This is a genomic window from Corynebacterium nasicanis (genome assembly GCF_042658165.1).
In the GTDB taxonomy this organism is placed as follows: Bacteria; Actinomycetota; Actinomycetes; order Mycobacteriales; family Mycobacteriaceae; genus Corynebacterium; species Corynebacterium nasicanis.
On the sequence record NZ_JBHSQE010000009.1, the window covers coordinates 1 to 112,090 of the forward strand.

110 protein-coding genes, 2 tRNA genes and 3 pseudogenes are annotated in these 112,090 nt (G+C 67.6%); 64 read left to right on the top strand and 51 right to left on the bottom strand.

All coding sequences use genetic code 11. The features are described 5' to 3' along the window. Positions 1-613 precede the first annotated feature (613 nt). Entirely contained in the window at positions 614-985 is a 372-nt protein-coding gene (locus ACFPUZ_RS08580; protein ID WP_377001511.1) for a GntR family transcriptional regulator, read from the bottom strand. A 194-nt stretch (positions 986-1,179) separates the two neighbouring features. Between ACFPUZ_RS08580 and ACFPUZ_RS08585 the strand changes: the two genes are divergently transcribed. Further along, positions 1,180-2,337: an NYN domain-containing protein gene (locus tag ACFPUZ_RS08585; RefSeq protein WP_377001512.1), complete on the top strand. Its 1,158-nt coding sequence runs from the start codon at positions 1,180-1,182 to the stop codon at positions 2,335-2,337. A 7-nt stretch (positions 2,338-2,344) separates the two neighbouring features. Here the strand turns inward: ACFPUZ_RS08585 and ACFPUZ_RS08590 are convergent, their stop codons facing one another. Both ACFPUZ_RS08590 and trxA (ACFPUZ_RS08595) read right to left on the bottom strand, forming a co-directional pair. Continuing rightward, positions 2,345-3,196 (bottom strand): PspA/IM30 family protein, encoded by an 852-nt coding sequence (locus ACFPUZ_RS08590; protein ID WP_377001513.1) that lies wholly within the window; start codon positions 3,194-3,196, stop codon positions 2,345-2,347. Positions 3,197-3,319: 123 nt separating this feature from the next. Then, positions 3,320-3,703 (bottom strand): thioredoxin, encoded by a 384-nt coding sequence (gene trxA / locus ACFPUZ_RS08595; protein WP_377001514.1) that lies wholly within the window; start codon positions 3,701-3,703, stop codon positions 3,320-3,322. Positions 3,704-3,859: 156 nt separating this feature from the next. Between trxA (ACFPUZ_RS08595) and ACFPUZ_RS08600 the strand changes: the two are divergent. The 4 genes and pseudogenes from ACFPUZ_RS08600 to ACFPUZ_RS08615 form a co-directional block, all read left to right on the top strand. After that, a pseudogene (locus ACFPUZ_RS08600) lies at positions 3,860-4,006 on the top strand (cation transporter); the annotation flags it as partial. Between the two features lie 48 nt (positions 4,007-4,054). Then, on the top strand, positions 4,055-4,255 hold the full coding sequence (locus tag ACFPUZ_RS08605) for a heavy-metal-associated domain-containing protein (RefSeq protein WP_377002243.1): 201 nt from the start codon (positions 4,055-4,057) through the stop codon (positions 4,253-4,255). A 39-nt stretch (positions 4,256-4,294) separates the two neighbouring features. Further along, entirely contained in the window at positions 4,295-6,490 is a 2,196-nt protein-coding gene (locus ACFPUZ_RS08610; RefSeq protein WP_377001515.1) for a heavy metal translocating P-type ATPase, read from the top strand. 38 nt (positions 6,491-6,528) lie between these two features. Then, a complete protein-coding gene (locus ACFPUZ_RS08615; RefSeq protein ID WP_377001516.1) occupies positions 6,529-7,869 on the top strand; it encodes an MFS transporter in 1,341 nt (446 codons plus the stop codon). On the opposite strand, the gene ACFPUZ_RS08620 is transcribed toward ACFPUZ_RS08615, so the two are convergent. Continuing rightward, on the bottom strand, positions 7,829-8,017 hold the full coding sequence (locus tag ACFPUZ_RS08620; RefSeq protein WP_377001517.1) for a hypothetical protein: 189 nt from the start codon (positions 8,015-8,017) through the stop codon (positions 7,829-7,831). The two genes, ACFPUZ_RS08615 and ACFPUZ_RS08620, sit on opposite strands and share 41 nt — an antisense overlap. Before the next feature lie 170 nt (positions 8,018-8,187). On the opposite strand from ACFPUZ_RS08620, the gene ACFPUZ_RS08625 reads away from it, so the two are divergent. Further along, positions 8,188-9,348 (top strand): MFS transporter, encoded by a 1,161-nt coding sequence (locus ACFPUZ_RS08625; protein WP_377001518.1) that lies wholly within the window; start codon positions 8,188-8,190, stop codon positions 9,346-9,348. 6 nt (positions 9,349-9,354) lie between these two features. On the opposite strand, the gene dnaB is transcribed toward ACFPUZ_RS08625, so the two are convergent. The 8 genes from dnaB to ACFPUZ_RS08665 form a co-directional block, all read right to left on the bottom strand. Continuing rightward, entirely contained in the window at positions 9,355-10,812 is a 1,458-nt protein-coding gene (gene dnaB, locus ACFPUZ_RS08630; protein ID WP_377001519.1) for a replicative DNA helicase, read from the bottom strand. A gap of 524 nt (positions 10,813-11,336) precedes the next feature. After that, positions 11,337-11,789, bottom strand: a complete 453-nt coding sequence (gene rplI, locus ACFPUZ_RS08635; RefSeq protein WP_377001520.1) for a 50S ribosomal protein L9 — start codon at positions 11,787-11,789, stop codon at positions 11,337-11,339. Positions 11,790-11,853: 64 nt separating this feature from the next. Next, positions 11,854-12,441: a single-stranded DNA-binding protein gene (locus ACFPUZ_RS08640; protein WP_377001521.1), complete on the bottom strand. Its 588-nt coding sequence runs from the start codon at positions 12,439-12,441 to the stop codon at positions 11,854-11,856. A gap of 65 nt (positions 12,442-12,506) precedes the next feature. Beyond that, the gene (rpsF, locus tag ACFPUZ_RS08645) at positions 12,507-12,794 is read right to left on the bottom strand and encodes a 30S ribosomal protein S6 (RefSeq protein ID WP_377001522.1); all 288 of its coding nucleotides are present in this window, start codon (positions 12,792-12,794) and stop codon (positions 12,507-12,509) included. A 125-nt stretch (positions 12,795-12,919) separates the two neighbouring features. Next, a complete protein-coding gene (locus tag ACFPUZ_RS08650; protein WP_377001523.1) occupies positions 12,920-13,120 on the bottom strand; it encodes a hypothetical protein in 201 nt (66 codons plus the stop codon). Further along, a complete protein-coding gene (locus tag ACFPUZ_RS08655) occupies positions 13,117-14,484 on the bottom strand; it encodes a glycosyltransferase family 87 protein (RefSeq protein WP_377001524.1) in 1,368 nt (455 codons plus the stop codon). The genes ACFPUZ_RS08650 and ACFPUZ_RS08655 overlap by 4 nt, the downstream gene beginning before the upstream one ends. After that, entirely contained in the window at positions 14,485-16,662 is a 2,178-nt protein-coding gene (locus tag ACFPUZ_RS08660; RefSeq protein WP_377001525.1) for a transglycosylase domain-containing protein, read from the bottom strand. A gap of 105 nt (positions 16,663-16,767) precedes the next feature. Continuing rightward, positions 16,768-17,139, bottom strand: coding sequence for a DUF5318 family protein (locus ACFPUZ_RS08665; protein ID WP_377001526.1), 372 nt, complete (start codon positions 17,137-17,139; stop codon positions 16,768-16,770). A gap of 128 nt (positions 17,140-17,267) precedes the next feature. On the opposite strand from ACFPUZ_RS08665, the gene ACFPUZ_RS08670 reads away from it, so the two are divergent. The 4 genes from ACFPUZ_RS08670 to ACFPUZ_RS08685 are packed head-to-tail and all read left to right on the top strand — an operon-like array spanning position 17,268 to position 20,398. Then, entirely contained in the window at positions 17,268-18,359 is a 1,092-nt protein-coding gene (locus ACFPUZ_RS08670) for an inositol-3-phosphate synthase (RefSeq protein ID WP_377001527.1), read from the top strand. 40 nt (positions 18,360-18,399) lie between these two features. After that, a complete protein-coding gene (locus tag ACFPUZ_RS08675; RefSeq protein ID WP_377001528.1) occupies positions 18,400-18,861 on the top strand; it encodes a MarR family winged helix-turn-helix transcriptional regulator in 462 nt (153 codons plus the stop codon). Between the two features lie 51 nt (positions 18,862-18,912). After that, positions 18,913-19,863, top strand: coding sequence for a universal stress protein (locus ACFPUZ_RS08680; RefSeq protein ID WP_377001529.1), 951 nt, complete (start codon positions 18,913-18,915; stop codon positions 19,861-19,863). A gap of 22 nt (positions 19,864-19,885) precedes the next feature. Further along, positions 19,886-20,398: a hypothetical protein gene (locus ACFPUZ_RS08685; RefSeq protein WP_377001530.1), complete on the top strand. Its 513-nt coding sequence runs from the start codon at positions 19,886-19,888 to the stop codon at positions 20,396-20,398. Here the strand turns inward: ACFPUZ_RS08685 and trhO are convergent. The 3 genes from trhO to ACFPUZ_RS08700 all read right to left on the bottom strand — a co-directional run bounded on the left by trhO (position 20,395) and on the right by ACFPUZ_RS08700 (position 24,386). Next, positions 20,395-21,300 (bottom strand): oxygen-dependent tRNA uridine(34) hydroxylase TrhO, encoded by a 906-nt coding sequence (gene trhO, locus ACFPUZ_RS08690; protein ID WP_377001531.1) that lies wholly within the window; start codon positions 21,298-21,300, stop codon positions 20,395-20,397. The two genes, ACFPUZ_RS08685 and trhO, sit on opposite strands and share 4 nt — an antisense overlap. A gap of 25 nt (positions 21,301-21,325) precedes the next feature. Next, complete coding sequence (locus ACFPUZ_RS08695) at positions 21,326-22,819, bottom strand: DUF1846 domain-containing protein (protein WP_377001532.1); 1,494 nt, start codon at positions 22,817-22,819, stop codon at positions 21,326-21,328. Positions 22,820-22,946: 127 nt separating this feature from the next. Beyond that, positions 22,947-24,386 (bottom strand): ATP-binding protein, encoded by a 1,440-nt coding sequence (locus ACFPUZ_RS08700; protein WP_377002244.1) that lies wholly within the window; start codon positions 24,384-24,386, stop codon positions 22,947-22,949. Positions 24,387-24,494: 108 nt separating this feature from the next. On the opposite strand from ACFPUZ_RS08700, the gene ACFPUZ_RS08705 reads away from it, so the two are divergent. Next, on the top strand, positions 24,495-25,304 hold the full coding sequence (locus ACFPUZ_RS08705; protein ID WP_377001533.1) for an Fpg/Nei family DNA glycosylase: 810 nt from the start codon (positions 24,495-24,497) through the stop codon (positions 25,302-25,304). A 14-nt stretch (positions 25,305-25,318) separates the two neighbouring features. Beyond that, the gene (locus ACFPUZ_RS08710; protein ID WP_377001534.1) at positions 25,319-26,848 is read left to right on the top strand and encodes a bifunctional ADP-dependent NAD(P)H-hydrate dehydratase/NAD(P)H-hydrate epimerase; all 1,530 of its coding nucleotides are present in this window, start codon (positions 25,319-25,321) and stop codon (positions 26,846-26,848) included. 30 nt (positions 26,849-26,878) lie between these two features. Here ACFPUZ_RS08710 and ACFPUZ_RS08715 read toward each other — a convergent pair whose 3' ends face one another. From ACFPUZ_RS08715 to ACFPUZ_RS08725, 3 genes are all read right to left on the bottom strand, one after another. Then, positions 26,879-28,216 carry an MFS transporter gene (locus tag ACFPUZ_RS08715; protein ID WP_377001535.1) on the bottom strand — a complete coding sequence of 446 codons (1,338 nt, stop codon included), beginning with the start codon at positions 28,214-28,216 and terminating at the stop codon, positions 26,879-26,881. Between the two features lie 43 nt (positions 28,217-28,259). Then, entirely contained in the window at positions 28,260-29,564 is a 1,305-nt protein-coding gene (locus ACFPUZ_RS08720) for an AMP-binding protein (RefSeq protein ID WP_377001536.1), read from the bottom strand. Between the two features lie 262 nt (positions 29,565-29,826). Beyond that, positions 29,827-30,432, bottom strand: coding sequence for a TetR/AcrR family transcriptional regulator (locus ACFPUZ_RS08725; protein WP_377001537.1), 606 nt, complete (start codon positions 30,430-30,432; stop codon positions 29,827-29,829). A gap of 210 nt (positions 30,433-30,642) precedes the next feature. Between ACFPUZ_RS08725 and paaI the strand changes: the two genes are divergently transcribed. The 10 genes from paaI (at position 30,643) to ACFPUZ_RS08775 (ending at position 38,679) form a co-directional block, all read left to right on the top strand. Beyond that, entirely contained in the window at positions 30,643-31,074 is a 432-nt protein-coding gene (gene paaI / locus ACFPUZ_RS08730; RefSeq protein ID WP_377001538.1) for a hydroxyphenylacetyl-CoA thioesterase PaaI, read from the top strand. Positions 31,075-31,234: 160 nt separating this feature from the next. Continuing rightward, positions 31,235-32,209, top strand: a complete 975-nt coding sequence (paaA, locus tag ACFPUZ_RS08735) for a 1,2-phenylacetyl-CoA epoxidase subunit PaaA (RefSeq protein WP_377001539.1) — start codon at positions 31,235-31,237, stop codon at positions 32,207-32,209. Between the two features lie 32 nt (positions 32,210-32,241). Next, positions 32,242-32,532: a 1,2-phenylacetyl-CoA epoxidase subunit PaaB gene (gene paaB, locus ACFPUZ_RS08740; RefSeq protein ID WP_377001540.1), complete on the top strand. Its 291-nt coding sequence runs from the start codon at positions 32,242-32,244 to the stop codon at positions 32,530-32,532. Beyond that, positions 32,529-33,365, top strand: a complete 837-nt coding sequence (gene paaC / locus ACFPUZ_RS08745) for a 1,2-phenylacetyl-CoA epoxidase subunit PaaC (RefSeq protein ID WP_377001541.1) — start codon at positions 32,529-32,531, stop codon at positions 33,363-33,365. Before paaB ends, paaC begins: the two co-directional genes overlap by 4 nt. Positions 33,366-33,396: 31 nt before the next feature. Continuing rightward, entirely contained in the window at positions 33,397-33,924 is a 528-nt protein-coding gene (gene paaD, locus ACFPUZ_RS08750; protein WP_377001542.1) for a 1,2-phenylacetyl-CoA epoxidase subunit PaaD, read from the top strand. Further along, a complete protein-coding gene (gene paaE / locus ACFPUZ_RS08755) occupies positions 33,924-35,084 on the top strand; it encodes a 1,2-phenylacetyl-CoA epoxidase subunit PaaE (RefSeq protein WP_377001543.1) in 1,161 nt (386 codons plus the stop codon). The genes paaD and paaE overlap by 1 nt, the downstream gene beginning before the upstream one ends. Positions 35,085-35,097: 13 nt before the next feature. Continuing rightward, on the top strand, positions 35,098-35,868 hold the full coding sequence (locus ACFPUZ_RS08760; RefSeq protein WP_377001544.1) for an enoyl-CoA hydratase/isomerase family protein: 771 nt from the start codon (positions 35,098-35,100) through the stop codon (positions 35,866-35,868). 25 nt (positions 35,869-35,893) lie between these two features. After that, positions 35,894-37,093, top strand: a complete 1,200-nt coding sequence (locus ACFPUZ_RS08765; protein WP_377001545.1) for a thiolase family protein — start codon at positions 35,894-35,896, stop codon at positions 37,091-37,093. Between the two features lie 2 nt (positions 37,094-37,095). Continuing rightward, positions 37,096-37,842, top strand: a complete 747-nt coding sequence (locus ACFPUZ_RS08770; protein WP_377001546.1) for an enoyl-CoA hydratase/isomerase family protein — start codon at positions 37,096-37,098, stop codon at positions 37,840-37,842. Beyond that, complete coding sequence (locus ACFPUZ_RS08775) at positions 37,843-38,679, top strand: 3-hydroxyacyl-CoA dehydrogenase family protein (RefSeq protein WP_377001547.1); 837 nt, start codon at positions 37,843-37,845, stop codon at positions 38,677-38,679. Here ACFPUZ_RS08775 and ACFPUZ_RS08780 read toward each other — a convergent pair. Next, positions 38,676-39,026 (bottom strand): PaaI family thioesterase, encoded by a 351-nt coding sequence (locus ACFPUZ_RS08780; RefSeq protein WP_377002245.1) that lies wholly within the window; start codon positions 39,024-39,026, stop codon positions 38,676-38,678. The genes ACFPUZ_RS08775 and ACFPUZ_RS08780 overlap by 4 nt on opposite strands. Positions 39,027-39,176: 150 nt before the next feature. Between ACFPUZ_RS08780 and paaZ the strand changes: the two genes are divergently transcribed. Beyond that, on the top strand, positions 39,177-41,261 hold the full coding sequence (gene paaZ / locus ACFPUZ_RS08785; RefSeq protein ID WP_377001548.1) for a phenylacetic acid degradation bifunctional protein PaaZ: 2,085 nt from the start codon (positions 39,177-39,179) through the stop codon (positions 41,259-41,261). A gap of 219 nt (positions 41,262-41,480) precedes the next feature. On the opposite strand, the gene ACFPUZ_RS08790 is transcribed toward paaZ, so the two are convergent. The 5 genes from ACFPUZ_RS08790 to ACFPUZ_RS08810 are packed head-to-tail and all read right to left on the bottom strand — an operon-like array spanning position 41,481 to position 45,421. After that, positions 41,481-42,182 (bottom strand): YwaF family protein, encoded by a 702-nt coding sequence (locus ACFPUZ_RS08790; RefSeq protein ID WP_377001549.1) that lies wholly within the window; start codon positions 42,180-42,182, stop codon positions 41,481-41,483. Further along, positions 42,155-42,859, bottom strand: coding sequence for a YwaF family protein (locus tag ACFPUZ_RS08795; RefSeq protein ID WP_377001550.1), 705 nt, complete (start codon positions 42,857-42,859; stop codon positions 42,155-42,157). Before ACFPUZ_RS08795 ends, ACFPUZ_RS08790 begins: the two co-directional genes overlap by 28 nt. Further along, positions 42,856-43,794, bottom strand: a complete 939-nt coding sequence (locus ACFPUZ_RS08800) for a winged helix DNA-binding domain-containing protein (protein WP_377001551.1) — start codon at positions 43,792-43,794, stop codon at positions 42,856-42,858. The genes ACFPUZ_RS08795 and ACFPUZ_RS08800 overlap by 4 nt, the downstream gene beginning before the upstream one ends. Before the next feature lie 8 nt (positions 43,795-43,802). After that, positions 43,803-44,429 carry an ABC transporter ATP-binding protein gene (locus ACFPUZ_RS08805; RefSeq protein WP_377001552.1) on the bottom strand — a complete coding sequence of 209 codons (627 nt, stop codon included), beginning with the start codon at positions 44,427-44,429 and terminating at the stop codon, positions 43,803-43,805. Beyond that, a complete protein-coding gene (locus ACFPUZ_RS08810; RefSeq protein WP_377001553.1) occupies positions 44,426-45,421 on the bottom strand; it encodes an ABC transporter permease in 996 nt (331 codons plus the stop codon). Before ACFPUZ_RS08810 ends, ACFPUZ_RS08805 begins: the two co-directional genes overlap by 4 nt. 110 nt (positions 45,422-45,531) lie before the next feature. On the opposite strand from ACFPUZ_RS08810, the gene ACFPUZ_RS08815 reads away from it, so the two are divergent. After that, the gene (locus ACFPUZ_RS08815; protein WP_377001554.1) at positions 45,532-46,710 is read left to right on the top strand and encodes a sensor histidine kinase; all 1,179 of its coding nucleotides are present in this window, start codon (positions 45,532-45,534) and stop codon (positions 46,708-46,710) included. After that, complete coding sequence (locus ACFPUZ_RS08820) at positions 46,707-47,315, top strand: response regulator (protein ID WP_377001555.1); 609 nt, start codon at positions 46,707-46,709, stop codon at positions 47,313-47,315. Before ACFPUZ_RS08815 ends, ACFPUZ_RS08820 begins: the two co-directional genes overlap by 4 nt. Here ACFPUZ_RS08820 and ACFPUZ_RS08825 read toward each other — a convergent pair. Both ACFPUZ_RS08825 and ACFPUZ_RS08830 read right to left on the bottom strand, forming a co-directional pair. After that, positions 47,312-47,653, bottom strand: a complete 342-nt coding sequence (locus ACFPUZ_RS08825; protein ID WP_377001556.1) for a cupin domain-containing protein — start codon at positions 47,651-47,653, stop codon at positions 47,312-47,314. The two genes, ACFPUZ_RS08820 and ACFPUZ_RS08825, sit on opposite strands and share 4 nt — an antisense overlap. Positions 47,654-47,691: 38 nt before the next feature. After that, positions 47,692-48,207 (bottom strand): VanZ family protein, encoded by a 516-nt coding sequence (locus tag ACFPUZ_RS08830; RefSeq protein WP_377001557.1) that lies wholly within the window; start codon positions 48,205-48,207, stop codon positions 47,692-47,694. Between the two features lie 27 nt (positions 48,208-48,234). Here ACFPUZ_RS08830 and ACFPUZ_RS08835 point away from each other — a divergent pair, with 27 nt between their 5' ends. After that, complete coding sequence (locus ACFPUZ_RS08835) at positions 48,235-49,170, top strand: MDR family oxidoreductase (RefSeq protein WP_377001558.1); 936 nt, start codon at positions 48,235-48,237, stop codon at positions 49,168-49,170. On the opposite strand, the gene ACFPUZ_RS08840 is transcribed toward ACFPUZ_RS08835, so the two are convergent. After that, positions 49,167-50,390, bottom strand: a complete 1,224-nt coding sequence (locus tag ACFPUZ_RS08840; protein ID WP_377001559.1) for a TsoY family (seleno)protein — start codon at positions 50,388-50,390, stop codon at positions 49,167-49,169. The genes ACFPUZ_RS08835 and ACFPUZ_RS08840 overlap by 4 nt on opposite strands. A 103-nt stretch (positions 50,391-50,493) precedes the next feature. On the opposite strand from ACFPUZ_RS08840, the gene ACFPUZ_RS08845 reads away from it, so the two are divergent. After that, positions 50,494-51,858, top strand: a complete 1,365-nt coding sequence (locus ACFPUZ_RS08845; protein ID WP_377001560.1) for a dihydrolipoyl dehydrogenase family protein — start codon at positions 50,494-50,496, stop codon at positions 51,856-51,858. A 125-nt stretch (positions 51,859-51,983) separates the two neighbouring features. Further along, on the top strand, positions 51,984-53,222 hold the full coding sequence (locus tag ACFPUZ_RS08850) for an HNH endonuclease (RefSeq protein WP_377001561.1): 1,239 nt from the start codon (positions 51,984-51,986) through the stop codon (positions 53,220-53,222). A gap of 5 nt (positions 53,223-53,227) precedes the next feature. Here the strand turns inward: ACFPUZ_RS08850 and ACFPUZ_RS08855 are convergent, their stop codons facing one another. From ACFPUZ_RS08855 to ACFPUZ_RS08865, 3 genes are read right to left on the bottom strand one after another with little or no spacing between them, the layout of a single operon-like run. Next, positions 53,228-54,679, bottom strand: a complete 1,452-nt coding sequence (locus tag ACFPUZ_RS08855) for a thiamine pyrophosphate-binding protein (RefSeq protein ID WP_377001562.1) — start codon at positions 54,677-54,679, stop codon at positions 53,228-53,230. A gap of 4 nt (positions 54,680-54,683) precedes the next feature. Beyond that, positions 54,684-57,515: a leucine--tRNA ligase gene (leuS, locus tag ACFPUZ_RS08860; protein WP_377001563.1), complete on the bottom strand. Its 2,832-nt coding sequence runs from the start codon at positions 57,513-57,515 to the stop codon at positions 54,684-54,686. Positions 57,516-57,554: 39 nt separating this feature from the next. Beyond that, positions 57,555-57,749 (bottom strand): DUF4177 domain-containing protein, encoded by a 195-nt coding sequence (locus tag ACFPUZ_RS08865; RefSeq protein WP_085549097.1) that lies wholly within the window; start codon positions 57,747-57,749, stop codon positions 57,555-57,557. A gap of 23 nt (positions 57,750-57,772) precedes the next feature. On the opposite strand from ACFPUZ_RS08865, the gene ACFPUZ_RS08870 reads away from it, so the two are divergent. Further along, on the top strand, positions 57,773-58,420 hold the full coding sequence (locus ACFPUZ_RS08870) for an MOSC domain-containing protein (protein ID WP_377001564.1): 648 nt from the start codon (positions 57,773-57,775) through the stop codon (positions 58,418-58,420). Further along, the gene (locus ACFPUZ_RS08875; RefSeq protein WP_377001565.1) at positions 58,420-58,902 is read left to right on the top strand and encodes a YbaN family protein; all 483 of its coding nucleotides are present in this window, start codon (positions 58,420-58,422) and stop codon (positions 58,900-58,902) included. Before ACFPUZ_RS08870 ends, ACFPUZ_RS08875 begins: the two co-directional genes overlap by 1 nt. On the opposite strand, the pseudogene ACFPUZ_RS08880 reads toward ACFPUZ_RS08875, so the two are convergent. Then, positions 58,871-59,119 (bottom strand): annotated as a pseudogene (locus ACFPUZ_RS08880) (Rieske (2Fe-2S) protein); the annotation flags it as partial. The gene ACFPUZ_RS08875 and the pseudogene ACFPUZ_RS08880 sit on opposite strands and share 32 nt — an antisense overlap. On the opposite strand from ACFPUZ_RS08880, the gene ACFPUZ_RS08885 reads away from it, so the two are divergent. Beyond that, the gene (locus ACFPUZ_RS08885; protein WP_377001566.1) at positions 59,037-60,374 is read left to right on the top strand and encodes an MFS transporter; all 1,338 of its coding nucleotides are present in this window, start codon (positions 59,037-59,039) and stop codon (positions 60,372-60,374) included. The pseudogene ACFPUZ_RS08880 and the gene ACFPUZ_RS08885 sit on opposite strands and share 83 nt — an antisense overlap. A 12-nt stretch (positions 60,375-60,386) precedes the next feature. Here the strand turns inward: ACFPUZ_RS08885 and ACFPUZ_RS08890 are convergent, their stop codons facing one another. Continuing rightward, positions 60,387-61,619 carry a dicarboxylate/amino acid:cation symporter gene (locus ACFPUZ_RS08890; RefSeq protein WP_377001567.1) on the bottom strand — a complete coding sequence of 411 codons (1,233 nt, stop codon included), beginning with the start codon at positions 61,617-61,619 and terminating at the stop codon, positions 60,387-60,389. A gap of 68 nt (positions 61,620-61,687) precedes the next feature. Here ACFPUZ_RS08890 and ACFPUZ_RS08895 point away from each other — a divergent pair, with 68 nt between their 5' ends. The 15 genes from ACFPUZ_RS08895 (at position 61,688) to ACFPUZ_RS08965 (ending at position 75,949) form a co-directional block, all read left to right on the top strand. Beyond that, positions 61,688-62,125 carry an SdpI family protein gene (locus ACFPUZ_RS08895; protein ID WP_377001568.1) on the top strand — a complete coding sequence of 146 codons (438 nt, stop codon included), beginning with the start codon at positions 61,688-61,690 and terminating at the stop codon, positions 62,123-62,125. A gap of 177 nt (positions 62,126-62,302) precedes the next feature. Next, the gene (locus ACFPUZ_RS08900; RefSeq protein ID WP_377001569.1) at positions 62,303-63,823 is read left to right on the top strand and encodes an anthranilate synthase component 1; all 1,521 of its coding nucleotides are present in this window, start codon (positions 62,303-62,305) and stop codon (positions 63,821-63,823) included. Next, a complete protein-coding gene (locus ACFPUZ_RS08905) occupies positions 63,820-64,431 on the top strand; it encodes an anthranilate synthase component II (RefSeq protein WP_377001570.1) in 612 nt (203 codons plus the stop codon). Before ACFPUZ_RS08900 ends, ACFPUZ_RS08905 begins: the two co-directional genes overlap by 4 nt. After that, complete coding sequence (gene trpD, locus ACFPUZ_RS08910; RefSeq protein ID WP_377001571.1) at positions 64,428-65,456, top strand: anthranilate phosphoribosyltransferase; 1,029 nt, start codon at positions 64,428-64,430, stop codon at positions 65,454-65,456. The genes ACFPUZ_RS08905 and trpD overlap by 4 nt, the downstream gene beginning before the upstream one ends. Beyond that, complete coding sequence (gene trpCF, locus ACFPUZ_RS08915) at positions 65,443-66,855, top strand: bifunctional indole-3-glycerol-phosphate synthase TrpC/phosphoribosylanthranilate isomerase TrpF (RefSeq protein WP_377002246.1); 1,413 nt, start codon at positions 65,443-65,445, stop codon at positions 66,853-66,855. Before trpD ends, trpCF begins: the two co-directional genes overlap by 14 nt. Then, complete coding sequence (gene trpB / locus ACFPUZ_RS08920) at positions 66,852-68,069, top strand: tryptophan synthase subunit beta (protein ID WP_377001572.1); 1,218 nt, start codon at positions 66,852-66,854, stop codon at positions 68,067-68,069. The genes trpCF and trpB overlap by 4 nt, the downstream gene beginning before the upstream one ends. After that, positions 68,066-68,887: a tryptophan synthase subunit alpha gene (gene trpA / locus ACFPUZ_RS08925; RefSeq protein ID WP_377001573.1), complete on the top strand. Its 822-nt coding sequence runs from the start codon at positions 68,066-68,068 to the stop codon at positions 68,885-68,887. Before trpB ends, trpA begins: the two co-directional genes overlap by 4 nt. A gap of 112 nt (positions 68,888-68,999) precedes the next feature. Then, complete coding sequence (locus ACFPUZ_RS08930) at positions 69,000-70,295, top strand: HNH endonuclease signature motif containing protein (RefSeq protein WP_377001574.1); 1,296 nt, start codon at positions 69,000-69,002, stop codon at positions 70,293-70,295. Between the two features lie 40 nt (positions 70,296-70,335). Beyond that, positions 70,336-71,151, top strand: a complete 816-nt coding sequence (locus ACFPUZ_RS08935) for a MerR family transcriptional regulator (RefSeq protein ID WP_377001575.1) — start codon at positions 70,336-70,338, stop codon at positions 71,149-71,151. Then, on the top strand, positions 71,148-72,026 hold the full coding sequence (locus ACFPUZ_RS08940; protein ID WP_377001576.1) for an ABC transporter ATP-binding protein: 879 nt from the start codon (positions 71,148-71,150) through the stop codon (positions 72,024-72,026). Before ACFPUZ_RS08935 ends, ACFPUZ_RS08940 begins: the two co-directional genes overlap by 4 nt. Before the next feature lie 47 nt (positions 72,027-72,073). Continuing rightward, on the top strand, positions 72,074-73,585 hold the full coding sequence (locus ACFPUZ_RS08945; RefSeq protein ID WP_377001577.1) for a hypothetical protein: 1,512 nt from the start codon (positions 72,074-72,076) through the stop codon (positions 73,583-73,585). Between the two features lie 9 nt (positions 73,586-73,594). Beyond that, positions 73,595-74,104, top strand: a complete 510-nt coding sequence (locus ACFPUZ_RS08950) for a hypothetical protein (protein WP_377001578.1) — start codon at positions 73,595-73,597, stop codon at positions 74,102-74,104. Between the two features lie 139 nt (positions 74,105-74,243). Beyond that, the gene (locus ACFPUZ_RS08955) at positions 74,244-74,591 is read left to right on the top strand and encodes a Rieske (2Fe-2S) protein (protein ID WP_377002247.1); all 348 of its coding nucleotides are present in this window, start codon (positions 74,244-74,246) and stop codon (positions 74,589-74,591) included. A gap of 27 nt (positions 74,592-74,618) precedes the next feature. Continuing rightward, positions 74,619-75,602: a bile acid:sodium symporter family protein gene (locus ACFPUZ_RS08960; protein WP_377001579.1), complete on the top strand. Its 984-nt coding sequence runs from the start codon at positions 74,619-74,621 to the stop codon at positions 75,600-75,602. Positions 75,603-75,628: 26 nt separating this feature from the next. Further along, positions 75,629-75,949 carry a hypothetical protein gene (locus ACFPUZ_RS08965; protein WP_377001580.1) on the top strand — a complete coding sequence of 107 codons (321 nt, stop codon included), beginning with the start codon at positions 75,629-75,631 and terminating at the stop codon, positions 75,947-75,949. Here ACFPUZ_RS08965 and ACFPUZ_RS08970 read toward each other — a convergent pair. The 4 genes from ACFPUZ_RS08970 to ACFPUZ_RS08985 are packed head-to-tail and all read right to left on the bottom strand — an operon-like array spanning position 75,946 to position 79,039. Then, a complete protein-coding gene (locus ACFPUZ_RS08970) occupies positions 75,946-76,287 on the bottom strand; it encodes a branched-chain amino acid transporter permease (protein WP_377001581.1) in 342 nt (113 codons plus the stop codon). The two genes, ACFPUZ_RS08965 and ACFPUZ_RS08970, sit on opposite strands and share 4 nt — an antisense overlap. Continuing rightward, entirely contained in the window at positions 76,287-76,958 is a 672-nt protein-coding gene (locus ACFPUZ_RS08975; protein WP_377001582.1) for an AzlC family ABC transporter permease, read from the bottom strand. Before ACFPUZ_RS08975 ends, ACFPUZ_RS08970 begins: the two co-directional genes overlap by 1 nt. Next, entirely contained in the window at positions 76,955-77,560 is a 606-nt protein-coding gene (locus ACFPUZ_RS08980) for a YqgE/AlgH family protein (RefSeq protein ID WP_377001583.1), read from the bottom strand. Before ACFPUZ_RS08980 ends, ACFPUZ_RS08975 begins: the two co-directional genes overlap by 4 nt. A 15-nt stretch (positions 77,561-77,575) precedes the next feature. Then, on the bottom strand, positions 77,576-79,039 hold the full coding sequence (locus tag ACFPUZ_RS08985; RefSeq protein WP_377001584.1) for a CCA tRNA nucleotidyltransferase: 1,464 nt from the start codon (positions 79,037-79,039) through the stop codon (positions 77,576-77,578). Here ACFPUZ_RS08985 and ACFPUZ_RS08990 point away from each other — a divergent pair. The 7 genes from ACFPUZ_RS08990 to ACFPUZ_RS09020 all read left to right on the top strand — a co-directional run bounded on the left by ACFPUZ_RS08990 (position 78,946) and on the right by ACFPUZ_RS09020 (position 88,377). Then, positions 78,946-79,785 carry an NUDIX hydrolase gene (locus ACFPUZ_RS08990; RefSeq protein ID WP_377002248.1) on the top strand — a complete coding sequence of 280 codons (840 nt, stop codon included), beginning with the start codon at positions 78,946-78,948 and terminating at the stop codon, positions 79,783-79,785. The two genes, ACFPUZ_RS08985 and ACFPUZ_RS08990, sit on opposite strands and share 94 nt — an antisense overlap. Continuing rightward, positions 79,782-82,121: a hypothetical protein gene (locus ACFPUZ_RS08995; protein WP_377001585.1), complete on the top strand. Its 2,340-nt coding sequence runs from the start codon at positions 79,782-79,784 to the stop codon at positions 82,119-82,121. Before ACFPUZ_RS08990 ends, ACFPUZ_RS08995 begins: the two co-directional genes overlap by 4 nt. A 13-nt stretch (positions 82,122-82,134) precedes the next feature. Next, positions 82,135-85,149 (top strand): murein biosynthesis integral membrane protein MurJ, encoded by a 3,015-nt coding sequence (locus tag ACFPUZ_RS09000; protein WP_377001586.1) that lies wholly within the window; start codon positions 82,135-82,137, stop codon positions 85,147-85,149. Between the two features lie 87 nt (positions 85,150-85,236). Then, positions 85,237-85,797 (top strand): RNA polymerase sigma factor, encoded by a 561-nt coding sequence (locus ACFPUZ_RS09005; RefSeq protein WP_377001587.1) that lies wholly within the window; start codon positions 85,237-85,239, stop codon positions 85,795-85,797. A gap of 56 nt (positions 85,798-85,853) precedes the next feature. Further along, on the top strand, positions 85,854-86,774 hold the full coding sequence (trxB, locus tag ACFPUZ_RS09010; protein WP_377001588.1) for a thioredoxin-disulfide reductase: 921 nt from the start codon (positions 85,854-85,856) through the stop codon (positions 86,772-86,774). Between the two features lie 21 nt (positions 86,775-86,795). Then, positions 86,796-87,119: a thioredoxin gene (trxA, locus tag ACFPUZ_RS09015; protein WP_377001589.1), complete on the top strand. Its 324-nt coding sequence runs from the start codon at positions 86,796-86,798 to the stop codon at positions 87,117-87,119. Positions 87,120-87,207: 88 nt separating this feature from the next. Continuing rightward, positions 87,208-88,377, top strand: a complete 1,170-nt coding sequence (locus ACFPUZ_RS09020) for an N-acetylmuramoyl-L-alanine amidase (protein WP_377001590.1) — start codon at positions 87,208-87,210, stop codon at positions 88,375-88,377. A gap of 5 nt (positions 88,378-88,382) precedes the next feature. Here ACFPUZ_RS09020 and ACFPUZ_RS09025 read toward each other — a convergent pair whose 3' ends face one another. The 8 genes from ACFPUZ_RS09025 to rpmH all read right to left on the bottom strand — a co-directional run bounded on the left by ACFPUZ_RS09025 (position 88,383) and on the right by rpmH (position 93,351). Beyond that, a complete protein-coding gene (locus ACFPUZ_RS09025; protein WP_377001591.1) occupies positions 88,383-89,042 on the bottom strand; it encodes a hypothetical protein in 660 nt (219 codons plus the stop codon). A gap of 3 nt (positions 89,043-89,045) precedes the next feature. After that, positions 89,046-90,005 carry a ParB/RepB/Spo0J family partition protein gene (locus tag ACFPUZ_RS09030; protein ID WP_377001592.1) on the bottom strand — a complete coding sequence of 320 codons (960 nt, stop codon included), beginning with the start codon at positions 90,003-90,005 and terminating at the stop codon, positions 89,046-89,048. 5 nt (positions 90,006-90,010) lie between these two features. Continuing rightward, positions 90,011-90,889 (bottom strand): ParA family protein, encoded by an 879-nt coding sequence (locus ACFPUZ_RS09035; RefSeq protein WP_377001593.1) that lies wholly within the window; start codon positions 90,887-90,889, stop codon positions 90,011-90,013. A 45-nt stretch (positions 90,890-90,934) separates the two neighbouring features. Further along, positions 90,935-91,549: a 16S rRNA (guanine(527)-N(7))-methyltransferase RsmG gene (gene rsmG / locus ACFPUZ_RS09040; RefSeq protein ID WP_377001594.1), complete on the bottom strand. Its 615-nt coding sequence runs from the start codon at positions 91,547-91,549 to the stop codon at positions 90,935-90,937. Positions 91,550-91,615: 66 nt separating this feature from the next. Then, the gene (gene yidC / locus ACFPUZ_RS09045) at positions 91,616-92,581 is read right to left on the bottom strand and encodes a membrane protein insertase YidC (RefSeq protein ID WP_377001595.1); all 966 of its coding nucleotides are present in this window, start codon (positions 92,579-92,581) and stop codon (positions 91,616-91,618) included. Between the two features lie 6 nt (positions 92,582-92,587). After that, the gene (gene yidD, locus ACFPUZ_RS09050; RefSeq protein ID WP_377001596.1) at positions 92,588-92,842 is read right to left on the bottom strand and encodes a membrane protein insertion efficiency factor YidD; all 255 of its coding nucleotides are present in this window, start codon (positions 92,840-92,842) and stop codon (positions 92,588-92,590) included. Further along, positions 92,835-93,191, bottom strand: coding sequence for a ribonuclease P protein component (gene rnpA / locus ACFPUZ_RS09055; RefSeq protein ID WP_377001597.1), 357 nt, complete (start codon positions 93,189-93,191; stop codon positions 92,835-92,837). The genes yidD and rnpA overlap by 8 nt, the downstream gene beginning before the upstream one ends. Before the next feature lie 16 nt (positions 93,192-93,207). Next, on the bottom strand, positions 93,208-93,351 hold the full coding sequence (rpmH, locus tag ACFPUZ_RS09060) for a 50S ribosomal protein L34 (protein ID WP_015402223.1): 144 nt from the start codon (positions 93,349-93,351) through the stop codon (positions 93,208-93,210). A gap of 735 nt (positions 93,352-94,086) precedes the next feature. On the opposite strand from rpmH, the gene dnaA reads away from it, so the two are divergent. From dnaA to gyrB, 5 genes are all read left to right on the top strand, one after another. Continuing rightward, on the top strand, positions 94,087-95,586 hold the full coding sequence (gene dnaA / locus ACFPUZ_RS09065; protein WP_377001598.1) for a chromosomal replication initiator protein DnaA: 1,500 nt from the start codon (positions 94,087-94,089) through the stop codon (positions 95,584-95,586). Positions 95,587-96,156: 570 nt separating this feature from the next. Further along, entirely contained in the window at positions 96,157-97,338 is a 1,182-nt protein-coding gene (gene dnaN / locus ACFPUZ_RS09070; RefSeq protein WP_377001599.1) for a DNA polymerase III subunit beta, read from the top strand. An 11-nt stretch (positions 97,339-97,349) separates the two neighbouring features. Beyond that, a complete protein-coding gene (gene recF / locus ACFPUZ_RS09075; protein WP_377002249.1) occupies positions 97,350-98,507 on the top strand; it encodes a DNA replication/repair protein RecF in 1,158 nt (385 codons plus the stop codon). Then, positions 98,504-99,019, top strand: a complete 516-nt coding sequence (locus ACFPUZ_RS09080) for a DciA family protein (protein WP_377001600.1) — start codon at positions 98,504-98,506, stop codon at positions 99,017-99,019. Before recF ends, ACFPUZ_RS09080 begins: the two co-directional genes overlap by 4 nt. A gap of 125 nt (positions 99,020-99,144) precedes the next feature. Beyond that, entirely contained in the window at positions 99,145-101,202 is a 2,058-nt protein-coding gene (gene gyrB, locus ACFPUZ_RS09085; protein WP_377001601.1) for a DNA topoisomerase (ATP-hydrolyzing) subunit B, read from the top strand. Here the strand turns inward: gyrB and ACFPUZ_RS09090 are convergent. The 5 genes from ACFPUZ_RS09090 to ACFPUZ_RS09110 form a co-directional block, all read right to left on the bottom strand. Next, complete coding sequence (locus ACFPUZ_RS09090; RefSeq protein WP_377001602.1) at positions 101,199-101,831, bottom strand: metallophosphoesterase family protein; 633 nt, start codon at positions 101,829-101,831, stop codon at positions 101,199-101,201. The genes gyrB and ACFPUZ_RS09090 overlap by 4 nt on opposite strands. Before the next feature lie 2 nt (positions 101,832-101,833). Then, positions 101,834-102,277 (bottom strand): DUF6918 family protein, encoded by a 444-nt coding sequence (locus tag ACFPUZ_RS09095; RefSeq protein WP_377001603.1) that lies wholly within the window; start codon positions 102,275-102,277, stop codon positions 101,834-101,836. A 228-nt stretch (positions 102,278-102,505) separates the two neighbouring features. Further along, positions 102,506-102,772, bottom strand: a complete 267-nt coding sequence (locus ACFPUZ_RS09100) for a TetR family transcriptional regulator (protein ID WP_377001604.1) — start codon at positions 102,770-102,772, stop codon at positions 102,506-102,508. Beyond that, positions 102,769-102,981, bottom strand: coding sequence for a CopG family transcriptional regulator (locus ACFPUZ_RS09105; protein WP_377001605.1), 213 nt, complete (start codon positions 102,979-102,981; stop codon positions 102,769-102,771). The genes ACFPUZ_RS09100 and ACFPUZ_RS09105 overlap by 4 nt, the downstream gene beginning before the upstream one ends. 70 nt (positions 102,982-103,051) lie before the next feature. Then, positions 103,052-104,578, bottom strand: a complete 1,527-nt coding sequence (locus tag ACFPUZ_RS09110; RefSeq protein ID WP_377001606.1) for a Rib/alpha-like domain-containing protein — start codon at positions 104,576-104,578, stop codon at positions 103,052-103,054. Positions 104,579-105,037: 459 nt separating this feature from the next. Here ACFPUZ_RS09110 and gyrA point away from each other — a divergent pair, with 459 nt between their 5' ends. The 6 genes and pseudogenes from gyrA (at position 105,038) to ACFPUZ_RS09135 (ending at position 109,511) form a co-directional block, all read left to right on the top strand. Next, positions 105,038-107,662, top strand: a complete 2,625-nt coding sequence (gene gyrA, locus ACFPUZ_RS09115; RefSeq protein ID WP_377001607.1) for a DNA gyrase subunit A — start codon at positions 105,038-105,040, stop codon at positions 107,660-107,662. A 3-nt stretch (positions 107,663-107,665) separates the two neighbouring features. Further along, the gene (locus tag ACFPUZ_RS09120; protein WP_377001608.1) at positions 107,666-108,010 is read left to right on the top strand and encodes a DUF3566 domain-containing protein; all 345 of its coding nucleotides are present in this window, start codon (positions 107,666-107,668) and stop codon (positions 108,008-108,010) included. A 72-nt stretch (positions 108,011-108,082) separates the two neighbouring features. Further along, positions 108,083-108,159 (top strand) — tRNA-Ile (locus tag ACFPUZ_RS09125). An 8-nt stretch (positions 108,160-108,167) separates the two neighbouring features. After that, positions 108,168-108,240: transfer RNA gene (locus ACFPUZ_RS09130), tRNA-Ala, on the top strand. 146 nt (positions 108,241-108,386) lie between these two features. After that, positions 108,387-108,533: pseudogene (locus ACFPUZ_RS13235) on the top strand (tyrosine-type recombinase/integrase); the annotation flags it as partial. A 96-nt stretch (positions 108,534-108,629) separates the two neighbouring features. Then, entirely contained in the window at positions 108,630-109,511 is an 882-nt protein-coding gene (locus ACFPUZ_RS09135; protein WP_377001609.1) for a tyrosine-type recombinase/integrase, read from the top strand. A gap of 608 nt (positions 109,512-110,119) precedes the next feature. Here ACFPUZ_RS09135 and ACFPUZ_RS09140 read toward each other — a convergent pair. Together ACFPUZ_RS09140 and ACFPUZ_RS09145 are read right to left on the bottom strand one after the other, a co-directional pair. Next, a complete protein-coding gene (locus ACFPUZ_RS09140) occupies positions 110,120-111,157 on the bottom strand; it encodes an AAA family ATPase (protein WP_377001610.1) in 1,038 nt (345 codons plus the stop codon). Beyond that, positions 111,154-111,828 (bottom strand): HNH endonuclease domain-containing protein, encoded by a 675-nt coding sequence (locus ACFPUZ_RS09145; protein ID WP_377001611.1) that lies wholly within the window; start codon positions 111,826-111,828, stop codon positions 111,154-111,156. Before ACFPUZ_RS09145 ends, ACFPUZ_RS09140 begins: the two co-directional genes overlap by 4 nt. Positions 111,829-112,090: the final 262 nt, after the last annotated feature.

Sequence of the window (112,090 nt, forward strand, 5' to 3'; positions counted from 1 at the left end):
CAGCACACCACCACCCCACAAGGGCAATGATGAAAATGATTGTCCAAAAAAAATACAAACACCCCAACCAACCAACAGGCCAGTCAAGACATGTTCGCGTCTATCACATGTGACCCCCACCTCGACGAGGAGAGAAGAAGCCACACAAATATACTCATGCGATCATTAAGATCATGCTTGCACCACAACAACTCACACCAAGAACAAGCCTCAGTGCGCATTATTTACAGTGACACCCTGTTGACAAGGTACCACCCGGCACACACCCACCAACCCGAAAACACATCCAGGCCAGCCGGCACACACAACCAACAACCACAAACAAAAGTACATTGGCACACTATTGAGTTCTCACACAACAACCGCACACCCGATTCACACCACTTGTCGTGGCGCTGCTCTGAGCGACGAGTTAGAAACTTAATCAACCGGACCGACTGAAGTCAAATCCCTGCAGATCTTGTTCTGTCAGGGCCTGTTTTCCTACCGCCTGCTCACATTCAGCCTCTCTCTCGGAGTTGCTGTCTGCGGGGCGTTGTCGGTCGCGCTGACTCACATAAAGTTACACACTGCGCTGTACCAACACAAATCCCCAGGTCAGTACCCATATCGATCACCGATAAAGCCCCCTGCTTTCCGCTACAGCGTCGATGAGGTGGCGAATGTCGGCGCGGGTGAAGTCGAGCTTCACGGCTTCGTCGATAAGCGGGACGAGATAGTCGCCGGCGAACTCTTCGCGGCGGCGCGCGAGGATGAGGTCGCGGGCGCCGGCGGTGACGAACATGCCGATGCCGCGTCGCTTCTCCAGGACCCGGGAGTCGACGAGGAGCGTCATCCCCCGGCGGGCGGTGGCGGGGTTGATGTCGTGGAAGTCCGCCAGTTCGTTGGTGGAGGGTGCGCGGGAGCCGGCGGCGAGGCTGCCGTCGACGATGGCGTCCTCGATGAGTTCGGCGATCTGCCGGAACAGGGGCGCGGTGGCATCCATCGCGAACCTCCTTGGTTGGTTAGTTAGCCTACTGACGAACCTATCCCAGAGATAACAAGTTGGCTACCGCGCACCCCTCGACCTGCGGGTTCACCCTGAAACCCCTGCCCGGCATCGACGTGTCGCACTGCTTTGAGGCATGCTGGTAGGGAAGAAAAGCAACTTAGGATACGAACAAACAGAAATTAGGAGCCATGCTTGAGCGCACACTTGTCTTCGTCGACACCTCTTACCTCCTGGCGAGTTTCTACAACTCCTGGGAAACAGGTGCCCGTGCACAATTAGAAATCGATCTGCCCGAGGTGGTCAACGTCCTCGGCGGCATGATCCAGAACCAGCTGCAGCAGGCGATTCACCGTCAGCTCTGGTACGACGGCATCCCCGACACCGGTCCGCACCGTTATCAGCGGGCCTTGCGTACCTGCGACGGTGTGCAGCTGCGCGCCGGCCAGCTCATTGAGTGGGGTGAGCGTCGCACGCAGAAGGCGGTGGACACCCGCCTCGTCGCCGACATGGTCGTCGCGGCCTGCCGCCAGCAGGTCTCCGACATTGTCCTGGTCTCCGGCGACGCCGACATGATTCCCGGCGTCCACGAGGCCACCAACCACGGCGTGCGCGTGCACCTCTACGGCTTCGGCTGGGACTCCATGTCCTCCGCTCTGCGCCACGCCTGTGATTCCACGACGATCCTCGACCCGCGGGAGGACTTCGCGGAGGCCATGCAGCTGCAGGTCCTCGAGGGCCCGCTGCCGCCGGTCGTCCGCGAACGTCCGCTCGCGGACGCCGAGCCCATCGAGGAGCTCGGCATGACGGAGGTCCCCAGCCCGGGTGACCTCGCTCCCGCGGAGGCGGCCGACGCCCCCCTCGCGCCCTGTTCCGAGAAGGAGACCCCGGAACGCACTTTCGCCCCGGCCAATCCGGTCTCGCAGGCGCCTTCCCCCGTGGAGGCTGCCGTCCGGGAGGCCAGTGAGGAGGACCAGGAGCCAGCTTCTCCGAAGCCGAGCGCCCCGAAGCCGTCCATGATGGCGCCGCGGCGCAAGCTGCGTTCCCGCTACGTGCCGCTGCCGGAGGAGGTCTGGTCCTCCGCCGGTTTCCAGACTCCTTTCGACGTCGGGCAGCAGTACGCGACCTGGTGGTACGAGAATGCCGCCACCACGGAGCAGCGCGATTCCGCGCATCTGCTCTCGGGTGGCGGCCTGCCCCCGGAGATCGACCGTCCGCTGCTGCAGTTCGCCTGCGAGACTCTCCACGAGTACACGCTGAGCGAATCGCAGCGCGTCAACCTCCGGGACGGGTTCCACTCGGGGATCCGCGGCGTGCTCATCAACTTCCGCCGCGAGGTCCGCGAGTAGTTACGCCCTACTTATCGACGTCGCCGGGCTCCTCGGGGATCATCCCCTCCCCGGCGGCGTCGGCTTTTGCCTGCTCGTCGGATTCCTCGACCGGCTCGGCGTCGACAAGCTCCGGCTGCCCCGGCTCCTTGTCGCCCTGGGTGAGTTCACCGGCGAGGGAGGCGCGGATTTCCGCGAGACGCGCGGCTGCCTTCATGTCCGTACCGGCGCTGGTGATCTCCGCCATGCGGTCACCGACGGAGTGCTGGGTGAGTTCCTGCGCGCCGAGGGCATCGGCGTAGCGCTTCTCGATCTTGTCGCGCACCGCGTCCAGGGTGGGCACGTTGCCGTCGGGACGCAGCTCCTGCATGGAGTCCATGGCCCGGGTCGCGGTCTCCTGCATGGCGGCCTGGTCGGCCTGGGCACGGAGCTGGTCGATCTGCGAGAGCTGCTCGCGAAGGCGGGCCTCCGACTCCAGCTGCTGCCGGGTGGCCTGCTCGGCGTTCTGGCTGGCCTGGGCGTGCAGCTGCTTGGTCTCCTCGAGCTGCTGCTCCACGGCGACCAGCTGGGAGGCGAAGATCTCGGCGGTGTTGTTGTACTCCTGCGCCTTCGCGGCGTCTCCCGCCTGCGCCGCCGCCTGCAGGGCCGTGCGTGCCTGGTCCTGGAGCTGCTGCTGGGAGGTGAGCAGCCGGTCGAGCTTCATCTCGAGCTGCTTCTGGTTGCCGATGACGGCGGCCGCCTGCTCGGTGATCTGCTGGTGCTGGCGCTTCGCGGCGTCGGTGGCCTGCTGGATCTGCACCTTGGGATCGGCGTTCTCGTCGATCTTGGAGTCGAAGGAGGCCATGAGGTACTTCCAGCCCTTGGACAGGGGATTCGGCATGCGGGGGTCTCTCTTTCTTAGATCGGTTCCTTAAGACTGGAGTTTAGAGAGAAATCCCCGCTGACGTCGGCACGCACAAGGCCCGGCCCCCGCGTGGGGAGCCGGGCCTGGAAAGCGCGGAGGCTACTGGCCTTCAGCGTCGCGGGCGGAGTTCGCCTCGGCGACCTGGCGCCGGACGTCATTCATGTCGAGGCCCTTGACCTGCTCGATGAGGTCCTCCAGGGCGGCCGGGGGCAGGGCGCCGGCATCCCGGTAGACCATGATGCCGTCGCGGAAGATCATGAGGGTGGGGATGGACTGGATCTGCAGAGCGGCGGCGAGACCCTGGTGGGCCTCCGTGTCCAGCTTTGCGAAGGTCGCGTCCGGGTGACCCTCGGAGGCGGCCTCGAAGGTGGGGGCGAAGGCGCGGCAGGGGCCGCACCAGGATGCCCATGCGTCGACGAGCACGATACCCTCGCCGGTCACGGTTTCTTCGAAGGTGGCTTCGGTGACATCAATGGTTGCCAAGGGATACTCCTGAGAAGTCGTTTTGTATGGTCTTACGTATGGCCGCAGCGATGCGGCGACGTTCTACTCAACCCTACCTGGCCGTCCCTTTATTCCCGCGGGATGTTTCGGCCGGAAAGAAGGATTTCCATGATCAAGAACTACGTTGTCGAGGGCATGCGCGACGATGCCTCCCGCGCCGCAGTGGAGGAGGAGATCAATGCGATCCCGGGCACCCAGGGCGTCGATGTCGATCTCGCCTCCGGCCGGGTGGCGGTGACCGGCGAGGAGATTTCCGACGGACTGGTCGCCCGCGCCGTCGAGAATGCGGGGTACCGTCTGAAGGACACCGAGATTGAGGAGAGGATTCCCATGGCAGTCAAGAACTACCAGGTCGAGGGTATGACCTGCGGCCACTGCGAAATGTCCGTCCGCGAGGAGGTCGGCGAGGTCGCCGGTGTCTCGCAGGTCGAGGCCTCGCACGAGACCGGCACGGTCACCGTCACCGGCGAGGGCTTCACCGACGCCGACATCACCGCCGCCGTCGAGGAAGCGGGCTACCGGCTGGCATAAGCCCTTGCCAGATACCCCATAGGGGTATATTCTCGGGGTATGGACACCCTGGAACTCGGCGTCACCGGCATGACCTGCACGTCCTGCTCCGGACGCGTCGAACGCAAGCTCAACAAGGTCGACGGGGTGGAGGCGACCGTCAACTTCGCCACCGAGACGGCCTCCATCTCCTACGACCCCGCCAAGACCGACCCGGCCGCCCTCATCGACGTGGTGCGCGGCGCCGGGTACGACGCCGTCGCGCTCACGCCGGATGAGCCGGCCGAGGAGCCGGCGGAGGGGGCGTCGGCAAGCACGGACCTGCAGCGCCGCCTCCTCATGTCCGCGCTGCTCACCGTCCCCATCGTCGCGCTGAGCATGATCCCCGCGCTGCAGTTCACCCACTGGCAGTGGGCGGTGCTGACGATGACCACCCCGGTGTTCTTCACCGGCGGTGCCCCCTTCCACCGGGCGACGTGGATCAACCTGCGGCACGGCTCCTTCACCATGGACACCCTCATCACGCTGGGCACCTCCGCCGCGTACCTGTGGAGTCTGTGGGCGCTCTTCCTCGGCAACGCCGGCCACGCCGGGATGACGATGGAGATGCACCTGTTCCCCGCGGACACGACGATGGACGAGATCTACCTGGAGACCGCCGCCGTCGTCATCACCTTCCTGCTGCTCGGGCGCTGGTTCGAGACCCGCGCGAAGGGACGCTCCTCCGCGGCGCTACGCGCCCTGCTCGACATGGGCGCGAAGGATGCCGCAGTCCTCCGCGACGGATCCGAGGTCCGCGTGCCGGTCCGTGACCTGGCCGTCGGCGATATCATCGTCGTGCGCCCGGGAGAGAAGATCGCCGCGGACGGCGTCGTCGTCGAGGGCGCCTCCGCCGTCGACGAATCGATGCTCACCGGCGAATCCGTCCCCGTCGAGGTGGCCCCGGACTCCCGGGTCACCGGCGCGACGATCAATGCCTCCGGCCGCCTGCTCGTCGAGGTCACCCGGATCGGCGAGGACTCCACCCTCGCCCAGATGGCCCGCCTCGTCTCCGACGCGCAGTCCCGCAAGGCGCCGGTCCAGCGCCTCGTCGACCGCATCTCGCAGGTCTTCGTGCCGGTGGTCATCGTGGTGGCGCTGCTCACCCTGGGCACCCACCTGCTGCTGGGCCACGGCCTCGCCCCGGCGTTCACCGCCGCCGTGGCCGTGCTCATCATCGCCTGCCCCTGCGCCCTCGGTCTGGCAACCCCCACCGCCCTGCTCGTGGGCACAGGCCGTGGTGCCCAGCTCGGGCTGCTCATCAAGGGGCCGGAAGTTCTGGAATCCACCCGGCGCGTGGACACCATCGTCATGGACAAGACCGGCACCGTCACCGAGGGGGCGATGTCCGTCACCGACGTGACCGCCGCCCCCGGTGTCGACGCCGCGGAGGTCCTGCGCCTCGGCGCGGCCGTCGAGGCCGGATCCGAGCACCCCATCGCCCGGGCCATCGTGCGCCGGGCCGGGGACCAGCTGCCCGTGGTCAGTGACTTCGCGAACGAGGCCGGCCAGGGGGTGCGCGGCGTGGTGGAGGGCCGGGCCGTGAGCGTCGGGCGGCCCGCGGGCACCCTCGAGGATTCCCTGCACTCCGCCTTCACGCAGGCCCAGGAGCAGGGCGGCACCCCGGTGGTGATCAGCCTCGACGGGCGGCCGGCGGGCGTGGTCACCGTCCGTGACACCGTCAAGGCCACCTCCGCGGACGCCGTCGCGGCCCTGCGCGAGCTCGGCATGACCCCCATGCTGCTCACCGGTGACAACGCCGGGGCCGCCCGCGCCGTCGCCGCCGAGGTGGGCGTGGATCCGGCGGACGTCATCGCCGAGGTCATGCCCGACGACAAGGTGGCGGTGATCGCCCGCCTGCAGGAGGAGGGCCGCACCGTCGCCATGGTCGGCGACGGCGTCAACGATGCCGCGGCCCTGGCGCAGGCCGACCTCGGTCTGGCGATGGGGGCCGGCACCGACGTGGCCATCGAAGCCTCCGACATCACCCTGATGAACAACGATCTCCGCTCCGCCGTCGACGCCATCCGCCTCTCGCGACGCACCCTCGGCACCATCAAGGGCAACCTGTTCTGGGCCTTCGCCTACAACGTGGTGCTCATCCCGGTGGCGGCCCTCGGTTTCCTCAACCCGATGCTGGCCGGCGTGGCCATGGCGTTCTCCTCCGTGTTCGTGGTGACGAACTCGCTGCGCCTGCGCGGGTTCCGGGCCTCCTGAGCAGTGAAGTCGAGGGCGTGCGGGTTTAAGATCAACGCATGAACCACTCACTGACCCGGAACCAGCGGCTCGACCGGCTGCCGGTCACCGCCAAACACCGGAAGCTGCTGCTCGGTTCCGGCATCGGCTGGGCGCTCGACGCGATGGATGTGGGCCTCATCTCCTTCATCATGGCCGCCCTCGCCGTCCACTGGGGCCTGTCCCCCACCCAGACCTCCTGGCTGGGGTCCGTCGGCTTCGTCGGCATGGCCCTCGGCGCCACCTTCGGCGGTCTGCTGGCCGACCGCATCGGGCGGCGCCAGGTCTTCGCCCTCACGCTGCTCGTCTACGGACTGGCCACCGGCGCCTCCGCCCTGGCGGGCAGCCTCGCGGTGCTCATCGCCCTGCGTTTCGTCGTCGGCCTCGGCCTCGGCGCGGAGCTCCCCGTCGCCTCCACCCTCGTCTCCGAGTTCTCGCCGCGCCGCTTCCGCGGCCGCATGGTGGTCATCCTCGAGGCGTTCTGGGCCGTCGGCTGGATCACCGCGGCCCTCATCGGCTATTTCGTGGTCACGTCGTCCGACTCCGGCTGGCGCTGGGCGCTGGCCCTGGGCATGATCCCCACCTTCTACGCCCTCTACGTCCGCCACGGACTGCCGGAATCCGTCCGCTTCCTCGAGGACAAGGGCCGGCACGAGCAGGCCGAGGAGGTCGTCGCCTCCTTCGAGGCCGAAGTCGACGACCGCGAACTGCAGCGTATCGACGCCGCCGAGACCCGCCGCCTCCGCGATCTGCCCCGCGAGGACTTCGCGGACGCCACCTCACTGTGGGCGCGCGGCCTGCGGGGACGCACCGGCGCGCTGTGGATCGTCTGGTTCTGTGTCAACCTCTCCTACTACGGCGCCTTCATCTGGATCCCCTCGCTGCTCGTGGCGGACGGCTTCACGCTGGTGAAGTCCTTCCAGTTCACGCTCATCATCACCCTCGCCCAGCTGCCGGGGTACGCGGTGGCGGCGTGGCTCATCGAGAGCTGGGGGCGGCGCCCCACCCTGGCGACCTTCCTGGTCGGCTCGGCGGCGTCGGCACTGTTTTTCGGCACGGCCTCCACGGAGACGACGATCATCGCCGCCGGCTGCCTGCTGTCCTTCTTCAACCTCGGCGCCTGGGGCGCGCTCTACGCCATCGGCCCGGAGCTCTACCCCTCCCACATCCGGGGTGCGGGCACGGGCGCGGCCGCCGGTTTCGGGCGCATCGCCTCCATCATCGCCCCCCTCATCGTGCCGCCGATCCTGTTGTGGGGAGATTCCATCGCCCTGTTCGGCCTCTTCTCGGCGGCCTTCGCGGTGGCCGCCGTGGCCACCCTCACCCTGCCTGAGCAGCGCGGTAAGGTCCTCGACGACTGAACAAGCGCTCCCTGAGGCTGGGACGGCGCGCATGTGCGAAGTCCTCCAGGTAGCGGGGCACCGCCAGGATGGTGGCCTGCTCGGTGCGCTCGACGCGGATGGCGGCGTTCAACGTGACGGTGCGGGGGTTGAATGCGCGGGTAGTCATGATGTGCCTTCCTGGTGCTCGGTTTCTGCTGACGAGACTAGTGAATATCCGCAGCTCAGACCACATTGTTAAGCCAAACCTAAGTTATGGCAGCCTTATATAGGCACCCCTGGAGGGCCCCACGTCGCCTACACTGTGCAGACAATCACAGATAACACCTAGGAGGTCGAGTGGCGGCAGCAGAGCAGCGTACCTGGCTCCGGGTCGGCCTCGGCCTGTTCGTGGTGGCCTTCGGCGCGAACATCTTCGCCCCGCTCCTGCCCTCCTACCGGGACGCCGCCGGCCTCAGCCAGTCGCAGGTGACCTTCCTGCTGGCGATCTACGTCGTGGGACTCGTCCCCTCGCTGCTCATCGGCGGCCCCCTCTCCGACATCAAGGGACGACGCGCCCTCATCCGCCCGGCGCTGCTCGTCGGCGGTGTCGGATCGATCGTCCTCGCCTGCGGCGCGGCGGGATCCTTCCTCGCCCTCAGCGTCGGGCGCTTCATCGCGGGCGCCGCCATCGGCCTCATCATGGCGGCGGGCGCGGCCTGGCTGCAGGAGCTCTCCGCCGGTCCGGCGCATATCGGGGCCCGTCGCGCCACCATCGCGCTGTCGCTCGGCTTCGGCGGCGGTCCCCTCGTCGCCGGGCTCATCGCGCAGTTCCTGCCCCATCCCAACGTCCTGCCCTACCTGGTGCACCTCGTGGTGCTGGCGATCATCGCCCCGCTCGTGTGGCGGACCCCGGGGGGAGCCGCGCAACCCGACGCCGAGCGCCGCCCGATGTTCTCCCGGAGTGTGCTGTCCCGCGACTTCACCTGGTCGGTCGCTGCGTGGGCGCCCTGGGGATTCGGAGCGGTGTCGACGTCCTTCGCCATCCTCCCCGCGCTGGTGCACGCCCACCTCACGTGGCCGGTGGCGTTCACCGGCATCATCGTGGCCGTGACGATGGGCACCGGGGTCGCCATCCAACCCCTGGCCACCCGCTTCGGCTCCGACCTGGTGCCGCCCGCCATTCTCGGCCTCGGCTTCGTCATCGCCGGCATGCTCCTGTCGGTCGCCGTCGCGTGGACGGAGTCACCGTGGCTGGTGTTCCCGGCGGCGGTACTGCTCGGCGCGGCCTACGGCATCATGATGGTCTCCGGGCTCCGCGAGGTGCGGCGGATCGCCCCGCCCCGGGAGCTCGGCGCAGCGACGGCGGTGTTCTACTCACTCACCTACATCGGCTTCTTCGCCCCGCTGACGCTGTCCTACCTCGGACCGGCCGTGGGCTACCCGACGGTGTTCGTCGTCGGCGCGCTCATCGCCGCGGCGTCGATAGTTCCGGTCCTCCGCATCGTCCGCGAACCCTGAGCCCGCTCAGCCGCGGGCCATGTCCACGAAGCGGGAGTAATGAAGCTGGTGCGCCACTGTCACGGTGTCAATCGGCCCGCCACGGTGCTTGGCCAGGATGACGTCCGCCTCACCCGACCGGGGATCCTCGCGGTCCTGGGAATCCGGGCGATAGAGCAGCATCACCATGTCGGCGTCCTGCTCCAGCGAGCCGGACTCACGGAGGTCGGCGAGCTGGGGGCGCTTGTCCGTGCGGGACTCCGGACCACGGTTGAGCTGGGAGATGGCCACCAGCGGCACGTCGAGCTCCTTCGCCAGCAGCTTGAGCTGACGGGAGAACTCCGAGACCTCCTGCTGGCGAGACTCCACCTTCTTGCCGGAGCTCATGAGCTGCAGGTAGTCGATGACGATGAGCTGCAGGTCATGCTTCTGCTTGAGGCGCCGCGCCTTGGAGCGGATCTCCATCATGGTGAGGTTCGGGGAGTCGTCGATGAACAGCGGCGCCTCGGAGATCTGGCCGACGCGGTTCGCCAACGTCGTCCAGGCCTCGTCGGTCATGCGGCCGGCGCGCATGTCGGAGAGCTTGATCGACGTCTCGGCGGACATGAGGCGCATGACGATCTCCGACTTGCTCATCTCCAGGGAGAAGATGGCGGAGGCCTTGCCGTGCTTGATCGAGCAGGAACGCATGAAGTCCAGCGCGATCGTGGACTTACCGACGCCCGGTCGCGCCGCCACGATGATCATCTGCCCGCCGTGGAGGCCGTTGGTGAGGTTGTCCAGATCCACGAAGCCCGTGGGCACGCCCTGGGCGAGACCGCCGAGGTTGGCGATGTTGTCGAGCTCCTCCATCGTCGGTTCGATGATGTCGGCCAGGACGGCGTAGTCCTCGGTGTCCGACTTCTGCGCGATGGAGAAGACCGCCTGCTGGGCCATGTCGAGCACGGTGTCGACTTCCGCACCTTCGTTGCCCTCGTAGCCGAGCTGGACGACCCGCGTGCCGGCGTCGACCAGCCGCCGCAGAATCGCCTTCTCGGCCACGATCTCGGCATAGTAGCGGGCATTGGCGGCCGTCGGCACCGAGGAGATGAGGGTGTGCAGATAGGGCGCGCCACCCACGCGCTCGAGATCGTTGTGCCGGTCGAGGCGGCCTGCGACGATGACGGGGTCGATGTCCTTGCTCTCCCCGAAGAGGTCGATCATCGCGGTGTAGATCAGCTGGTGGGCCGGGTGGTAGAAGTCCTCGGGCGAGAGGTCACCGATGATCTCCACGACCGTGTTGGGGCTGAGCAGCATGGCGCCCAGCACACCCTGCTCCGCCTCGCGGTCGTGGGGCGGCTGGCGGTACTCGCTGAACGCCGCCTTCCGCCGCGGGGCGGAATCCTGGAACGCCGGGACCAGGTCCCCGCCGCCGTCCGGGTGATCCGGCTCGGACGGCGGCACGTAGTCGTCGTCGAAGCTGGCGCCACCGAATCCTGAAGTCATGAATGGCAGTCTAGTCGTGGGCGCGGCGGGTAGAAATCGGCGGCGGGAGCCCTGTGGACAACCCTTCCTGAGGCATGCTTTCCGCGGGCTATTCCACAACGATTCCGGGCTCCGAACACCTGGTTATCCACACGTCCTGTGGATAACTTCAGGTTAAGGGACGTCATCGCCCTCCCGCCGCCCCGCAGGGCTGTGGACAACGTGTGGACAAACTCACCCCACCGCCCGCACAAGAACCACATCGACCCAGGTCAACGCACGAAAGGCCCCCTGTGGACAACCCCGGGGATAACGTGCATAACCCCTCCCGCCAGCACTTTTCCCGCCCCCGCCGGAGCCCGTTCCACGCAACGCGGCGGCAACCCCCGGGCAACCACAGCGTGGCCACCAGGTGAATCATCCCCAGTTCTCCACAGTTGTCCACAGCAACAAAAAGGTCGACGCCCCGCGGTTCACGTTCCGCGGGGCGTCGACAAGCTGTTGTCGTTGGGCCGGGTCAACCCCGACCGTCGTCAGGCGTAAAATTACGCGGCGACGACCTCGAAGTTGATCTTGCCGGTCACGTCGTCGTGGAGCTTGACGATGACCTGGTAGTTACCGGTCTTCTTCACGAGACCCTTGGGCAGCTCAATGGTGCGCTTGTCCAGGGTCGGGCCGCCGGCCTTCTTCACTGCGTCGGCGATGTCATCGGCCTTCACGGAGCCGAAGAGCTTGCCGGAGTCGGAGGAACGGACCTGCACGGTCACGCCGGACAGCTGCTCGAGCTGCTCACGGACCTCGCGGGCGTGGTCGAGGTCGCGGATGGCGCGAGCCTCCTGGGCACGCTGAATGCCCTCGATCTGCTTCTCAGCACCACGGGTGGCCACAATGGCCAGGCCGCGGGGAAGCAGGTAGTTGCGTCCGTAACCGTTCTTGACCTCGACGACGTCTCCTGCGTCACCGAGGTTCTCAACGGCAGCGGTGAGGATCAGCTTCATGATCCCTGCCTTTCGTTGTTCATCCCTGTCGGGAAAGTTCTGTTGAGTGGGAGATTCTGCTCGCTCAGAACGGAGGCTCGTCATCGGCTGCGCCGCCGAAACCACCGGCCGGCGGGGCGGAGCCCCACGGGTCGTTGGCCGGCTGCTGGGACTGCTGGGGCTGGCTGAAACCGCCCTGGTACTGAGACTGCTGGGGCGCCTGCTGCGGCGGGGCCTGCTGGCCACGCTGCTGCTGCTGTCCTCCGAAGTTGCCGCCACCGCCACCGAAATTGCCGCCACCTTCACGGGGGTTGCGGTTGATCTGGGCGGAGGCGAACTTCAGGGAGGGGCCGACCTCGTCGACCTCAATCTCCATGACCGTGCGGTTTTCGCCTTCCTTCGTCTGGTAACTGCGCTGCTTGAGGCGGCCGCTGACGATGACGCGCATCCCCTTGGAGAGGGATTCGGCCACGTTCTCGGCTGCCTGGCGCCAGACGTTGCAGGTGAGGAACAGGGCCTCGCCGTCCTCGTACTGCCCGGTGTCTCGGTTGTAGACGCGGGGAGTGGAGGCGACGCGGAAATTGGCCACCGCCGCACCCGAGGGGGTGAAGCGGAGTTCAGGGTCGGCGACGACATTGCCGACGACGGTGATGGGGGTATCTCCAATAGCCATGTTCTTCTTACCTTCCGTTGACGGGCCCGGGTGACAGGAGTGTTCCTGGCACCCAGTATCCGTTCTTAAGCGTCGGTGCGCAGAACCTTGGTGCGCAGGATGGAGTCGTTCAGGTTGAGAACGCGGTCCAGCTCGAGGACGGTCGCAGACTCGCACTCGAGGTTGACGACGGCGTAGATGCCCTCATCCTTCTTGTTGATCGGGTACGCAAGACGGCGCTTGCCCCACACATCAACCTTCTCGACCTTGCCGTTGTCCTTGCGGACATTCTCAAGGTACTTATCCAGGGACGGGGCGACGGTGCGCTCATCCTGAGACGGATCCAGAATGATCATGATTTCGTAGTGACGCATCGACCTCATCACCTCCTATGGTCTAGTTTTGTGGTTCGGCCACGCCCCTTTGGGCGTGACAGGAGGGTCTGTTGCGTCAAGCAACCCCAGCAGCGTACCGCAGCCGGGGTGGAAAGAGTTAATCGTCAGCGGGTGACGTCGCCCGGCATCGTCGCGAAGAAGACGGCGAGGATGACCGGGATGACGGTGACGAAGAAGAACGCGGCGATGCCGAAACCGACGGACCAGCCCACCGGCTTCTTGTTCATGAAGGTGTGGAACGCTGCGGCGATGCACAGGAAGCCGATGACGATGGACACGATACCGACGATGGTGACGGAGTTCATGACTCCACCATAGAGCCCCGCCGGGCCCGGATCTGCCGCACCACCAGCGCCGTCATGACGCCGAGGAGGATGAGGCGGGTGAGGAGCGCGGCGTCGAGAAGCCCGGAGGGGATGCCCATCTCATTGCTGCCGAGCATGTGCCACATGAGCAGCGGCCACACGAGCGCGTCCACCACCATCCAGGACAGCAGCAGGCGCCAGCGCGGCAGGGCCAGCACCGCCGGGATGAGCAGCCACAGCGAGTACTGCGGCGACCACACCTTGTTGAACACCAGGAACGCCACCACGATGAGGAAGATGAGCTCCACCGCCCGGGGGCGCGCCTGCGCCCGCAGGCCGAGGACGAGGATGCCCAGGCAGGCGGCCGCGAAGAGCCCGAAGGAGACGACGTTGAGGGCGGGCACCGGGAGTGCGGGCAGGAAGGTGTTGCGGTCGATGATCGCGTAGATGGTGGTCCACTCGTAGCCGCGCTCGCTGTTGAGGCGGAGGAACTCGCGCCAGCCCGCGGGGTAGGCCAGCATCACCGGCACGTTGAGCGCCAGCCAGGACACGGCGGCCACCCCGAGCATGCGCAGGAAGGGCCCCAGGCGCCGGTCCCGCAGCGCGAGCACCAGGTAGGCGCCCAGCAGGTACAGCGGCCACAGCTTGAAGGCCGTGCCCAGCCCGATGAACAGGCCGGCCAGGCCGAACCTGCTTCTCGACGCCGCGTGCATCGCCGCCACCGCCAGCGTGATCGAGGGGATGTCCCAGTTGGTGAAGGCGTGGACGATGACCAGCGGGGAGGCGGCCACGAGCACGACATCCCAGATGCGGTGGCCCGCCAGGTCCGCGACGAGGCGGATCGCCAGCACCCACAACGCCGACATGGCCAGCGCCGTCAGCGCGAAGTACCAGGCGGCCTCCGGGATGGCCCAGCCGGTGGCGTCGAGAAGCGGATAGGTCACCCGCGTGACGGTGGCCACCAGCCACTGGAACAGGCCCGCCAGCACGGGATACTCCAGGTAGCGGGTGACATCGCCCTCCACCCAGGAGAAGGCGTAGGGGAAGCCGCCCGCGTCCAGACCGCGACCCCCGTAGAGCGGGGTGATGTCGTTGTAGCAGGCGGCCAGGTACTGCCGGTTGCCGGACCAGTCGAGGAAGACGGATCCGTCCTCGGCGCGGGCGCCGCCCAGGCAGGGGGCCTTCGCCAGGAACCCGAAGGAGAGGAACACCAGGGAGACGAGGACGAGCACCCGCAGTGGGGTCCACCAGCGTTGGCGGCCCACCGCCGCGAACCGGCCCACGGGCCCGCCGAGAAAACCGACGAATCCCCGGGCGACCGATTCGGTCAGCGCCGGGGAACGACGTGTGCGGAGGGAGTCCACCTAGGGGAGGTTGATGGTCACGCCGGGCAGGATCTCCATGGTGTCCGGCAGATCCGGCACCGGGATCGGGGCGGGGGCCGGCTCCGGGGCGGGTGCGGGCTCCTCCTCCGTGGGCTCCGGCTCCTCCTCCGGCGCAGGGGCGTAGGTGGTGGCGGGCGCCGGCGGGGCGGGCATGTAGCTCAGGCCGTTGCCGCCGGCCGGGATGCCGGTGCCGAAGTTGATGGGGCCCGGGGTGGCGAAGTACTCGATCTCCTTGCCCTCGAGGGCGCCGTCCATGGAGGCCTTCCAGATGGAGGCCGGGGAGCCGGAGCCGAACATGTTGCCGCCCCAGGCGTTGTAGATCGCGGAGGTGTTGTCGGCGGTGCCCACCCACACGGCGGTGGCCAGCTGCGGGGTCGCGCCGATCATCCAGGCGTCCTTGTTGCGGCCGGTGTCGCCCAGCTGGGCGGTACCGGTCTTGGAGGCCGAGGGGCGGCCCCCGGCCAGCGCGTTGCCGTTGGAGTACGCGGCGATCGGCTGCATCGCGCTGAGGAGATTGTCGGCCACGACCTCGGAGACGCGGCGCTCGCCCGCGCCGGCCTCGTGCTGGAAGAGCACCTCGCCGGTGGAGGTCTCGACCCGCTCGACGAAGTAGGTTTCGTGCCACACGCCCCGGTTGGCCAGGGTGGCCAGTGCGGTCGCCATGTCGAGCGGGCGGGACTGGTACTGCCCGAGGATGATGCCGTCGTAGGGCTGGGCGCCGTTCTCGGTGAGCGTGGCGGGCACGCCCGGCAGCGACTTCGCCATGCCCAGCGCGTGGGCCATGTCGGCGGTGTCCTGGGTGGTGTTGTTCAGGTCCTCCTGCAGGCGGATGAAGCTGGTGTTGAAGGACTGCTTGAGGGCCTCGGCCAGGGTGGAGTAGCCCGCCCCGCCGCCGTCCCAGTTGGTCACGACGATGTTGCCGGGCAGCGCCACCGGGGAGGAGTCGTACACGGCGGACAGCGGGATGCCCTGCTGGAGGGCGGCGGCGAGGCCGAAGATCTTGAAGGTGGATCCGGTCTGCAGGGCGGCGTTGCCGTAGTCCCAGCCGGCGGCGTCCTCGCCGCCGTAGTAGGCGCGGACCGCGCCGGTGCCCGGCTCCACGGAGACGACGCCGGCGCGGGCATCCTCCTGCAGGGAGGACAGGTTGTTGCGGACGGAATCGACCGTGGCGTTCTGCGCCTGCATGTCGATGGTGGTGGTGACGCGCAGACCGCGGGTGGTCACGTCGGTCTCGGTGATGCCGATCTTCTCCAGCTCCGCCATGACGTGGTTCTTGATCATGCCGTTGGTGCCGGTGGCCTCGGTGTAGGCGGAGTAGGCGGCCGGGTCGCGGGTCTCCGGGTACTGCATCCCGGCGCGCTCCGCGGCGGGCAGGACACCCATCTCGACCATGCCGTCGAGGACGTAGTTCCAGCGGGACTGCGAGCCCTCCGGGTTGGTCCACGGCTCGAGCTGGCTCGGCAGCTGGATGGTGGCGGCCAGCACGGCGCCCTCCTCGGGGGAGAGCTGGGAGACCGGCTTGTCGAAGTAGGCGTGGGAGGCCGCCTCGACGCCGTAGGCGTTACGGCCCAGGTAGACGGTGTTGAGGTAGGCGGCGAGGATCTCCTCCTTGCTCCACTCGTTGGTCATCTTCACCGAGTACACCAGCTCGCGGGCCTTGCGGACGTAGGAGTGCTCGTCGCCGACCAGCGCGTTCTTCACGTACTGCTGGGTGATCGTGGAACCACCACCGGCCGAGGGGTTGCCGGTGAGCTGGCCGATGACGGCGCGGCCGAAACCGGTGAAGGAGAAGCCCTGGTTGGTCCAGAACTCCCGGTCCTCGGCTGCCAGCACCGCGTTCTGCAGCTGCTCCGGCACCTCCTCGAGCGGCACCTGGCGGCGGTTGCCCTCCGGCGGGACCACCCGCGCCAGCTCCGTGGAGGAGTCCGAGGCGTAGATGGAGGAGACCTGCGCGGAGGTCAGCTCCTCCGGCTCGGGCACGTCGAAGGTGACGTAGGCCACGAGGAACACGCCCAGGGGGAGGAGGATGAGGGCGGCGAGAGCGCCCAGCACGGCCAGCAACCAGGGCCGGCGACGCTGCCCCTTCGCGGAGCGCGCTCCCTTGGCCTGCGAGCTGCCCGACGTCGAGCTGGAGCTGGAGTTCTGCTTGTCTGACACGTGTTGTCCCCGCTGTGATCACTGATGACGGTTGTTACACCCGTGAACACTACTGTCCCGACGCCCGGTTGGGGAATCTTTCCGCAGGTTCGGGGCGTGGTTTCGCTATGTTGTGGCCGTCACAGCGGTGAGGAGGTGGTTCCAGTGGCAGCGCGGGCAGACCTCCACGGTGTGCACGGTCGCCTCCTTCCCGGTGGCGACGATCCGCGCGATCTCCTCCTCGCTGCGGGCCGTCCCCGCCATCCGCCCCAGCTGTTCCCCGTGGATCCAGCGGACGATGCGCAGATCCTCCGCGCCGCACACGGGGCAGGGATAGCCCGCCGGGACGCCGTGATATTCGGCGGCGGTGCGCAGCAGGAAGTCGGCGTCGCACACCTCCTCGCGGCTCGCCTCCCCCGCCCGCCAGCGGCGCAGGAGCTCGGCCCGGGCGAAGCGGTGGGAGACCTCATTGCGGTAGACAACTCTTCTGCCGGTCACGGTGTCAGTGTACGGACCGGAGGGCGGCGGGCTTCTGGATCGATACCGGGAGGACCCGATCCCTGGTTTGCACACGCGACAACATACGATGGACCGTTGAATCACCTGACACAAGGAGTGAACGGAATATGAGCAAGGTTCGCGTGGCAATCGTCGGTGTGGGCAACTGCGCCGCATCGCTGGTCCAGGGCGTGGAGTTCTACCGGGACACCCCCGCCGACGGCAAGGTGCCGGGCCTCATGCACGTGCAGTTCGGTGACTACCACGTCGCGGACGTCGAGTTCGTCGCCGCCTTCGACGTCGATGCCGCCAAGGTGGGCACCGACCTCGCCGACGCCATCGAGGCGTCCCAGAACTGCACCATCAAGATCGCCGACGTCCCCGCCACCGGCGTCACCGTCCAGCGCGGCCCGACCCTCGACGGTCTGGGCAAGCACTACATGGAGACCGTCGAGGAGTCCTCCGAGACTCCGGTCGACGTGGCGCAGGCGCTGCGCGACGCCGAGGTCGACGTCGTCGTCTCCTACCTGCCGGTCGGTTCCGAGCAGGCCGACAAGTTCTACGCCCAGGCCGCCATCGACGCGGGCTGCGGCTTCGTCAACGCCCTGCCGGTGTTCATCGCCTCCGACCCGGAGTGGGCCCAGAAGTTCGTCGACGCGGGCCTGCCCATCGTCGGCGACGACATCAAGTCCCAGGTCGGTGCCACCATCACCCACCGCGTCATGGCGAAGCTCTTCGAGGACCGCGGCGTCCGCCTCGAGCGCACCATGCAGCTCAACGTGGGTGGCAACATGGACTTCAAGAACATGCTCGACCGCGACCGCCTCGAGTCGAAGAAGATCTCCAAGACGCAGGCCGTCACCTCCAACCTGGTGGAGTCCCCGCTGGCCGGCAAGGTCAACGACCGCAACGTCCACATCGGCCCCTCCGACTACGTCGAGTGGCTCGACGACCGCAAGTGGGCCTACGTCCGCCTGGAGGGCACCGCCTTCGGCGAGGTCCCCCTCAACCTGGAGTACAAGCTCGAGGTGTGGGACTCCCCGAACTCGGCCGGCATCATCATCGACGCCGTCCGCGCCGCCAAGATCGCCCTCGACCGCAAGGTCGCGGGTCCGGTGCTGCCCGCCTCCGCGTACCTGATGAAGTCCCCGCCGGTGCAGATGGGCGACGAGGACGCCCGCGCCCAGCTCGAGGCCTTCATCATCGGCGCCGAGGACTGAGCAATCGGTTTCCCGGGCAAACGCGTCTACTATGGTCCTCATGACTGAACCGACTCCTGAGGACATCGCCGCCCGGATCCGTCCGGCAATGACGAAGCTGTACGTCATGTACTTCCGCATTGCCGAACAGTCCGACCTGACGGGCCCGCAGCTGTCGATCATGGCGCGCCTGCAGAACAACGGCCCCTCGCGGATCAGCCAGATCGCCCGCGAGGAAGGCATCCGGATGCCGACGGCCTCCAACGCCCTCCACCAGCTGGAGCAGCGGGAGCTGGTCGAGCGCATCCGGGACGAGCAGGACCGTCGCGGCGTCCGCGTGCAGCTCACCCGCCTCGGCGAGAGTGAGCTGCAGCGCGTCGGCGAGGAGCGTACGAAGTACCTCGCCGAGATGCTCGGCACCCTCTCCGAGGAGGATCTGGCCCAGGTGAGTGAGATGACCGACATCATCAACAAGCTCGCGGACAACTACGGCGCCGACCTCATTGACACCCACCAGGGCTAAACAGGGATAATGGGATCTGTGCATCCCCGTCGACCCCCCACTCTCCACTGAATGGCATCTTCTTTCATCGCTGCCGCTGAGGCACCCGCCCGCATCCTCGTCGCCTGGCGCCCCGACTCCCCCGGCACCGAAGCCATCGACTTCGCCGCCTGGCTGAGCCGCACCACCGACGTGCAGATCCGCGTCGTCTCCACGCTGACGCGCCCCTGGCCGGCCTCCTCCTTCAGTCGCCTCGGCGGCAAGTACCGCAAGTGGTTCCTCAAGCAGGCGGAGGCCTGCGAGGCGGCGGTGAAGCGGGCGTTGAACAACGCGGGCGTCGATAAGCAGCACTGGGACGAGAACTTCTCCCTCTTCCTCGACGGCCCCTCCGAGTCCGTGCTCATCAGCGAGGCCGCGACGGATTTCGACGCCCACCTCATCATCCTCGGCTCCGACGCCGCCGCCCCGAAGGGCCGCTACATCGCCGGCTCCACCGCGGATGCCCTGCTGCACTCCTCCCCCATCCCGCTGGGCCTGGCCCCCCGCGCCGTGCGGCTGTCGAAACGCGGGGTGACCCGCGTCAACTACGCCTTCCTGGAGACCGAGATCGACGAGAACGATCCCTCCCTCCACTACGCGGCCCACCTCGCGGACATCTGGGACATCACCATGCGGATCCTCGCGTTCTCTCCCTCCGGCATCGCCGACCAGGCCTTCCACGACAAGCTCGACTTCTCGCGCGAGCTTATCGACGAATGGCGCGAGCACTCCCTCGCCGTCCTCGACCGCAGCCACGACGTCGTCGCGGACCAGCACCCCGACCTGTCGGTGGAGTCCGACATCGGCTCCGGCACCGGGTGGGCCGGCGCCATCGACGCCCTCAAGTGGCGCAAGGGAGATCTGCTCATCCTCGCCTCCACCCCGCCCGGGCCGCTGGAGCGCGTGTTCGTCGGCTCGACCGCCACGGAATTCCTCCGCCACGTGCACATGCCCGTCATCATTCACCCGACCGTCCGGAGTTGACGCGCGGTCTATGGTTGAAGGCATGAGTAATCCGGAGAAGCCCGACCGCCCCACGTGGCGCAACTTCCTCGACCACCCGGAGAACGACCTCACGGCGGACGCCGACTTCGCCAACCGCCAGCCCCCCGCTCCGCGCTCCGCCGAGGAACTGGCCTCCTCCACCGACCCCGCCCTGCAGGCCGAACGCAACCGCCGCTCCACCCGGCAGGCGCTGACCTGGCTCTTCGGCACCATGGCGCTCACCGCCGGGGGCGGTTTCCTGCTGGCCCTGGTCACCCGCCTCATCGGCGGACCCCTGTGCGAGGCCGGCGAGGCCGCCTGGCTGTGCACCCGTTCCGCGCAGATCTGGTGGCCCATCGTGACCAGCCTTGTCGCCATGGGCGGGGTCATCGGCTGCGCCGTCATGATGGTGCGCAAGCTCAACAGCTACACCCGCTGGCGCCCGTGGATGGGCGTGTTCTGGGTGCTCATCCCCTTCGCCATGATGTGGATGCTGCAGACCTGGCAGATCCTCATCACCGCGCTGAGCAACTAGGCGCGGCCCGCCACCTCGGCGCAGTCCGGGCGCCCGCAGTGCGCGGTCGCGGGCTGCGCCGCACACGATTCGCACACCAATGCCTGCCGACGACACGTGTCCTCGTTGAGGCAGTTGATGAAGTTGTTGCTGTGCCCACCGCAGTGGATGCAGTGCCCGAGCTCGGTGTAATCCTCCCCGAATTCCACGTGCATCCGCTTGTCGAAGACATACAGCGAGCCCTCCCACAGCCCTGCGTTGCCGTACTTCTCGCCGTAGCGGACGATGCCACCGTCGATCTGGTAGACCTCCTTGAAACCCCGGTTGAGCATGAGGGAGGAGAGGATCTCGCACCGCACGCCACCCGTGCAGTACGTGACCACCGGCTTGTCCTTCATCCAGTCGTACTTGCCGGACTCGAGTTCCCCGATGAAATCGTGCGTGGTGGTGACATCCGGGACCACCGCATCCCGGAACCGGCCGATCTGTGCCTCCAGCGCGTTGCGACCGTCGAAGAACACGACATCCTCGCCGCGTTCCGCCACCAGGGAGTTGACCTCCTCCGGCTGCAGATGCACGCCGCCCCCGACGATGCCGTCCTCATCGACCTTGATCTCCCCGGCCGCGTTGAATGCGACGATCTCATCGCGCACCTTGACGCTCAGCTTCGGGAAATCCTCCGCGCCCCCCTCGGACCACTTGAACTCCATGTCCTTGAATCCCGGGTAGTCGCGCGTCTTACGGATGTAGCGCTTGCACGCGTCGATGTCACCCCCGACGGTGCCGTTGATGCCGTGCTCCGAGATGAGGATGCGGCCGCGCAACCCCAGCGACTCGCACAGGTCACGCTGCCACAGCATCACCGCCCGCGGATCGGCGATCGGGGTGAAGCGGTAGTACAGGAGGATTTTGCTGATGGCCACGGGGATGAGTCTACTGGGCGGGTCCCTAGCGCTTCCGGTAGAGCGACTTCCGCCAGTACTCCGGCTCCGAGGTCACCAGGACGCCCAGGTTGCGGAAGATGCCCTCGTCCACCGAGCCGAGGATGGTGGTGGTGTGGGCCTCGCAGCCGTGGAGGTTCTTCAGCTCGGCCAGCGCCCGGCGCGCCTCGTCGCTGCCCGCGGCGGAGACCGAGAGCGCGATGAGCACTTCGTCGGTGTGCAGGCGCGGGTTGCGGGAGCCGAGGTGCTGCGTCTTGAGCGTCTGGATCGGCTCGATGGACTCCGGGGAGAGCAGGTGCTGCTCCCGGTCGATGCCGGCCAGGTGCTTGAGGGCGTTGAGCAGCATGCCCGAGGAGCAGCCGAGGAGTTCGGTGGTCTTGCCGGTGATGATGGAGCCGTCCGCCAGCTCGATGGCGGCCCCGGGTTCGCCGGTCTGCTCCGCCACGGCCAGGGCGGGGGCGACGACGCGCCGGTCCTCCACCGTGGTCCGCGCCTTGGACATGACCATGCCGATCCGGGAGGAGACGATGTCGTCGAGGTCCTCGCGGCGCTCGTCGACCAGCGCCTTGTAGTAACGACGCACGATCTCCTGCCGGGAGGCCTCACGGCACACGTCATCGTCGGAGATGCAGTGGCCGACCATGTTGACGCCCATGTCCGTGGGCGACTGGTAGGGGCTCTCCCCCGCCAGGGTCTCCAGCAGGGTGCGCAGCAGCGGGAAGACCTCGACGTCGCGGTTGTAGCTGGTCACCTGCCTGCCGTAGGCGGCGAGGTGGAAGGGGTCGATGACGTTGATGTCGTCGAGGTCGGCGGTGGCGGCCTCGTAGGCCAGGTTGACCGGGTGCTCGAGGGGGAGGTTCCAGATGGGGAAGGTCTCGAACTTGGCGTAACCGGCCCGCACCCCCCGCTGATACTCGTGGTAGACCTGCGAAAGGCAGGTGGCCAGCTTGCCGGACCCCGGGCCCGGCGCGGTGACGACGATGAGGTCGCGGGTGGTCTCCACGTAGTCGTTGACGCCGAAGCCCTCCGGGGAGACGATGCGGCGGGTGTCCGTCGGATAGCCCGGAATGACGCGGTGACGGTGCACCTTGAGCCCCAGCCGCTGAAGGCGGTCCATGAAGGCGTGGGCGATGGGGTTGTCGTCGGTGAGCTGGGTCATCACGACGTTCTCCACGAGGAAGCCGCGCTCCCGGAAGATGTCGATGAGACGCAGCGTGTCCTCCTCGTAGGGAATCCCCAGGTCGGCGCGCACCTTCTGCCGCTCGAGGTCCTTGGCGTTGAGGCAGACGATGATCTCCAGGTCGTCCTTGATCCGCTCGAGCATGGCGATCTTGTTGTCCGGGGTGAAGCCCGGCAGGACGCGGGAGGCGTGCATGTCGTCGAAAAGCTTGCCGCCCATCTCCAGATAGAGCTTTCCGCCGATCTCGGAGCGTCGGGCATTGATGTGCTCCGACTGCATCTCGATGTATCGTTCGCGATCGAATCCGATCTTGTGCGGCATGCGCGCGTCCCCTGTGTGGCTCGTGGATCTGACTGCACCGACTCTACCGCCAATCAACTTCCCCGAACCTCCCACCCAACTTCCCACTTAACATCCCACAGTGGGATGTTAAGTGGGAAGTTGGGTGTTAGGTTCGCCGATATCGCTGCTTAGGGCTCCGCGGGGGCTCCGTGGGTTCAACCTGGCCAATGTCGATGAGCTCGTTGACAGCCTTCTGGACGGCTGTCCGACTCAGCTTTGTGAGCTCGACAATCTCGCTCGTGCTGGCACTTTCTCGACTCCAGAGGATGTCCTTCACCTGCTCCAGAGCTGTTCCATAGCGCTCTGCCGGTGCCACCTTCCTCCTGCGAAAGACGATGGTGAAATGGGTGAGCGAGTTCTGTACCTCGGCTTCAGGCATGAGAGCATTCGCGAGAGACGACTGAATGACCGCGATGCCGGTGCCCCGGTTCTCCGCCACCGTACCTCCGCTAGGAAATGCAGCTGTCTCTAGAAAGGTGGCCAAGCGCTGGTTTCGAGTGGAGCTCACCCCGGCTTCGCCCAGGGACTGAACGGTCACAGCTCCGAACAGTCCACCCGGATTCGTGATCTCCAAGCGATCGACAAACATGTTGACCTGCACCTGCGTGCCGCGGGCGCTCGGCGAATAGTCACGGTGCATGAGAGCGTTAACGACAGCTTCGCGCACAGCCACCAACGGATAGTCTGGCAGCTCAGTACGGAAGGTGTCACCGATAAGCCCTCCGGTCCGCATGTTCTTATTAACCATCTCGACGACTGAATCCACCAGCTCCGGGATCGGCCCACCGAGAGTCGCGCTGTCCAGCAGCCTGATTCCGGTTGTTACATCACCTTTCGCGGTTCCTGGGAAAAGCGCGAAAGTCACGGTCAAACGCGGGAAAAACTCTTGTGGATACTCTCCCATAGCCAAAAGGGCAGCTAGCGTGACGTGGTCTTCCTTGGTCACACGCAGATGTTTGAGAGCTTGAGCTTCACCATGCGCAAAGGATTTCGGACGTAGCGCGCGCTGACCCTTCAGGTACGGCTGCAGAATCTCCGGATCGAGATCGCTTACCGTAGCCTCTTCGACCGGCTCCTCATCCCAGCGTGGCTGTGCGTGCTCCTCCACAAGACGGTCCACCTCGTAGTGCTCCAGCCGCAGGTCACCGTCTCCGGTACGCCGATAGCTTCCCCGGTACCGGCCCTGTTCAGTGATGAAACAAGGCTTGTCATAGGCAGGCATCTCGGACACCGTGACAACCAAGACCGGAGCTCCGTCAACGTGGTCGATTTCGACTTCTGGACGAACAACGGGGCTGAGTTCCCGACACCGGGAAATCACCGCATCCTGCGCTTTACCGACATCAAAACCGTCCACAGGGATGAACCCGTCGGCCTCGGACAACCCGATGATGATGACTCCGCCCCCGGAGTTGGAGAAAGCGCTGAGAGTCTCCCGAATACCCTTCCCCACCCCGCTCTTAACCTCGACCCGCTGCTTGTCCGTGCCGATCAACCGCAACTGTCCGACGGTCGCCTCCAACTTCCCACTCAACATAACACTCAACATAACACTGTGGGAAGTTAAGTGGGAAGTTGAGTGTTAAGTTGCCCCCCGCAGTGCGCAGCTGCGCACTCTTTATGCCCTGCCACCTGCACTGACTACACTGTGGGCATGCCTGAAGGACACGTCATCCATCGACTCGCCCGCGAGCTCAACGCCGGTTTCCGGGCCGGTCCGTTGGAGGTCAGTTCGCCGCAGGGCCGGTTCGCCGCCGAGGCGGCGCTTCTCGACGGCAGCCGGATCACCCACGCGGAGGCCATCGGAAAGCACCTGTTCGTGGACTTCGATGCCCCGCACCCGGAGCACATCATCTACATCCACCTCGGGCTCATCGGGCAGTTGAAGTTCGAGCCGGCGACGGAGCAGGCCGGACAGATCCGGCTGCGCATCAGCGACGGGGAGCACGCCGCGCATCTGCGCGGGCCGCAGTGGTGCCGGCTCATCACGGAGGAGGAGTACGCGGGGATCCGCGGACAGTCCGGGGAGGACCCCATCCGCGCGGATGCGGACCCCGCGGCCCTGTGGCCCCGCGTCCACCGCTCGCGGCGCAGCATCGGTTCCCAGCTCATGGACCAGAAACTCTTCGCCGGGGTGGGCAACATCTACCGGGCGGAAACCCTCTTCCGACTCGGCATCTCGCCGTTCCTGCCGGGCACGGCCCTGCAGCGCAATGAGTTCGACAGCATCTGGGCGGACCTGGTCGGCCTCATGGCGGAGGGGGTGGAGTCCGGGCGCATCGACACCGTCCGCCCGGAGCACACCCCGGAGGCGATGGCGCGGGACCCCCGCAAGGACGACCACGGCGGGGAGGTCTACGTCTACCGACGCGCAGGTCTGCCCTGCTACGTGTGCGGCGCACCCATCAGTCACCGGGTGATGGAGGGTCGCAACCTCTTCTGGTGCCCCGTCTGCCAGGGGTGACTAGCCTCGGGGCCATGATGTCGCGCAGCTTCGCCCATCCCGTCGCCACGATCCGCGCATGCGAGCAGGTGCTCCTGGACTCCCAGCCCGCTCCCGACCACCTCATGCGCCAGGCCGCCCACGCGGTGGCCCTTGCCGCCACCACGCTACTGCCAGAGGATCGCGAGGAATCGGTGTGCCTGCTGGTCGGCGCCGGGGGCAACGGTGGGGATGCCCTTTACGCCGGGGCGGAGCTGGCCGCCCGGCACGATGTCCATGCGGTGTTGCTGGGCCGCGACGGGAAGGTGCACGAGCGGGCCCTGGCGGCGTTCCAGCAGGCGGGCGGGCTGGTGCTCGACGAGCTGCCCGCGAGCCCCCTGGCGACGCTCATCATCGACGGCATCCTGGGCATCGGCGGTGCCGGGGGTCTGTCCCCGGAGCTGGGCGCCTGGCTGCAGGTGGCCGCGGAGCGGGAGATCCCGGTCCTCGCCGTCGATGTCCCCTCGGGTGTGGATGCGGACACCGGCGCCCTGCCCGCGCACCACGTCACCGCCGATGTCACCGTCACCTTCGGCGGGCTGCGCCTGGCCCATGCACTGAGCAACGCCTGCGGGGAGGTGCTGCTGGCGGACATCGCCAACGGCCAGGATTCCCTCTCCCTTGCGCTGCTGGCCGAGGTGCTCGGGGGCCGTTCACCCCGGGTCGAGACCTTCCGGGCGCTCGCCCCCTCCCGCGAGTGGCCGTTTCCCCTGCACACGCCGCACACCATCAGCTGGCGCGGGTCGCTGGAGCCCGGCGCGGACGACGACAAGTACACCGGCGGGGTCGTCGGCCTGTGCGCGGGTTCGGACACCTATCCCGGCGCGGGCCTGCTCACCACCCTCGGCGCCGTCCGCGCCACCAGCGCGATGGTGCGCTACGTCGGACCGCTCGGCGGCGATGTGGTCCGCGCGGTCCCGGAGGTGGTCATCTCGCCGACGCTCGCCGACACCGGCCGCGTCCAGGCCTGGGTCGTCGGCCCGGGGCGTGGTTTCGACGAGGCCGAGCTCGCGGCCCTGCTCGCCCGTCCGGAACCCCTGCTTATCGACGCCGACGCCCTCACCCTCCTCGCCCGCTCCGCGGACCTGCGCGCCGCCCTGCGTGACCGCGTCGGACAGACGCTGCTCACCCCGCACGCCGGGGAGTTCCGCCGCCTGGCGGAGGCGGTCGGCGGGCTGCCGGAGCTGACCACCGATCCCCTCGCCGCGGTGCGCGCGCTCGCCGCGGACCTGGGGTGCGCGGTGCTGCTCAAGGGCCGCCGCACCATCATCTGCGAGGGCGCGCGGGTCTCAGTCGTCGACGCGGGCTCCTCCTGGGCGGCCACCCCCGGTTCCGGGGATGTGCTCGCCGGGCTCCTCGGGGCGTGGATGGCCCGCTCCGGGATGGCGGGGGTGCTGCCGGCCGTCGGCATCCACGGCGTCGCCGCGTGGTTGTCCGCGCAGACCCCCGACGGGCCCGCCCCCACCTCGGCCTCCCGGATCGCGGAGGCGATTCCGCAGGCCACGGCGCGACTGAGCCCCGGGTGACGGGTCACCCGGGGCGTCGATAAGCACGAATTAGTGCAGGGAGCGGCCCTGGATACCGCGCGGGACCATGAACACCGCGATGAGGGAGACCAGGGAGACCGCGGCGATGTAGATGCCGATGGAAAGGGAGGTACCGGTGGCGTCGAGAAGCATCGTGGCGATCATCGGGGCGAAGGCGCCGCCGATGATGGAGCCGATGGCGTAGCCGATGGAGACGCCGGAGAGGCGGACCTCGGCCGGGAACATCTCGGCGTAGAGCGCGGACTGCGGACCGTAGGTGGCGCCCAGCAGGATGCCCAGGACCACCATGGCCAGGATGAACAGCGCGACGTTACCGGTGTCGACGAGCAGCCACGTCGGGATGGCCCACAGGATCGAGCCGATGTAGCCGAGGGCGAAGACCTGCTTGCGGCCCAGGGTGTCGGACAGGGCGCCGAAGACCAGGGTGGCGATGATCCACGAGATCGCGGTGGCGGCGGTGACGGCGAGGGTGGTGGTGCGGTCGTAGCCGATGACCTTGGTGCCGTAGGAGACGATGTAGGCGATGGCCAGGTAACCGGCGGCGTTGACGCCCGCGAAGATGAAGGCGGCCAGGGCGACCTTGCCGGAGTGCTCCTTGAACAGCAGGGACAGCGGCGCGGAGGACTTCTTCTTCAGCTCCTCCAGCTCGGCGAAGACGGGGGACTCCTCAACCAGGCGGCGGATGAGGAAGCCGATGACGATGAGCACGAGGGAGGAGATGAACGGGATACGCCAGCCCCAGGACTCGAACTGCTCGGTGCTCAGGGTCGCGGAGAGGACCAGCATGAACAGGGTGGCCAGCAGCATGCCGGCGGGGACGCCGACCTGCGGGAAGGAACCGAAGTAGCCGCGGCGGTGGACGGGGGCGTGCTCGACGGCCAGGAGGGCGGCGCCGCCCCACTCGCCACCGGCGGACAGGCCCTGCAGGATGCGCAGGAAGACGAGGATGACCGGGGCGGCGATGCCGATCTGCGCGTACGTCGGCAGCAGACCCATGGCCACCGTCGCGCCACCCATGCCGAGCAGGGTGATCACCAGGACGGGCTTGCGGCCCAGGCGGTCGCCGAGGTGGCCGGCGATGATGGCGCCGAGCGGGCGGAAGAGGAAGGAGATGCCCAGGGAGGCCCAGGAGATGATCTGGGCCATCGTCACGGAGTCGTTGGAGGCGGGGTTGAAGTACTGGGCGGCGAAGATGAGCGCCGCGGCCTGCGCGTAGATGAAGAAGTCGAACCATTCGATGGTGGTGCCGACCATGGCGCCGGAGAGGACGCGGCGGTGCTCGGCGGTGATCGGCTGGGGATCTTCCATGGTGCCGGTCGCGCCGGTGGCGAGGGTGTCGTTGGTCATCGCGGGGGCTTTCTGTGGGGTGGGAGAGGAGGGTGTCGCCGCGTCAGCGGTTATCGACGATGCGCTTGGCCTTGCCGTCGCCGCTGTCGACCTGGTCACGGACGTCGACATCGACGGAGACGCCCATGCGGTCCTTGATGAGCTTGCGCAGGCTGAGCTGGGAGAAGGCGATCTCGTCGGGGGTGCGCCCGGGAGCGTGCTCGACGACGAGGGTGAGGTGGTCCATGCGGCCCCGCTTGGACAGGACGCACTGGTAGCGCGGGCGGAGGTTCTTGTCCTGGACGATGAGCTCCTCGAACTGGGTCGGGAAGCAGTTGACGCCGCGGAGGATGATCATGTCGTCGTTGCGGGCGCTGATGCGGTCGAGGCGACGCATGGAACGGGCGGTACCCGGCAGGAGGCGGGTGAGGTCGTGGGTGCGGTAGCGGATGACCGGGAAGGCCTCCTTGGTGATGGGGGTGATCACCAGCTCGCCGAGCTCGCCGTCCGGCACCGGCTCCAGGGTGTCCGGGTCGAGAATCTCGGGGTAGAAGTGGTCCTCCCAGAGGGTGAGGCCGTCCTTGGTCTCGATGCACTCCTGCGCGACGCCCGGGCCCATGACCTCGGAGAGGCCGTAGATGTCGGTGGCGTCGATGCCGAAGCCGGCCTCCAGATCGAGGCGCATGCCCTCGGTCCACGGCTCGGAGCCGAAGATGCCGACGCGGATGGAGGAGTCGCGCGGGTCCATGCCGTTGGCGCGCATGCGGTCGAGCACGTTGAGCATGTAGGACGGGGTGCCCACAATGGCGTCCGGCTCGAAGTCGCGCATGATCTCCAGCTGGCGGTCGGTCTGGCCGCCGGAGGTCGGGATGGCGGTGGCACCGAGCTTCTCGACGCCGTAGTGCAGGCCGAGACCACCGGTGAACAGGCCGTACCCGAAGGTCACCTGGACGCGGTCGCCGGGACGGACGCCGCCGGCGCGCAGGGACCGGGCCACGAGGGTGGACCAGTTCTCGATGTCGTTGCGGGTGTAGCCGACGACGGTGGGCTGGCCGGTGGTGCCGGAGGAGGCGTGGATGCGGGCGACCTGGTGCTTCTGCACGGCGAACATGCCGAAGGGGTAGTTCTCGCGGAGGATGGCCTTGTCCGTGAAGGGGAACAGGGCGATGTCCTTGAGCTCCTTGAAGTCGTCCGGGTGGACGCCCTTCTCGTCGAAGGCCCGGCGGTAGTGCGGGACGTTGAAGTACGAGTGGCGGAGGGTGTTCTTCATGCGCTCGGTCTGCAGCGCGGTGATCTCATCGCGGGATGCGTACTCGATGCTGGTCTGGGGACCGTTGATCGTGGAGGTGATGTCCGTCGTGGAGGCCACGGAGTAGTCCTTTCCTACGGTGGTGGGCGGCGTGGGGGCCGGGGCGACCGTGGGTTAGCAGAGATGTGAATGCCAATTACTAACCGACCAATCGGTCAGCAAGTATGTGGCAGAGGTTACAACCCGGCGACTGTTACTTGCAACACATTGGCCGATAATTCTTGATCCGGACCACAAATGAAATATCGAGACTACCCCCGCCGCGGAAGAATTCCGCAGCTCACACGCCCGAACCCCCACGCACCCCCTTACCCCACCCCGGTTATGGCCGTGCCTTGACGATGCCGGTGAACACCATCTCCGGCGTGATCGCGGCCAGATCCTCCGGCGCATACTGCCCTTCGGGCCTGTACCACTCGACGATGGAGTTGATCATGCCGAAGATGAGGCGGGCGACGACCCCGGACTCGAGATCCGTGCGCAGGGACCCCTCCGCCTGCGCCCGCTCGACCACGTCGACCAGCGCCCGGGTGATGTTCCGCCGCCGCGCCATGATGGCCCGTTCAGCGTCGGTGTTGCCGCGCAGGCGCAGGAGCAGGCGGACGTAGGCGGGGTACTCGCACAGCACGCGGGTGGTGCCCCCGACAAGCAGGCGCAGCTGCTCGACCGGATCGCCCGTGGCCGCGAGCGCGCCCTCGACGACGGCGTTGAGCTCCTCGAGCGCCTTGCCGGTCGCCTCGACGAGGATCTCCTCCTTGGAGGCAATGTGGTGGTAGATCGCGGACTTGCTCAGTCCGAGCCGCTCCGCGAGCGCCCCCATCGACGTGGCCTCGTAGCCGCGGGCATTGAATTCCTCGACGGCAATGCGGATGACGTCCTCCCGGGCGTACCCGGGGCGCCCCCGGCCGGTGGTGGTGCTCGACGGCATGTTCCTGTCTCCTTCACATACGTGCTGCTCAGAAGTGTACGTGACACCTTCCGGAGGAATTGTTCTGAGGTAAAGCCCCCAAAGTGACCTCGCTCACGTACACTCGCTGCTCAATACCGACCGATCGGGCGGTATTTCGGCCGCAGGGAGCGCCGCGCAGGCCCCTGAACAGCGCCAACCCCCATTCTGCCCCGAGCACAGGAGTTCCGCATGACCCAGATTCTCGCCCCCGGCGTCGCCGAGGGAGCCACCTACGACCACGTCCGCACGATGTTCGAGCAGGACCGTGCCTCCGCCGGCCTCGGGATGGTGATCACCCACATCGCCAACGGCGAGGCGCAGGGCCACTTCACCATCCGCCCCGACATGTGCAACGGCCACGGCACGTGCCAGGGCGGCTACCTGTTCACCTTCGCCGACTCACTCTTCGCCGGCGCCTGCAACTCCACCGGCAACATCGCGGTGGCTGCGCAGGTGGGCATCCACTACATCGCCCCGGCCCGCGAGGGGGACGTCGTGGAGGGCCACGCCGTCGAGCGCCGCACGTGGGGCCGCAACGGCATCACCGACGTCACCCTCACCGTCAACGGGCAGGTCATCGCGGAGTTCCGCGGGACCTCGCGCGTGGTCAGGGGCGTCTGAGCCACACCCCCCACTGCTCACCCCCGGCAGGAAAGTGATCTGCGCCATTGACATGGATCACACTTGCTCCATATACTGACCGAACGATCGGTTAATAAATGCCGACGAGACCGTTGTCGACTTCACCCGAACGCCCGAAAGCCCGAACGAAGGAACACCGATGACCACCGCCACCGACCACCTCTCCCCCGCCGATGCGGCCGGGCAGGAGACCTTCGACCGCCTCATCGCGGAAGACTCCCGCATCGAGCCCACCGACTGGATGCCCGCCGCATACCGCAAGACCCTGACCCGCCAGATCTCCCAGCACGCACACTCCGAGATCATCGGCATGCAGCCGGAGGCGAACTGGATCACCCGCGCCCCCTCCCTCAAGCGCAAGGCCATCCTCATCGCGAAGGTCCAGGACGAGGCCGGCCACGGTCTCTACCTCTACTCCGCCGCCGAGACCCTGCAGACCGGCCGCGACGAGCTCGTCGACCAGCTGCTCGAGGGCCGCGCCAAGTACTCCTCCATCTTCAACTACCCGGCCCGCACCTGGGCCGACATCGGGGCCATCGGCTGGCTGGTCGACGGCGCCGCCATCGCCAACCAGGTCCCGCTGTGCCGTGCCTCCTACGCTCCCTACGGCCGCGCCATGGTGCGTATCTGCAAGGAAGAGTCCTTCCACCAGCGCCAGGGCTGGGAGATCCTCTACGAACTCTCCCACGGCACCCCGGAGCAGAAGCAGATGGCGCAGGAGGCCATCAACCGCTTCTACGGCCCGGCCCTGCAGATGTTCGGCCCGCCGGACAACGACTCCCCCAACTCCCAGCAGTCCATGGACTGGAAGATCAAGCGCTTCTCCAACGACGAGCTGCGCCAGCGCTTCGTCGACATGATCGTCCCGCAGGCTGAGGCCCTCGGCCTCCACTTCGAGGACCCGGACCTCCGGTGGAACGAGGAGCGCGGCCACTACGACTTCGGCGAGCTCGACTGGAGCGAGTTCTACTCCGCCATCAAGGGCGCCGGCCCCTGCAATGTCCAGCGCATGCAGCGCCGCCGCCAGGCCTTCGAGGACGGCGCCTGGGTCCGCGAGGCGGCCGCCGCCTACGCGGAGAAGTACCAGTCCGCCGACTCCCAGCTCATCGCCTGACCCACCCACCCTTATATAAGGAGCATCCACACATGTCTGATCAGCAGCACTGGCCGATGTGGGAGGTCTTCGTCCGATCCTCCCGCGGACTCTCCCACGTCCACGCCGGTTCCCTCCACGCGCCGGACGCCACCATGGCCCTGCGCAACGCCCGCGACCTCTACACCCGCCGCAACGAGGGCACCTCGGTGTGGGTCATCCCGACCGAGGCCGTGACCTCCTCCGACCCGGATTCCAAGGGCGGCTACTTCGAGTCCGCCTCCGGCAAGAACTACCGCCACGCCACCTACTACGACAAGTCCGAAGGGGTGCCGCACCTGTGAGCAACTTCGCCACCGTCGATTCCGCCACCCGCCAGACCCAGGGTGACTCCCTCACCGCCGAGGACATCCAGGGCTCCGGATCCCGGGCCAGCGAGGATGTCGCCACCTACGCCACCCAGCTCGGCGACGACGCCCTCATGCTGGGCCAGCGCCTGAGCTGGTGGATCTCCCGCGCCCCGGAGATGGAGGAGGACATCGCCCTCGCCAACATCGCGCTCGACCTCATCGGCCACACCCGCTTCCTCTACTCCTACGCCGGCACGGCCTGGGACAAGACCGAGGACGACCTCGCCTACTTCCGCGCGGAGGAGGAGTACCGCTCCGCCCGCCTCATGGAGCAGGAGAACGGCGACTTCGGCCAGACCATCGCCCGCCAGCTCATCGCCTCCTACTACATGTACGGCGTGTACACGGCACTCATGCAGTCGCAGGACGAGACCCTCGCCGCCATCGCCGCCAAGGCGGTGAAGGAGGTCGAGTACCACGTCGACCACGCCAACCAGTGGGTCCTGCGCCTGGGCCTGGGCACCGAGGTGTCCAAGCACCGCATCGAGGAGGGCCTGTTCTACATGTGGCCCTACGTCGACGAGCTCTTCGAGGACCTGGAGATCCACACCCGCCTCGCCGAGCAGGGCATCGCGGTGCTCCCCTCCTCCCTGCGCGCCGAGTTCGACGAGCGCATCAAGCACGTCCTCGACACCGCCCAGCTGGAGGTGCCCACCACCCCGCAGGCCATGTCCGGCCAGCGCACGGGCCGTTTCTCCGAGCAGCGCGGCTACATCCTCGCCGAGCTGCAGGTCTTCGCCCGCCAGCACCCCGGCGCCACCTGGTAACTCCCCCGTTCATCCGAAGGAAGGTCAGCCCGTGTCCGTTCACCCCCTGCGCCCCACTGATCCCGAGGCCGCGAAGGTCTGGGACACCGCCGCCACCGTGCCCGATCCGGAGATCCCGGTCATCTCCATCGCCGACCTGGGAATTCTTCGCGACGCCGCCGTCATCGACGGCACCGCGGTAGTGACGATCACCCCGACCTACTCCGGATGCCCGGCCATGGACCACATCACCCGCGAGGTCGGGGAGGCCCTGGTCGCCGCCGGCTACGCGGACTCCCGCGTCGACCTGGTGCTCCAGCCCGCCTGGACCACCGACTGGATCACCGAGGACGGCCGCGAGCAGCTGCGCGAGTACGGCATCGCCCCTCCGCAGCACTCCGCCGCCCGCGCTCCGGCCGGCCCCGTCAAGCTCACTCTCGCTCCCCCACCCCCGGTCCCGTGCCCGCGCTGCGGCTCGACCCGGACCCGAAACATCGCCCAATTCGGCTCGACCTCCTGCAAGGCCCTGTACTCCTGCCAGGACTGCCTCGAGCCCTTCGACTACTTCAAGGTGCACTGATGACCGCTCCCACCAAGAAAAAGGCCAAGTTCAACCCGCTCGAGGTCTCTGAGGTCCGTCGTCTGACCGACAACGCCGTCGAGGTCAGCTTCGAGGTTCCGGAGGAGCTCCGCGACGACTACGACTACGTCCCCGGCCAGTACGTCGCCCTCCGCGCCGACATCGACGGCCAGGAAGTCCGTCGTTCCTACTCCATCTGCGACATCCCGCGTCCGGGCACCATCCGCGTGGCCATCAAGCGCGACCTCGGTGGCGTCTTCTCCACCTGGGCCAACGACGAGCTCACCCCGGGTACCGTCATCGAGGTCATGAACCCGCAGGGCGCCTTCACCTCGCGCGTCCACGTCACCTCGCTCAACGACGCGCAGGAGCTGCTGAAGAACGAGCTGGCCGACGTCGACGGTGCCCCGCACCTGGTCGCCATCGCCGCCGGTTCCGGCATCACCCCGATCATGTCCATCGCCCAGGCCCTGCTGTCGGGCTCGAAGGCCGCGACCTTCGAGATCGTCTACGCCAACAAGGGCGGCGGCGACGTCATGTTCGCCGAGGAGATCGGCGACCTCAAGGACAAGTACCCGACCCGTTTCGCGGTGCACCACGTCCTCTCCCGCGAGCAGCGCGTCAACCCGCTGTTCTCCGGGCGTATCGACGACGAGAAGCTCTCCCTGCTCCTCGACAAGGTGGTGCGCACCAGCGACACCGACGAGTGGTTCCTCTGCGGCCCCTTCGAGCTGGTGCAGCTGGTCCGCGATGAGCTCGAGGGGCGCGGCGTCAACAGCGAGAAGGTCCGTTTCGAGCTCTTCTCCACCGGCAAGCCGCAGGACGGTCCCGGCCAGGGCAACACCGGCCGCCCGGTGGTCGCCGATCCGCACGGCCGCAACATCACCGTGTCCTTCACCCTCGACGGGCTCTCCGGATCCATCGAGTCCCCGGCCTCGGCCAACGAGACCATCCTCAACGCCGCGCTGCGCGCCCGCCCGGACGTCCCCTTCGCCTGCGCCGGCGGCGTGTGCGGCACCTGCCGCGCCAAGGTCGTCGAGGGCGAGTTCGAGATGGACGAGAACTATGCCCTGGAGGCCGACGAGGTGGCCAACGGCTACGTCCTCACCTGCCAGACCCGCGCGACCGGTGACTCGATCACCGTCGACTACGACGCCTAAAGGACCGGTACCCGTGATTGATCTCCACATCGAGGATGACGTCGCCGAGGTTGTGCTCAACAACCCCCGCGCCCTCAATTCGCTCACCGAGGCCGACCTGCAGGAACTCTCCGCGGTCTACACCGAGGCCGCCGAGCGCGGCGTCCGGGCCCTCGTGCTGCGCGGCGAGGGGCGTGGGTTCTGCGCCGGCCGCAACATCCGCGGCCTCGACCCGCGTGACGACGACGCCACCGACTACCTCGCCCACAAGGTCACCCCGGTGCTGCAGCAGATGAGCACCTTCCCCGCACCCACCTTCGGCGCCGTCCACGGCGTGTGCCTCGGTGTCGGGCTGGGCCTGGCCATCGCCTGCGACATCGTCTACGTCGCGGACGACGCCACCTTCGGGTCCCCCTTCGCCAACCTCGGCGCCACCCTCGACTCCGGCGGGCACTCCCTGTTCGTCGAGCGGCTGGGCGCGCACCGGGCGATGGACCTCATCGTCACCGCCGACATGCTCACCGGTGCCGAGGCGGTCGCCGCCGGGCTCTTCTCCCGCTCCCTGCCCGCCGCGGAGCTAGTCGAATTCACCCGCGACAAGGCCCGCCGGGCCGCCCGCGGCGCCACCCGCGCCTTCCTCACCTCCCGCGCGCTCGTGCAGGACATCCGCGATCAGCGGATCGGTCTGTGGCAGTCCGTGGCAGACGAGAACGTCGCCCAGGGGCAGCTGTGCTCCTCGGCCGACTACCTCGAGGGCTTCGCGGCCTTCAACGAGAAGCGCACCCCCGTCTTCACCGGCAAGTAACCACCACCGACGTTAGGAACCCTCTGTGAGCACTGCGTACCTGGTTTCCGGCCGCCGCACCCCGGTCGGCCGCTACGGCGGCGCACTGTCGTCCGTCCGCCCCGACGATCTTGCGGCCCTGGCCGTCAAGGCCGTCATCGAGGACGCCGGGATCGATCCGGCGGCCGTCGATGAGGTCATCCTCGGCAACGCCAACGGCGCCGGTGAGGAGAACCGCAACGTCGCCCGCATGGCCTGGCTGCTCGCCGGCTACCCGGACACCGTCCCCGGCATCACCGTCAACCGCCTGTGCGCCTCGGGCATGTCCGCCATCGCCCTGGCCACCGCCATGGTCGAATCCGGTCAGGCGGATGTCGTGCTGGCCGGCGGGGTGGAGTCGATGTCGCGGGCCCCGTGGGTCGTCGAGAAGCCCACGACGGCCTTCGCCCGCCCCGGCGAGGCCTTCGACACCTCCATCGGCTGGCGCTTCGTCAACCCGATCTTCGCCGCGCAGGAGAAGACCACCTTCTCCATGCCGGAGACCGCGGAGGAGGTCGCGCGCGTCTGCGCCATCTCGCGTGCCGACGCCGACGCCTTCGCCGCCCAGTCCCAGGCCCGCGCCCTCGCGGCCATCGAGGCCGGCCACTTCGAGTCGGAGATCGTCCCCGTCGAGGTCACGGACCGCAAGGGCAACGTCACCGTCGTCGACACCGACGAGGGCCCGCGCCCCGGCACAACCCCGGAGGTCCTGGCGAAGCTGCGCCCGGTGGTCTCCGGCGGCGAGGTCGTCACCGCCGGGAACTCCTCGACCCTCAACGACGGCGCCTCGGCGATCCTCGTGGTGAGTGAGGCGGCCGTCGAGAAGTACGGCCTGCAGCCCCGCGCCCGGGTCGTCGCCAACGCCAACGCGGGCCTGGCCCCGGAGATCATGGGCCTCGGACCCATCCCGGCGACCCGCAAGGTGCTCGAGCGGGCCGGCTGGAACCTCGGTTCCGTCGACGCCGTCGAGCTCAATGAGGCCTTCGCCACCCAGTCGCTGGCGGTCATCCGCGAGCTGGAGCTGGATCAGAACAAGGTCAACGCGTGGGGCGGCGCCATCGCCCTGGGCCACCCGCTGGGTTCCTCCGGGTCCCGCATCACCATCACCCTGCTCAACCGTCTCGAGCAGGAGGGCGGCCAGCGCGGCATCGCCACCCTGTGCATCGGCGTGGGTCAGGGTTCCGCCATCGCGATCGAGAGGGTCTAGACATGTTCACCGATTTCCAGGCCCTCACCGTCACCGAGCACGACGACCGGCTGCTGGTCGAGCTCACCCGCCCCGAGGTGCGCAACGCCATCGACGATCAGATGGTCGCCGAGCTGCACGCCGTGTGCGAGGCGCTCGAGCGCGACCCGCGGATCCTCATCCTCACCGGCAGCCACGGCATCTTCGCCTCCGGCGCGGACATCGCGCAACTGCGGGAGCGCCGCCGCGAGGACGCGCTGCGGGGCATCAACAACTCCATTTTCCACCGCATCGCCCAGCTGCCCATGCCGGTCATCGCGGCTGTCGACGGTTACGCCCTCGGCGGCGGGCTCGAGCTGGCGCTGGCCGCGGACTTCCGTATCGCCACCCCGGGCGCAAAGTTCGGCCAGCCGGAGGCCAACCTCGGCATCATCGCCGCCGCCGGCGGCCTGTGGCGTATCAAGGCGCTGGTGGGTGAGGCCATCGCAAAGGAGATCCTCCTCGCGGGCCGCATCCTCACCGGCACCGAGGCGCACGAGGTGCACCTCGTCACCGAGCTCGCCGCCGCCGAGTCTCTTCTCGACGCCGCCCACGCCTACGCCGACCGCATCGCCGCCCTCGATCCGCTGGCGGTGCGCATCTCCAAGCAGGTGATGGCCATGCCCGCGGCGGCGCACCCGGCCGTCGACAACATCGCCCAGGCCATCCTCTTCGAATCGGACGCCAAGTTCGACCGCATGCAGGCCTTCCTCGACCGAAAGAAGAAGTAAATGACTGTCCCCCAGAAGGTCGGTGTCCTCGGCGGTGGCCGCATGGGCGCCGGAATCGCCCACTCCTTCCTCGCCGCCGGCGCGGAGGTCACGGTCGTCGACATCAATGACGACGCCGTGGCCGCCGCCGCCGAGCGCATCAGCAACGACGTCGACGGCTCCCTCCAACGCGGCGCCGCAGGCACCCGCGAAGAGTGGCTGAGCCGCCTCACCGTCACCACGGACGCCGGCGCCTTCGCCGGACTGCCGCTGGTCGTCGAGGCCGTGCCGGAGTCGATGGACCTCAAGGTCGCTTCGTTCCGGACGATCGCGGAGGCCTCCCCGGAGGCCGTCATCGCGACCAACACGTCCTCGCTCTCCGTCTCCGATCTGGCGCTGACCGTCGACAACGACGTCATCGGCCTGCACTTCTTCAACCCGGTGCCGGCCTCCAAGCTGGTGGAGATCGTCGTGGCGGACTCCACCCCGGAGTCGCTTGTCGACGAGGCCCGCGGCTGGGTCTCAGCCCTGGGCAAGACCCCCATCGTGGTCCAGGACGCCCCCGGTTTCGCCTCCTCCCGCCTCGGCGTGTGCATCGCCCTCGAGGCGATCCGCATGGTCGAGGAGGGTGTGGCCAGTGCGCAGGACATCGACAACGCCATGGTCCTGGGCTACAAGTTCCCGGTCGGTCCGCTCGCGCTCACCGACATCGTCGGCCTCGACGTGCGCCTCGGTATCGCCGAGTACCTCTCCTCCACCCTGGGCGAACGCTTCGCCCCGCCGCAGCTCATGCGCGACATGGTCGCCCGCGGCGAGCTGGGCCGGAAGTCCGGCAAGGGCTTCTACGAGTACAGCTAACGCTTCTCGACGATCGCGTTGGTGATCCGCGCCGTACACAGCCGCTTCCCGGCCTCGTCGGTGAGAATCACCTCGTGGCTGGTCAGCGTCCGCCCCAGCCGGATCGCGGTGGCGGTGGCGGTGACCAGCCCGGATCGTCCTGATGCGTGGTGGGTGGCGTTGATGTCCACGCCCACCGCCACCTTGCCCATGGTCGAGGCGTGGATGACGGCGGCCCAGGAGCCGACGGCCTCCGCGATGGCCACCATCGCCCCGCCGTGCAGCAGGCCGAGCGACTGCCGGTTGCCGCCGACCGGCATCGTGGCCACGACCTTCTCGGGTGACTGTTCGAGCACCTCGACGCCCATTTTGCGGTCGAGTTCACCCAGTTCGATAACCCACGGTTCCACGATCTTCTCCTCTGCAGGCCTTGTGCGAAATGTGATCTTGATTATACTGGCCAGAAATCCTGACCGTCCGTTCGGTCACTAATTAATCTCCAGGAAGGGACCTCCCCGATGTCCACCCTCACCGACACCCTCGTCCCCAGCTACCTCTCCGGCGCCTGGGTGACCCCCGAGAACCCCACCCGCGTCACCGAGGTCCACGACGCCGCCACCGGCGAGGTCGTCGCCACCGTCTCCACCGACGGCCTCGACCTGGCCGGCGCCATCGAGTACGCCCGCGACGTCGGCCAGCGCAACCTCCGCGAACTGACCATCCACGAGCGCTCCCTCAAGCTCAAGGAACTCGCCCTCTACCTCGGCGAGCACAAGGAGGAGCTCTACGAGCTCGCCTACCAGACCGGCGCCACGCAGCGTGACAACGGTATCGACATCGACGGCGGCATCCAGACGATGTTCGTCTACTCCTCCAAGGGCCGCCGCGAACTGCCCAACGGCCACGTCATCGTCGACGGCCCCACCGAGATCCTCTCCCGCGACAGCTCCTTCCTGGGCACCCACATCTACACCACCCTCCCGGGCGTGGCCGTGCAGATCAACGCCTTCAACTTCCCCGTCTGGGGCATGCTGGAGAAGTTCGCGCCCTCCTTCATCGCCGGCATGCCCACCCTGGTCAAGCCCGCCACCCCCTCCGGCTACGTCACCGCCGCCTGCGTGCGCCTCATGATCGAGTCCGGCATCCTCCCCGAGGGCTCCCTGCAGCTCATCTCCGGCTCCGCCCGTGACCTGCTCGACCACCTCGATCACCGCGACCATGTCGCCTTCACCGGCTCCGCCGCCACCGCCGCCACCCTGCGCTCCCACGACAACGTCCTGCGCCACGGCGTCCGTTTCACCGCCGAGGCCGACTCCCTCAACGCCGCGATCCTCGGCGCAGACGTCACCGAGGACTCCCCCGAGTTCGAGGCCTACATCAAGGCGCTGTTCGTCGAGATGACCGCCAAGGCCGGCCAGAAGTGCACCGCCGTCCGCCGCGCCATCGTCCCGACCTCCCTCCAGGGCGCCGTCGCCGACGCCCTGGCCGCCCGCCTGCACGACAAGATCGTCCCCGGCGACCCGCGCGACCCCTCCGCCACGATGGGACCGCTCGTCTCCGTTGACCAGCGGGCGGACGTCGCCGCGGCCGTCGATAGGCTCGTGGCCGCCGGCGGCACGGTCGTCACCGGCGGTTCCGCGCAGCTCGACGGCGCCTTCTTCGCCCCGACCATCCTCACCTTCGACGACGCCGACACCGACGCCGTCCACGACGTCGAGGCCTTCGGCCCGGTCGTCTCGATCATCGGCTACACCGACACCGACGATGCGCTGCGCCTCGCCGCCCGCGGCAAGGGCTCCCTCGTCGCCTCCGTGATCACCCACTCCCCCGAGCTGGCCGCCACCTACGCGCACAACATCGGCGCCTTCCACGGCCGCCTCCACTTCCTCGACCGCGACGACGCCAAGACCTCGACCGGTCACGGGTCGCCGCTCCCCCACCTGGTCCACGGCGGCCCGGGGCGCGCCGGCGGCGGCGAGGAGCTCGGCGGCATCCGCGGCGTCAAGCACTACATGCAGCGCACCGCGATCCAGGGCACCCCGGACCACCTCACCGCCATCACCGGCGAATGGGTCCGCGGCGCCCAGGTGAACAAGGTGACCCGCGCGGACGTCGAGGCCGGCACCGCCGTGCACCCCTTCCGCAAGGACCTGGCCACGCTGCAGATCGGGGACCAGTTCGCCTCCGACCTGCGCCACGTCTCCCTCGAGGAGATCCTGGAGTTCGCCGAGAAGACCGGCGACACCTTCTACGCCCACGTCGACGAAGAGGCCGCCACCGCCAACCCCTTCTTCCCGCGGCGCGTCGCCCACGGCTACCTGCTCGTCTCCTGGGCCGCCGGCCTGTTCGTCGAGCCCGCCCCGGGCCCGGTCCTGGCCAACTACGGCCTGGAGAACCTGCGCTTCATCACCCCGGTCACCTACGACGACTCCGTCCGCATCGAGCTGACCGCCAAGCGCATCACCCCGCGCGTCACCGACGACTACGGCGAGGTCTGCTGGGACGCCGCGCTGTTCAACCAGAACGACGAACTGGTCGCCTCCTATGACGTTCTCACCCTGGTGGAGAAGGTGAACACCACCTACGCCAACTGGAACCAGTAGGCCCCCTCAAGCCGGTGCAGCACCGGGAGACAAGGCAGTGTCGCGCTCTTCTCCCGGTGCTTCGCCATTCTTGTGTGCGCAGCTGCGCACTATTTTCCTCTGCTGAACTGCGGCTTTGACGTGGAGCTTCCCGCGCAGATCTAGCACCCCTCAACTCCGGATTGCCAGATCAGCAGCCCGTACTCTTCCCCGTTCAGTGCGCAGCTGCGCACTCTTTTCCTAGCCTGACCTGCTACGACGCAGTCGACCCCACGGCCAGGTCATCCCGGCCCACACCACGCCCAGGGCGCCGCAGCCGACGGCGAGGTAGGTGGGCCAGGGACCCATGACGTCGAGAAGCGAGCGTCCGGGCGGGGTTCCGTTGAGGTAGCCGTAGTTCGAGTCGGTGGCGACGTTGACCAGCATGGTCGTGGCCATCCACCCGAGGGAGAGCAGCCAGGTGTAGCGGTACCACGCCCAGGTGGGCCGGTGGCCTCTCCCCCACACCAGCGCGATGGGCGCGATAAGAACAGCGCCGTGAAGCAGCCAGTACATGTGGTACTCCAGCCGCGGGTCGACGGCGTAGCTGAGGTCCGGGGTGAGCAGCGACTGAACGTTGAGCGTGAGTCCCCAGTAGTAGGTCGGGGCGATCCACCGCCAGTCGCCGGTGATCAGCGCCAGGGAGGTGGTGAGGCGGGCGAGGTCGGAGAGCTGCAGGGGCAGGGAGCGCTGGATATCGAAGACGGACGGCCGCAGGTCCCACAGCCCCCAGGCCACGGAGATCGCCAGCAGCACCCATCCGGCGAGCACCATCCATCGCCCGCTCCCCCGCCGGGCGGCCCGGACGAAGAGCGGAGTGGCCACGGCGATGACGAGCAGCGCCGCCCAGTGCTCGGGGCTGTAGAGCGCCATGCTCACCGGCGGGCCCGCTCCCACGGCCACGTCATCACACCCGTCCACACCAGCGCGATGAGGCTGACCTCGAGGATCCAGTAGTGCCGTTTCATTCCCCAACGATAGAAAAGATCAATGATGGAGGGAGTCGGCGGCCGGTGAGAGAAGAATCCGTAGTTGCCGCCGGTGACCTTGTTGGCTGTCATCGCAACAGCCATCCACGCCGGCGATACGGAGGCCACGAAACGGAAGTCCTTCCAGGTGGGCCGCCATCCGAAGCCGAACACCATGACCAGGGGCACAATGAGCGCGACCAGGTGGAAGAACCAGTAGCCCGCGAACTGCACCCAGGCAGGGCTATGAACGTAGGGCAGGTACGGGGTGACAATCGCCTGCGGGTTGAGCAGGATTCCCCAATAGTAGGTGACGGCCCATGCTCGCTCATCCCCACTGATGAGCCCGTAGGCCGTGATGTAGCGCAGCCAGTCACAGAGATGGAAAGGCAGCCCTTCTGTGATGTGCAGGTTCCCCGGCCACAGGGTGAACACCAGCCACGCCCCCGCCAGAACCATGAGCACCCAGCCGGTGATCTGGCGGGCCCGGACCTCCCAGGGCGTCCCGGCCACCCGGCGCGCCGCCACCACCAGCACCCCGCAGGCCAGCACTCCAGTGACCAGCACCGCGAGGTGCTCCGGGCTGTAGGGCCGCATCCACGTGTACGTCACGTCGTCCGCCCCGTGATCACCCCGTCGCGCATGGTGAAAGGCCAGCTGATGCCGTTCTTCGTCAGCACTTCCGGGCGCAGCGCGTCGGGCAGGATGAGCGACTTGTCGCCGTAGCCGAGGAGGATCTCGTCGAAGGCCGGCAACTCGTAGTGCTGTTCCAGTGCCCGCTCCAGTTCGGCGGCGGGCACGTCCCGCTGCCACTCCCCCATCCAGTAGCCATCGCCGAATTCCACCACGTCCCGCGCCAGCCCCACGGCCCGCCGCGCCTGCGCCACGGTGATCCCCGCCCACCAGACGAGATCCTTCACCGACGCCGGCCCGTGCGAATGCAGGTAGCGCGTGCCCAGTTCCGCCAGGGCCGCGTCCCCCTCCAACTCACGCTGAGCCGCAGGCAGGTCGTCGACGTGCAGGAACGTCTCCACCGCGCCGCGTCGCGGACCCTGGACGACGTCGCCCTCGCCCCCGAAGGCTCGCACCAGGTGCGGACCGCGTCCGTCCCCGGGGTCGACTCCCGCACCCGCGAACACCTCGTAGATCTCCGGCCGGGTGAGCGCTCCGCCGCGCAGTGCGGAATGCAGCGCCTCGCGCGCCACGACCACTGCATCTTCACTCAGCCCCAGGCCAGGGCGCCTCTGCTTCTGCGCCCGGGCCACCTGCGGCCCGCACAGGCGCGTCATCCAGCGGACGTCTTCCGCAGGAAGGAAATGCAGGGTGCCGCGCATCGGCCAGGCGCGCACGATCTCGAGCTTATCGACGCCCGCGAGCACCGCGGCGTCGTCACGCGGCCCCCGCAGGGACAGCGCGCGGATGCCGTCCGCGTACTTCTGGCCCTGCACGCCGAGCATCCAGCGGGCGGCCGCGGCGGCGCTACGCCCGGAGGAGGGCAGTCCCTGCGCCACGATGCGCCGGGCCCGGAGTTCGGCGAGCTGATCCATGCCCGCCATTATGACACCGGACGGACCTCCCGGACGCGGCCGTCGCGCATCTCGAGGACGCGGTCGCAGGTGTCGAGAAGCGAGCGGTCGTGGGTGACCATGAGGGTGGCGGTGCCATTCTCGCGGGTGAGGTCGACGAGGAGTTCGACGACCTCGCGCGCCAGGCGGCTGTCGAGGGCCGAGGTGGGCTCGTCGGCCAGCAGGACGGCGGGGGAGCCCATGAGCGCGCGGGCGATGTTGACGCGCTGGCGCTGCCCACCGGAGAGCTGGCCCGTGCGGCGGTGGCCGAGGCTGCCCAGCCCGACGCGTTCGAGCAGCTCATCGGCCCGGTCCCGGCGCGGGCGCTGCCCCCGGATGTGATCGGTGATGAGCAACTGCTCCCGCGCGGTGAGCGCCCCGAGGAGGTTGGGTTGCTGGAAGATGAGGCCGCGGGCGCCGTCGACAGCCACGGTGCCGGACGTCGGCTGCTGCAGCCCGGCCGCCACCGCGAGGAGGGAGGACTTGCCGGAGCCGGACTCGCCGACCAGCGCGCTGAACTCGCCCGGGTGCAGGGTGAGGCAGACGTCGTCGAGGGCGGTGACCTGCGCCGGTCCGTCGGGGTAGGTGAGGGTGATGTGGTCGAGGATGATGGTCATGAGGAGTGTGCTCCGAGTGCGATGAGCGGGTCGATCTGCGCGACCCGGCGGGTGGCCAGCAGGGAACCGAGCAGCCCGAGCACCCAGATACCCAGTGCCGGGCCGACGATGGTCAGGGGAGTGAGGAGAAAGGGCACGGCCTGCCCGGCGAGCGTGCCCAGCCCCCAGCCGGCGAGCGCGCCCGCGCCGACGCCGACGGCCAGGATGAGCGCGGCCTGTCCCAGCGCGTCGCGCAGGAGGTACCCGGGCGTGGCGCCGAGCGCACGTAGGATGGCCAGGTCACGGGTGCGCTGGATGGTCCACACCGTGAGAAAGGAGACGATGACCAGCGCCGATATGCCGTAGAGGAAGCCCTGCATCGTCCGTAGCGAGCCCTGCTCCGACTGGTGGGACGCGAGCCCCTCGAAGGAACCGCGCAGGGTGGTCACAGTCATGTCGGGGGCATCACTGGGGGGCTCGCCGTCCACGAGCAGGACGCTGCCCACCGCCTCCGTGCGGGCGATGTCCTGCCAGGTGGCGGTGTCGACCCACACGACGGGGGAGTGGGAGTAGTACTCGTCCGGCACGGTCCCGGCGACGGGCACCACCTCACCGCCGAGGGAGACGGAGGGAGGTGGGGCGTCGATAAGCGAGGCCGAGAGGACCGCCCCGGGGCCGATCCCGGGGAGGCCGAGCACCGCCACGGCCTGGGTTGATCCGGCCTCGAGGCGGGTCTGGAGGGCGCCGAGCGGGCGCACCCGTGCGACGCCGGGGACGGCCGCCCAGGCGGCGACGTCGGCCTCCGTGACCTGCGAATCCGTGAAGGAGGGCCGCTGCGAGGTGAAGACCACCCGGTCGGGGTCGAGCGAGCGGAGGGCGGAGGTGTTCTGCGCGCCGAGGCCGCCGGTGAGCCCGGTGAGCATGATCAGCAGGAGCGTGATGAGGCCGACGACCGCTCCGATGAGCGTGAATCTGCCGCGGGCGTGGAGGATGTCGCGGATACCGAGGAACATGCCTTCATGCTCGCCACACACGAGACAACTTCCATCGCCCGGGCAGGCGAATTCCCGCTCAACCGCTCGGTTGATGCCCCGTCCCACGCCCGGCGGCTACCGTCGATGGTGTGACAGCCCTGCTCCGTACCCTCCGCGTCGGCCTGCACCTGCTCTTCGCTTTTCTGCTGGTGCTGGGCCTGGCGCTGTTCCTGGCTGCGGAGCCGGGGGCCGCGACGGGCACTCCGGTGCTGCCGTTGACGGTGGCCCTGGCGCTGATCTACGTGCTGGGCACGGTGTGGGAGCACAGCGTGGAGACGCCGCCGCGGGGTGTGGTGTGGTGGTGGCTGGCGGTGGTCACGCTGTTGTGGCATGCGCTGGTGGCGGTGTCGATCACGTTTGTGTGGCTACTGTTTCCGCTGGTCCTGCTGTTTCTCCACCTGCTGCCGCGCACCCTGGGGGTGGTGGCGGCGGCGCTCCTGTGGGGGATCGCGGCGTTCGTGCCGGCGGCGCTGCACCCGGGGGAGTGGACGGTGGGGTCGGCGGTGGGGCCCTTCATCGGGACGGTGCTGGCGGTGGCGATCTACTGGACGTACCTCGCCCTGCACCGGGAGGCCGCGCACCACCGCGCAGTGGCCGAGGATCTTCGCGCCACGCAGGAGGAACTGGCCGCCTCCGAGCACCAGGCCGGGCGCCTGGAGGAGCGGGAACGGCTCTCGCGGGAGATCCACGACACCGTCGCCCAGGGCCTGAGTTCCATCGTGCTGCTGTCCCGGGCGGTCCGCGGCAGCCTGGAGCAGGGGGACGCCGCCGCGGCCCTGCGCCAGGTGGGCACCATCGAGGAGCAGGCCGCCGACAGCCTCGACGAAGCCCGCCGATTCGTCCGTGACCTGGCCCGCCCGGGGGAGTCGGTGCCCACCGCCCTGCGCCACCTCGTCGCGCGCACCCGCGCCCGGCAGGAGGCCCTCGGCGACCCCTTGAGCATCAGCCTGCACCTGTCCGGCGACACCGACCGTGAGCTGCCGGAACCGGTGGCGCGCGTCGTCGTCCGGGCGGCGGGGGAGCTGCTGAACAACGTCGTCCGGCACGCCGCCGCCGACCGCGCCGTGGTCACCTACGGGGTGTGGGATACGGAGCTCACCCTCGACGTGCTGGACGACGGCCGCGGCTTCCCCGGCGAGCGCGGTTACGGCCTGCGGGGGCTGGCCGCCCGGGTCGCATCCGTCGGCGGGCAGCTGCTCATCGAGTCGGACGGCGGGACGGCGGCGACGGTGCACATCCCCCTGACCTCGGCAAAGGAGCCCACATGATCCGCGTCATGCTCATCGACGACCACCCCGTGGTCCGCGCCGGTCTGCGCACCATCCTCGACGGATTCCCCGACATCACGGTCGTGGCGGAGGGCGCGGACGGCGCCGCCGCCCTCGACGCCACCCGCACGGAGATCGACGTGGTCGTCTGCGACATCCAGATGCCCGGCATGGACGGCATCACCGCCACCCGCCGTCTCCGCGCCGCCGGGGGCCCGCCGGTGCTCATCCTCACCACCTACGACACGCAGGCCGACATCGTCGCCGCCGTCGAGGCCGGGGCGCTGGGTTATCTGCTCAAGGACGCCCCTGAGCAGGTGCTTCACGACGCCGTCGTAGCCACCGCCGCCGGCCACCGCACCCTCGCCCCGGAGGTCGCCGCCGCGCTGGCCGCGCGCCTGAGCCGGCCGACGGAGGCACTGTCCCCGCGGGAGATCGAGATCCTCCAGGCCCTGGAGACGGGCGCGAGCAACCGCGAGTTGGCGAAGATGCTCTTCATCTCCGAGGCCACCGTGAAGACGCATCTGGTGCACATCTTCCAGAAGCTCGGCGTGGGCACCCGGACCGCGGCCATCACCGCCGCCCGGGAACAGCGGGTGATTTAGGCCCCGTGCGACTCGCGCCCCTCGACGCTGGTGACGGTGGTGAGCAGGAAGACGGAGTCCTCCAGCGCGGAGACCGAGTGCCGCTGGTGGGTGAGGGTGACCAGCTGACCGGTACCGATGGTGGTCTCCTCCTGACCGGCCACCTTCACCTGCCCGGTGAACAGGAAGATGGAGGCCGCGGGCGGGGAGTTGTGCTCCTGGAGGGTGGTGCCGGCCTTGAGGGCGATGACGGTCTGGCGCAGGGGGCCGTCATTGACCAGCATCTTGGCGGCGCGCCCGTTGTCCGCGGCGCAGGCCTTCTCCAGCAGCTGGCGGGCTTTGTCGTCGACGATGGACATGGTGGTTCTCCTCGGGGTTGGTGGTGCCCCGAGCCTACCTAGTAGACGTCGACGACCTTGTCGGGATCACCCAGCCGTTCCCCCAGGCCGACGAGCACCGCGAAGACGACACCAAGCGTCAGCGCGAGGCCGATCCACACCTTGTGCCAGCGGGGCCCGAAAGCCTTGGCCACCAGCGCGCCGAGCAGGGCGCCGAGGGTGTTCATGAGCAGATCGTCGACGTCGGAGTAGCCGAGGGCGAAGAGGTACTGCGCTATCTCGATGCCCAGGGAGGTGAGGAATCCGACGAGGACGGTGCGCCGCACGCTGCCCACCAGCATGAACACCAGGACGCCGAAGGGGACGAAGAAGGCGAGGTTGCCCAGATAGCCGAAGAGTGGGGCGAACCAGCTGACCGCCCCGACGAGGTCCTCGAAGGGGATCAGCCGCAGCTCACGGTGGCGGTGCACCGCCGGGTCCCAGAGGTAGCCGATCCGGTAGAAGGCCTTGAGCATGGTGAGGGCGATCATCACCGCGGTGTACGCGAGGAGGGCCAGCCAGGTGAGTCTGCGCATGGCCTCCAACATAGCTAGCGTGGTCCCATGCACCAGTCACTGCTTGTCACGCGTACCGACGACGGCGTCACCGCCGAGCTCCGGGAGGAACTCTTCCTCGGCGAGGGCGACCTGCTCCTCGATGTCTCGCATTCCTCCCTCAACTACAAGGACGCGATGGCGCTGCGCGGCGACCGCGGCGTCATGCGCGTCGATCCGCTGGTCCCGGGCATCGACGCCGTGGGGACCACCGCCGACGGGCAGCTGGTCACCGTCAACGGCGCCGGGCTGGGGGAGTTCCGGCACGGTGGTTACACCACGCAGCAGCGCGTCCCCGCCGCTGCGGCCGTGCCCGTTCCGGAGCGTTTTAGCGCCTGGCACGCCGCCGCCATCGGCACCGCCGGGTTCACCGCCGCCATGTCGGTGGTCGCCCTGCGGGAGCAGGGTGTCGACGACGGGGAGATCCTGGTCACCGGCGCCACCGGGGGAGTGGGTTCGATCGCGGTGCACCTGCTCGCGCGGCTCGGCTACCGGGTGGTGGCCTCCACCGGGCGTCCCGAGCACGGCGCGTGGTTGCGGGACCTCGGGGCCGCGGAGCTGGTGGGCCGCGACGATGAGCCGGGGCGTCCCCTGCAGAAGGCCCGCTGGGCCGGCGTCGTCGACTGCATCGGCTCGCACACGCTGGTCAACGCGTGTGCGCAGACGCAGTGGGGCGGCACCGTCACCGCCTGCGGGCTGGCCCAGGGGCCGGATCTGCCGGCCACCGTGCTGCCCTTCATCCTGCGCGGCGTGAAGCTGGTGGGCATCAACTCGGTCGATGCCCCGCGCCCGGTCCGGGAGCGGGCGTGGGAGCTTCTCGACGCCACCCTCGACCTCGCCGTCCTCGAGGATCTGACCTCCACGGTCGCGCTGAGCGAGGTGGCCGCGGCCGGGGAGGAGCTGATGAACGGACAGCGGCGCGGCCGCACGGTGGTGGAGATTTAGGCGTTGACCAGCTCCTTCTGCTCCTGGGCGAACTTGCTGGCGGGGGAGAGCTGGTTGCGGAACAGCGTGAAGGCGAGCCACAGGGTGGCCGCGGCGACGGCGGTCGGGCCGAGCAGCAGGGCGTAGTGGAGCCCGGAGAACTTCTCCACGAGGCCGTTCTGCACGAGGCCGACGTTGATGAAGAACATCGACAGGACGGACAGCCCGACGCCGGGGCAGACGAGCGTGAAGGCGACCGGGGAGATCTCCTCGCGGCTGGTGACGAAGCGTCGGAAGAAGCCGTTGGCGGACATGACCACCCAGCCGAGCCCGAGGAAGGCGACCTGCGCGAGGATCATGGCGCTGAGGAAGAGGAGGACGGCGATGGAGGACTGGGAGGCCGGGCCGGCGTCGATAAGCGTCTGCATGCCGTGACGATCACGCAGGACGGTGATGGACCACAGGGTGAGCACGGGGACCGCGAGCCACAGGGTGGCGGAGTTCTGCAGGGCCAGGCCGTAGCGCATGATGCTCATCACGCCGGCGACGAGGAAGACGCCGAAGAGCAGGGCGGAGATGAAGCCGAAGAGCATCGATCCCCACAGGCCGAGGAGAACGACGAGCGGGTGGCTCGCCATGGCCGCGGGGGCACCGAAGCCGACGGCGACCATGGACATGGCGAAGGCGGCGAGGAGCTGGTTGAGGCCGCCGTTGGCCTCGAAGGAGAAGCCGCCGGCGATGATGCGGCGCAGGTAGGCGCTCATGATGACCAGCGCCAGCCCGCCGACCGCGCCGTAGGCGAGCAGTGCCAGCGGCAGGAGGGCCTGGATGATGCCCCACAGGCCGGGGACCAGGGCGAGGGCGGCGACGAAGGCCCCGTTGATGGTCATGCCCAGGGTGAGGGGGATCGCCATGAGGGTGACCTCGGCGTTGCTCTTCTTCAGCGCCTGGTAGGCGGCGGTGTGCTGGAAGGCCCGGAATTCGCGGAAGTTCCACACGAGCAGCGTGAGGTGGATGGCCAGCATGGCGATCATCCCGACGTAGCCGACGACGATGACCGCCCGCATGACGGCGTCGCCCGCGGCGTAGGCGGCGGTGATGGATTCGAAGGTGGGCATCGGGGTCTCGGGGTGCGGCGTGATGTGCATGAACGCCATGAAGAAGAAGACGGCCATGCCGCCGAAGCCGAGGGCGGCGAGGAAGTAGAGGGGCGAGTACTTCTCGCCGAGATTGCGGATCATGAGGGGACCTTTCCGAGTCGTTGTTATACCCCGGGGGGTATCATGCACTCGTGAAGGTAGCAGCGCCCCGACGGCACGGCAAGTTGGGTGTACCGTCGGGCCCATGTTTGACGTCGACCTCCTCATCATCGGCTGGGGCAAAGCCGGCAAGACTCTCGCCGCCGGGTATCGCGGCCGCGTGGCCCTCGTCGAGCAGTTCCGCACCCTCCACGGCGGGACCTGCATCAACATCGCCTGCGTCCCCACCAAAACCCTCATCCACGCCGCCGACACCGGCATCCCCTTCCCGGAGGCCCGCACCCGGCGCGACACCCTCATCGACGCGCTCAACGACGCCAACCACCAGATGATCGCCTCCCACGGCACCGCCACCATCCTCGACGGCCGCGCCCGTTTTATCGGCCCGCACACCGTCGAGGTCTCGGCAGGGGAGGAGACGGTGCAGGTCACGGCCGAGCGGATCGTCATCAACACCGGCTCGGTTCCCCGCATCCCCGACATTGAGGGCATTGAGGAGATCCCGACACTCGCCGACTACGCCACCCACACCACCAACTCCGCCGTCTTCCATGATTCGACGAGCATCCAGCACGTCGACCCACTGCCCGAGCGCCTGCTCATCGTCGGCGCCGGACCCATCGGCCTGGAATTCGCGTCCATGTTCGCCGGCTTCGGATCCCACGTGGTGCTGCTCAACAGCCGTTCCGGCCTGTTCGGGCAGCTCGACGAGGGGATCGGCGCCGAGGTCGAGGAATCCCTCGCCGCCCGCGGGGTGACGGTGCGGGAGGGCCGGCTGGCGCGCGTCGAAAAGCAGGGTGGGGGAGCGCGTGCCACGTTGCAGGACGGCAGCGAGCTGCTTATCGACGCCGTCCTCTTCGCCACCGGCCGCGTCCCCGCCACCGAGGGCCTCGGCCTGGAGGCCGCCGGCATCAGAGTGGACGAGCGCGGCGCCATCGAGGTGGATGCCCACCTGAGGACGTCCGTGGAGGGGGTGTGGGCCGCCGGCGACGTGCACGGCGGACCGCAGTTCACCTACCTCTCCTACGACGATCACCGCATCATCGCCCCGCAGCTCGACGGCGGTGCAGCCCCGCACGGTACCGACGAGCGGGTCGCCGTCCCCACGACCACGTTCCTCACCCCTCCATTGTCGACCGTGGGCCTGACGCGCTCCGAGGCCGAGGAGGCCGGGCACAGCGTGACGGTGCTGTCGAAGAAGGTCGCGGACATCGCCGCCATGCCGCGCCCGAAGACCCTCGGCCAGACCGACGGTCGGATCACCTTCATCGTGGACTCCGCCACCCACGAGATCCTCGGCGCCCAGCTGTGGTGTGTCGACTCCCAGGAGCTGATCAATCTGGTCGCCCTGGCCATGCGCGCGGGCGTGAAGGCGGAGGAACTGCGCGACGGCATCTGGACGCACCCCTCGAGCACCGAGGCGTTCAACGAGTTGCTGCAGGGGCTGTAGGGGAGTGCGCAGCTGCGCACACTTTCTACCCCCTGACCTGCGGTGATGATTTGCCGGGAAGTTGTGTCCGGGGTGGTTGCTATGGTGAGCGTGTTCGAACGACGATTCGACTCTCTGGGGGAACAATGCTCGCCACCATCCGCAAGCTCACCGACCAACAACTGACCGCCACCATCCACTCCGCCCACCGGTCCCTCACCATCCACAAGGCCGCCTTCCTCATCCACCTCGCCGAGTTCGACGAACGCGGACTCGGCGGCTCCGCAGGCACCGTCCCCTGGCTCATGCGCACCCAGGACCTGTCGCGGCGCACCGCCTACGAACACCTCGGCGTCGGTCGGAAGCTCCGGGAGTTTCCGGAGCTCGCCGACTACTTCTCCAGCGGGGACATCAACTACTCCAAGGTCCGCTTCCTGCTGCCCTACCTGACCCCCGACAACGAAGCCGAGCTCGTCCGCCTGGCCCGCACCCACACCCTGAAGGAGCTGGAGACCCTCCTCGCCGGTCGCCCCCGCGCGGACGGGCGTGACCGCCAGGCGAAGAACCGCTTGTCGGTGGCCGTGGACAAGGACACCGGCGGGGTGCGGTTCTGGGGGACCCTCGATCCCGCGAACGGAGCCGAGTTCCTCGCCTCCCTCAAGTCCGCCGAACTGGCCATGGGAGGGGATACCGACACGTCAAGCACCCGTTTCGGCGCGCCCCTGTCCACCAGCCTGTTGGGTTCGTTCATGAGTTTGCTGCGCCTGGCCCGCTACAACCCGGAGGCCAAGACCACCGCTCCGGGTGCCCAGGTGTCCATCATCATCCGCACCGACGACACCGCCCAACTGCCCGGCCAGCCGGCTGCGTCTGGCTCCACCCTGCTGCGCAGCATCATCAACGGCTTCCTTTCCGTGCAGATCCACGGCCCGGGCGGACGTATCCTCCACCTGGGACGTAGCTCCCGCTTCATCAACCGGGCCCAGGAGAAGGCACTGCTCACGCGGTGGAATCACTGTTGCGGTACTCCGGGCTGCGACCACAACCGGTGGCTGGAGTTCCACCACATCCTCCCCTGGGCAGCCGGCGGCACCACCGACCCGGACAACCTCATCCCGCTGTGCTCGGTGCACCACGCAATGATCGCGAACGGAGAGCTGGTCATCGTCCCCGACCCGGTCGACCCCACGCTGCTGCGCTTCCGCTTCCCCGGTGGGGAGTCTTACACCTCAGTGGACAACGAACCCCCGATGTTCAACCTCGCTCTGGGTGATCACTCCGACGGGTACACCCACGGGCCGGTGCCGCGCGGCGACGAGGATCTGCTCGACATCTGGGAACACGAGGACACCTTCGACGACATCGACGTAGGTGAGAAGCCTTGAGTGCGCTAATCCCGCGCCAGGTAGGGCGCCACCACCGTCCGCGACACCCGGCAGTCCAGCACCCACGTCCCCGACCCACCCGCAGCCAGCCACTTCTCGGCCTCCCGCAGGTCCTCCAACGTCCGCACCACGCTGCCCCGGGCACCGAATGCCCCGAGCACGGCCGTGAAGTCCACCTCCGGGATGAGCATCGCCTCCTCAGGTACGCCCTGCCAACCGTACTGGTGGACCTCCGCGCCGTAGGCGGCGTCGTTGACCACCACGATGAGGCAGCGCCCACCGGTGGCCTCCACGCGGCGGAGGACTGTCTCGGCGTCCGCCAATGCCATGAGCCCGCCACCGTCGCCGGTGACCAGTACCGTCAGGCGATTCCCGGCGGCCTCGATGACCCCGACGGCAGAGCCGAAGCCAAGTCCGATGGATTCGAAGCCGGTCCCCACCAGCACGAGGTGGTCCGGGCCGGGAACGTCGAGGTACATGCACGGCCACGCGATGAAGTGGCCGCCGTCGGTGACGATGATCCGCTCGCGCGGCAACACCTCGTTGAGGCGTGTGAACAGGCTGCGCGGATCCAGGCGCCCGTCGGCGCAGATCCCCTCCCCGGGATGGTGCGCGAGGTGCACCGGCGGCCGTTGCTTGCCGGCCCCTCCGCGCACCCTCGGCAGCGACCTGATCCCGGAATCCACGCGCGGGGAGGTCGGCGCGTGGGGGTCCAGCTGGATGACGTGCGCATCCGCGCCGAAGGAGTACTTGAGGGTGAAACGGTTGAGCGAGGCCCCGACCGCGAGGACGACGTCGGCGGAGCGCATCGCCTGCCGCGCTGCCGGGGCGGCGAATCCACCGCAGATCCCCAGGTCACGGACCCCGTCGACGCCGTGGAAAAAGCCCTTGGCGGGCGCGGTGGTCGCGACGTCAGCACCCAATGCCTGCGCCAGCGCCACCACTTCATCGCGCCTACCGACAGCCCCGCGACCGGCGAGAATGAGCGGCTGCTCGGCGTCCTCGAGGCGGCGCGAGACATCGCCGTGGTTCGCGTCCGGGAGGGGCCGGTGAAAGGGCAGGAACACCACGACCGGCACACTCTCCCGGAGCGCATACTCTACGGCCACCTCGACGTCCTGCTCGACGCGGACCCCGCACGCCGCAGCCAACGCCTCATGGTCGACGCCGTCGCAGCTGCCGGCGAGGAGGAGGAGTGGGGTGCGGGAGAGGGCGGCGTCGATAAGCGGGGTCAGGGCGTTGCTGAACCCGGGCCCGTAGGTGGTGGTGGCCGCCGCGAGACGGCCGGTAGCGCGGTGGAACGCATCGGCGGCGGCGACGGCGGCCGCCTCGTGCCGCACGGTCACGAGGGGAACACCCAGCTCAGCGAGCTCCCGGATCAACGCGGCATTGCCGTTGCCCATGAGCCCGAAGACGGTGTCGGTGGCGGCGGCCACCGCGCGCGCGACCCGGTGCATGGACCTACTTCACCACGAGGTTGACCATCCGGCCCGGCACCACGATTTGCTTGATGAGGTTCTTGCCCTCCACGGCGGCCGCCACGCGCGGCTCCTCGAGCACGCGGGCGAGGACGGCCTCCTGCGGGGCGTCAGCCGGCACCATGACGCGGGCGCGGACCTTGCCGTTGATCTGGACGGGCAGCTCGATCTCGTCGTCGACCAGCCACTGCTCGTCAACCTCCGGGAAAGGCTCGAAGGCGACCGTCGAGGTGTGGCCGAGGCGCTTCCACAGCTCCTCTGCGATGTGCGGGGCGACGGGCGCGACCATCGTGACCAGGGGTTCGACGGCGGCGGTGGGCACGGCGTCGGGGTACGTCTTGGTCAGGTAGTTGACATACTCGATGAGCTTGGCCACGACGGTGTTGACGCGCAGGTTGTCGTAGTCGTCGCGCACACCCTCGATGGTGCGGTGCAGCTGCTTGTTGTCCTCGTCGGTGAGGTCGAGCGGCTCGGTGAGCACGTCTCCGGTCTCCTCGCTGACGACGAGGCGCCAGAGGCGCTGGAGGAAACGCTGCGCACCGACGACGTCCTTCGTCGCCCAGGGGCGGGAGGTGTCGAGCGGGCCCATGGACATCTCGTAGACGCGCAGGGTGTCGGCGCCGTAGTTGTCGGCGATCTCATCCGGGGCAACGGCGTTCTTCAGGGACTTGCCCATCTTGCCGTACTCCTGGGAGACCTCCTCGCCGTTGTAGTAGAACTTGCCGTCCTTCTCCTCGACAGCCTCCGCCGGAACGTAGACGCCCCGGGCGTCGGTGTAGGCGTAGGCCTGGATGTAGCCCTGGTTGTACAGGCGACGGTAGGGCTCGACGGAGGTGACGTGGCCCAGGTCAAAGAGGACCTTGTGCCAGAAACGGGAGTACAGCAGGTGCAGCACGGCGTGCTCGACGCCGCCGACGTAGAGGTCGACGCCGCCGCAGTCGCCGTCGAACTGGGGGCCCGTCCAGTAGCGCTCGTTCTCGATGTCCACCAGAGCGTCATCATTGGTGGGATCGATGTAGCGCAGCTGGTACCAGGAGGAACCGGCCCACTGCGGCATGACGTTGGTGTCGCGGAGGTAGGTCTGCGGGCCGTCGCCGAGGTCGAGTTCGACCTCGACCCACTCGCGGGCCTTGGCCAGCGGCGGCTGCGGCTCCGACGAGGCATCGTCCGGGTCGAAGGAGACCGGCTGGTAGTCGGCCACCTCGGGCAGCTCGATGGGCAGCATCGACTCGGGCAGGGCGTGGGCGGCGCCGTCCTGGGAGTAGACGATGGGGAAGGGCTCGCCCCAGTAGCGCTGGCGGGCGAACAGCCAGTCGCGCAGCTTGTACTGGATCTTCTCCGCGCCGCGTCCCTCGGCGACGAGCCAGGCGATGGTGCGCTCGATGGCGTCGGCCTTGTTGAGGCCGTTGATGTCCAGGCCCTCCTGGTTCGCGGAGTTGACCAGGGTGCCGTCGCCGGTCCAGGCCGTCTCGGAGATGTTGCCGCCGGCGACGACCTCGAGGATGGGCAGGCCGAAGACGGTGGCGAATTCGTAGTCGCGGTCGTCGTGGGCGGGAACGGCCATGATGGCGCCGGTGCCGTACCCGGTGAGGACGTAGTCGGCGATGAACACCGGGATCTGCGCGCCGGTGACCGGGTTGGTGGCGTAGCTGCCGAGGAAGACGCCGGTCTTGTCCTTGTTCTCCTGGCGCTCGACGTCGGACTTGGCGGCGATGGCGCGTCGATAAGCAGCAACGGCCTCGGCCGGGGACGCGGCGCCGAAGGTCCAGCGCTCGTCGGTGCCCTCGGCGTAGGAGTCGGCCGTCAGGGCGTCGACCAGCTCGTGCTCGGGAGCGAGGACCATGTAGCTGGCGCCGAAGAGGGTGTCCGGGCGGGTGGTGAACACGCGGATCGTGTGCCCGTCAGCGGAGAAATCAACTTCCGCACCGCGGGAACGACCGATCCAGTTGCGCTGCATGGACTTGACCTTCTCCGGCCAGTCGAGCATCTCCAGATCGTCGATGAGGCGGTCCGAGTACGCGGTGATGCGCATCATCCACTGGGAGAGATTCTTCCGGAAGACGGGGAAGTTGCCGCGCTCGGAACGGCCGTCGGCGGTGACCTCCTCGTTCGCCAGCACCGTGCCCAGGCCGGGGCACCAGTTGACCATGGAGTTCGAGCGGTACACCAGGCGGAAATCATCCACTGCCTGCCGCTTATCGACGTCGCTCAGCTCACCGTAGACCCGCCCGTCGCGGGTCCGCAGCGCACCGGACTCCAGCAGCGGGTAGAGCTCCGCGATGGGGCGGGCCTTCTGCTGCTCCTCGTCGAACCAGGAGTTGTAGATCTGCAGGAAGATCCACTGGGTCCAGCGGTAGTACTCCGGATCCGTCGTGGCGACAGAACGACGCCGGTCATGGCCCAGGCCGAGGGCGTCGAGCTGACGGCGCATGTTCTCGATGTTGGCCATCGTCGTCGTGCGCGGGTGGGTGCCGGTCTGGATGGCGTACTGCTCGGCGGGCAGACCGAAGGCGTCATAACCGAGGGTGTGCAGGACGTTCTTGCCCATCATGCGGTGGAAACGCGCGTAGACGTCCGTCGCGATGTACCCCAGCGGGTGGCCGACGTGCAGGCCCGCACCCGACGGGTAGGGGAACATGTCCTGGACGAAGAGCTTGTCCTCCGGCAGCGTCCGCCCGTCGGCGAGATCGCCCACCGGGTTGGGGGCGTTGAAGGTGCCGTTGTCCACCCAGAACTGCTGCCAGCTGCGCTCGATGTCGTTGGCCAGCTGCGGGGTGTAGCGGAACGCGGGGGTGGAATCGCTCGGGTTCGTCATGGTTTAGCAGTGTAGTAGGCCCGGCGCGGGTGGCATGGTTCAGGCCGGGCGCTCGAACACCACGATGAGGCCGTCCACACCGCCGGGTCCGACGCGGCCCTTGACGTCGACGGCCGTCATGGACTTGTACAACCACCCCTCGCGGGCGTGTTCGTTGAGGATCTTCTCCAGTTTCTTGCCCGAGAGCTTGCCTCCGATGAGGCCTTCCCGAATTTCGACGACCTTGTACTCCATGGCCCCCAGCCTAGACTGGCCCCATGAGTCCCATCGTCCTGTCGACCAACCTCGCCGTGCCGCGCCCGGACCCGGGTGGGGCGCCCCGGGTGAGTGGTATCGACAAGCAACCGGAACCCTTCATCGATGTGTTCACTCCGGGCCCCTCCTACGGCGATGGCCCCGGCGTCGTCGGTGACACCGTGGGGGACACCAAACACCACGGTGGTGCCCAGAAGGCGGTCTACGCCTTCGCCCGCGAGGAACTCGACCACTGGGAGGAGCGCCTCGATCGTGGACTGCCGGACGGCAGCTTCGGCGAGAATCTCACGACCCACGGCCTGGACCTCTCCGAGCTGCTAATCAACCAGCGGGTACTCATCGGCACCGCGGAGCTGGAGGTGTCCGTCCCGCGCCAACCGTGCCGCACCTTCGCCGGCTGGCTGCAGGAGAAAGGGTGGGTGCGCACATTCAGCGAACGCGGCCGATGCGGCGCGTATTTCCGCGTCGTCGTGCCCGGCCGGATCAGCGCCGGCGATGCCGTCGTGCTTCTCGACGCCCCCGCCCACGACATCACCATGCTCACCGCCTTCCGTGGCGCGCAGGGGGACAAGGAGGCGGCGGCCCGCATCGTGGAGGCCGGATGTCTGCCGCCGATGTACCACGAGCGCATGGTGTCGCTGGTCTCCTGATGTTGCGCCCGCTGCTTCTGCTCGTCGGTTGCCTCAGCCTGGCCCTCGGCGTGCTGGGCGTCTTCCTGCCCCTCCTGCCGACGACACCCTTCCTCCTGCTCAGCGCCTTCTGCTTCGCGCGCAGTTCGCAACGCCTGCACACCTACCTGGTCAACCACCGGGTGCTGGGGGAGTACATCAACAACTACAACAACCACACCATGACGCGGGCCCACAAGACACGCACCATCGTGCTGCTGTGGATCTCCATTGCGCTCTCCGCGGGCTACCTCGCCTGGTCGGGATACACCATCCCGGCGCTCATCCTGCCGCTCATCGCGGCCGGAGTCACCCTGCACATCGCTACCCTGCGGCGGGAAGACGGTAGATCCGGCCGCCCCGCACCTCAACCGGATACGTCACCATCTGCTTCCGCGCGGGATAGCGCACCGGATTCCCCGTCCGCAGGGACCACAGACCGTGGTGCAGCGGGCACTCAATGACCCCGTCCGCGTGACAGGTGCCTTCGGCGAGTGACCATCCGACGTGGGGGCAGCGATCCTCGATGAGGTGGACGTCGCCGTCGAGAAGCAGGGTGGAACCTGGGGCGATGTCGTCGAGATGAGCCAGTTCTCTCATGCGTGCCACGGTAGTGTCCTTGCTCATGCAGAGACGAGACGACCGCCGGGTCGTGGCCGCCACCACCATCGGAACCGCCATCGAGTGGTACGACTTCTTCCTCTACGCCGCTGTCGCCGGGCTGGTGTTCAACAAGGTGATGTTCGGTGATCTGGACCCGGGGATGGCGACGATCGTCAGTTTCCTCTCCGTGGGCCTGTCCTTCCTCTTCCGGCCCTTCGGTGCGGTGCTCGCGGGGCACTTCTCGGACCGTCTCGGCCGCAGAGTGGTGCTCATGGTGACGTTGCTGGCCATGGGCGGCGCGACGACGCTCATCGGCCTGGTGCCCACCTACGAGTCGATCGGCGTCGCCGCCCCGTTGCTGCTCATCCTCTTCCGCATCATCCAGGGCATTTCGGCCGGTGGGGAGTGGGGTTCGGCGGTGTTGCTGGCGGTGGAACATGCGCCCGTCGAGAAGCGAGGTCTGTTCGGGGCCGGGCCGCAGGCCGGGGCACCGGCCGGCCTGCTGTTGTCCTCCGGGATGCTGGCGCTGATGAGCATGATCGCCCCCGGAGATGCGTTCCTGGAGTGGGGCTGGCGCGTGCCGTTCCTGCTGTCCATCGGCCTGATGGTCCTCGGCTTCTGGATCCGGTCCGGGGTGGACGAGTCGCCGGTGTTCGCGGAGATCGCGGAGAAGAAGAACGTGGCCAACCCGCTGGGCGCGCTGCTGCGGAACCACTTCCCGGTGGTGTTCGTCGGGGCGCTGGTCTTCGCCGGCAACGGGGTCGTCGGCTACATGATCGCCGGCGGCTACGTGCAGAGCTGGGCCGTCAACGACCTCGGAAGAGAGCGTGTCGACGTCCTGTGGGCGGTCACCGGCGCCGCCGTCACGTGGCTCATCGCGGGGGTCCTGGCGGGCGGGATCTCCGACCGCATCGGCCGGCGGAACACCTACCTCGGGGGCTTCATCATCCAGGGCCTCGCCGCGGCGGCGCTGTTCCCGCTGGTGCAGAACGGGTGGCTGTGGCCCGCGATGCTGCTGCTCGGCGTGGGCCTCGGCGCCACGTACGGCCAACAGGCGGCGCTGTATGCGGAGCTGTTCCCGGCGTCGGTACGCGGCTCGGGGGCCTCGCTCACCTATGCGCTGGGCTCCATCCTGGGCGGGGCCTTCGCGCCGACGATCGCGGCGGCCGTGGTGCAGGCGACCGGCTCGACGCTGGGCGTCACCGCCTACCTGCTCGTGGCCACCCTCGTCGGGCTGCTCGCCGCGGCCGCCCTGCGCGACCGCACCGGCATCCCGCTGGGCCCCGAGCACGAGGCCGAACAGGGGCGGGGCCACTTCGTGCTGAGCCGGTAGGGGCCAGGCCGCCTACTTCTCGCCCAGGACGGCGGCCTCGAGATCGTCGTGCTCGTCGTCGGATCCGCGCGGGGGGATCTTGCCCTTGGCGTACTTGTTGATGATCATGGCGATCGCGCCGTCGCCCGTGACGTTTGCGGCGGTGCCGAAGGAGTCGACGGCGATGTAGGCGGCGATCATGAGGGCCACCTGGGAGTCGTCGAAGCCGAGCATGGTGGAGAGCAGGCCGACGGCGGCCATGATGGCGCCGCCCGGCACGCCCGGCGCGGCGATCATGGTGATGCCGAGCATGAGGAGGAAGCCGACGGCGAGGGCGGGGGAGACGTCGAGGTTCGCCATGTGGACGATGGCGAATGCGTAGAGCCCGATCTTCATCATCGAGCCCGCCAGGTGGATGGTGGCGCACAGGGGGATGACGAAGCCGGCGACGTTGACCTCGACGCGGTTGTTCAGCGTGGAGGCGTAGGTGACGGGGATGGTCGCCGCGGAGGAGGAGGTGCCCAGCGCGGTGGCGTAGGCGGGCAGCATGTTCTTGAAGGCCACGAAGGGGTTCTGCCCGGCGATGGCCCCGGCGACGCCGTACTGGAAGGCGATGAACACGAAGGTCATGCCGACGGACAGGGCGAGGACCTTGCCGAAGGCGATCATCGTGTCCATGAGGTTGCCGTTCATACCCAGCGAGAGGAACATTCCGAAGATGAACACCGGCAGGAGCGGGATGATGAAGGCGGTGATCACCTTCATGACCACCCGCTCGAGGTCACGGGAGCCCTGGTAGAGGGTGTCGGACTTGACGGCGGTCATCGCCAGGCCCACGGCGAAGGCCAGCAGGAGCGCGGTGAGCACCTCGAAGGGCGGGGTGATCTCGAGGGCGAAGTAGGGGGCGAGGCCGCCGTCGTCGATGTCGGAGACGGACACGGCCGCCTGGTCGGCGAGCAGCCACGGGTACACCGCGAGGGAGACGCCGTAGGCGAGGAAGCCGGAGAGGATGGTCGACAGGTAGGCGATGCCTGTGGTGATGCCGAGCCACTTGCCGGCGCCACGGCCCAGTCCGGCGATGGCCGGGGTGATGAGGGCGAAGATGAGCACCGGGACGAAGAATCCCAGGAACCCGCCGAAGAGGCTGTTGAACGTCACGAAGACGCGGGCCAACCAGTCAGGGAAGAAGAGGCTGCAGATGATGCCCAGGATGATCGCGACGATCACCCGGAACAGCAGCGAGGAGGAAAGTCGCTTGAGGTCCATGTCCGGAATCTACCGCGTCCAATTGTCCAGATAACGGTCGGCCCAGGGCAGGGGATAGACTCAGCCCCATGATCTTCCTCGCCATCGCCCTCCTCGTCGTCGCCGTCGCGCTCATTCTCTTCGGTGCGCTGTCCTGGGCGCGGAAGCTGCCGGGCAACTCGATTGTCGGGCTGCGGGTGCCTGAGGTGCGGAAATCCCCCGCGGCGTGGGAGGCCGCGCACGCCGCCGCCGGGCCCATCTGGACATTCGGTGGCGTGGCACTGTTCTTCGGCGCGATGCTCGCCTTCATCTCGGGTGGCTGGATGTGGATCTTCACCGCCGTGACGGTCCTCATCGCGCTCGTCGCCCTCTCCCTCGGCGCCAACGCCGGCGCCCGCATCGCCTCGCTTGCCGACGAAGCCCCGGCCGAGGCCGGCTGCGGGCAAGACTGCAACTGCGGGGCCCCCGCTCCAGAGGTGGATGTCGCCGCCCTGCGTCAGGCCGCCAGCGAGGCCGATAAGAATTGACATGCCTGTGCCACGGGGTTAACGTTTGTTCTTGTGAAGAACATGACGAACACCCAGTGGTGGTGGCGCGCGTAACGGCGTGCCACGTCTGTCTCTCCCGGCCCGCCTGCTTCTCTTCCGAAGCGCCGCGGGCCTTTTCTCTTGGTCGAGCCTGCGGCGCATAACCGAAAGGCCCGTATGAGCTCTCCGACCATCCACACCCGGGATGTCCGCTATCACGCGGACGCCTCCGGTCTGTTCGCCCATCTGGGTGGTTCCCTCCTGCTGGAATCGGCGGACATCACCACCAAGTCCGGTATCTCCTCCCTCGCCGTCCTGGCGTCCTCGGTGCGGCTGACCTGCACGGGGCACAGCGTCACGGCGGAGGCGGTGTCGGAATCGGGGGAGGTGATCGTCGAGAAGCTCAATGAGCAGCTCGCCGAGTACGGCCGCGACACGTTCACGTTCCCGCGGACGACGGCCGTCGATGAGCGCGAGCGCCTCACCGCGGTGAGCCCCGTGGAGCCGCTGCGGGCGCTGACGCGGGACGCCGGCTACCGCACCGACACGCTGCCCATGCTGGCCGGCGGCATCGCCTTCGACTTCCTGGAGACCTTCGAGGATCTCCCGCCGGTGGGGGAGGGGCGCAACACCTACCCGGACTACCAGTTCGAGCTGGCCGAGATCGTGCTCAGCATCAACCACGGCGAGCAGACCGCGCAGTTGACGGGGGTGTCCTTCGCCGGCGATCTGCAGGAGCGTATCGACGAGCTGGCCGCCATCATCGACGCCGCCGTCCCCACCTTCGAGGCGGAGCACCACCCGGAGGACGTACTGCAGGTCGAGGCGGACATCGACGACGCGACGTTCCGCGCCCACGTCGAGGACCTCAAAGGCAACATCCACAACGGGGACATCTACCAGGTGGTCCCGGCGCGCACCTTCAGCGCGCCCTGCCGGGACGCCTTCGCCGCCTACCGGCAGCTGCGGGAGACCAACCCGAGCCCCTACATGTTCTACCAGCGGGGAATCGGCACCAACGGGCGTCCCTTCGAACTCTTCGGGGCCTCCCCGGAGTCCAACCTCAAGTTCGATCCGGAGACCCGGGAGGTGCAGCTCTATCCCATCGCCGGGACCCGCCCGCGGGGCATGAACCCGGACGGCTCCATCAACGACGAGCTGGACATCCGCATGGAACTCGAGCTGCGTACCGACGCCAAGGAGATCGCCGAGCACACCATGCTCGTCGACCTCGCCCGCAACGACCTCGCCCGCGTCGCCGTGCCCGCCACCCGTCGGGTGGCCGACCTGCTGCAGGTGGACCGCTACTCCCGGGTCATGCACCTCGTGTCCCGGGTGACCGCCACCCTCGACCCCTCGCTCGACGCCCTCGACGCCTACCGGGCGTGCATGAACATGGGCACGCTGTCGGGGGCGCCGAAGATCCGGGCGATGGAGCTGCTGCGGGGCGTCGAGAAGCAGCGCCGCGGCTCCTACGGGGGCGCCGTCGGCTACATCAAGGGCGACGGCACCATGGACAACTGCATCGTCATCCGCTCGGCCTTCGTGCAGGACGGGGTGGCGTCGGTGCAGGCCGGCGCCGGGGTGGTGCGCGACTCGAACCCGCAGTCCGAGGCCGACGAGACCCTGCACAAGGCCTACGCCGTGCTCAACGCCATCGCGCTCGCCGCGGATTCCACCCTGGAGGTCATCCGATGACTCACATCGTGCTCGTCGACAACCACGACAGCTTCGTCTACAACCTCGTCGACGCCTTCGCCGGGTACCGCTGCACGGTCTTCCGCAACACGGTCTCCGTCGACGAGATCCTGGCCGCGGAGCCGGACCTCATCTGCCTCTCGCCCGGCCCGGGCTACCCGGCCGACGCCGGGAACATGATGGAGCTCATCGACCGCGTCCTGGGCACGATTCCGCTGCTGGGCATCTGCCTGGGCTTCCAGGCGCTCATCGAGCACCACGGCGGCACCGTCGAGCCCTGCGGGCCCGTGCACGGGGTCTCCGTGCCGATGACCCTCAGCGACGCCGGCCTGGCGTCCCCCGTCTTCGCCGGTCTCAGCGGCCACCCCGGCGAGGTCGGCCGCCTCGTCCCCGTCGCCCGCTACCACTCGCTGGGCTGCGTGGAAGCCCCGGCGGGAGTGACCACCCTGGCCACCACCGACACCGCCATCGGCGAGGTCATCATGGCCGCCTCCATGACGCAGGCACTCGGCCTGCAGTTCCACCCCGAGAGTGTGCTCAGCCCCTCCGGGCCCATCATCCTCCACCGCTGCGTGGAGCAGCTGCTCACCGAAAGGACCCCGCGATGACCCACCCCGACACACTGCAGACACTGCTGCGGTACCTGGACAACCCGGCCCCCAGCGTCGAGGAGGCCGTGGAGGTCTTCACCCCGATGACCATCGGCGACTACGACGACGTCCACATCGCGGCGCTGCTGGCGACCATCCGCACCCGCGGGGAGACCTTCGCGGACATCGCCGGCGCCGCGCGGGCCTTCCTCAACGCCGGCCGCCCCTTCCCGGTGACGGGCGAGGGCGTGCTCGACACCGCCGGCACGGGTGGCGACGGCGCCAACACCATCAACATCACCACCGGGGCCTCCCTGGTGGCCGCGGCCGGCGGGCTCAAGGTGGTCAAGCACGGCAACCGCTCGGTGTCCTCGAAGTCCGGTTCCGCCGACGTGCTCGAGGCCCTCAACATCCCGCTGGACCTTGACCCGGAGCGCGCGGTGCGGCAGTTCGAGGCCTCCAACTTCACCTTCCTCTTCGCCCCGGCCTACAACCCGGCGATCGCCCACGCGCAGCCGGTGCGCAAGGCGCTGAAGATCCCCACCCTGTTCAACGTCCTCGGCCCGCTGCTCTCCCCGGTGCGCCCGGAGTTCCAGATCATGGGCGTGGCCAACCCCGGACACGGCCAGATGCTGGCCGAGGTCTTCCGTGAGCTGGGCCGTTCCCGCGCCATGGTGGTCCACGGGGCCGGCACCGACGAGATCGCGGTCCACGGCACCACCACCGTGTGGGAGCTGCATGAGGACGGCTCCATCGAGCGCTACGAGGTGACGCCGGAGGAACTGGGCGTCGATACGTGCGCCCTGGACGACCTCCTCGGCGGGGACGGCAGCGAGAACGCCGCGCACATGCGCGCGATCTTCGACGGCAGCGGCCCGGCCGCGCACCGTCACGCCGTCGCCGTCAACGCCGGCGCCATGTTCTACCTCAATTCCCGCGCCGACAGCCTGCGCGAGGGCACCGAACTGGCCCTGCGCCTGCTGGAGGACGGTACGGTCCAGGAGTGGATCACCACTCATGAAGGGACTGATTACAGTGTCTGATCTGCCCACCGTTCTCGAGAGCATCGTCGAGGGACGCCGCGGCCACCTGCCGGAGATCCGTGAGCGCATCGCCCACGTCGACCTCTCCACGCTCACGCCCTCCACGCGTTCGCTGTACGACGCCCTCCGCCAGCGCGGGACGAACCGCTACATCATGGAGTGCAAGTCCGCCTCGCCCTCCCTCGGGATGATCCGCGAGCACTACGAGCCCGGCGCCATCGCCCGCGTGTACTCGCGTTATGCCTCCGGCATCTCCGTGCTCTGCGAGCCGGACCATTTCGGCGGCGACTACGACCACCTGGCCACCGTCGCCTCCACCACGCATCTGCCGGTGCTGTGCAAGGACTTCATCATCGATGAGATCCAGATCCACGCCGCCCGCTATTTCGGTGCCGACGCCATCCTGCTCATGCTCTCCGTCCTCAGCGACGAGGAGTACGAGGCGCTGAGCGCCGTCGCCGAGCACTATGCGCTGGACGTCCTCACCGAGGTCATCGACGAGGAGGAGACGGCCCGCGCCCTGCGCCTCGGCGCCCGGATCATCGGCGTCAACCACCGCAACCTCCACGATCTGTCCATTGACCTGGGCCGTTCCGCCCGTCTCGCGGCGCTGGTCCCGGAGGATGCCGTGGTAGTCTCCGAATCGGGGATCCGCAATGCCGCCACCGTGCGCCAGCTCGGCGGGCACTCCAACGCCTTCCTGGTCGGTTCCCAGCTCACCTCGCAGCCCGACATCGACCTCGCCGCGCGCGAGCTCGTGTACGGCCCCAACAAGGTCTGCGGGCTCACCACCTCGAACGCCGCGCAGGCCGCGGCAGCCGCCGGCGCCGTCTACGGCGGACTCATCTTCGAGGAGGATTCCCCGCGCAATGTTTCACGTGAAACAGCCGCGAAGATCATCGCCGACGAACCGGGCCTGCGCTACGTCGCCGTCTCCCGTCGCACCTCCGGCTTCGACGAGCTGCTTCTCGACGGCATCACCGCCCTCCAGATCCACGCTCCCTACCAGGGATCCCTCGAGGCGGAACGCGCCCTCATCGCCTCCGTTCCCGAAGGCGTCGAGGTGTGGCGCGCGATCTCCATGACCGGGCCGCAGGACGGCGGAGAGCTGGCCACGGCCCTCCTCGACGACGTGGACATGCTCGTCCTCGACGCCGGGGACGGCGGGACCGGAACCGGTTTCGACTGGTCGGCCATCCCGGACGTCGTCAAGCAGAAGTCCCTCCTGGCCGGGGGGCTGCACCCGGGCAATATCAATGCGGCCCTGGCCGTCGACTGCCTCGGCCTCGACCTCAATTCCGGCGTGGAGTACCCCGGGCAGCCCGGCCGCAAGGACTCCGGGGCGCTGCGCCGCGCCTTCGCCACCATCCGTACCTACCATCACGAGGACCGCTCATGACCTCCACACTCCTGCCGGCCTATTTCGGCGAATTCGGCGGACAGTTCGTCCCCGAGTCCCTCATTCCCGCGCTCGACCAGCTGGAGAAGGCCTTCGTCGATGCGCAGAACGACCCCTCCTTCCGCGCCGAACTCGCCGGCTACCTGCGCGATTACCTCGGCCGCCCCACCCCGCTCACCGAGTGCTCCAACCTTCCGCTGGAGGGCCCCGCGCGGATCTTCCTCAAGCGTGAGGACCTGGTCCACGGCGGTGCGCACAAGACCAACCAGGTCATCGGGCAGGCGCTGCTGGCCAAGCGCATGGGCAAGAAGCGCATCATCGCCGAGACGGGCGCCGGCCAGCACGGCACGGCCACGGCGCTGGCCTGCTCCTTGCTCGGGCTCGAATGCGTCGTCTACATGGGCGCCAAGGACGTCGAGCGCCAGCAGCCCAACGTGTTCCGCATGAAGCTCATGGGTGCCCAGGTGATCCCCGTCGACGCCGGTTCCGGCACCCTCAAGGACGCCGTCAACGAGGCGCTGCGCGACTGGACCGCCACCTTCCACGAGTCCCACTACCTGCTCGGCACCGCGGCGGGACCGCATCCCTTCCCGACCATCGTCCGGGAATTCCACCGCGTCATCTCCACGGAGGCCAAGGCGCAGATGATCGAGCGCACCGGCGGACTGCCGGACCTCGTCGTCGCCTGCGTCGGCGGCGGTTCCAACGCCATCGGCATGTTCGCCGACTTCATCGACGATGAGGGCGTGGAGCTGGTCGGAGCGGAGCCGGGCGGACTGGGCATCGACTCCGGCAAGCACGGCGCCACGATCAACAACGGCTCCATCGGCATCCTCCACGGGGCGCGCAGCTACCTCATGCGCAACGCCGACGGCCAGGTGGAGGAGTCCTACTCCATCTCCGCAGGTCTGGACTACCCGGGCGTCGGCCCGCAGCATGCGCACCTGCACCAGACGGGGCGCGCCACCTACGTGGGCATCACCGACGCGGAGGCTCTCGAGGCCTTCCAGCTGCTCTCGCTGCACGAGGGCATCATTCCGGCCCTGGAGTCCTCGCACGCCATGGCGTACGCGCTCAAGCGGGCGAAGACCGCCGAGCAGCCCATGACCATCCTCGTCTCCCTGTCGGGGCGCGGCGACAAGGACGTCGCGCACGTCCGGCGCGCCCTCGAGGAGAACCCTTCGCTCGTCCTCACCAAGGAGACACTGTCATGACCCGATACGAAGCCCTGTTCGAGGCCCTGCAGGCCCGCGGCGAGGGGGCGTTCGTCCCCTTCCTCATGCTCGGCGACCCCACTCCCGCCGACGCCCTGGAGATCGTGCGCACCGTCGTGGAAGCGGGTGCCGACGCCCTCGAGCTCGGCGTCCCCTTCTCCGACCCCGTCGCGGACGGCCCGACAATCCAGCGTTCCCACATCCGTGCGCTCGCCGGGGGAGTGACGGTCAACGACGCCCTCGAGCAGGTCCGCACCATCCGCGCCGAGTTCCCCGACCTGCCGATCGGCATGCTCATCTACGGCAATGTCCCCTTCACCCGCGGGCTGGACAACTTCTACCGGGAGTTCGCCGAGGCCGGGGCCGACTCCGTGCTCATTCCCGACGTCCCGGTCCGCGAGGGGGCGCCCTTCATCGCCGCCGCCGAGCGCGCAGGCATCGATCCAATCTTCATCGCCCCAGCTCAAGCCGCCGAACCCACCCTCGAGGGGGTGGCCGCGCACTCCCGCGGCTACATCTACGCCATCTCCCGCGACGGCGTCACGGGTACCGAGCGCGAGTCCTCCATCACCGGCCTGTCCGATGTGGTGGACAACGTCAAGCGCTTCGGCGGCCCGCCGATCCTCCTCGGCTTCGGCATCTCCTCGCCGCAGCACGTGGCCGACGCCATCGCCGCAGGAGCCTCCGGGGCCATCGCCGGGTCCGCGATCACCAGGATCATGGACAAACACATCGACGGCAACACCGTCACCGACATGGTCGCCCTCCAGGCGGAGCTCGGGGAGTTCGTGTCCGCCATGAAGGCCGCCACCCGCTGACCCCTGCTTCTCGACGCCCCCTCCGGATTAGTTTCCGGAGGGGGTTGTGCTTGTCGAATGACTGTTCTAGACTGGGGTACGAACAATGATTCGAATGGGGGAGGGGACAACGATGGACACCATTGAGTTCGACATGAACTCCATGGTCGAGCGGGAGCTGGCGAAGCTGCTCGGCCCGAAGAAGTTCTACTCGGTCAGCTCTCCATTCGAGCGCGCCTCCGTCGCCGGCCGGCGCATCCGGCAGGGTGACTTCGAGCTCTGGCAGTCCATGCTGCCCGATCTGGAGGATGACTACCAGGTCGTTATCGCCAACCTCAAGCGTCTCATGGGCAAGGGGGAGGGCTATCTCAGTTCCGCCCTGTACGCCCATGTGCGCATCAACGAGATGCCGCGGCTGAAGGCCCTGCAGGAGAGGATGTTCCATCTGGATCTGGAGCGCCTCAAGGCCATCGACGCCGTCATGTCCAAGGCTGATGTGTCGGACGAGGACATCCGGGATGTCATCGACGTGGAGTTGAGCGACTACCTCACTCCGACCCGCGCCAACCAGCTTCTCCCCAGCATCAATGACATCCGCAAGAAGCTCAACGCCATCATCCAGTCGCTCGATGACTCCATCTCGACCGATGATTCACCTCCTCGAGACGAGAAGGGAAGCTTCGACGTGACGTACCGCGAAAGCGATGCGTTCATCAACGTCCAGCTCGATCCGGTGGAGGCGAAGAAGATTGAGATGCGGGTGCGGAAGTACGCCAAGGCGCACAAGATCACCGAGGTCGAGGCCTTGCAGCAGCTCATCGCGGGGGAGGGCACCACCAACATCACGTTGAACGTCTATCAGGCCCATGACGTGGAAGGCGCTCCCGGCTGGATCCCCGGCCTGGGCTACATTCGTTCCTCCCAGGCGGACGACCTCGCCGCCGACGCCTCCGTGGTGCAGGACATGGATGAGCTCTACGACAAGGTGGCGGACACCTACGAAACTCCCGACGACATACGCGCGGTGGTCATCGGGTGGGACGGCACCTGCACGGATCCCTACTGCGACTGCCGCGAGGATCGCACCCAGATGGATCATCGCATCGACTACAAGGAGGGTGGGCCCACCACCGCCGCGAATCTCGGGCCCAAGTGTCCCACCCACCACAACGTCAAGACCGACGGCCGGTCGTTCTACATCATCGACCCCCACACGCGGGACAAGTACATCCTCTACGAGGACGGCACCTGGGTCCTGGTTGAGGCCAAGGGTCCATTGAGCCTCAAGGAGAGGCACTGGGTCCAGACAGTAGGGAAGCGGGTTCAGAACCGTCGCGAGCGAATCCGCTCCGAGTCCCAGGAGAAGAGGGAGGCTGAGAAGCTCAGCGAACCTCCGCCACCCGCGGACGACATACCGCCGCCTTTCTGACCCTTGACAGTGACGCCACGTCACAGTGCATGCTGAAGTCATGAGAATCAAGGAGCTCGCCGACCTCGTCGGTACGACCCCTCGGGCGATACGCCACTACCACCATGAGGGGTTACTCGACGTACCCCGCAATTCCGGCATCAGGCACTACTCGCTCGACCATGCAGTACGACTGGTACGAATTCGTCACTTGACGGAATCAGGCATGAGCCTGGCCACCATCCGCGAGCTGGTTCACGATCCGAATCTCGGCCTCGAAGATGAGATCCGCCTAGCTGAAGAAGCCATCGACGAGCAGATCGCAGAGTTGCACAGACAGAAGGCCCGCCTCAGAGAACTCAGGGAGCATCCGAGCTCAGACGGCGACCCGCTGCCATATGCCGTTCCGGAGAAGCTGGCACAGTTCTACGCACAGATTGGCTCCCGCCTGAGCGAAGAGGCGCAGCCCTACTTCCAGAAAGAGAAGCAAGCCATGGAGGTGGCACTCCGGATCCCGTTCGTCAGCCGACTCGTGGATGATTGGCTCCGCGACATCACACCGGAGCGCATCAGCGCAACGGTGGATATCTACCACCTGTTCGCCCGCCTGCCCCGCATGGAGCCGGAGGCGGCACGCCTCGAGTTTGATGAACACATGTCTCGCTTGCACTCCGTATTCGGTCCGAATTGGGGGATCCGCCAGCGGGACTGGAGGGGAGTCGTTCGACCGGTACTCATGACCCCCGGCGTCATGAGCCTGCTGACAAGCGCATACCAGCACCCCAACCAGAGGGAGTTCATCCGACTCTTCCTGGAACAGGCGGTAGAAATCTTCGAGAGCAATGTTTCACGTGAAACGAGGGGAGAGGCGTCATGAGCAAGGCAATCGTCGTTGAGGACCTGACGAAGACATTCGGCACTTTTCGCGCGCTCGACAACTTCAACCTCACGGTGGAGAGTGGCACCATTCACGGCTTCCTCGGGCCCAACGGTTCCGGCAAGTCCACCACCATCCGCATCCTCTTGGGAGTTCTCCACGCGACCGCCGGTACGGCGACAGTACTGGGTGAGGATCCGCGACGAAACCCAGCCGTACTGAAGCGCGTCGGCTATGTCCCCGGTGACGTATCCCTGTGGCCCGCCCTCACCGGACGGGAGGTCTTCCGCGCACTGGAATCATTGCGGGGAGTCGCCGTTGACCGCGATAGAGAGGCAGAACTCATCGAGGCCTTCAAGCTCGACCCGGACAAGAGAACGCGTGACTACTCCACAGGCAATCGTCGAAAAGTCAGCCTTGTTGCCGCGCTTTCCGTCGGGTCTGAACTGCTCATTCTCGACGAGCCCACCGCCGGCCTGGATCCACTCATGGAGCAGGTGTTCGTCGAGCAGATCCGCAAGGAAAGGGAGAGGGGAGCCACCGTCCTCCTTTCCAGCCACATCATGAGCGAGGTAGAGAAGCTCTGCGACTTTGTCACCATCATTCGGGATGGCCGGACGGCAGAGACAGGCAGCGTCGAGAAGCTTCGTCACCTCTCAGCCCACGAGATCACTGCCCGTGTTTCACGTGAAACATCTGCGCTGCGAGAGCTCCCTGAGGCCACCATCGCCAACGACATGTTTCGCGTGACGGTGTCGCGCGACCAAGTTCCTCATGTACTCCAGTTGGTGCTCGACGCCGGGGGAGAGGACATTACTTCCGCGCCGGCGAGTATCGAGGAGATGTTCCTGCAACACTACGGAGGCGAACAGTGATTGCGCTCAATCTCCGGCTGCGACGCAGCTTCCTTATCATCTGGTGCTTGTCCCTGTGGGCATATCTCGCAATCTTCCCGCCCGCCTACGAGAACTACTATCCCACTCCAGGGGATCGGGAGTCCTTCCTGCTCGGCATGCAGCGCAATGCCGGAATGACGGCCATGTGGGGGCCGGTTGAGGCCCCTGCCACGCTGGGTCAGATCGTCATGTGGGAGGCCGGCAGCATGATGACCATCCTCGGCTCCGTCATGGCGGTCCTGCTGTTGGTCGGGCTGCACCGAAGATCCGAAGCCACCGGTTTGACCGAACTACAACTATCGACAGGCATCAAACGCATGACCCCAGCGGCGGCTGCGATAGCCACAACCGGTCTCGCCGCAGCCATCGTGGGCGCCGGGAGCGCCGGAGTCTTAGCAGCATCGGGTCTCTATGTAGACGAGATGCCGCTTGAAGGGGCGTTGACATCGGGCGGAGTGATTGCGCTGACCATGTTCGGATCGGCCATGCTCGCGCAGCTTGTTCTGCTGCTGGTCCGTGACCCTGCAGCGCTTACCAGGACCGCTCTGATGACCGTTGCCGTCTCCTTTGTGGTGCGCTCACTGGCGGACTCCGAAGATCTCGGCTGGCTCAAATGGCTGTCGCCGCTGGGGTGGAAAACGCTCGTCGGGCCGTACGTGGCGGATGACTGGTACGCCCTCGGGATCCTGGCGGCGGTGTGTCTCGGGGCGGCCGGCCTGGGGCTGGCAGCAGAGCAGAGGCGGGAGTACGGCTCAGCCCTCATCCCTCTGCCAGCGTTCCTCCCGGTCCGGACACGCCGCATCCACGGACCGCTGCACCTGGCTGTGATGCTGAATCGCTCAACGATACTCACCTGGGCCATCGTGATCGGCGGCCTCACTGCGTTCTTCATCGCGCTCACTGGTTCGCTCAGCGAGTGGATGGAGGCCGAAGCAAACGTCGGCAAGATCTTCAAGGACATCTTCGGGGAGGGTGATATGAAGTCCGAGTTCATCGGATACATCCTCAAGCTGATGGGCATCCTCATCGCGACCATGGGCGTCCAGGTGATCGTGACGTACCGCAGTGGCGAAGTTGATCGAACGGTGGACCTGCAACGCTCCACCGGACTACGCCGCTGGATACCGCTCGCGGCCTCCAGCCTTGTCAGCATCGCCGGGCTACTGTTGGCCGTCATCGCAGCACTGGGCGGGGGAGCACTCGGGTTGTGGACTCAGGAGACGACGGTGGCCGGTGACTACAACTCCCTCGTACCGAGCACGTGGGGGCAACTGGCACCGGTACTCCTCCTCACGGGGGTCGCGATCGCCATTGTCGGTCTGGCCCCTCGCTTCACCCACCTCGCCTGGGCACCGGTCGTGGCATCGGCGGTGCTCACCCTCTTCGGGCCGGTGTTCAGCGCCCCGCAGTGGCTCATCAATCTCTCACCGTTCGAGTACAGCGACAGTCCCTGGAGCACACACCTCGCCATCGCTGCCGCCGCGATCGTGCTCATCGGGGCTGGATGGTGGGGGTCGCAGCGGAGGGAGATCCGCTAACCTCGAGGCATGCACGACAAGTTCGAGAAGGCAACGGGCCGCTCCATCGACGATTGGATGGAGTTCTTCGGAGACCCGCAGGAACTCAGTCATCAGGACCTGGCTCGGCTCGCCTCTGAAGGGGGAGCCTCCGAATGGTGGGCCCAGAGCATTGCTGTCGAGATCGAGCGCATGATCGGACGCCGGCAGATCGGCCAGACGGTGACGGGATCGATCGCCGCGAGCGCGAGCAAGACCGTCCCGGGGGAGTGGACGGAGGTGTTCGACAAGTTCGTCTCGTTCATGGAGAACAAACAGCTTGCCGACGCCCCGCGCATCACCGCCACGGACACTTGGCGGTACTGGCGCGCGGACCTCGAGGACGGATCGCAGGTCGCAGTCGACTGCTCAGAAGTGAAGGGGAAGACCCGGCTGAGCGCGAAGATCGACAAGCTTGCGTCGATGGAGAAGCGCGATCTCGCGAAAGAAAAATGGCGTGCACTGCTCAATGAGTTCGCCGAAACCCTACCGTCACAGTGACGTAACTCGGCGTGGGGTAATTACGTCAGAGTTAAGTCACACATAAAACTCAGCCAACCCATAGTAGGGCAAAACAATAGTGGCTTCCCCCAATTTTTGACATACTGCATGTATGACTGATTTCTCCTGCAACCGTCGCATGTTCCTGCTCGGCACGGCCACCACATTCGCCGGGGCCTTTCTGGCCGCCTGCGGCAGCGAGCCGCCAGTGGAGGTCGCGGTGGCGGACGTTCCGGTCGGCAGCGCCACCATTCTCGACGGCTTCATCATCGCCCAGCCCACGGAGGGCACCTACGTCGCATACTCGCAGACGTGTCCGCACCAGCGCAACCCGATCACGGAGGTGGAGGGGGACACCGTCCGGTGCACCTATCATGACTCCGTGTTCAACATCGCTGACGGCTCCGTCGTCTCCGGCGTCTCCCGGGACCCGCTCACCCCGGCAAAGGTGGTGCAGGGCGGCGGGACTCTCAGCGTCTCCGGATAGGCACAGCTCTATCGTAGAATTCAGGGCATGTTGTCCCTCCTCAAGCGGACTGACCCGCTCATACTCCTCATTATCGCGGCGGTGGTGGTGGCGATCGTGCTGCCGGCGCGCGGTGACTTCGCGGCGTGGTTCGCCACGGCGACCAATATCGCGATCGCCTTCCTCTTCTTCCTCTACGGCGCCCGACTCTCCACGCAGGAGGCGGTGAAGGGCCTCCTGCACTGGCGCCTGCATCTGCTCATCCTGGCGTTCACGTTCCTGGTGTTCCCGATCATCGGAGTGGCGCTCCGCCCCCTCAGCGGCCTGATAGGGGAGGGGATGTATCTGGGCATCCTCTTCATGACGCTCGTGCCGTCCACGGTGCAGTCCTCGGTGGCGTTCACGTCGATCGCGAAGGGCAACTACGCGGGCGCGATCGTGGCGGCGAGCGCCTCCAACCTGGCGGGAGTCTTCCTCACTCCGCTGCTGGTCATGCTGTTCATGTCGTCGGCCGGGACGATCCATGTGGATACGCAGGTGTTCATCGACATCGCCATCCTGCTGCTCCTTCCCTTCGTCCTCGGGCAGCTCCTGCGGAAGTGGGTAAAGGGCTTCGCGGCGAACAAGGCGACCAAGATCGTCGACCGCGGCTCGATCACCATGGTCGTCTACTCGGCGTTCTCGGCAGGCATGGTCGCCGGCGTGTGGTCCCAGGTCTCGGTGGGGCAGATCATCTTCCTCATCGTCTTCTCCATCATCCTGGTGGCCATCATGCTGTGGCTCACCCGCTTCGTCGCCGAACGTCTGGGCTTCAACGAGAAGGACATGAAGGCGATCCAGTTCTGCGGCACCAAGAAGTCTCTGGCCACCGGCCTCCCGATGGCGTCGGTCATCTTCGGCGGAGCCAGCATCGGACTCCTCATCCTGCCGCTCATGATCTTCCACCAGGTGCAGCTCATGATGTGCTCCTGGCTCGCCGCCCGTTACGCTCGTCAGGCGCCGCCGCGGAAGCCAGTGGTTCTGCAGTCCTGATTGCTTTTCGACGCCCGCCCCCTACGATGTTTCACGTGAAACAAATACACGTACGCATCGAGATGACCGTCCCGGGGGCGGGTTCCGTGATTCACGTGGCCGAGCTCTCGCCACTGGACGCGGACACCTGCGCCCTCCTGCGCATCATTGAACTCGACCCCTCCGAGACCATCCGCGGCGCCGCCACCCAGGACACCTCTGCCGGCATGGCCCAGGCCCCGAACCCGATCGTTCCCCACCCGGACTCCTACGCGGACTTCCCGGACATCTCCCACCGCAGCATCACACCCGAGGAGTTCGAGGGGCTGTGGGCGGAGGCAGTGGCCACCTTCCCGGAGATCTCCTAGAAGACGAGGTTGACCAACGCCATGTAGGCGAGGGTCCCACCGAGAATCGACACCCCGGCATCCCGCCGCCACGCATGCAGGGCCAGCGTCACCGCGACCCCACCCAGAGCGGCGGGAATCCCCCCGGGCGCCCCCTGCTGCCCGAAGAGCGTGTACACGACGAGGACCACCATCACGCCGACCGGCATCATGCGCCCGAGCAGGCCAAAGAACTCAATACCCTTCAGCACCGAGACGAAGGCGAAGGGCAGCCAGCGCAGCCCCACGGTGATGACACCGATGGGGATGAGCACCGCCATGACCTGGGTAAGAGTGACGCCCTCGGGAAGCCCGTACATCAGACCCTCCACTCCAGCAGGCGGTCGAGAGTGGGGAAGAGGTGGCGGGCCAGGAGCAGCAGGAAATAGGCGCTCAGCGCGATCATGAGCACCCCGCCGGACACCACCGCCAGGCCTCCGGAGATCAGCAGCAGGGACAGGTCCCGGTTGTTGCGGAACGTCTCCCACACCAGCACCACGAACAAGGCCACCAGCGCGAATTCCATGCCCTGGATGCCCGCGGGGATCACCACCCCCACCAGCGAGCCGACAATGCCGGAAAGCACCCACATCGACTGGCAGAACCCCTGAATCGTGAGCACCTGGACCCCACTGTCCGGATGCCGCGCCGAGGCGATGGCGTAGGACTCATCGGTGAGCGCATACGTGGAGTACGCCCGCCCCGGGCCGCTGCGCACGAGGTCACGCGGGAAGGTGAGGCCGTAGAAGAGGTGGCGGAAGTTCACCATGAACGCGGTGATCGCCGCCGACACCGGCCCGACACCCGCAGTCACCAGGTTGAGCGCCAGAAACTCCATGGACCCGGCGTAGATGAGCAGGGAGAAGATCGGGGCCCACCACCAGGCGAAACCCATCTGAGTCACCAACAGGCCGAAGGCCAGACCGAGGGGGATGAGCCCCAGCGCCACCGCCCAGGAATCCCGGATCCCCGCCCGGATCTGAGCAATCAATTGTCCGCCAGATCAGCCGGGAAGGTGGAGAACAGCGGCAGCGGCGCCTGCTGCCGGCGCATGACGTCGCCCCACAGGTCGGTGCGGCCAGGGACGATGACGTCGGTGGGCAGCGCCGGGGTGACGTACCAGTCGCCGCGCTCGATCTCACCGTCGAGCTGGCCGGGCGCCCATTCGGCGTAGCCGGCGAACAGGCGCATCCCCTCGACAAGATCGGCAATGTCGCCCGGTTCCGCCCGCAGATCGACGTGCGCCAGCCGGTTGGCCAGGCGGTTGAGCTGCGGGGCCTCCTCCATGTCGACGCCGGCCTTGGTCATCGCCAGGCCGACGACGGACTGCTGGTTGAGCGGCCCGCCGATGTAGAGGGCCTGCGGCTTCGCGACGGCGGGCAGCCAGTCAGGCATGACGTTGAACACCGCCAGGTCACTGCGGGAGGCCAGATTGACGCCGAAGGTGAGCTGCTCGTTGTGCTCGATGATGAGGACGACCGAGCGGTTGAACTCGTCGGAGTCCATCCCGGGGGCGGCGATGAGCAGCATGCCGGGGGCCGGCTCGTTGCGCTCGAGAGCGTTGAAGAGACGGTCGGCGTAGAAGTCTGACATGGCGACTACCTCCTGTTAACTCGTGCCCTGTGACTGTTCAGCTTCCCACCACGCACGGAGTTCTGCAATTGCAGCCTCCCGCTCGAGTGGACCGCGCTCGAGGCGCAGCTCCTTGAGGAAGGCCCACGCGCGCCCGACGACGGGACCGGCGGGCACCCCCAGGATCTGCATGATCTCGTTGCCGTCGAGATCCGGGCGGACGCGCGCGAGATCCTCGCGGGCGGCGATGTCCGCGATCCGCTCCTCCAGGTGATCGTAGGTACGCTGCAGCCGAGCGGCTTTGCGCTGGTTGCGGGTGGTGGAGTCGGCGCGCACCAGCTTGTGCAGGCGGGGGAGCAGCTCCCCGGCGTCGGTGACGTAGCGGCGCACGGCAGAATCGGTCCACTGACCCTCGCCGAAGCCGTAGAAGCGCATGTGCAGGTAGATGAGCTGGGAGACGTCGCCGATCACGTGCTTGGGGTACTTCAGGGCGCGCAGGCGGCGGCGCACCTTCTTCGCGCCGACGACCTCGTGGTGGTGGAAGGTGACGCGGCCGTCCTCGTTCCAGGCGCGGGTGTCGGGCTTGCCGCAGTCGTGCAGCAGCGCGGCCCAGCGGAGCACCAGGTCGGGGCCCTCCTGCTCCTGGTCGATGGCCTGGCGCAGGACCTGCATCGAGTGGGCGTAGACGTCCTTGTGCTGGTTGTGCTCGTCACGCATGTCGCGCATGGCCGGGATCTCGGGGAAGACGTATCCGGCGAGACCGGTATTGACCAGCAGGTTCATGCCCGCCCACGGGGCCTCGCCGAGCATGAGCTTGTCCAGTTCCACCTGGATGCGCTCGACGGTGATGCGCTCGATCTCGCCGGCCATGTCGCTCATCGCGGCCTTGACGCGCGGAGCAACCGAGAATCCGAGCTGGGAGACGAAGCGGGCGGCGCGGAGCATCCGCAGCGGGTCGTCGCGGAAGGAGATCTCGGGGGCGTCGGGGGTGTCCAGGCGGCGGGCGGCGAGATCCGCCAGCCCGCCGAGGGGGTCGTGGAAGCGGGCGGTGAGCTCGCCGCGGTCGTCGATAAGCATCTCGACGGCCATGGCGTTGACGCGGAAGTCACGGCGGATGAGATCGCCCTCGAGGGTGTCGCCGAACATGACGGCCGGGTTGCGGGAGACGCCGTCGTAGGTGTCGGAGCGGAAGGTGGTGATTTCGACCTGCTGGCCGCGGTGCACGGCGGAGACGGTGCCGAACTCGATGCCCGTGTCCCACACACTGCCGGCCCACGCCTCGAGGATGGGAGAGATGACGTCGGGGCGGGCGGGTGTGGTGAAGTCGAGATCGTTGCCCAGGCGACCGAGCAGCGCGTCGCGGACGGAGCCGCCGACGAGGTAGATGGGGAGTCCGCGCGACTGAAATTCAGCGACGAGGTCACCGACGGGCAGGCCGGCGATCGTGCGCTCAGCCTGCGCGAGCAGGGCCAGGGGGGTCAGGGGGTCGTCCGCGTTCACAACCAGCGAGTCTACCGACCACGGCATGGGAATTTCGAAAGGTCGACTCAGCGGATACGATCAGGGGGATGACTGAGAAAGATTCCCAGGGCCCCCAGCGTCGGCGTCGTCGCCGTTCGCGTCGTCGTGGTTCCGGAAATCAGACTCAACAGCAACCGGCGGGGGAGAAGCAGGAGCCGAAGAAGCGTCGGCGCCGCAATCCGCACCGGGTGCAGAAGACCCAGAAGCAGCAGCAGAACCGCATGGCCACCCGCGATGAGACGTCGGCGGGCGGGCTCGTCGTGTCCGGCCTCGCGGAGGCGGTCAACGATGCGGGCGAGGTCGATCTCTCCCGCATCTACGTCGCCCTCATCGGCCGCCTCGACCGGCGCGGTCGTCTGCTGTGGTCCATGCCCAAGGGGCATGTCGAGCCGGGGGAGGACCGGCGCGCCACCGCGGAGCGCGAGGTGTGGGAGGAGACCGGTGTCCACGGGGAGGCTTTCGCCGACCTCGGTGTCATTGACTACTGGTTCGTCTCCGAGGGCGTGCGCATCCACAAGACGGTGCACCACCACCTGCTGCGTTTCGTCGACGGCGACCTCAACGACGATGATCCCGAGGTGACCGAGGTCGCCTGGATCCCCGTCTCCGAGCTCATCGAGCATCTCGCCTACGCCGACGAACGCAAGCTGGCACGCACGGCGCATGATCTGCTGCCGGGCCTGGCACGGGAGGAGAAGGCCGCGGGAAGGGCGACCCCGCGGTGAGGCGTGTCATCGCCGTAGGGCTCGGCGTCCTCTGCTTATCGACGCCCGCCCACGCCGCCCCCACCCCCTATGATCCGGAGAACGCCGCCCAGTGGGTCAACCCCATGGCCCGCGCGTCGGAGAGCGGGGATCTCAGCGTCGACGTGACGCAGGTGCAGGCGGGGGAGTCGACGCGCGTGCACCTGAGCGTGGAGAATTCCGGCGCGGACAGCGCCTCGGTGACCCTGCAGACCCGACGCGGCGAGGCCACGTGGGATGTCGCCGGCGCCCGGCGCGCCCTGGCGCTCGGCCCGGAGGCCTATCCGTGGGCCGGACCCGAGGTGGAGCTGGAGCTGGCGGCGGGGGAGCGCACGGAGGTCACCCTCGACCTGTCGCCGGAGTTTCTGCCCGCGGGCACGTACCCGCTCATGTTCTCGGTGGGGGAGAATACCGAGCGGCTGCTGCTCACGGTGGCGGGCGAGCCGGACCCGGACACGCAGACGCCGGGTCTGACGATGCTGCTGCCGCTCACCGCGCCGCTGGACATCGCCCCCGGGGAGACCGGCGAGGCTCCGGAGGAGGCGCCCCTCATCCTCCAATCGGAGGAGCTGGCGGGGCAGCTGGCGCCGGAGGGGCGCCTCAGCGAACTGCTCGACACCTACGCTAGAGACACCCGCGGCACCTGCCTGGCCGTCGACCCGGCGCTGGTGGACACCGTGGCACGGATGTCGCGCGGCTACACGGTGGCCGAATCCCGCCCCTCGCTCATCACCACCCGGCAGCGTCTGCGCGACAGCTGGTTCCAGAACGAGGACCCCCACCGCGGGACCCCCGGCCGGGGTACCGCCGACGCCGCCGCCTGGCTGGAGAGGTTGCGCGGCGCCGGGTGCATCGTCCCCCTGCCCTGGGCCACCGCGGACCTCAACGCCGTCGCCCGCACGGAGGACGAGTGGCTCTTCCGCGAGGCCACCCAGCGCGGCACCGAGGTGATCCGGGAGGAACTGGCACTCGAGCCCCTCACCAACGTGGTCATCCCGCCGTCCGGCTACGTCACCGAACAGGCTGCGCCGTCGCTGGGGTGGGCGGACCAGTCCCTCCCGGTCGAGCAGGCCTGGGAGATGTCCGCGGCCACCCGCGCGCCGCGCAGCACCGGGGAGGAGGACAGCGCGCTGGAATCCACCGTCATCCCCGACCGTTCCGGATCCCCGGCCCCGCTCCGCCCGGTGCGGGTGCTCGTCGCCGACAACTCCGTGTGGGGGGTGCCCCGCAGCGGCACGCACGCGCACCTGGCGCCGGGGGTCACCGCGACCACCTTCTCCGCGCCGCTGGGCTCCCTGCTCGCCGCCACCGGCCCCGCCCCGCAGACCACCGGCTACTCCAACCCGGACTGGCGTTTCGACTACCAGCTGGACTCCGTCACCTCCCGCGCGGTCACCGCCGCCTCGGCGCTGCGCCTGGCGGTCGCCGAGCAGACGTTGCCGGGCCATTGGGCCCAGGCGCCGGAGCCCGTGCTCGCCGTCCCCGCCCCGCTTCTCGACGCCGCCACCGCCCGCACCCTCCTCAACACCGTCAGCGGACTCTACGACTCCGGGGCCGCCCGGCCCGTGTCCCTCGCGGAAGCGGTGACCGCGCCGGAGCTCGACCCGGTCGGCCCGCCGGCGGTGGGGGTCACGCGTTTCGGCAGCCCCTGGTCCGACCCGGCGGCGGTGAGCGACACGGAGGTGCTGCGCGCCGCCCAGCAGACCCGCTACACCGACGACCTCACTCGGATGATGGTCAACGATCCCGTCATCAACCTGCGCCGCTACGACTTCACGCTGCCCCTGCGCCGGGATGTGCTCATGGCGTTGAGTGGGGCGTCGAGAAGCTCGCTGAGCCTCAACCAGGAGGCGGTGGAGGCGACCAACCGGCGTCTCGACGCCAACCGGCAGACCCTGCAGGACCTGCGCGGGTCCGTGGCGTTGTTCCCGCCGGGGAACGTGTACACGCGGGCATCGGAAAGCTCTCCGCTGCTCATCGTGGCCGGCAACGGCCTGCCGCTGCCCGTGGACGCCGAGCTCGCCTACAGCGGACCGGAGGGGGCCGTGCTGTCCGCGCACGGGCCGGTGCACATCCCCGCGCACGGCTCGATCACGGTGCAGCTCACCGCCGACCTGCCCGAGGACGAGGACCAGTCGCAGCTGCAGCTGTGGCTGGCCACCCGCGACGGCTCGCCGATTTCCACGCCGGTGGAGATTACAGTGCAGACCAGGGCCGGTATCGTCGGCACCTACGGAATTGCCCTGCTCCTCGTGGTGGGGCTGTCTCTCGCACTGCTCTTCCGCGTCGGCCGTCATCGGCGACGCCAGCGCCCCTAGCCTGGAATGGAACATGCCCGATAACCTGCGTTCCCGCTTCGTCGCCGCCACCCCCCCGGCCCCCGTGCCGGAACAGCGGGCGGCCCCACCCGTCCCCCCGACGGACCGGTCCCGTCTGCGGGCCCCCGAGCCTTCCGGTGTCGCCTCCGACGCCGACGTGGTGCGCGCGGGTGGGTCGATGGCGATCGCCACGCTCTTCTCCCGCATCACGGGCTTCCTGCGCAACCTGCTCATCGTGGTCACCCTCGGTGGCGCGGTGGGGTCGGCCTTCAACACCGCGAACACGCTGCCGAACCTCATCACCGAGATCGTCCTCGGCGCGGTGCTCACCTCCCTGGTCGTGCCGGTGCTGGTGCGCGCGGAGAAGGAGGACGCCGACCGCGGCACCGCCTTCTTCCGGCGCCTGTTCACGCTCTCGGCCTCGCTGCTGCTGGCTGTGACGGCCCTCTCGCTCATCGCGGCGCCGCTGCTCACCCGGCTCATGCTGGATGAGGACGGTGAGGTCAACGTCATCCAGTCGACCTCCTTCGCCTACCTGCTGCTGCCGCAGATCTTCTTCTACGGCATCTTCGCGCTGTTCATGGCGGTGCTCAACACCCGCGGGATCTTCAAACCCGGCGCCTGGGCCCCGGTGGCCAACAACGTCGTCTCCATCGCCGTCCTGCTGGCGTACATGCTGCTGCCGGGCGAACTGGAGGAGACCGCCCCCTCCGGGGTCATCGACCCCCACGTGCTGCTGCTCGGCCTGGGCACCACGCTGGGCGTCATCGTGCAGGCCGCGATCCTGGTGCCCTACCTGCGCCGGGCCGGGGTGGATCTGCGCCCGCTGTGGGGCATCGACGAACGCCTCAAGCAGTTCGGCGGCATGGCCGTGGCGATCGTCGCCTACGTGGCGGTCTCGCAGCTGGGTTACGTCATCACCACCCGCATCGCATCCCTCGCGGATGCCGCCGCGCCGCTCATCTACCAGCAGCACTGGCTGCTGCTGCAGGTGCCGTACGGCATCATCGGCGTCACGCTGCTCACCGCGATCATGCCGCGCCTGTCGCGCAACGCCGCCGACGGCGACGACCGCGCGGTGGTCGCCGACCTCAACCTGGCGACCAAGCTGACGTTCATCGCGCTCATCCCCATCGTGGTGTTCTTCACCGCCTTCGGCCCCGACATCGGCGTGGCGCTGTTCGCGTACCGCAACTTCGACACCGAATCCGGCATGCTCCTCGGCCTCACCCTCTCCTTCTCCGCGTTCACGCTGCTGCCCTACGCGCTCGTGCTGCTGCACCTGCGTGTGTTCTACGCCCGCGAGGAGGCGTGGACCCCGACGTACATCATCATCGGCATCACCGCGACGAAGATCGTCCTCTCGCTGCTCGCACCCGTCGTGGCCACTTCGCCCGCCCGCGTCGTCATCCTCCTCGGTGCAGCGAACGGCTTCGGCTTCATCGCCGGCGCGGTCATCGGCGCCCTGCTGCTGCGCCGCAAGCTCGGCCACCTGGGCACCCGCTCGCAGATCCACACCACGGCGTGGGCCTTCGCGGCCTCGCTCGTGGGCGTGGCGGCGGCCCTGCTCGTCGACCGCATCCTGCCCTCCTTCGAGGGCCTGGGCTCCTTCGGGGTGCTCATCAAGGTGGCGGTCTCGGGTGTCGTCTTCCTCATCGCCACGGGCATCGCGCTGAGCTACTCCCGCCTCCCCGAGGTGCAGAACCTGGGTCGCGCCTTCGCCCGCATCCCCGGCCTGTCCCGCTTCGTGCGTCCCGACACCTCCCGCGCCATCGAGGTGGGGGAGAGCAACGCGCAGGAGGTCTCCGCCCAGATCACCGCGCTCGACCCCTTCGTCGCCTCCCCGGCACCCGCCCCGATGTCCGCCGGCGTGGTCCGCGGGCCCCGCCTGGTGCCGGGGGCGCCGGTCTCCGACGGGCGCTTCCGCCTGCTCGCCGACCACGGTTCCGTCCCCGGCGCCCGCTTCTGGCACGCCCGTGAGCAGGCGACCGGCCGGGAGGTCGCGCTCACCTTCGTGGACACCTCCGGCAACGCGCCGCTGGCCCCCGCCAGCTCCGCCGCCGCCGCGGGGGCCGCCGCCGAGGTGTCGCGTCGCACCCGCCGCCTCGCCGAGGTGCCGGGAGTGGCCGACAACATCGAGGTCCTGGGCTACCGCAACGGCTGCCTCGTCGTCGCCGACTGGGTCCCCGGTTCCCCGCTGCGCAGCGTCGCCGAGGGCGGCGACCTGGATCCGCAGGCCGTCGCCGCCGCGCTCGTCCAGCTTATCGACGCCGTCGGCCGCGACCTGCCCCTCGGCCTGGACAACCACGCGCGCATCCGCATCTCCACCGACGGTCTCGCGATGCTGGCCTTCCCGGCCGTCCTGCCCGGGGCCACCGCCGAACGCGACCGCACCTCCGTCACCTCCATGCTCGCGCTCCTGGGGGTCGACCGCGCGGATGTGGGCGCGGACACCGGGGAGCAGCTCGTCGTCGCCGAGGAGATCGAGCCCGCCCCCGCCGCCCGCCCCGGCTTCGGCGACAAGTCCTACTCCGGCGGCTCCGTGGCGCTCATCGGCGCGGTGTCCATCGGCGCGGTGGTGCTGGTCGCGGCGCTGACCACCTACCTCGTCAGCGTCGTCGGCGGCGATGCGCCCGTCTCGCCCGAGTCCATCCAGGGCTCCGCGACGGAGACCACCCCGCGCCCGCTGCCGCGCGTGCAGTCGCTCACGGCCTCGGCCCCCGAGATCGCCGACGGCGACGAGGCCACCGTGTGGGCCGGCCAGGGCGGGGTCACCCTGCAGCTTGACGACGCCGTCGAGCTCCGCCACATCCTCCTGCACTCCGTCGGCGGGGAGGTCGAGGTGTACGGCCTCCCCGCGGGCACGGAGGCCACCGATCCCGCGGGCCTGCCCCGCCTCGGGGCCGGCTCCCTGCGGGAGGGGCAGACGACGCTCACCCTCGACCGGCCGATGACCGCCGACGGAATCCTGCTGTGGTTCCCGGCCCCGGTGCAGGTCGCGGAGGTGCAGGTGGTCGGCGTGGGCTGATGCCCACTGTGATGGGCGGGTTCGGCGGGCGTCGAGAAGCTCCCTGGGGTCCAATGACTGTGTCAGCACAGTTTCCGGGGGGAAGAATTGACGCATTCAGACGGCGGCCTCGTGGCCGCCTACATCGAGGGGGACCTCAAGGCGTTCTCCACCATCGTGGAACGCCACCGCGCGCGGCTGTTGTGGGTGGCCCGGCGCTACGGCAACAACGAGGACGACGCCCAGGACATCCTCCAGGAGGCCCTCTTCCGCGCCAGCTACAGCCTGCACACCTGGCGGCGTGAATCCTCGCTGAGCACGTGGCTGCACCGGCTGGTGATGAATTCGGGCTGGGACTTCCGCAACCACCGCGTGCAGGTGGAGGCGCCGACGCTTGACGATGACGCCATCCCCCACGACGTCAACCCGCTGCTGGCCGCCGATCCCATCGGCCGTTCGGAGGAGCTGCTGCATCTGCACGAGTCCCTCGACCGCCTGCACCCGGACCAGCGACGGGCGCTGTGGCTCATCGACATCGAGGGCTACTCCATCGGGCACGTCGCGCAGCACGAGGGGGTGCAGCCGGGGACCATCAAGTCGCGCCGCAACCGGGCACGGGAGGCACTGCGCGCCGACCTCGGGGAATGTTCCACGGTGCCCGGTCGTTGAGATCGGAGGAGAGCACCTAGACTTGGCTGGGTACAGCCACCCGATCAGGAGTATTCATGATTCACGACGTCGCCATCATCGGCTCCGGCCCCGCCGGCTACACCGCCGCCATCTACGCCGCCCGCGCCGAGCTCAAGCCCATCATGTTCGAGGGCTACGAGTACGGCGGTTCGCTGATGACCACCACCGACGTGGAGAACTTCCCCGGCTTCAAGGACGGGATCATGGGCCCGGACCTCATGATGGAGATGCGCGGCCAGGCCGAGCGCTTCGGCACGGACATGCGGATGGAACTGGTGGACTCCGTGGAGCTGGAGGGCCCGGTGAAGCGCATCCACGTCGGCGATGAGGTGCATGAGGCCCGCGCGGTCATCCTGGCCACCGGCGCCGCCCCGCGCCTGCTCGGCGTCCCGGGGGAGAGCGAGCTCATGGGCCGCGGCGTGTCCTCCTGCGCCACCTGTGACGGCTTCTTCTTCAAGGGCCAGGAGATCGCGGTGATCGGCGGCGGGGACTCGGCGATGGAGGAGGCCACGTTCCTCACCAAGTTCGCCGACAAGGTGACCATCGTGCACCGACGCGAGGAGTTCCGCGCCTCCGCCATCATGCTGGAGCGCGCCCGGGCGAACGAGAAGATCGAGTGGGCGACGAACAAGACCGTCGACCACGTGGTGGACAAGGACGGCAAGGTCGGTGGCATCATGCTGCGCGACACCGTCTCCGGCGAGCTCTCCGAGCTGCCCGTCACCGCGATGTTCGTCGCCATCGGCCACGACCCGCGTTCGGAGTTCCTGGCCGGCCAGGTGGAGCTCCGGGAGGGCGGCTACGTGAAGGTCTCCGAGCCCTCCACCGACACCTCCGTCCCGGGTGTGTTCGCGTGCGGCGATCTGGTGGACGATCACTACCAGCAGGCGATCACCGCGGCCGGCTCCGGCTGCCGCGCCGCCATCGACGCTGAGCACTATCTGGCCGCCCTCTAAGCCCCTTGTAAGGAGAATCACATGAGCAACGTCATTGAGGTCACCCAGTCCAACTTCCGCGAAGTCGTCGTCGAGGCGGACAAGCCCGTCATCGTCGACTTCTGGGCCGAGTGGTGTGGCCCCTGCCAGAAGCTCAGCCCCCTCCTCGACGAGCTCGCCGACGAGCTCGGCGACTCCGTGACCATTGCCAAGGTCAACGTGGATGAGGAGCGCACCCTCGGCGCCATGTTCCAGATCATGTCCATCCCCGCCGTGCTCTTCTTCAAGGACGGCGAGAAGGTCGACGAGTTCATCGGCGTCCGCCCCCGCTCCCACATCATGGCGAAGCTGGAACCCCTCATGTAACTGCTAATCTTGAGCACCTATGAGCAGCACCGGCCGACTCCTGACGGCTGGGATAAGATCTGTGGCATCTGACCCTGGAAGGAGTGCCGTGACCAACACGTTCCGTGTAGGGGATCGCAGCCCGCGCGTGGCGGAGGCGCGCTCCACCCTCGCCCGGCTGGGACTTCTCTCCGGCTTCGAGGGAGACCTCTCCGACAAGTACGCCGAAGAGGACAAGCTTTTCGACGCCGACCTGTCCCACGTCCTCAAGGCCTTCCAGCAGTCCCGCGGAATCGTCCCGTCCGGGCACATCGACGACATGACCCTGCGGGAGCTGCGCCACGCCTCCTACCGCCTGGGGTCCCGCGTCCTGTCGTACCAGCCGCACAACGAGATGATCGGCGACGATGTCGCCAGCCTCCAGGTGCAGCTCCAGGAACTGGGCTTCTACTCCCACCGCGTCGACGGCCACTTCGGCCGCGGCACCCACGAGGCACTGGCCAACTACCAGCTCAACTCCGGCCTCCAGGACGACGGCGTCTGCGGCCCCGAGACCCTCGCCGCCCTCAAGCTCCTCGGCCGCCGCATCACCGGCGGCAGCCCCCACGCCATCCGCGAGCGCGAGCAGGTGCGCAACGCCGGCCCCATGCTCGCCGGCAAACGCGTCGTCATCGACCCGGCTCTCGGCGGCGCCAACAAGGGCGCCCTCGTCGCCGGCCTGCACGGGCAGATCTCGGAGGAGGAGATCCTCTGGGACCTCGCCTCCCGCATCAAGGGCCGCATGATCTCCGCAGGCATGGAGACCATCATGTCGCGGCCCCGCATGGACGACCCCGACCACACCACCCGCGCCGAGATCGCCAACGCCTTCGGCGCCGACCTCGTCCTCTCCCTCCAGGTCGACCAGTACCCGAACGACAAGGCCCACGGTGTGGCCACCTTCTACTTCGGTTCCTCCACCGGCAGCAGCTCGCTCACCGGCGAGACCCTCTCCGGGTTCATCCAGCGCGAGATCTGCGCGCGCACCGAGTTCCAGAACTGCGGCACCCACGCCCGCACCTGGGAGATGCTCCGCTTCACACAGGCCCCGACCGTAGAGCTCGTCGCCGGCTACCTGTCGAACCCCGGTGACGTCGCCCGCCTCACCGACCCCGCCATCCGGGACTCCATCGCCGAGGCCGTGGTGGTGGCCGTCAAGCGCCTCTACCTCCTCGACCGCGACGACACCCCGACGGGCACCTTCAAGTTCGCCGAGCTGCTGCGGGCGGAGCAGGCGTAGCGGCGCTACACGCGCGCCCTGTCCAGCAGCTCCTCCACCGCCGCGCCGGAGAGCAGCCCGTGCTGGGGCGGCAGCTCGAGGCGCAGGCGGGGAAGCACCGGATGGTCCGCCACCACCTGGAAGCCCGCTGATTCCAGCACCGCCACCGACATCAGCCCGATCTCGGAGGCCGAACGCAGCACGGCGCCGACGGGGCCTTCGAGGAGTTCGTCGACGTCGGCACGGGAGAAGAAGTCGGGGCGCCAGCCGAAGGCTTCGACGGCGGGGACGTCGGCGTCGACAAGCTGCATGATCGCGGCGTCGATGAGCACGGCCTCCAGGCCCACGCCGGCGAAGCCCGGGTCGATGAACAGAGAGGTGAGCACCTCGGCGTCGGGGGAGACGGGGGCGGTGGGCAGCTGCAGGGAGCCGGGGGCGTCGTCACGCGCGGACCACAGGACGGTGGCGACGGCGCGTACCGCCGTGCTGCGTTCCAGGGAGAGGCCGCAGCAGCCGTAGTCGAGGAGGGTGGTGGTCAGCCAGGCCTCCTTCTCGAAGGAGGGGTCACCCGCGTCCTGGACGAGGGAGGCGGTCTCGGCGTCGAGTTCCCAGAAGATGGAACGTCCGGCCTGCGGGTGGATGCGGCCGATCGTCTCCTGGCTCAGCGGGACGAGACGCGCGTACACCGGTCACCGGCCTTCGATGAGTCCGAGGATGCGTTCGAAGTCCTCCTCGTCGCCGAATTCGACGACCATGCGCCCCTTGCCGCGGCCCATGGTGACGGTGACCTTCGTGTCCCAGGAATCGCCGAGGCGGGAGGCCGCGCGGGTGAACATCTCCGGCTGCGCGACGGGGCCCGCCTTCCGGCGTTCCGGTTCCGCCTCGCCGCGGTTGAGCAGCGTGACGGCCTCCTCGGTGGCGCGCACGGACAGGCCCTCGGCGATGACGCGGTCGGCGAGTTCCTCCACGCCGCCCACCTTGAGGCCCAGCAGGGCGCGGGCGTGGCCGGCGGAGAGCACCCCGGCGGCGACGCGGCGCTGCACCGGGACGGGCAGGGCGAGGAGGCGGATGGTGTTGGTGATCACCGGGCGGGAACGGCCGATGCGGTCGGCCAGCTCGGTCTGGGTGACGTTGAACTCCTCGAGGAGCTGCTGGTAGGCGGCGGCCTCTTCGAGGGGGTTGAGCTGGGCGCGGTGGATGTTCTCCAGCAGGGCGTCGCGGAGCATGTCGGCGTCGGCCGTGCTGCGCACGATGGCGGGGATGTGGGTGAGGCCGGCGCGGCCGGCGGCCCGCCAGCGGCGCTCGCCCATGACGAGCTCGTAGCCGTCGTCGATGGCGCGCACGACGATGGGCTGCATGAGGCCGAACTCGCGGATGGAGTGCACGAGCTCGTTGAGCGCCTCCTCGTCGAAGACGGTGCGCGGCTGGTGCGGGTTGGGCGTGATCTCGCCGAGGGGGATCTCCCGGTAGGTGGCGCCGACGTCCGGCTGCGGCTTGACCCGGCGTTCCTGGTCACGGGCGCCCTTGGTGCCGCCGAGGATGACGTCCGCGGCGCCCTCACCGAGGCGGGGCGACGAAGGCGTGGGGCCGGAGGGAATCAGGGCGGCGAGGCCGCGACCGAGTCCACCCTTGCGAGTTTCCTGGTTCATGTCGGCTACCTTTCTGATGCGAGCTGCTGGGCGGTGGCGGGGCTGACGCCGATGGGGCCGGTCGATTCGGCGGGCTGGTAGTCGCCGCGGGTGGCGAATTCGCGGGCCGCGTCGAGGTAGGCCACGGCCCCGCGGGACAGCGGATCGTAGTTGAGCACGGTCTGCCCGTAGCCGGGCGCCTCGGAGACCTTCACGGAGCGGGGGATGACGTGCCCGAGGACGACATCGCCGAAGTGGGCGCGGACCTCGGTGGCCACCTGCTCGGAGAGCTTGGTGCGGGCGTCGTACATCGTCAGCAGGATGGCGGAGATGTGCAGGTTGGTGTTGAGGTGCTGCCGGATCATGGAGATGTTGTTGAGCAGCTGCCCGACGCCCTCCAGCGCGTAGTACTCGCACTGGATGGGGATGAGGATCTCGTCGACCGCGGTCATCGCGTTGATGGTGAGCAGGCCGAGGGAGGGAGGGCAGTCGATGATGACGTAGTCGAAGCCGTGCTCGGCGAGGAATCCGGAGCCGCGGAGGGCGTCGTGCAGCCGGTATTCACGCCGCACGAGGGACACCAGCTCGATCTCCGCGCCGGCCAGGTCAATGGTGGCGGGGATGCAGAAGAGGTTCTCGTGGGCGGTGGAGGGCTGCACGGCGTCGACGGCGGAGGCATCACCGATGAGCAGCTCATAGCTCGAGGTGGTGCCGGAGGTGTGGACGGCCCCGAGCGCGGTGGAGGCGTTGCCCTGCGGGTCGAGGTCGACGACGAGGACCTTCGCCCCCAGCATGGCCAACCCGGCGGCGAGGTTGACGGAGCTCGTGGTCTTGCCGACGCCGCCCTTCTGGTTGGCGACCGTGATCAGGCGCGGCGCTTCCGGCTTCGGCAACTGCTCGACCATGGACCTCTTCCTCGACTTGTTCGTGACTGTCTAGCCTTCCCCACCTTAGTGCACGCGGGGGATACGGATGACCGTCGTGGGTTCGACGAGCTGCGCGCCGACCGTGCTTATCGACGCCCGCCCGCCCCCGGCCTTCTTGATCAGCGCGGCATCGCGCTCCAGCTCCTCCGCGACAGACGAGCCCTTCATGGCGATCATCTCGCCTCCCCGGCGCACGAGGGGCAGGGACCAGCCGGCGAGTTTGCCCAGCGGGGCGACGGCGCGGGAGGTGACGATGTCCACCGGCTCCGCCAGCGGACGGTCCTCGGCGCGGGCCCGGATGACGGTGACGTTGGGCAGGGCCAGCAGGTCCACCACCTCCTGGAGGTACACCGAGCGCTTGAGCAGCGGCTCGATGAGGGTGATGTCCAGGTCGGGCCGGGCGATGGCCAGCGGGATGCCGGGCAGACCGGCCCCGGAGCCGACGTCGGCGACCTTCGCCCCGTGTGCCATCACCTCGCCGATGACGGCGCAGTTGAGGATGTGCCGGTCCCACAGGCGCTCCACCTCGCGCGGACCAATGAAGCCGCGGACGGAGCCGTCGGTGGCCAGGGAATCGTGGTACGCCTCGGCGAGGGGGAGGCGTTCGCCGAACACGGCCTGTGCGGGGGTCTCACTCATGTCTCACAACGATACAGCCACCGCGAACCGGTGGTTCGCGGTGGCTGTACGGGGGACGTCGAGACGCTACTTCTTCTTGCGCTTCTTCTTGACGCCGGCACGGGCGCCCGGGGCGGGGGCCGTGGTGCGCTTGAGGGCCTTGCGGGCCTCCTCCTCGGCCTCCTCCTCGCGGTCCATCTGGGCGAAGAGGACGCGCTGCTGGAAGAAGGTCCACACGTTGTTGGACATCATGTAGAACAGCAGGCCGATGTGCCACAGGAAGCCGGTGAACAGGATGGTGGCGGGCATGACCCACAGCATCATCTTGTTCATCATGCCCATCTGCATGGCCATCATGTCGGCGTTGTCGCCGGTCGGGGCGGCCTGCTTGCCGGAGGCGATGCGCGCCTTCTGGCGGTCGATCGACATGCGGGCGTTGAAGTGGGTGGCGATGGCGATGATGATCGCCAGCGGCGCGGCCACCAGGATGATGTCGGTCCGCGTGAAGTCCACCGGCTGGAAGGCCTGGTACATGTCCTGCGGCATGGAGATGTAGGAGGACAGCGGGACGCCGAAGAAGCGGGCGTCGATGAAGGACTGGACCTCGTCCACGCCGAAGATGTAGTTCGGGGTGTTGCGGTTCTGCTCGATGCTCAGACCCAGCTGGCCGACGCCCTCACCGGTGCGGTTGAAGGAACGCAGGACGTGGAACAGGCCGATGAACACCGGGATCTGCACGAGCATCGGCAGGCAGCCGAGCAGCGGGTTGACGCCCATCTCCTTCTGGAGCTTGCGCGTCTCCTCCATCATCTTCTGCTGGTCGTTCTTGTACTTGGCGCGGATCTCCGCCATCTTGGGCTGCATTTCCTGCATCTTGCGACCGGAACGCAGCTGATTCTGGGTCGGCTTGAACATGATCGCCTTGACGGTGAACGTGAGGAAGACGATCGAGAGCACCCAGGTGATGCCGAGATCCGGGTCGAGCACGAAGCTGAACGCCTTGTGCCAGAACCACAGGATGGCCGAGATCGGCCAGTAGATGAAGTTGAGCACTGTGTGTCAGGACTCCTTGATATCGGTGTTTTCGGGGACGGGGTCGTAGCCGCCCGGATGCCATGGCCCGCACTTGCTCAGCCGGGCCAGCGCCATGAGCAGACCCTTCAGTGCCCCGTGTCCCCGGACGGCACCGAGCGCATAGGCGCTGCAGGTCGGTTCAAAACGGCAGGACGACCCCATCTTAAGGGGCGAGATGTTTTTTTGGTAGAACAGCACCGCCGCCTCAAGGAGGCGCGCGGCGGGGGAGAGCCTACTCATCGAGGGCCCCGAGGCGCCTGAGCGCCTTGCGGATGTCACGGTCCAGCTCGCGTGACGACGCCCCGCCCGACCCCGGCAACGCCCGGATGACGAGGTCGGCGGTGGGCGGGAGGGCGTCGAAAAGCGCGGCGCAGACGTGCCGGAGCCGCCGGGAGGTGCGGTGACGGATCACCGCATTCCCGACGGCCTTGGAAACGATGAGCCCGACGCGGGGACCGCCCTGATGGGCGATCGGCGCGTCGGGCTCATGCAGATGAACCACTACGGTGCGGGTCCCGGCACGACGTCCACGCTTGATCGTCCGGCTGAAATCAGACGGCGAGGTGAACTTGTGCTGTGTCGGGAGCACCGGGGTGTCGGTGAAATTAAGCGGTCAGCTTGGCGCGGCCCTTACGGCGACGCGCCGAGACGATGGCGCGACCTGCACGGGTGCGCATACGGGTACGGAAGCCGTGCACGCGTGCGCGACGACGGTTATTCGGCTGGAACGTCCGCTTGCCCTTTGCCACGGTTGTTCTCCTCTGGTGTGACGCGATCGGCCGTACGGGACCGGCGGGACCGCTGAAGTTTCATTTACAAGTTGAGATGTGCTGCGTCCGCACTGACGCGCGGCGGGTGCCGCGGCCCGGTGATCCGGTGCCGACGCTGCTCTCACACACATCCGCCGGCGCAATCCCCAGGAGGGCGCATCCGGCGGTGTGACAGACCATCACAGACTACGCGAGAATGCCCCGTCCGAACAAATTGACGTCCCGGCGTGTCGCGCATGTCCGAACGGGTGCCCCTGAAATGACATATCTGTGATTTTTGGCTGCTCACCGGGGTCTTCTCCCGTTTCCCCAGCGGCCCGCTCCCGGGCGGCGGGAGATGTCCGGCCATTCGATGGACAACGTGCAGAGACGTTGGGTAACAATGGAGAGACTCACACGACATCACAGAGTGCCACCCCCAGCCCTGTGGATAACCATCAATCCAAGGTTGAGAGTTTCCCCAGGGGGCGGGATTTCCGCAGGTGAGAGAGTTATCCGGCGCGAATCGTATTATCCACAAGCTATCGACTAGGCTGTGGAAAGATTCCCGCGGCAGATTCTCCACACCTGTGGACAACTCTGTGGATGACGAGGTCGGGGCCACAATAGGGCCTGTGAACAGATGCGGCGCACGACCTCCCGCGACATTCCCGCATCACCATTCGGCGTGCCCGGATGTGCCCGTATCATTTGGAAAAGAAGGAGCGGCCCCACGTGGCGGACCAGCAGCAGTCCCTTGCCGAGACCTGGCAGGCGATCAAGGCGGAGCTCCTCAACCAGTCGGAGCGCCCCGATTCGGGGATCCCGACCTTCACGCATCAGCAGCGGGCCTTCCTCGGCCTCGCCCAGCCGATCGTGCTCGTCGACGGCTACGCCGTCCTGGCCACCCCGCACGCGATGGCCAAGCAGGTCATCGAGGACGATTTCGGGCCCCACATCGTCAAGGTGCTCAGCGAACGCACCGGCCGCCCCTGCAGCCTGGCCGTCTCCATCGAACCGGCCGCCATCCCCGAGCCTCAGCCCCCCATCCAGACGCTCGCCCCCGGGGTGCAGGAGCGCATCCCGGACCACCAGCTGGGCTGGGACACCACGCACACCCCGCCGCCGGCCCCCGTCGTCCCCGCCTACCAGGAATCCCAGCGCCTGCCGCGCGAGACCCCGGCGCACGACCCGAACCGGGAGAAGTCGCTCAACCCGAAGTACACCTTCGAGAGCTTCGTCATCGGTTCCTCCAACCGTTTCGCCAACGGCGCGGCCGTGGCGGTGGCGGAGAATCCGGCGCGCGCATACAACCCGCTGTTCATCTGGGGTGGCTCGGGCCTGGGCAAGACCCACCTGCTCCACGCGGCGGGCAACTACGCGCAGGTGCTGCAGCCGGGGCTGCGGGTGAAGTACGTCTCCAGTGAGGAATTCACCAACGACTACATCAACTCCGTCCGCGATGACCGGCAGGAATCCTTCAAGCGCCGTTACCGCAACCTCGACATCCTCATGGTCGATGACATCCAGTTCCTCGAGGGCAAGGAGGGCACCCAGGAGGAGTTCTTCCACACCTTCAACGCCCTCCACCAGGCGGACAAGCAGATCATCCTGTCCTCGGACCGGCCGCCGAAGCAGCTGACCACGCTCGAGGACCGCCTGCGCACCCGTTTCGAGGGCGGCCTCATCACCGACGTGCAACCGCCGGACCTGGAGACGCGCATCGCCATCCTGGAGAAGAAGGCCCAGGCCGACGGCACCCACGTCGACCGTGGCGTGCTCGAGCTCATCGCCTCGCGTTTCGAGTCCTCCATCCGCGAGCTCGAGGGCGCGCTCATCCGCGTCTCCGCCTACTCCTCGCTCATCGACGAGCCCATCAACCAGGAGATGGCCGAGATCGCCCTGCGCGACATCCTCCCCGACGCCGCCGACGTGGAGATCACCGCGTCGACGATCATGGAGGTCACCGCCGACTACTTCGGCATCACCCTGGACACCCTCACGGGAGCCGGAAAGACCCGCGCCGTCGCCCACGCCCGCCAGCTGGCGATGTACCTCTGCCGCGAGCTCACCGACCTCTCCCTGCCGAAGATCGGCAACGAGTTCGGCGGCAAGGACCACACCACCGTCATGTACGCCGACCGGAAGATCCGCAAGGAGATGACCGAGAAGCGCGACACCTACGACGAGATCCAGGCCCTCACGCAGCTGGTGAAGAACCGCGGCCGCGGCTGACCACTGCTTATCGACGCCCCGCTGCTCCCCGTACCCCGGGTGAGCAGCGGGGTTTCGCGTTTCCGGGGTTGTCCACAGCGTTATCCACACCTGTGTAATTACACGAATGTAGTTCAGAGAGATTAGTCACAGAGTGACCGGCGACACACTGCCGGGAAGCCCTGTGGATAACCCCGTTTTCCCTGTTGAGAAGCGGTGAATGAATCGACCCCTGCCTGTGGAAGGATTCGCGGGGCACGGAGTTATCCACAATTCCCCCGAACTATCCACAAGCTGTCCACACCCCGAATCACACCAGCGATCCGCCCGGCTACCTTGAGATTCACCCCTCCATCCACAGGTTGCACAGGACCTACTGTTACTACTCTTTTTCATACTTGTAATTCAAAGAGAAGAAAGAGGATGTGGGGAGAAGTGCCGGGCGGGGTGCTCGGCGGCGTCATAAGCGAGTGAGAAGCGAATGACAAGAACTTGGTCGGGTGCCGCCGTGGGCGGGCGGTCGGGTACGTTGGTGATTGTTATTCAGGGGTCCGCGACGGCGGATCACAAGTTTTTGAGGAGCCCGCAAGCATGGAGTCACAAGCAGTGTCGTTCCGGGTGGTCAGGGATGATCTGGCCCACGCCGTCGCATGGGTGGCCAGGAGCCTGCCCACCAAGGTGACGCAGCCGGTCCTGCGCGCCATGCTCATCACTGCCGATGACAACGGGCTCGAGTTCGCGGGCTTCGATTACGAGGTCTCCACCAAGGTGCGGGTCGCCGCGGAGATCGGTGACCAGGGGCGCATCGCGGTGGCGGGCAAGCTCATCGCGGAGATTGTCAGCAACCTGCCGAACAAGCCGGTCGAGCTGCGCGTCGAGGGCTCGAAGGCGCTGCTCTCGTGTGGTTCCTCCCGTTTCGAGCTCCCGCTCATCCCGCTCGACGACTACCCGCAGATCCCGGCCCTGCCCGAGGTGACCGGCACCATCGATCCGCAGCTGTTCAACGAGGCCGTCACCCAGGTGGCCACCGCCGCGGGCAAGGATGACACCCTGCCGATGCTCACCGGCGTGCACATGGAGATCTCCGGGAACCAGGTCAAGCTCGCCGCCACCGACCGTTTCCGCCTGGCGCTGCGCACCTTCGAGTGGGATCCGGTCTCCCGCGAGGTCCAGGCCAAGCTCCTCGTCCCGGCCAAGACCCTCCTGGAGAACGCCCGCAGCCTGGACACCAACAACCCGGTCGAGATCGCCGTGGGCACCGGCGAGCAGATCGGCGCCGCCGGACTCTTCGGCATCCACACCGATTCGCGGGAGACCACCGCCCGCATGCTCGACGCGGACTTCCCGAACATCCAGCCGCTGCTGCCGAAGACCCACACCTCCATCGCCAGCGTCGAGATCGCGCCGCTGCAGGAGGCCATCCGCCGCGTCAGCCTGGTCACCGAGCGCAACGCGCAGATCCGCATGCAGTTCAGCGACGGCGAACTCATCCTCTCGGCCGGCGGCATGGATTCCGGTCATGCGGAGGAGCGCCTGCCCTGCGCCTTCTCGGGCAAGGATGAGCTGGTCATCGCCTTCAACCCGGGCTACCTCCGCGACGGCCTCGGCGTGGTGAACACCTCGCGGGTGGTCTTCGGATTCACCGAGCCCTCGCGCCCGGCGATCCTCGTCCCGGAGCCGGCGGAGCTTCCCGAGGCCGACGCCGACGGCACCTTCCCCACCCCGGAGACCGAGTTCACCTACCTCCTCATGCCGGTGCGCCTGCCCGGATAGGTGGGTGGCACATCTACATCAGGACGTTGGAGCTGCGGGACTTCCGCAGCTGGCCGGAACTCTCGCTCGAGCTGGAGCCGGGGATCACCCTGTTCCTGGGGCGCAACGGTTTCGGTAAGACGAACATCATCGAGGCCGTCGGCTACCTCGCCCACCTTTCCTCGCACCGGGTGTCGCAGGATGCCCCGCTGGTCCGGCAGGGGGCGGACAACGCGCGGGTCTCCGTCACCGCCGTCAACCAGGGCCGGGAGCTGACGACGCACCTGCTGATCAAGCCGCATGCGGCGAACCAGGCGCAGATCAACCGGACCCGCCTGGGGTCCCCGCGCGAGCTGCTCGGGGTGGTGCGGACGGTGTTGTTCGCGCCGGAGGATCTGGCGCTGATCAAGGGGGAACCGGCGGAGCGGCGCCGCTACCTCGATGACATCATCGCCACCCGCAGCCCGCGCCTGGCCGGCGTGAAGGCGGATTACGACAAGGTGCTCCGCCAGCGCAACGCCCTGCTGAAATCCGCCGGCTCCTCCCTGCGCCGCGGCTACCGCGACGCCGACGGCGCCGGCGCCCTGGCCACCCTCGACGTGTGGGACGGGCAGCTGGCCGCCCACGGGGCGCAGGTCATCGCCGCCCGCCTGGCGCTCGTCGCGGAATTGTCCGAGCTCATCGCGGAGGCCTACGCGGGCCTGGCGCCGGAGTCGCGCCCGGTGGGGGTGGAATACCGGGGGACGGTGGCGTCGATAAGCGGGGAGTCGGAGGTGATCGAGGCGGAGATGCTCGCCGAGCTCGGCCGGGTACGTTCCCGCGAGATCGAACGCGGTATGTCGCTCGTCGGCCCGCACCGCGATGACCTGCTGCTTCATCTCGGGCAGGCCCCGGCGAAGGGTTTCGCCTCGCACGGCGAGACGTGGAGTTACGCGATCGCCCTGCGGCTGGCGGAGTTCACGCTGCTCAGGCGCGAGGGCACCGACCCGGTACTCATCCTCGACGACGTCTTCGCCGAACTCGACGCCGGGCGCCGCGAGAAACTCGTCGCCCTGGCTGCGGCGGCGGAACAGGTGCTCATCACCGCCGCCGTCGACGGGGATCTGCCGGAGACGATCCGCGCGACCGCGCGGACCTACACCGTGACGGTGCGGGACACGGACGAGGGCAGGGTCAGTGAGCTGTCATGACTGAGCCGGATCCGGTGCAGGCCGCCTTCGAGGCGATGCAGAAGGCCGCGAAGCAGCGCGGCTCCACACCGCTGCCGCCGCGCCGACCCCAGAAGAAGAGCACCCCGCCGCGGATCGGGCGACCGACGGGCAAGGACGGTCGGCGGCGGCGGCGACCACTGGACGTCGATACGTTCGGTTCGCTGCTGGGTACGGAGATCACGCGCCGCGGCTGGGAGAAGGACATCGCCGGTGGGTGGGTCTTCGGCAACTGGGCGGAGCTGGTGGGGCCGAAGATCGCACAGCACACGACGGTGGAGATGGTCAAGGACCGGCAGCTGTTCATCACGTGCGATTCCACGGCCTGGGCGACGAATCTGCGGATGATGCAGCGGCAGATTCTGCAGGTGATCGCGGAGAAGGTGGGGCCGAACATCATCACAGAGTTGAAGATCTTCGGGCCGCGGGCCCCGAGTTGGCGGAAGGGGCCGCTCCATGTCAAGGGTCGCGGGCCGCGTGACACCTACGGATAAATGACACAGCGCCAAAAACGCACGAGAATGCCCCTCCGACGCGCGCAACCCCTTCCCTGGTAGTGACCCCCGCAGTGTAGACTGGTGAGGTCTGATAACAATCTAGCGAGGAGAACTCGTTTCACGTGGCTAACGCTGAACACAATTACGACGCGTCATCGATCACGATTCTCGAGGGTCTCGAAGCTGTCCGCAAGCGCCCCGGCATGTACATCGGTTCCACCGGACCCCGCGGCCTGCACCACCTGGTGTGGGAGGTCGTCGACAACTCGGTCGATGAGGCCATGGCCGGCTACGCCTCCAAGGTCGAGGTGACCCTGCTGGCCGACGGTGGCGTGCAGGTCGTCGACGACGGCCGCGGTATCCCCGTCGAGATGCACCCCTCGGGTGCTCCCACGGTGCAGGTCGTCATGACCCAGCTGCACGCCGGCGGCAAGTTCGACTCCGATTCCTACGCGGTCTCCGGCGGTCTGCACGGTGTCGGTATCTCCGTGGTCAACGCCCTGTCGACCCACGTCGAGGCGGACATCAAGCGCGACGGCAAGCACTGGTTCCAGAACTTCACCAACTCCGTGCCGGATGACCTGGTGGAGGGCGGCAACGCCCGCGGCACCGGCACCACGATCCGCTTCTGGCCGGACGCCGAGATCTTCGAGACGATCGAGTTCGACTACGACACGATCTCGCGCCGCCTGCAGGAGATGGCCTTCCTCAACAAGGGCCTGACCATCACCCTCAAGGACGAGCGCGTCACCGAGGAGCAGCTCGAGCTGGAGGCCATCGCCGAGGAGGGCGACACCGCCCAGCTTCTCGACGCCCCCTCCTTCGACGACACCGAGGTCGAGGAGGTCCCCGCCGGGGAGGCCCCCAAGCCGCCGAAGAAGCGCGAGAAGAAGGTCACGTACCACTACCCGAATGGGCTGGTCGACTACGTCAACCACCTCAACAAGGGCAAGAACGTCATGCACCCCTCCATCGTCGGCTTCGAGGCCAAGGGCGAGGGCCACGAGCTGGAGCTGGCGATGCAGTGGAACTCCGGTTACAAGGAGTCCGTGCACACCTTCGCCAACACCATTAACACGCACGAGGGTGGCACCCACGAGGAGGGCTTCCGTTCCGCGCTGACCTCCCTGATGAACAAGTACGCGCGTGAGCACAAGCTCATCAAGGACAAGGACCCGAACCTCACCGGCGAGGACTGCCGTGAGGGCCTGGCCGCAGTGGTGTCCGTGCGTGTGTCGGAGCCGCAGTTCGAGGGCCAGACGAAGACGAAGCTGGGCAACACCGAGGTCCGATCCTTCGTGCAGCGCATGGCCAACGAGCACGTCGCCATGTGGCTCGACGCCAACCCGGCGGAGGCCAAGGTCATCGTCAACAAGGCCGTCGCCTCCTCGCAGGCGCGGATCGCCGCACGCAAGGCCCGCGAGCTGGTGCGCCGGAAGTCCGCCACCGATCTCGGCGGTCTGCCCGGCAAGCTCGCCGACTGCCGTTCCAAGGACCCGGGTGTCTCCGAGCTCTACATCGTGGAGGGTGACTCGGCCGGCGGCTCCGCCAAGGCCGGCCGCGACTCGCTCTACCAGGCGATTCTTCCGCTGCGCGGCAAGATCCTCAACGTGGAGAAGGCGCGCCTCGACCGGGTGCTCAAGAACGCCGAGGTGCAGGCGATCATCACCGCCCTGGGTACCGGCATCAACGAGGAGTTCGACATCTCGAAGCTCCGTTACCACAAGATCGTGCTCATGGCGGATGCCGACGTCGACGGCCAGCACATCGCCACCCTGCTGCTCACCCTGCTGTTCCGCTTCATGCCGGACCTCATCGCCCAGGGCCACGTGTACCTGGCGAACCCGCCGCTGTACAAGCTCAAGTGGCAGGGCAAGGGCGAGCCGGGCTTCGCCTACTCCGATGCGGAGCGCGACCAGCTCCTCGAGGAGGGCCTGGCGGCCGGCCGGAAGATCAACAAGGACGACGGCATCCAGCGCTACAAGGGTCTCGGCGAGATGAACCCGAACGAGCTGTGGGAGACCACCCTCGACCCGAGCGAGCGCATCCTGCGTCGCGTCGATCTCGAGGACGCCCAGCGTGCCGACGAGCTGTTCTCCATCCTCATGGGTGACGATGTCGCGGCCCGCCGCTCCTTCATCACCCGCAAGGCGAAGGACGTCCGCTTCCTCGACGTCTAGGTGGCGGGAACCTCGAGCTCGAGGATCTCGCCCATGCCGATCCACCCGACCCACGGGTCCTCGTTGAGGACCACGGGGGAGTGGACATGCCCCATAAGGCAGGCGCTGTAGCCCCGCGACAGCAGGTGGCTCGTCGTCGTGGGCAGGCACGGGTTCTTGGTGTAGACCCCCTCCACCTCCGTGTGGAGTACCCCGACGTGCCCGGCCCCGCTCACCGCGGGCAGCTCCCGCAGCGTCGGCCGCGGATCGGGGTCCGCGATGACGTTCGCGGCGTGGAAGATGAGCGGTATGCCCGGCACCTCGAGCTTCTCGACGCCCCCACCCTCCGGCCGGTGCACCCCCTCCAGGGCGGGGAAGTGGGGGATGAACCCGGAGCCGACGTCGTGGTTGCCCCACACGTGCACGAGCGGCAGAGCCAGCTCCCGGGTGATGAAACGAAAGAGCTCGACGGCGTCCCGGAGGTCCTTTTCAGTGGCCTTCTTCTTGTCCAGGAGGTCGCCGGTGAAGATGACAACGTCGGCGCCGCGCGCGGCGGCGTCGATAAGCACCTCCCGGGCCCACCGCACACCGGGGGCCTTCTTCCGTCCCAGATGGAGATCGGCGAAGGCCGCGAGGCGCACGGTGTCCACGGTCAGGACATGTGCTTCTGCAGGATGCGCCCGAGCTCCGGGATCTCCGGCACGATGAGCTTCGCCGTCTTGCCGCGCAGCCCGTTGTAGGCCTTGGCCAGGGGGGCGACGGTGATGGATTCGGCGTTGCGGTCCGCGATGGCCATGAGCGAATCGACGACCTGGGGGCCCCGGTCAGCGAGGAAGGCACCGAAGTCGGTGGCGTTCTCATCGGCGCGGAAGGCCTGCCAGTGGGGCTGGAGGTCACCGAGGACGTCGGGGAGCATCCGGTTGATGCCCTTCGGGACGATGTCGCTGTCGACCTTCTTGGCGGCGGCCACGGCCGCCTTGATGGCGGTGCCGGTCAGCCCGGACTGCTTGGCGACGGTGGCCTCAGCCAGGCCCGCCAGATCCGCGAGGACGGCGTCGCGCTTGTCGGCGGTGAGGAGCAGTGAGAGATCAGTCATGGGCCCCACACTAATGAAAAAGAGCGATCACCATGGTTGAACTCATCCGGCCGGGGCCGGGTGGGAACAACGACGGAGATCGCTGCTGTGTTGCAGTTCTTCCGCCACAGTCTCTCTAGTCACATCAGCAACTCTGAACAACTGCAACCACAACGGTTACAAACCTTACACACTCACCTCGGGGCCCGCCAATGAATCGGAGGGCGGAAATCAACCGCCTCTGCCACGTCACGAATACATCAGCAGGTAGACCTTCCGGCAGACAGCAGCAAAGTCCCGATTCCGGTCGCTGAGAGGCTCCAGCGCGATGACCGCCTCGGCGAAGGCGCGTCCCGCCGCCTGCGTGCCCGCGTGCACCGGGATCCCTGAGATCTGTGCCCCCGGCACGGTGGCCGCCGCCACCAGGGCGCCGAAGTCGCGGATCTGCACGCGGTGCGCGGCGCAGAACTCGTCGGCAAGGAGAAGGACCTGCTCGGCGGTGAGCCCGGGCGTCATCCGCGCGCCCGCCGGATCCGGGACTCCAGGGCCGAATGACCGGGAATGACTTCGCGGGCGAGCTCGGCGACGGCGGCGTCGTTAAGCAACCGCGTCGCGGCGCTGACGATGGCGCGGACGGCGGCCTCATGCTTGCTGGATCCCTGCGCCTCGGCGAGGAGGGTCAGCGCGCGGTCTTGTTCCGGGGTGAGGCGGAGAGTCATGGCCATGAGCCATTGATAGCAGAAAGGCCACCCCACACGAGGTGGGGTGGCCTTGCGCTTCAGGAACCGGCGGTTCCTAGTTGGTGCGGCGGCGCATCACGAGGAGGACGCCAGCGGCGATCGCAGCCAGGCCGACAGCCAGGGCGATGAGAGTGCCCTGCACGCCGGTGTTGGCCAGCTGACGCTGCGGCTGAGCCTGCGCCTGCGGCTGGGTGGCGGCAACCTTCTTCGGCTGGGCCTGGGTGGCGGCCGGAGCAGCCTTAGCGTTGGCGGCCTGCGCCTGGGCGACGGCCTTCGGGTCATGCCCACCGGTCGGAGCCTGGCCCTGTGCCGGAGCCGGTGCCTGATTCTGGGCGGGGGCCGGTGCCGGCGCCGGAGCGCCTGGGTTGTTCTGGGCCGGAGCGGCGGAACCGTCGGCGACAGCCGAACCACCGGAGCTCAGGAGAGCGGAACCAGCCAGTGCGGAGCCGGCGATGCCGAGGCCCAGCAGCAGCGGCAGGGAGCTGCCGAGGATGGCGGAACCGCCCTCGTCCTCATCGTCGACCGGGGGAACGACGTCCTCCTCGGCGACGGTGACGACGAGAGTCCCGGTGCTCAGGACAACTTCTTCACCGTTGACGACGCGAACGGCGTTGACCTCGATCGGGTAGTCGCCCGGCACCGCATCCTCGGGGACGGTGACCTCGACGCGACCGGTGACGCGATCGACCTTGACGTCCCAGCCCTCAGGAGCGGAGATGGGGCCCCGGTACTGGATGGTCGGATCCTGGGTGTGCAGCTCCGGGTTCGGGGTGATGTCGGTGCGGGTCTCGCCCGGCTCCATGGTGACACCGTCGTAGTTGAGAACCACGGCGGCTTCCGTGACGGTGATGTGCATCCACGCGCCACGGACGGACTGCTGGCCGTTCGGGTGGAAGTGGCGGGCCCAGTGCATGATCGAGTAGCGGCCCGGGGCGACGCTGCGGTCGGCGGTGACGGTGTAGGCGCCGTCTTCCGTGGTGGTCACGTTGAGTCCGGCGGGCCAGTCGGCCGGCCGGTCGCCGATGGTGTGGACGACCCGGCCAGCGGCACCCTCGGCATCGAACTGGCCGGTGGTGGTGCCGGCCTGGGCAACGGTGGCGTTCTCGTCGAGGATCCGGAAATCCTCAGCCTGGTTGACGAAGGGGGTGACCGCGACGTTGACGCGCACGCCCTTGACGGACTGGGAGCCGTTCTCACCGTAGTGGCGGACCCACACCATGATGTAGCCGGTGGAGTCGACGACGGCGTCACGCGCGGCGGTCAGCGTGACGACGTTGTTGGCGAGGGTCGCGGTGACGCCCGCGGGCAGGTTCTCCGCGCCACCGAGGGTGTACTCGAAGTTGCCGGTGCCACCGGTCGCCTCGACGGTGACGGTGGAGGCCGGGCCGCCGGCCATCACCTGGGTGTTGATCTGGGCCGGGACGGTGAAGTTCTCGGCGGGGTTGGCGGCCGGCTGGTTCTCAGCTGCGACCGTGACGTTACCCTCGGCCGGCGGGACTTCCTGGGCCTGGGCCTGGGGTACGACCAGCGTGGTCGTCAGCGCCGCGCTGGTGAGGAGTGCAAGGTAGCGCCTCGAGATCATGGTGGGTTCCTAACAGTCGCTTCGGAGTGGTCTGTGGGAGCTATCAAGTCTCAGGGTTTTGGTGAGAAGCTCCACAAGTGCTCTCAGACTAATTTGTCGCGCAGGGAAAAGCATGCGTGGACGTGAATAATCTGTTTGATGCGGAAATCGTCCTGACTCCCTGCTGGAAAAGTGCAGGACATGCCATCATTTAAGGGCCCGTCATACCCGAGCGTTTGTAGCGAATTCCTCCCCCGAATGGGGGAGTGTAGGGCCCAAATCCTGAAACCAATGAGGTCAAAGTGACATATTCCAGCTGAAAAGTGGCATCTAACCACCTTCCAGGCGTGCAGCACACGGCACACTCCAGCCTGGTGGCAGAGTGATACCACTGGGGCGTCGATAAGCGTCGTGCGCGGCCGCAGAGGGCCGAAAGGGTAGGATCAAGGGGTATTTCAGCCCCGAAACAGATAGGTGATCATGAGCGACGACACCACCCAGGGTGGCGGCGACCTCTTCGACCGCATCCTCCCCATCGACATCAACGAGGAGATGCAGACCAGCTACATCGACTACGCGATGTCCGTCATCGTCGGTCGTGCGCTGCCGGAGGTCCGCGACGGCATGAAGCCCGTCCACCGCCGCATCATGTACGCGATGTTCGACTCCGGCTACCGCCCGGACCGCGGTTACGTGAAGTCCGCCCGCCCCGTCTCCGACACGATGGGCCAGTTCCACCCGCACGGCGACGTGGCCATCTACGACACCCTCGTGCGCCTCGCGCAGCCGTGGAACATGCGCTACCCGCTGGTCGACGGCCAGGGTAACTTCGGCTCCCGCGGCAACGACGGCCCCGCCGCCATGCGATACACGGAGTGCAAGATGTCCCCGCTGGCCATGGAGATGGTCCGCGACATCCGCGAGAACACCGTCGACTTCTCCCCGAACTACGACGGTAAGACCCGCGAGCCGGATGTCCTGCCCGCGCGCGTGCCCAACCTGCTCATGAACGGTTCCGGCGGCATTGCCGTCGGTATGGCGACGAACATCCCGCCGCACAACCTCAATGAGCTCGCCGACGCCATCTACTGGCTGCTGAGCAACCCCGAGGCGGACGAGAAGGAGGCCCTCGAGGCGTGCATGAGCTTCGTCAAGGGCCCGGATTTCCCGACCGCCGGGCTCATCGTCGGTGATCAGGGCATCAAGGACGCCTACACCACCGGCCGCGGCTCGATCCGCATGCGCGGTGTCACCTCCATCGAGGAGGCGGGTAACCGCCAGACGATCGTCATCACCGAGCTTCCGTACCAGGTCAACCCGGACAACATGGTGGCCAACATCGCGGAGCAGGTCGCCGCGGGCAAGCTCGCCGGCATCTCGCGTATCGACGACGAATCCTCCGACCGCGTCGGCCTCCGCATCGTCATCACCCTCAAGCGGGACGCCGTGCCGCGCGTGGTGCTCAACAACCTGTACAAGCACTCCCAGCTGCAGTCGAACTTCAGCGCCAACATGCTCTCCATCGTCGACGGCGTGCCGCGTACCCTGCGCCTCGACCAGATGCTGCGCTACTACGTCGCCCACCAGATCGACGTCATCGTCCGCCGCACGCAGTACCGCCTCGACGAGGCCGAGGAACGTGCGCACATCCTCCGCGGCCTGGTCAAGGCCCTCGACATGCTCGACGAGGTCATCGCGCTCATCCGTCGCTCGCCCACCGTCGACGAGGCCCGGACCGGCCTCATGTCGCTTCTCGACGTCGACGAGACCCAGGCCGACGCCATCCTCGCCATGCAGCTGCGCCGCCTGGCGGCCCTCGAGCGCCAGAAGATCGTCGACGAGCTCGCCGAGATCGAGCTCCAGATCGCCGACTTCAAGGACATCCTGGCCAAGCCGGAGCGGCAGCGCACCATCGTGCGTGAGGAGCTCGAGGAGATCGTCCGCAAGTACGGCGACGACCGCCGCACCCAGATCATCGCCGCCACCGGCGACGTCTCCGAGGAAGACCTCATCGCCCGCGAGAACGTCGTGGTCACCATCACCTCCACCGGCTACGCGAAGCGCACCAAGGTCGACGCCTACAAGTCGCAGAAGCGCGGCGGCAAGGGCGTGCGCGGTGCGGAGCTCAAGCAGGACGACGTGGTCCGCCACTTCTTCGTCTCCTCCACCCACGACTGGATCCTCTTCTTCACCAACTTCGGTCGCGTCTACCGGCTCAAGGCCTACGAGCTGCCCGAGGCCTCGCGTACCGCGCGCGGCCAGCACGTGGCCAACCTGCTGGAGTTCCAGCCGGAGGAGCGCATCGCCCAGGTCATCCAGATCCAGACCTACGAGGACGCCCCCTACCTGGTGCTCGCCACCGCGCAGGGCCGGGTGAAGAAGTCCCGCCTCACCGACTACGAGTCCGCCCGCTCCGCAGGGCTCATCGCCATCAACCTCAACGACGACGACCGCCTCATCGGTGCGGCCCTGTGCTCGGATGACGACGACCTCCTCCTCGTCTCCCAGTACGGCCAGTCCATCCGCTTCACCGCCGACGACGACCAGCTGCGCCCCATGGGCCGCGCCACCGCCGGCGTCAAGGGCATGCGCTTCCGTGGCGACGACCAGCTGCTGGCCATGTGCGTCGTCCGCGACGGTGACTTCCTCCTCGTGGCCACCTCCGGCGGCTACGGCAAGCGCACCCCCATGGAGGACTACAACTCCCAGGGCCGCGGCGGCCTCGGCGTGGTCACCTTCAAGTACACCCCGAAGCGCGGTCACCTCATCGGCGCCGTCGCTGTCGACGAGGACGACGAGATCTTCGCCATCACCTCCGCCGGCGGCGTCATCCGCACCGAGGTCAACCAGATCCGTCCCTCCTCCCGCGCCACCATGGGCGTGCGCCTGGTCAACCTGCCTGACGACGTCGAGCTGCTGGCCATCGACAAGAACGTCGAGGAGGAAGGCGAGGAAGAGGCCGAGGCAGTGGCCAAGGGCAACGTCACCGGCCCCACCGAGCGACGCGCCCAGAAGGCCGACATCGTCGAAGAGGGCATCCAGTCCGTCGTTGACCCGGCCGACTACGAGGACGACGACGAGGGCGACGACGAGGGCGAGGAGTAGACCATGGCCAGCCGCACCCTCGCCATCACCCGCGTCTCACCGCTCTCCGCCTTCCGCGTGGGCCTGGCCATGTCCCTCGTGGGTCTGGTCGCCTGGCTCATCGCCGTCGCCCTGCTCTACGTGGGTGTCGACGCCGCCGGCATCTGGGACCAGGTCAACTCCCTGCTGGGCGACATCGGTGGCGAACAGACCGTGACCTTCGGTCTCGTCATGTCCATCGCGGCCCTCCTCGGCGCCATCAGCGCCATCCTCACCACCGTCCTGGCCCCCTTGGCCGCCGTCGTCTACAACGCTGTTGTCGACCTCTTCGGCGGCCTCCAGCTGGCCACTCAAGAGGAAGCCGACTAGTCAGATTTACCGCACCTGACCAGGCGATTTGTCTATCAGGTGCAACACTGGCTAATGTTATCAACGTTCCAAGGGCCTATAGCTCAGTCGGTTAGAGCGCATCGCTGATAACGATGAGGTCGCAAGTTCGATTCTTGCTAGGCCCACCAGGAACAATGGGGCATTAGCTCAATTGGTAGAGCATCTGCTTTGCAAGCAGAAGGTCAGGAGTTCGATTCTCCTATGCTCCACGAAACAGCAGGTCAGAGGGTGTTTTCACCCCCTGGCCTGTTTTTCGTTTCCGGGTTTGTCCTGCTCAAGGACAGATCCATTATGGCACGACACCCCCGCCCGTCGTGACTGTCCGACGACGGACAGGGGTAGTTATGGCACGGTTATGGCACGGAATTCTTGGGGATCCACCCGGAAGCTTCCCAGTGGCAGAGTCCAGGCCCGGTACCTCGGTCCCGACGGTAGGACGTACAAGGCCCACGACACATTCCCGGATAGACTCTCTGCACTCGCGTGGCTGGCAGAGGTTCGCAAGACGATCGACCTGGGTGTGTGGGAACCGCCCGCTGTGGTAGCAGTCAGGCCTACGGTCCCAACCGTCGGTGAGGCCGTTGAACACTGGCTGAGCGTGATCAAGGCCAGCGTGCGTGCCTCCACGTACGCCACCTACGCGGCTGTGGTGAACAACCGGGTCTTGAACGATGACGCGTTGTGCGCAATCCCGCTGGACCACCTCACGGTCGCAATGGTGGGGCAGTGGTGGGAACGCACTATCACGCGGTGGCCTGATACGGCCCCGCGCAACCGGTCCGCGTACCAGAAACTCCGCGCTGCGGTAGCGCTGGCGGTGGAGTACGGGCACCTCGACCACAACGTCGTGAGCCTGCGGGCTGCTCGCCGTCGCGTGAAGCCTAAGACCAAGGACCTGCCCGATACTGCGGATATGCTCTCGATCCTGAACATGGTCCCTCACCGGTTCCGTCTGGTCACGGTGATGTGCCTGTTCCACGGGCTGCGGGTGGGTGAGGCGCTGGCCCTCAAGGGCCGACACATCGGTGGTAACTCGATCACGGTGGAGGGAAACCTTGTCCGCGTCCTCGACAGCGAAGGACGCTCCACCATGATCCACCATGAGCCAAAGACCCCGGCGGGGTACCGCACTGTCCCGGTCCTGGCTGAGTTCGTCCACGTCGTCCAGGAACACGTGAGCACGTACCAGCCCGGCGCGGACGGCTACGCCACCACCACGGCCAAGGGTGATCCTGTGATGGACACCGTGTACCGCAACGTCTTCCACGCTGCTCAGGACCGCGCGGGGGTCACCGCGCGGATCACTCCGCACTACGGTCGCAACTGGTTGATCACCCGGCTGGCTGAAGCCGGGGCTACCCCGAAGGAGATTGGGCGCATCCTCGGCCAAGAGGATGTGTCCACCATCGTGGGTGTGTACATGCGGGTGCGGGAGTCCCGCCCCGCTGAACTCATGGGCAGGATAAACCCGCTCTCGTAGGCGGGTCCATCACCCTGGGGTGACACGGGACGACCGTCCGGTGGCACGTCGGGTTAGTCGCCGCAGGCGTGCTCATACCTTGGGAAGACGCGCCGGGTTATCTCCGGCGCTCTTCACCATTCATAGGCCAGTACAGGCACCTCTAGGGTGCCGTGGTGGTCGCTGTCTCTCCGGCCAGCTCCACCCAGGGTAGTTACGACCACAGGGTCGGAACCTTGGTGGTTCCTCCACTCGTGAACCGACCTCCGGAAGAGAGGTCGGGCTCATGGTCCTCCCTCACCTGTTCAATCCCCAAGGCCCGTAAGAGGCCCCTGGGTATCTCACAACCGCCGAAGACGATCGTCCCCCGGGGCCCGTGAGAGGCCACGGGGAACTCTCTTGCCCTGTTCACCACAGAGTCGCCGGAGCGACGACCCTGCGGTTCACCGTCTCTGTTCGGATCACGGGACACACACGGTGCCCCTAATCCTCACCGCGCCGAAGGGAGGGGGACGAAGTTCCCCGATAGCAGGGAACTTCAACTAAGGAGATCTATAAGAGGGTGGAACTTGCAATTTGCAACGCTCTGACCTGGGGTTTTGTCCGGAGTTGCAAGTTCGATTGCAAGTTCAACTTGCAAATCTCCTTGTTTCTTCATCGAACCTCAAGGTTGACTCTTTGCTCTTGAGCATGCCGTTGAGCTTCGACACCACGCCCCTGTCTGTGAAGAACTTCCCCTGCCTATTCTTGATACCTTCGGCCTCCAGCTGAGCGGCGACGTGCCGCGCAATGGCTGACTTACCCCGCAGGTCACCGGGTGCGGATACAGCCAGTTCCGCAATCCGCTTGAGGACTTCACTGCCCTTGGGGGCATCTTGATCTTCCTCGGGAAGATCCACAGCATCGAGAAGCTGGATCCGGTGGTCGTCGTCGAACCTGGCCTTGAGGTGGATCGGTTTGTTCAGGTTGCCCGCTGACTTGATCTCAACGGTTGACCCGTTGATCTTGTACACGCCGATGATCTCGCGGAACATGCCCTTGTACGTCGTGTTACCCATTGAATCGTGAAGGACGTTGCCGGTGGCTTTGTTCGCGTGGTGGATCACCACGACGGGGACACCGTGGAGGTTGAACGGCTCCACGATGGCCTTCACGCTGGAGGCTGCTTCATCGCTGACGTTGGATGCTCCACCCTTGAATCCGTCTGTGTTATCGACGATCACAAGGTCAATCGCGCCGTACTTGGCGCGGGTGTAGAGGTCTTGAGGAACAGGGCCGTTGGTGGGGACTCTCTCCACGCCCACCCGGTCAAGGTCCGCCCCGGCGCTCTGGAGGCGTCCGGCGTACTCCTTCTCAAGGTTGCCCTCGGTGCCGATGATAAGGACGCTCTTCGGGCCGGTGCCCGTCGTCGGTTCGATCCCGAGAAGAGGTTCACCCCGCGTGTACGCGGTTGCGATGTTCACCACGAACCGGGACTTGCCCGACTTCGGTAGGCCGATCACGCCCGTGTACGAGTCGCACACAAGACCGGGGTAGATCCATTCATCGGTGCTGCTACCGGGGGCATCAAGCCACTCTCTCACCGTGGTGTCCGCTGGCTTGCTCACCCACGCGTCGAACATCTCCTGTGCTTCGGCGTCGGTGAGTCCCCGAACAGGTGCCGTCACTGTGTCACCTCCGCATCCTGGCGGACATACACGACGAACTCTCCGTTGTGGTCGCTGTCCAACCACTCCGCAATCGCCGGGGCCCAGGGCGAGCCGTAGAAGTCAACGCCCGCGTGTCCGTCGGCGTAACCTGCGTAGCTCATGATGGGCTGCAGTTCCTCCGGGGCATCGCGGTACGCTGCCACAGCGCGCCGGTTGTACTTATAGCGGTTCCACTCATGCGAGCACGGGACGATGTTCCTCATGACGTGACCCGCTGACCCCTTGAGGGACAGCGGCTCGATGTGGTCAATCTCCCGGCTGTGGGGGTGCCCCTGCCCCTTCACCAGGGGTTTACCGGTGTAGAAGCACTTCCACGGGTCGATGCCGTTCTTCTTCCAGTACGCGAGTAGCTCCACCGGCTTGATGCTGTCCGCAAGCGCTCCGGCTGTGCGCGCCCTCTTCAGACCGCTGTCCAACGCTCCCTGAAGCCCGTCGTTCTTGTGGTGCCACGCCCGCATCCTGGCGCGGTGGCAGTCGCGGCAGTGTCCGGACTTCCCTCCTGCACCGTTCTTGTCGTTACCGAACTCTGCGGAGAGCGTCTTGGTCTCTCCGCACTGGATGCACTGGCGCAGATCTACCAGTGCCAGTCTTGCCCGCTCTTCGCGGAATGCCTTGTCAACATTGGTCATTCAAACTTCCTCTCGTTTGTGGTGTGGGTTTGGGTTGTGCTGAATCCGGGGTGTGGTGGTTCTCCTCTCTCTGGAATCGGGTACACGTCTCCTACGACAGGTTGGTACTCCACTCTTCAGTTTTCACACAACGGTTCTAGACTAAGCGGTCTAGATCGACCGGGGAAATCATTATAGCACACGTGTCAAACCGGGATGTAACGACACGCTGCTCGGGTCCGGCAATGTTGTTGATGCGTCACCATAGATCTGGAACCCGTAC

Coding starts and splice junctions, on each gene's coding strand:
- ACFPUZ_RS08835 (WP_377001558.1), top strand. CDS start 48,235: ATGCACCAGTCACTGCTTGTCACGCGTACCGACGACGGCGTCACCGCC.
- ACFPUZ_RS08650 (WP_377001523.1), bottom strand. CDS start 13,120: ATGAACTCCGTCACCATCGTCGGTATCGTGTCCATCGTCATCGGCTTC.
- ACFPUZ_RS08830 (WP_377001557.1), bottom strand. CDS start 48,207: ATGCGCAGACTCACCTGGCTGGCCCTCCTCGCGTACACCGCGGTGATG.
- ACFPUZ_RS08810 (WP_377001553.1), bottom strand. CDS start 45,421: ATGTTCCTCGGTATCCGCGACATCCTCCACGCCCGCGGCAGATTCACG.
- ACFPUZ_RS09100 (WP_377001604.1), bottom strand. CDS start 102,772: ATGACGCCCGGGCTCACCGCCGAGCAGGTCCTTCTCCTTGCCGACGAG.
- ACFPUZ_RS08825 (WP_377001556.1), bottom strand. CDS start 47,653: ATGTCCATCGTCGACGACAAAGCCCGCCAGCTGCTGGAGAAGGCCTGC.
- trxA (WP_377001589.1), top strand. CDS start 86,796: ATGAGCAACGTCATTGAGGTCACCCAGTCCAACTTCCGCGAAGTCGTC.
- ACFPUZ_RS08585 (WP_377001512.1), top strand. CDS start 1,180: ATGCTTGAGCGCACACTTGTCTTCGTCGACACCTCTTACCTCCTGGCG.
- leuS (WP_377001563.1), bottom strand. CDS start 57,515: ATGACGAACCCGAGCGATTCCACCCCCGCGTTCCGCTACACCCCGCAG.
- ACFPUZ_RS08805 (WP_377001552.1), bottom strand. CDS start 44,429: ATGACCATCATCCTCGACCACATCACCCTCACCTACCCCGACGGACCG.
- ACFPUZ_RS08780 (WP_377002245.1), bottom strand. CDS start 39,026: ATGGGCGTCGAGGTGCTCGAACAGTCACCCGAGAAGGTCGTGGCCACG.
- ACFPUZ_RS08640 (WP_377001521.1), bottom strand. CDS start 12,441: ATGGCTATTGGAGATACCCCCATCACCGTCGTCGGCAATGTCGTCGCC.
- ACFPUZ_RS09145 (WP_377001611.1), bottom strand. CDS start 111,828: ATGACCAATGTTGACAAGGCATTCCGCGAAGAGCGGGCAAGACTGGCA.
- rpsF (WP_377001522.1), bottom strand. CDS start 12,794: ATGCGTCACTACGAAATCATGATCATTCTGGATCCGTCTCAGGATGAG.
- paaZ (WP_377001548.1), top strand. CDS start 39,177: ATGTCCACCCTCACCGACACCCTCGTCCCCAGCTACCTCTCCGGCGCC.
- ACFPUZ_RS09035 (WP_377001593.1), bottom strand. CDS start 90,889: ATGGTCGAGCAGTTGCCGAAGCCGGAAGCGCCGCGCCTGATCACGGTC.
- ACFPUZ_RS08870 (WP_377001564.1), top strand. CDS start 57,773: ATGAGTCCCATCGTCCTGTCGACCAACCTCGCCGTGCCGCGCCCGGAC.
- rsmG (WP_377001594.1), bottom strand. CDS start 91,549: ATGAGTGAGACCCCCGCACAGGCCGTGTTCGGCGAACGCCTCCCCCTC.
- ACFPUZ_RS08685 (WP_377001530.1), top strand. CDS start 19,886: ATGAGTAATCCGGAGAAGCCCGACCGCCCCACGTGGCGCAACTTCCTC.
- ACFPUZ_RS08670 (WP_377001527.1), top strand. CDS start 17,268: ATGAGCAAGGTTCGCGTGGCAATCGTCGGTGTGGGCAACTGCGCCGCA.
- ACFPUZ_RS08970 (WP_377001581.1), bottom strand. CDS start 76,287: ATGTACGGGCTTCCCGAGGGCGTCACTCTTACCCAGGTCATGGCGGTG.
- ACFPUZ_RS08610 (WP_377001515.1), top strand. CDS start 4,295: ATGGACACCCTGGAACTCGGCGTCACCGGCATGACCTGCACGTCCTGC.
- paaI (WP_377001538.1), top strand. CDS start 30,643: ATGACCCAGATTCTCGCCCCCGGCGTCGCCGAGGGAGCCACCTACGAC.
- ACFPUZ_RS08680 (WP_377001529.1), top strand. CDS start 18,913: ATGGCATCTTCTTTCATCGCTGCCGCTGAGGCACCCGCCCGCATCCTC.
- ACFPUZ_RS08605 (WP_377002243.1), top strand. CDS start 4,055: ATGGCAGTCAAGAACTACCAGGTCGAGGGTATGACCTGCGGCCACTGC.
- ACFPUZ_RS08865 (WP_085549097.1), bottom strand. CDS start 57,749: ATGGAGTACAAGGTCGTCGAAATTCGGGAAGGCCTCATCGGAGGCAAG.
- ACFPUZ_RS08905 (WP_377001570.1), top strand. CDS start 63,820: ATGACTCACATCGTGCTCGTCGACAACCACGACAGCTTCGTCTACAAC.
- ACFPUZ_RS08580 (WP_377001511.1), bottom strand. CDS start 985: ATGGATGCCACCGCGCCCCTGTTCCGGCAGATCGCCGAACTCATCGAG.
- ACFPUZ_RS09080 (WP_377001600.1), top strand. CDS start 98,504: ATGACTGAGCCGGATCCGGTGCAGGCCGCCTTCGAGGCGATGCAGAAG.
- ACFPUZ_RS08895 (WP_377001568.1), top strand. CDS start 61,688: ATGATCTTCCTCGCCATCGCCCTCCTCGTCGTCGCCGTCGCGCTCATT.
- ACFPUZ_RS09110 (WP_377001606.1), bottom strand. CDS start 104,578: ATGATCTCGAGGCGCTACCTTGCACTCCTCACCAGCGCGGCGCTGACG.
- ACFPUZ_RS09105 (WP_377001605.1), bottom strand. CDS start 102,981: ATGGCCATGACTCTCCGCCTCACCCCGGAACAAGACCGCGCGCTGACC.
- ACFPUZ_RS08965 (WP_377001580.1), top strand. CDS start 75,629: ATGTTTCACGTGAAACAAATACACGTACGCATCGAGATGACCGTCCCG.
- trpB (WP_377001572.1), top strand. CDS start 66,852: ATGACCTCCACACTCCTGCCGGCCTATTTCGGCGAATTCGGCGGACAG.
- ACFPUZ_RS08875 (WP_377001565.1), top strand. CDS start 58,420: ATGTTGCGCCCGCTGCTTCTGCTCGTCGGTTGCCTCAGCCTGGCCCTC.
- paaA (WP_377001539.1), top strand. CDS start 31,235: ATGACCACCGCCACCGACCACCTCTCCCCCGCCGATGCGGCCGGGCAG.
- ACFPUZ_RS08930 (WP_377001574.1), top strand. CDS start 69,000: ATGGACACCATTGAGTTCGACATGAACTCCATGGTCGAGCGGGAGCTG.
- yidD (WP_377001596.1), bottom strand. CDS start 92,842: ATGAGTAGGCTCTCCCCCGCCGCGCGCCTCCTTGAGGCGGCGGTGCTG.
- ACFPUZ_RS08845 (WP_377001560.1), top strand. CDS start 50,494: ATGTTTGACGTCGACCTCCTCATCATCGGCTGGGGCAAAGCCGGCAAG.
- ACFPUZ_RS08980 (WP_377001583.1), bottom strand. CDS start 77,560: ATGTCAGACTTCTACGCCGACCGTCTCTTCAACGCTCTCGAGCGCAAC.
- ACFPUZ_RS08770 (WP_377001546.1), top strand. CDS start 37,096: ATGTTCACCGATTTCCAGGCCCTCACCGTCACCGAGCACGACGACCGG.
- gyrA (WP_377001607.1), top strand. CDS start 105,038: ATGAGCGACGACACCACCCAGGGTGGCGGCGACCTCTTCGACCGCATC.
- ACFPUZ_RS08855 (WP_377001562.1), bottom strand. CDS start 54,679: ATGCACCGGGTCGCGCGCGCGGTGGCCGCCGCCACCGACACCGTCTTC.
- ACFPUZ_RS08620 (WP_377001517.1), bottom strand. CDS start 8,017: ATGACTACCCGCGCATTCAACCCCCGCACCGTCACGTTGAACGCCGCC.
- ACFPUZ_RS08935 (WP_377001575.1), top strand. CDS start 70,336: ATGAGAATCAAGGAGCTCGCCGACCTCGTCGGTACGACCCCTCGGGCG.
- ACFPUZ_RS08705 (WP_377001533.1), top strand. CDS start 24,495: ATGCCTGAAGGACACGTCATCCATCGACTCGCCCGCGAGCTCAACGCC.
- dnaB (WP_377001519.1), bottom strand. CDS start 10,812: ATGACTTCAGGATTCGGTGGCGCCAGCTTCGACGACGACTACGTGCCG.
- ACFPUZ_RS08710 (WP_377001534.1), top strand. CDS start 25,319: ATGATGTCGCGCAGCTTCGCCCATCCCGTCGCCACGATCCGCGCATGC.
- trpD (WP_377001571.1), top strand. CDS start 64,428: ATGACCCACCCCGACACACTGCAGACACTGCTGCGGTACCTGGACAAC.
- ACFPUZ_RS08820 (WP_377001555.1), top strand. CDS start 46,707: ATGATCCGCGTCATGCTCATCGACGACCACCCCGTGGTCCGCGCCGGT.
- ACFPUZ_RS08800 (WP_377001551.1), bottom strand. CDS start 43,794: ATGGATCAGCTCGCCGAACTCCGGGCCCGGCGCATCGTGGCGCAGGGA.
- ACFPUZ_RS08840 (WP_377001559.1), bottom strand. CDS start 50,390: ATGATCCGCAATCTCGGCGAGAAGTACTCGCCCCTCTACTTCCTCGCC.
- ACFPUZ_RS08900 (WP_377001569.1), top strand. CDS start 62,303: ATGAGCTCTCCGACCATCCACACCCGGGATGTCCGCTATCACGCGGAC.
- ACFPUZ_RS08940 (WP_377001576.1), top strand. CDS start 71,148: ATGAGCAAGGCAATCGTCGTTGAGGACCTGACGAAGACATTCGGCACT.
- ACFPUZ_RS09030 (WP_377001592.1), bottom strand. CDS start 90,005: ATGAACCAGGAAACTCGCAAGGGTGGACTCGGTCGCGGCCTCGCCGCC.
- trxB (WP_377001588.1), top strand. CDS start 85,854: ATGATTCACGACGTCGCCATCATCGGCTCCGGCCCCGCCGGCTACACC.
- ACFPUZ_RS08590 (WP_377001513.1), bottom strand. CDS start 3,196: ATGCCGAATCCCCTGTCCAAGGGCTGGAAGTACCTCATGGCCTCCTTC.
- ACFPUZ_RS08950 (WP_377001578.1), top strand. CDS start 73,595: ATGCACGACAAGTTCGAGAAGGCAACGGGCCGCTCCATCGACGATTGG.
- rplI (WP_377001520.1), bottom strand. CDS start 11,789: ATGAAGCTGATCCTCACCGCTGCCGTTGAGAACCTCGGTGACGCAGGA.
- ACFPUZ_RS08885 (WP_377001566.1), top strand. CDS start 59,037: ATGCGTGCCACGGTAGTGTCCTTGCTCATGCAGAGACGAGACGACCGC.
- ACFPUZ_RS08890 (WP_377001567.1), bottom strand. CDS start 61,619: ATGGACCTCAAGCGACTTTCCTCCTCGCTGCTGTTCCGGGTGATCGTC.
- ACFPUZ_RS08850 (WP_377001561.1), top strand. CDS start 51,984: ATGCTCGCCACCATCCGCAAGCTCACCGACCAACAACTGACCGCCACC.
- paaB (WP_377001540.1), top strand. CDS start 32,242: ATGTCTGATCAGCAGCACTGGCCGATGTGGGAGGTCTTCGTCCGATCC.
- ACFPUZ_RS08695 (WP_377001532.1), bottom strand. CDS start 22,819: ATGCCGCACAAGATCGGATTCGATCGCGAACGATACATCGAGATGCAG.
- ACFPUZ_RS08960 (WP_377001579.1), top strand. CDS start 74,619: ATGTTGTCCCTCCTCAAGCGGACTGACCCGCTCATACTCCTCATTATC.
- ACFPUZ_RS09095 (WP_377001603.1), bottom strand. CDS start 102,277: ATGACTGATCTCTCACTGCTCCTCACCGCCGACAAGCGCGACGCCGTC.
- ACFPUZ_RS08715 (WP_377001535.1), bottom strand. CDS start 28,216: ATGACCAACGACACCCTCGCCACCGGCGCGACCGGCACCATGGAAGAT.
- ACFPUZ_RS08615 (WP_377001516.1), top strand. CDS start 6,529: ATGAACCACTCACTGACCCGGAACCAGCGGCTCGACCGGCTGCCGGTC.
- paaE (WP_377001543.1), top strand. CDS start 33,924: ATGACCGCTCCCACCAAGAAAAAGGCCAAGTTCAACCCGCTCGAGGTC.
- ACFPUZ_RS08675 (WP_377001528.1), top strand. CDS start 18,400: ATGACTGAACCGACTCCTGAGGACATCGCCGCCCGGATCCGTCCGGCA.
- trpA (WP_377001573.1), top strand. CDS start 68,066: ATGACCCGATACGAAGCCCTGTTCGAGGCCCTGCAGGCCCGCGGCGAG.
- ACFPUZ_RS08725 (WP_377001537.1), bottom strand. CDS start 30,432: ATGCCGTCGAGCACCACCACCGGCCGGGGGCGCCCCGGGTACGCCCGG.
- dnaN (WP_377001599.1), top strand. CDS start 96,157: ATGGAGTCACAAGCAGTGTCGTTCCGGGTGGTCAGGGATGATCTGGCC.
- ACFPUZ_RS08775 (WP_377001547.1), top strand. CDS start 37,843: ATGACTGTCCCCCAGAAGGTCGGTGTCCTCGGCGGTGGCCGCATGGGC.
- ACFPUZ_RS09000 (WP_377001586.1), top strand. CDS start 82,135: ATGCCCGATAACCTGCGTTCCCGCTTCGTCGCCGCCACCCCCCCGGCC.
- ACFPUZ_RS08955 (WP_377002247.1), top strand. CDS start 74,244: ATGTTCCTGCTCGGCACGGCCACCACATTCGCCGGGGCCTTTCTGGCC.
- ACFPUZ_RS09120 (WP_377001608.1), top strand. CDS start 107,666: ATGGCCAGCCGCACCCTCGCCATCACCCGCGTCTCACCGCTCTCCGCC.